The organism is Candidatus Tisiphia endosymbiont of Thecophora atra, assembly GCF_964026395.1.
In the GTDB taxonomy this organism is placed as follows: Bacteria; Pseudomonadota; Alphaproteobacteria; order Rickettsiales; family Rickettsiaceae; genus Tisiphia.
The window spans coordinates 1,095,757-1,211,099 of sequence record NZ_OZ032145.1; the positions used below are offsets into that span (position 1 = coordinate 1,095,757).

Here is a 115,343-nt window from a genome sequence, read left to right on the forward strand (position 1 = left end):
TTATAAAGACCCATTAGCTTGGTAGCTTGCCTTTGTAGTCTCATAGTCCAGTCGTCTTGGTGTTTATGACGCATCACTTCAGTTAATGTACTTACCTTTGCAACAGTACAAATCTTCTTAAAAGCCCCAGCCATACCAACTGCAGCAAACTGATTATTATCACCCACTATTATCGCTTTTGACCCTGACTTTAATACTGTACTTAATAAATAGTCCATATTTGCCAACTCGACCATACTAGACACTGTTAACAAAGGTATAGAAAAGAAAGTAAGAATAGGATAGAATGGTCTTAAAAAGGAGATATATATGGATCAACGATTATATCCTATTAAGGCTGATTTTTTCCGTAAAGAAATAGAGCCAATTATAGAGAAGAATTATATTTGGAAGGGTCGACCTGTTCAAATAAGTCATTACAGAGTATTTTGTGCAATAATGTATGTGCTGAGAACTGGCGTACCATGGAGAGATTTACCAAAATGTTATGGTTGCTGGCATACTATCTATCAACGTTTTAAACGAGGTAGTGAAAGAGGAATATGGTGGAAGATATTAATGCTTCTACAGTGTAGCAAGAAGATAACGATTAATATAGTTATCTCAGATAGCAGTATATTCAAGGTGCACCGACATGGCGGCGGCTTAAAAGGGGGAGTCAAAGCAAGGGGAAGAGCAAGGGAGGAATGAGTACGAAGCTGCACCTTACGATGACAGTACAAGGGCATATAGTAGAAGGATTCCTGACAGGAGGGAATAGAAATGATATTGCTATGGCAGAAGAGTTAAGTGCAGGAATTGTAGGGTGCTGTGTTATTCAAGATCGTGGATATGATAGTAATAAAAATCGTCAGAATCTTGTTTCACAAAATAATATACCGGTAATTCCCGGAAGAAAGAATAGGAAGATAGAGATTATATATGACAAGGAAAAATATAAGTTAAGAGCAGCAAACAAAATGCTACGTATTATGTAAAAACATAAACAAACTATTAGAACAGTTTGTTAGAAGGAGCAATAGAAAGATTTTTTGGTAAGATTAAAGAAAACAGGCGTCTTGGACTTCGTTATGAAAAAGATGATCTTTCCTTCCTGTCTTTTATTGCTTTTGCTGCTATTAAAATAAATCTTCGAAACCTTTGTTAACAGTGTCTAGCTTCATCTATGATTAATATGGTCTTATCATCTAACTCTCTACTAATATTTTGATACAAACTCAAACTAGTCTCTATTCTGCCTTGAGGTTGATATTCTATTTCCTTATAATAATCAGAACGCAGCATTAACTCAAACGTTTGCCCCTTAGCTTCTTGCCATTCTTTACGCAGTAGTGCTGTATTCTTTGATTCAATACCCGTACTACTTGCTAGAACTTGTGCAGCAGTACTACTTGGGGCTGTTCCTATTACCCTGTAACCCGCCTTGTTATATTGACCTACTATCTCCCGCACCCGACTTCCGCATTTTTTAATAAGGCATAAGCTTAGAAGGCTCATAGTGCTAGGATTTTTAAAATTTAGGCACAACATTATTTTGTTATTTTAAATATATTTCAGCATGGTCTGAACGCTTGATGTTAAAGGTTTTATAGATTTTTCTAGCTTCGTTTTTTATTGCACTTGGTAGTCTATAAAGATCACCAGTCTTTGTATGTCTTAAGATTGAAGCCTGTACTGATATTAATAATTCAACGATGTTAGTTACACTGATCTTTTGGGTCAGAGCAACCTTGTATTCTATAGTTTTAAGCACTGCAAAACTCATATAACACACAGCTATGTGTGCTTCTATCCTTTGTTTAGTCCAGTGAAAAATTGGACGCATTTGTAAATTATGTTTATTGATTCTAAATTGCTCTTCAATTACCCATAATCTAGCATATTTTGCTATTGCTTCATGTGGAGTTATAGTTTGGTCATTGGTGATTACCCCATGTATGCCATCCCACAACGCATCCTGCTCTATCTTCTCTGCGTCAATATAGCTCTTGCCATTTTCACTAGAAGTATATTTTTTTACTCCACTATTAGATATAAGTTTTTTAGTACTACCAGACTCACCAATAGTCTTATTAATTTTATCTAAAATTTTTTGTCGCTCCTGTGCATCATTAATAGCCCTTTTAGATTTATAACTGGTAATTAGACGTTTACCATCATGCTCTAGATCGGCAATCCAAGTAAGATCATTGCCTATAACAGTAGGCTTATAGTTTTCCTCTGATAATATTTCTTCTTTCTTTTCTTTCTTGAGTGTTTTAAGCTTTGCTGCCACAATATAACGATAACCACCTTCATCGAGAGCTTGCAAGTTAGCTTTACTAAACATTGCACGATCAGCAATAAAACAGACATCTTTAACTTTAAGATACGCTTGCCAGCTGTTAATTGATTTAATTAAGGTGCTAACTTCTGCGGTATTACCACTAAATAGCTCATAGCCAAGTGGTAATCCATCCTCATTAGTTGCTAGGGCAAGAACTAGTTGGGTAGTATTAAAGCGATGATCTTTACTATAGCCAAAGGCTCTTAGCTCATCTATTTCTACTGATTCAAAGTATAGTGTAGTAACATCAAAAAATACTAGGCTAATCTCTTTATTAGGAATCAAGGTTAGGGTGTTTTTAAAGCATAATTCTTTAATTTTAGGTATTTGCTCATGTAATTTGTCCATCATCCGATAAGTAGCATCTAGATCATGATGCTGGTCAAATTGATCGCTTAAATACTCAACTATCCCTTTTTTACTATCTGGCCTTACCATACGGGCTAACACTAAATCCTTCAGCATCCCAGCGTCACGTTTCCTTGCTAGTAACTGGTTAAAATGCATTTGATCATAAACATGCCCTCCTATTTGATGCACTCCTTCAACAACTCGCTTGACTTCTACAACCTCATTTAGTTTTACTTCATTAACAGGTAGAATATCTTTTAACTGCTTGTTAGTTGGACGACCTCTTTTAACCTTGTTAGTATCATCAGTAAACAAATTCCCCTGCCCAGTTGCAGCTTCTCTCTCAGCTTTAATCTTGGCAATCAAATCTTGTGCTATGGCAACTAATTTAGCTTCTTCTACTTCATCTACGAAGACTCCTAAATGACGTACTATACGCTGTTTGACGTTACCGTTACTATCACGATAACCTTCTACTATTTGGATAGATTGCCTTGGACTATTAGGACTTTTTTTATGACGTATGTACATATTAGGGCTATAAAATATGGGGCTATATTCAATTAATTAAATAATAAACAACATCGCAGTTAAAGTCAATAATAAAATATCTACTAGGCACAACAGAACGAGAGTACCACTTCACCTCCTTACTAATGCCACTTATAACAACTAATATCAAAAAATCTGCGGAAGGCAGGAGATGCTAGAGTTATTAGCGTTGTAGCGGTATCAGTAAATTTATCGTCTGCTTCATCATAAGTTTTTAGTAAACGATCAATTTCATATTGACGATCTTTTAATTGTTGTTTTTTTCTTTGAAATTCTTCTGTGCTAAGTTCTCCATTGAGTCGCAAATCTATTAATGAATTTAATCTATTCTCATTTTCGGTATGTTCTTTCTTTAACATAGAGGTTGCTTGGTCATGCTCAGTTTTTTTTAGCTCATTAGTGTTTCTTAGGTATGCAAGGGGCTCTTTTAGCATTTCCGGGTCTCTTATACCTATTCTTTTAAAAACCTCTTCTATTTGCTTTAAAACCTCATCTTCCCTTATATATATTTTCTTGTCTAAGTTCTGTGGATCCCAAGTAGCTAAATATATCCATTCATCCACTTTACCGTTTGGATATGTTTTACTATGAATTTCAGATGTTACCATTTTGCCAGTTACAGCACAGGTGATTAATCCTCTAAAGAGAAAATCTTTCCCACCATATTTGAATGGCTTCTTCTTCCAGCCTAAACGTACATCTTTACATGCCATAAAAATCTCTCTTGTTATAATAGGTTGATAACCATGTGACCACATCTCTCCTTTTACTCTCATTTCACCGTAATAAAATTGGTTGTTGTATTAAACGATGTATAACAGTTTTATTTAGGTGACAATTCTTTTTACTTCTTAAGCCTAATTCTTTAGCCATGTTTACCATAGACCTAAGAGTATAGACCCCGCTCGCATATTCTTCAAATAGTTTTTTGATAATAAAAGCTCTAGACTGATCAAGAATTATTATACTATTGCCACTTGCGTCTCTGCTATTTAGATACCCAAGGGGTGCTGGACCTATCCATTGTCCTTTACGTAATTTATGATCTAGACTCCTTTTAACGTTATCACTTAAACTATCAACGTAAGATTGTGCCATTAATACGTTCATCCCCCACATTAGCCTTGCATGGGATTGAGAATCTTTGTTTATTACATAACCTTCTGTTCTAAAGTGTAATTCTATTTTACCAGCTTTTATTGGTTCTTCCAATAATGAAATTTCTGAGATTCTTCTTTGTACTCGATCTACTTTATCAGCAACTATAGCAATTGTTTCTCTATGGCTTTTAGCAAATTTGATCATCTCTTTAAATTGTTTGCGATTACCTCTGCTGGAAGATTCGATAATTTCAAAGATTTGGATAATTTCTAGGTTTTTGCGTTGGCAATATTCCAACAATCTGTGTTTTTGTGCTTCGATAGAGTGTCCTTCTTCTTGTTCTTTTGTTGAAACACGAACTAAAATTATGCCTTTTTGTGCTGAGTCTGTCATATTTTTCCCTTTGATAATAGTAATAATAAATTAGAGTTTAAATTAATAAGTATTATGCATTCAGAGATAGATCAAATACTGGATAAGTCAAGTTGAGTTTGCATTAAATTATCCAAGTAACCCCAGTATTAGAGCCAAGTGTAACATTTTTTTAGCATTAATAATTTTAGGTTATTGTAAAAATAATTGTTTTAACTCGTATCAGGAGTAACTTTATCAAGTGCTTTGTCATAGATACCCCTATTTAGCTATTTTAAGCCTCGCACAACGCATTTTAGTATTCTTGCGTATTTTTGGAGTACTTTTGATTATTACTCTCCAAGTCTAAATATGGGCTTTTTTATTTATATGGGTTTGCTTTAAAATAATAGATAAGTTAAAAACTTAACCGAATACCACTGTTTACATCGATCCCCTTATTGATATTCTGTATCAGATATGATACAATTGAGTCATAACAAATAAATTGTAGTGATCTTATGGCAGCTAAACGATTATTAGTGTCTTTAGACGAAAAAATATTTTAATAATGGTTAAAATCTGATCAAAAAACTATAATTCATTTAATTTTTTAGTTTGGTTTGGCGGGTCAATAGTTCGTTACAATTTACATATTACCAAGTTACACTATCATCCTAGTTTATCGGCGGGGATTTGTGCTTTGGATTCCAAGATATAAGAAACTAGTAAATTATTCGAAGCTATTTCTATGTTTTTGTCACCTAATTCAATGTATTTTACTATAGTCGGTGTATCTTTTAACTAATACTTGATTATATCTACTTTTTTACTTATGCAAATCCTCTAAAACCCGCTATACCTTCGAACTTTCGATAGTTGTGGATTTGTGTCTTGAACCCCAAAATCCAACCTACACAACTACAACTCACTAATACCAAGTAAAGGCAATGATTCTTCATTATATAACTGGTGAATTTCTTGTATCATTTCTAGCTTAGTTGTTGAGCTAACATCCTTGCTTTTTAACAAACATTTTATACTGTCTAGATGATCATGAAAACTAGAGTCTATTGTTTGGTCGATCTTTAATGCTTCTGTGGCTTGTAATTTGTTTTTCTTTAACAGTTTATTTATACCTTTTAGTAATTCATCTCCTATGTTGTCATCATCTAAATATATTGTAGTGACAGTGTTATTGTGTTGTAAGACTTGTGCTATATATTTAGCTCCTTCATCTCCTATGTTGTTATTTCCCAAATTTATTTTCTCAACATTTTTTCTACTTATAGTTTTTTGATAACTTTAATAAATTTCATATATTTACCTCATCAAAAGAAAAAAGAGTGGATAACAAAGTCCCATATTAGAATAACTTTGCAATTATTCTACTAGTAATTTTAGAAGATACTAGACTAAAGTCAATGAAAGTTTTTTATTGACTTTGGTTATAATTATGTGTTTTTAATTAAATAGTTGAAGGACAGGTTGTAGTTATGGATAATGCTAGTTTCCACAAGTCCTAAAAGATAAAGGAGTTGATAGAATCAGTTGATTGTACCATTATTTTCTTACCACCGTATTCACTAGATTTAAATCCTTACTTTTACCCTGTAATTATTTTTTAATGTTATTGACAAATTAAAAAATAACTCTTGACTAATACGGCGTTTTGCCGTACCATCTAATTATCATATTGATAGGGCTATATGACAAAAAATAATTCTAAAACTGTTAAACAAGAATATGTAAGATTAGAAGCAAGAATTGCCCCTGAGCTAAAACAATTATTTATTAAGGCAGCAGAAATTCAAGGGACAAATTTAACTAATTTCATTGTCTCTAGTAGCAAAAAAGAAGCGGAATCTATCATCAAAGAGCATGTTCTGATTAATCTAACTTTAAAAGATATGACGTTATTTGCCCAAGAAATTATCAACAATATTGAACCCAATGATAAGCTAAAAACTGCAGCAGGAAGGTTTAAATTATCTATTACCAGCTAGCACATGAAAAATCAGTTTTATGTTACCTCTTTTGATAGATCATACACTCTACTCAACTTTGATTGTGGGGTAGAGTATTTAAACAAGTATTTAACTAATTATGCTATCCAAGATATCAAAAGACATTTAGCTTCAGTATTTGTGTGTGTTTTTAATGATGATAACGATAAAAAAGTAATTGGTTATTATACATTATCTTCAAGTTACATTGATATCACTAAGTTAGACAAAAATTATATAAAAAAGCTACCACATTATCCATATCTTCCAGCAGTACTTATTGGAAGATTTGCTATAGATAGAAATTATCAAGGTAAAAAAATAGGTGAATATTTATTAATGGATAGTCTTTATAGAGTATTCAAATCAGAAATAGCGGCTTTTGCCGCTATAGTTGATGCTAAAGATTCCAAAGCAGCAAGTTTTTACAAAAATTATGGATTCATTCAGTTTATAGATACTCCTAATAAATTGTTTTTACCAATGACTGTTATAACAAAGATTTTTAGTTGAGGTAATACGGGTATTTATAGTTGTAGCTACTTATCTTCGAGATGGATAGGATCAAAATTGTGCCATAAAACAGGCTTAGTATGCGGTTATGGGATAGAAAATTAAATTTCTTTACGAGATCACTTTGATAGCTATAGGTAATGTGACCTTTTTTATACTTATCTTGTACCCAATCTCCTCTAGCGTAAGAGCCAAATAAAATAATCATCGCAATCTTATGCTTTGATACATTTAGAATTTCTCTAACAATATTATCAAGTCTTTCTTGAATTATCAGGGAGCGTTCAGGTAAAACAGTTTTCATATATTTGTAATGCAGCTATCTATAATGTAGATTACTACAATCGGCATAGATATTGCAAAAAGAATTTTGCAAATTCACCTATATACAAGAAATCTTTTCTATAATATTTAAGATTTCATTTGAGTACCGTGATATTGTTGTAAGCAAAACATGCTCTTTTCTAGTGTAATAGATACCTTTTTAATTGCATCAATATTATTTACTATTTGTAACAAGGTCTATGAATTACACAAGCCCAAACTCCCTTATGAATCATATACTTCATAGTTCTCACCAACAATAGTACATGCATTTTTCTGCGGTATCGCTACTTGTATTAAGCTCAAAATTAAGTAGGATTTTACCATTTCTTCCCTCGGATTCTGCCATAGTAACAGCTTCTGCAATTTGATCTATATTGTACTCAGTATCTATAGGCATTTTTATATCTGCCATAACAAAACTCTTTATCATTTGTTTAAATATTTGCTGTCTATAGTTTACTGGTTCACTATACACCCAATCTCGCAAATGATAAAATTCAAATTGTACATTTTTCTCCATTGCGTCAGTAAAGAAAGAGGCTGGAAGTTGTTGTCCAGACATTAAACCATATTGCAAGAATTTACCACCAGGATTAACTGCTTTTAACAGTGTTGCTCCTGCATCACCACCAATTGCATCTAAAGCATAATCAACCCCTTTGTTATTTGTAAATTTAAAAATAGCCTTAGTAATATCTTCTTCGTTTGAGTTAATCACTTTCTTCAAACCAAGTTGTTCCAGTTTAACTTTATTCTCAACACTCCTTACAATTGAAATCAAATCAAAACCCAAGCTTTTAAAAAAACCAGCAATAATATGTCCACAAATTGAATTTCCAGCATTTATTACAAGAGTGTCACTTTTATCAATTTTTAATTTATCAACTAACATTAACCAGCAAGTGAGAGGGTTAATATATAATTGTGCTGCTGTTCGATTATCAATTTCATCAGGTATTAAAATAGCTTCTTGAGCTGGAATAATGTTATATTCTTGCCAAGTGCCTTTTCCTTTTAACGCCAGTACCCTTTTACTAATTAGGTGATTATTATTAGCATTACCAGCAACACAAACAGTCCCAACTCCTTCAAAACCAGCTATTTTAGGGAACTCTACTCTGTCAGGATATCTTCCTCTAATAGTTAGTAAGTCCGAAGGATTAATAGCACATGCATGCATTTGAACTAATATTTCATTATCCTGAAGTGTTGGTATTTCCAATCTAGCAATTTTTAATACCTCAGACGGATTACCAAACAAATTATACATGACTGCTTTATAGGTTTGGGGTAGGTTAAAATTCTTCATAGTCAATTTCTCACTCCATTTTCTATTTAATCTCTAAATTTTAAAAGATGAATATTTTTAAAATTATACCCCCTGTTTTTTGTTGTGGCTTTCTAGGGTCTCAGTTAACAGCAATTATCTTTTTAAAAAAATTAAATATTTTTTATCTGTATTTTATCTCAGTACAGGACAAAGAGATTAAGGAGAGAATAAAAAATAGTAGATAACGCGTAGACAAAGCTCTATTAGTTAGGTTGTTAAAGACTTAAGAGCAGCAAACAAAATGCTACGTATTATGTAAAAACATAAACAAACTATTAGAACAGTTTGTTAGAAGGCAAGAGAATGATTACAGCGTTATCACAATTAATAGGAGACTACTTTTTTAATAGTTTTGCAAGTATAAAATTAATAGAACAAATAATATTAGGATTACTGCAAGTGAGAGATGTAAATCTTACACAACTTGCCTTAACGATAAAAGGAGACAAGCAAGAATCACGCTATAAGAAATTACAGAGATTTTTTGCCAAATGTGAATTTCATACACATCCTTAGCCAAGTTACTGGTTAGGTTGGCTGGAATTGATGCTGAACAATGGTTATTAGTGCTTGATCGGACAAATTGGAAATTTGGTAAGCTTTATCAACCAATTCTTTACTCATCAGTTAATAGACCAATCACTATTTGCTTTTTACCCTTCTTTTTATCCCGATTGTACCCATATTCCGCAAGTTCATTCTCTGTTCCTTCGAAATAGCTGGAAGTGACGTCATATAAAAGCATAACAGGCGGCTTGTTATTTTTCTTTTGATAAGTTTTAAATAATTTTAATTCGATCTTTTCTTGGTTTTCTTCTAACCATTCAAGAGCCTGATATAAATGGTTTTCATCAAATGAATCGACAGATAATACATCAGATATCGCATGCGATTTCGCCCATTTCACGCTGGAAAGTCTAGACCCTTGGTGAGCAAAGCGTGCTAAAACCAAAAATAGACTCAATAAAGCTTCTTTGCTTCTAGTACCAAGAGCCTTAGTAATACCAATTTCATCAGCAATTCTTTTTAGTAGAAAAATAGTCCCAAAACTTTCACCAACCTCAGGAACACCATCTAAACCATCAAATTCACCTTTAAGCATCTTCTTAAAAGCCTCAATGCGTAAATCATCCCAGTTAGTTAAGTTAGCTAGGGTTTTATTTAATACTTTCCCGTCTTCGCGACTCATCTTCTAGACGAAAAAGTGCTTAAAACACCTAAAGAATCAGGTTTGCAGTGGTTTTGGCATGAAGTTTGTAGTCATGTAAATGATATTTTTTATTTGACAATGCTGGAATTTAGAGATATAATCTCTTTCATGTATATTACAACTGTTCCAAATAGAAATTCTCGTCCTGCAATATTGCTTCGTACCTCTTATCGCGACTCATCTTCGAGACAAAAAGTGCTTAAAACGTCTAAAGAATCAGGTTTGCAGTGGTTTTGGCATGAAGTTTGTAGTCATGTAAACATCACTTTTCTACTTGACATACTAAAAATTAGTCAACATAATGCTTCTTATGTGTATTACCATTGTTTTGTTTCAAATAAAAACTCTTGTCATTAAAGTACACTTTTATCAGTATTTCTTTATTATAAAATTCCACAGGTGAAAAAATAATGGTATGGATCTCCTGATATACAGAATGAAAAGCAGTTGCTAATCTTCTAAAGTTAATATTAAATATTAAAATAACAATCAGGAGGCTAAGATGGAAGTTACCACAATTGGTATAGATATTGCAAAAAGAATTTTCCAAATTCATGGTGTAGATAAAAATGGTAAGACGGTATTAAAGAAAAAATTAATGAGAGATCAAGTTTTAACATTTATGGCTAATACGCCAAAATGTTTGGTAGGAATGGAAGCTTACGGTAGAGCTAGTTACTGGGCAAGAGAAATAACTAAATTGGGGCATACAGTAAAACTAATGGCAGCACAATTTGTCAAACCGTATGTTAAAACTAATAAAAATGATCAAGCTGATGCAGAAGCTATATGTGAAGCGGTAACAAGACCAAATATGAGGTTTGTACCAATTAGAACTGTAGAACAACAAGATATTTTATCAATTCATCGAGTAAGAGAGAGATTGGTAAAAAATCGTACTGCCCTTGCTAATGAAATTAGGGGGCTACTACATGAATTTGGTTTTATTATTCCTCAAGGGATCAATAAGGTTATGACAAAATTAACCGAGATTTTAGATGAAGGAAATTTAAGCCAGCTGGGTTATCAAACATTTAGTGAACTGAAAGAGGAATTTTTGGATAATGACAAAAGAATAAAAGAGATAGAAAAAAGATTAAAAATAATAGCTAGCAACTTAACTCAATATCAACGATTAACAGCTATACCTGGTCTTGGTTTAATTACTGCTAGTGCTTTAATAGCATCAATAGGTAATGCTACAAGTTTTGAGAATGGTAGGCAATTATCGGCATGGCTTGGATTAGTGCCAAGGCAGCATTCCAGTGGAGGGAAAGATAAGTTGCTTGGAATTAGCAAGCGAGGTGATGTTTACTTGCGTACTCTATTGATCCAAGGAGCTAGAGCTGTACTAAATGCCAAGATAAGATTTACATCGGAAGAACAAAAATCTAAAAAAGATTTTAGCAAATTTACGCAGTGGATGTTTAATTTATCTGAGCGAAATGGACATAATAAAATAGTAGTTGCTGTAGCTAATAAACTGGCAAGAGTGGTGTTTGCAGTACTAAGGTCAGGGGATGATTATGTAGAGAGTAAAGTTTGTAGCACAAAGCTATTATAATTAACATAAAATAAATAGTGGTTTATTAATTAATAGGTAAACAAAGAATATGTAAGAGATTCCAACCCGGAATATGCGTGAGATAATAATATTGATGGTAAATAAGACAAACCTTAGCTTACAAAAAAACTGATGACTACAATGGCTCTTTGAAGCCGATAAAATGATAAGTATATAGTAAATTTGTAAGCCAGCGAATTCCATCAGGGCTGTAGGATAAATTACACATAATTTATTAACTATAAGCCGGATACATGTATGCATTTGCATTTTTGCTATTAGATGTTATTTTTTTCTTGCATTTTACAGGAGGTTCATACATGTAGTCAGTAACGAGAATTTAATTCTACACTCCACTCGTCGCATAATACTCACGTTCTATAGCATAATTTCTGCTCATATTTATCTCGAAGATGAGTCGCGACTCCTCGCTAATAGACGTATCTTTTAATAATTCTAAAAAACTTGATTATCGAGTCTTACATCGATACTTAAGATTAAATTAGTTTCTGTTGAATCAAATTTATACTGTCTCTAATACCAAAAAGCTTAATAAAAGACCCAAGCCTTGGTCCTTCAGTTTGCCCAAGTAATATTTGATATAATTCTTTAAAATAATCTCTTAAATTATTATAACCATGCTTATTACCAATATCATAAATTTTTTCTTGGATTTGCTCGGAAGTAATATCTCCCGGCAAAACATTTAACATAGCGATAATTTCTTGTAAGATAATTTTTTGCTGATCATTAGGAACTAAATAGCACTTATTAGCTTTAATAAAGTCATTATAATAACGAGTGGCAAAATCTGTCAAATGATCAAGGTATGGGGCATTTTGTTTCGTTGCACTCGGGGCGTACTTACTGATAAATCCCCAAAGTACCGATTTATCTTCAGGATTGCAAACCGATGCAAGGTTTAGCAATAAGCTAAAACTAATGCCAAAAGTTTCGATATTAGGCACATTCCCGTGATGAATATGATGTACTGGATTCGCAAAACGCTTTACTTGATCTAGTTCTAAATGATATTTTTTATTGAAGGTAATATATTCATCAACATTTTTAGGTATCACATCAAAATGTAAACGTTTGGCTCTTGTTGGATTTTGGTACATAAATAACGACATACTTTCCACCGGTGCATATTGCAGCCATTGATCAACAGTAATGCCATTGCCTGTAGATTTAGAGATTTTCTCTCCGCTTTCATTAAGAAATAATTCATAAAAAAATTGTACTGGTGGGATTCCCCCTAAGATTCGACAAATCCCAGAATATAACCCAGCATTAGGCATATGCTCCTTGCCATACATTTCATAGTTAACTTGCAAACCGGCCCAGCGCATACCAAAATCAGGTTTCCATTGTAGCTTACAATGTCCCTTTGTCACAGGAACTTCCACAAACTTTCCTTCATCGTCTTTATAGGTAATAGTAGCGGCTAAGCGATCGATCTTTGCAATAGGTACTTGTAGTACAATACCGGTTTTTGGACAAATTGGCATAAAAGGTGAATAAGTTGCCTGTCGTTCTTCTCGAAAAGTTGGTAACATTAGAGCCATTATTTCATCATATTTGTCTATGACTTTAAGCATCATCTGATCAAATAAACCGGATTTATAACATTCTGTACTACTAAAAAATTCATATTTAAAGCCAAACCTATCTAAAAATGAGCGAAGCTTAGCGTTCATATAATGTCCATAACTTTCACATTCACCAAAAGGATCGGGAATAGATGTTAAAGGCTTGCCAATATGTGATGCTACCATATCAGGATTTGGGATATTATTTGGGACTTTACGCAAACCATCCATATCATCAGAAAAACAGATAATCTTAGTTGGGATATTGGATAGTTGTTTAAATGCTTCTTGCACCATTATAGATCTAGCAACTTCTGCAAATGTACCTATATGTGGTATCCCTGACGGTCCATAACCAGTTTCAAATAATACATAACCTTTAGCTGGAGTTTTGCTACCCAGTTGATCTAATATTTTTTTTGCTTCTAAAAAAGGCCAAGCGTTTGATTTAACGGCATTTTCTAAAACATTTTCTAAAATTTCTAATTCTGACATCTACATATCCTTATAAATTATCTCTTGAGTTTTTGGTAATATTCCTAGACAATAGCGACTTAAAAAAATAATATTTACTTATGCTAGTTTCTTCTATTGTACATTTTCTTCGCAAAGATAGTTTTAGAGTTTTACATATAACCCTAGTTTGTACGTGCATCTTTGCCTTATCTTTGGCTTATTTTGTCGAATATATATTACATTTTTCACCTTGCCCTTTGTGTATTTATCAAAGATTTCCATATTTATTTATAATCAAGATTTCAGTTGTAGCGATTCTTATCAAGAAAATAAGCAAATATACTTTATTTTTTATCGTTCTAAACTTATTAGGTGCTTGCATATTAGCAGGCTATCATAGTGGAGTGGAAAGAGGGATATTTGAACCAAGTAGTCTTTGTTCAACTTTAATCCATATTCCAAAGCACTTATCCATCCAAGATATTAAAGAAATATTTTATAGCCAACCTATTGCGACTTGCACAAAACCGGCAGTTAAATTATTTGATATATCTATGACAGAATGGAATTTACTACTAAACCTCTCTTTATTACTTGCCGTACTCTTTATTTGGTTTTATCCTAATCCCAAATCCGAAATTGAGGTTAATACTAATATAGAGGAAATTTGACTAGCACTAAGTATAAATCTTGAAAAATATAATAATTATGCAAATATTTCACATACTTGGATCAAAAAGAAAATTAAATTCTTTCCAGCTATTGTAACGCTTAGGGTCTAGATTATTAATAGGACTTGCTTGCCATACTGCCCTCATTGCACTGTCAGATAGAGCGTCACAAGCTATTTTTGTTATGTTTGGGCATATTGTTTCTTTAACTTTTACTTCTTTGACACTACCATCTTGATTTAAAGCTATATACAAAGTTACCCGTAGCTGCTCAAGGTTTTGTATCCCAATAGGTTTGCTCCATACTCTCTCTATTTGTTGTTTAATTAAAGATATTTCACTGATGGAAAGAGGCAATGTTTCATCGTAAGGACCTTTTGATTCTTGGGTTTCTTTATTTTCTTTGGACCTAGCTTGTTTATTTGATTTTGCACTCGACCCTTCAGATGATTGTTCTAAATTTTTAAGCAAAGAATCTAAGTCACTTTTATTAGGAATTTTCTTTTTTTTCTCGAGTGGCTTCTTTGTTTCTACAGGCTTTTTATCTTCTATAGGTTTCTTCTCTTCTATAGGCTTTGTTTCTACAGGTTTTTTATCTATAACCTTCTTTTCCTCGATAGGAAGCTTGTCTTCAAGAGGTTTCTTTTCTTCTAGAAGTTTCTCTAGAGGTTTCTCTAAGGGTTTCTTCTCTTCTGTATCATCAGGTTTGCTTTGTTCTACTTTTTTTGTATCTTGATTTTCTATAGCTTTTTCAGATTGTTTTATTTTATTGGGTACATTAGATTTACTATTAATTGGTAACATTTCAAAAACTATTACTTGTTCTTCAGGAGATTTTTTAAACAATGATGGAAGACCAAATAAGAAGAAATATATTATTAGTAAATGAAGTACTACGGAGCAAATAAAAGAAATAGAAAAAATATTATTATTTATATTATTATTTTTCATTATATTTAATATTTGAAACTAGTGCTACCTTAGAAAAGCCTGCTGCATGGATTTCAGATACAACGCTAACTACCTCGCCATATGGCACATTTTTGTCGCCTCTTACAAAAATTCTAATATCTTTTTTTTCTTTTGTAATATTAGTTAGCTTAGTAGCTAAATTTTGTCTCTCTATTTTAGATTCCAATAAATATAATTCTCCTTTATTGTTAATACTAATCACTAACGGTTCATCTTGTCCTGACAGTGGGCTAGAAGTTGTTTCTGGTAAATCAACATTAATACCGGACACTAGCATTGGAGAGGTTATCATAAAGATGATCAATAGCACTAACATGACGTCAACGAGTGGTGTAACGTTGATCTCACTGACTAAATTACGTCTAGATCTTTGATTGTTTGAATTTGGTAATTGTATAGCCATTACATTTTCCCTTCATCTATGGCTCTTGATAGTATAGAACTAAGCTCATTAATGAAATCATCAATTTTGTTATTAATCTTAATTATTTGTGAAGAAAGGTAGTTATAAAAAATCACCGCCGGAATTGCCGCAAATAGACCTATTGCCGTTGCAAGTAAAGCTTCTGCAATGCCAGGAGCTACGATAGCAAGTGAGGTATTTTTTGATGCTGCAATAGATTGGAAACTATGCATAATCCCCCAAACAGTACCAAATAATCCTATAAATGGTGTACTAGAAGCAACAGTTGCCAAAAAACCTAAATTTTGCTCTAATCTTTCAAGTTCACGATTCCTTATCAAGTACATAGATTGTATTATTCGCTCTTTATGGCTAATTTTAAGTGCATCAGTGAGGTTGTTAGGATTTTGGCGTTTACATTCGTTCATAGCTGCTACAAAAACTGCGGCAAGAGGATTATTCATTGTTCTTTTAATAGTTTCATATAACTGATCTAAAACTGCTCCAGACCAAAAAGTAGCTTCAAAAGCTGCAATTCTCTTTCTTATTTGAACTAAATGAACTATTTTATCTATAATTATTGTCCATGCCCAAATTGAAGCAATTACCAAAATTATCATAACAGATTTTCCTATAATATCAGTGGATGATATCATAGAGAAAATTGATGAACCACTTTGTGCTGTAATTTCTACAACGTCATTAATATTGTTATGTGTACTCATTGGATGTAACTAACCTTCATTGCCTAAATATTGTTTCTGTATATATACTCAGCTAGACCTTCAAGAATTAAGGTTTCCGCGACCTAAAAATTTCAGCTGCTTCGTTACTCATGTACGCACAGCTAGCTCTTCTTGAAGTTATACCATTTCTGAAAACTAATCATCACGTCGTCGTACTTCATGATCTCCGCTCCGGTACTCGACACTCGTACTCCGAGTAGCAATTTAGTTTTGGGAAATGGTATTATACGATGGTACCTCTGGCCGGACTTGAACCAGCACGCCTTTTGAGCTGTAGATTTTGAGTCTACCGTGTCTACCATTCCACCACAGAGGCATTAAATCCCTAAAAATTAGATCATATTTTTTTAAGTTTTGTAGACAAAATAGCAATATCTTTGTATCATGTAAATAACTAAATTGCCTTGGATTAAATTCCGTTATGAATTCGAGAACGGAAATAACGATCTATAAGACCATTAGATAGAAATGTTCACACAACCTAAATTATCCTTGTCGTATTTGTTACCTTAATCTTGACAAAGTGATAAGAAGCATAGTGAATTATAGTTAATTTTAATTAATTAAAGTTTCTTATGAAAAATATATTCAAACCAAAACCAGTTTCTGTTAGTTACAAGAACATAGACCTTACAAATCCTAAAGAAAAAGCAAAATTAATGACACAGCTAAGAAAAAAGAATGTCGATGCTCTTGATTTATCTAATAGTAAGGTTCAATTGGACAAAGAGATATTAGAGGCTATTATAGAAAATCCAATTTCCGAGCTTGATTTATCTAGTAACAATTTGGGAGATAACGGAGCCAAGGTAGTTGCAGGCATTATTCAGAATAGTACTGAGCTTAGGCATCTAGATTTAAGTAATAACAAGATTGGAAGTGAGGGCATGGGAGCTTTGTCATCCGCTTTTGATCATAATAAAACTGTTACTGATCTTGATCTATCGAATAATGATCTAGGAAATGAAGGAGCTAAAAAAGTTGCAACACTTCTTGCTAATAATTCTACTATTATTGATATAAATTTAGATAGTAACAAAATTGGAACAGACGGTCTGTTACATTTACCATCATCTCTTCTTAATCGAAACACTACTAATATTTCTTTAGCTTCTGCTTATATTCCAGAAGAAGCTGTTGCACGTTTTGCAAGAGCGTTACAATACAGCGACAACGTACACTCAATTAACTGTGTGGATAAGGATACAAAGGAGAAAGATTCAAATGAGATAGAAGTGTATGCTCAAAAATTATTTGATACTATAATTAAAATTAGAGATTCCAATGGTTTTGATAAAGAAAGTCAGAAAGAATTTAATAAACTAGTTTGGGAATGTATTGTACCACATCCCAAGTGGAAAGATCTTTTTAAGGACTTAGTGACAAACTCTAATAAACCTTACTTATTTGACCTGAATACTCTTGATGCAACCGGAAAGTCAATGCAAGACCAGGTTTATAATCCTGATCTAAAAACTTTTCTTTCCAATCATAAATCAGCAAAAGAATCAAAAGCAGTGCAACAAGGCGAGCTACCTCCACTAGATGAGAAATGGTTCAACACAACAGTAGGAGTAGACGCTCTGTCATTAGAGAATGCTACTGCTCAGAATGTAACAGAATCATTTTTGACATCAGTAGCAGGTAATGAAGGCGTGAAAGGAGCGTATGCACAGCTTAATGATATTCCAAATTCGCCTAATCTAGCACAGAGAATGCAGGAAAGAAATCTACGAGAGTATAATCTCGTAGACACACTTACTCCTAGTCTAGAAGAAGGGGCAGAAATGCGTACATTAATAACTGGAGATAATCATGACCCACTAACGATGACAATTTTAGGTAATGATGACCCCCTGCTAACTAGGACAATTGTTCATGATCACGATGTACCAACAACAGCTAGATTATCGTCCGTTACTCCTAAAAAAGCTACACTAGAACATAAAGATAACCCAAAAATGCAAGAAGAGGCAAAAAAGCTGGGAAAAACTATGTCTCCACATATGGCTTCCCCATCTCAAAGTAATGCTACACCCAATACACCCAATACAGGCAAAAAACATGGGCAATCTAGTGGTTTTAAAAGATAACTTAATAAAAACTCATAGGATCGATATCTACTTTTAATTTTATAAATCTTACATTTGACATAAGAGTATTGTATGCCAAAAAAAACTGAAAAGATAAAAGATGATATAGACAAGGGTTATCTAGCTGACTTGGAAGATAATGAAGATAAATTACCTAAAAATAGAAGTACTAATAATAATGCTGAAAGTACTAAAATTTATAATATTTCTATTTGGGACGAAATGAATGCAGCGGATGGCAAGATACATGAGCTGAAACTTGCTGGTAATGCTAATAATTCTGATAGTGTTAGTGAATAATAAATATTAATCTAGGAAACTAAATTATAAAATTTAAATAAATATTTCACAATTTTCTTCTTGAAAAGAAAAGGTATGAAGCTTATACTATTATAGTATAAATAATAACATGATTCATGGGGTTTCTTATGATTGATTACACAAAGACTTTTACTGCTACTCAGAAAACATATGATGTCGGACTGAGAGAATACATGCTGAAAGTCTATAATTATATGGCTTTAGCTCTTGTGCTAACTGGAGTAATGGCTTTTGCTACTATATCATTTGAGCCATTAACTAGGCTTTTATTTCAAGTTGAAGCAAATGGACAGTTCATGGGCTATACCGGTTTGGGAACGTTGGTAATGATTTCTCCCGTGGGAATTGCTTTGTACTTTTTTATGGGATTTGGCAGGATGAGTCTAGATACTACTAAAGTATTGTTTTGGGTTTATGCTGCTTTAACTGGTATGTCTTTGGCATCTCTTGGGTTTATCTATACAGGAGAGTCAATTGCTCGAACTTTCTTTATTTGTTCATCTGTTTTTGGTGCAATGAGCCTTTATGGGTATACTACCAATAGGGATTTGACATCAATGGGTTCATTTCTTATCATGGGATTATTTGGTCTTATCATTGTGTCGCTAGTCAACATGTTTTTACAAAGCTCAGCTATATATTTTGCAACGTCTCTCATTGGAGTTGGTATATTTATGGGTATTATTGCATGGGATACTCAAAAAATTAAGTCTATGTATTTTATGTCTGGAGGTGGAGAGTTAGGACAAAAAATGTCCATAATGGCTGCTTTTAATTTGTATTTAGACTTTATTAATTTGTTTTTACATCTTCTAAGATTCTTTGGTAATAGAAGAAACTAGTATTACAGTTGTAGTTACTCAGGGCAGTTTAAAAATCCCAACTAATGATAGAAAATACTAAATTATAGAAATAAATAGTTGTCATCGCGAGCCACAAAGTGGCGTGGCGATCCAAATAAACAGCAATTATCTTTTTAAAAAAATTAAATATTTTTTATCTGTATTTTATATAAATAAAAAATATTATTGATTAACAACAAATACACGTTTTTGTTGAATAAGCTTATGGCAAACTTCCAGTAATTTACGCATACAAGCTACTGTCGCAACTTTTTTAGGTTTAAAATTATTAATAAGTCTGTCATATAAAGCTTTTAAATATTGAAAGCCATTTTTACCTGTTAGTACTGCCATATATAGTGCATCTCGTGGTATCTTTCTGCCTCCTCTAATGAATCTTCGACCTTGTTTATTACCACTATCTCGAGCATATGGTGCTATTCCAACCATAGCTGATAATTCGTTGCCGCTATAATTTTTATTTCCCAACTCAGGTAAAAAACTAATTAATTTACTAGCTAGACATTTGCCAATGCCAGGTACAGTTTCTAATATTTTTGTTTTTTCTTGTAGATCTTCTGATCCATCTATTATCTCATTTAATTTATCATCAATTTTAGATATTTCCTTTTGTAAGCATCCCATCAATGTTTCTATGCTTTCTTTGTCAATACCATCGACACTATTATGCAACCTCTTTTTTTCATTACTAAGCATCAATACTAAATCTTCCCGTCTTTGCTGATATCTCTTCAAATTTTCTGATTCAATTTGATGTATATAATTTGCTGTAAGTTGCATCTTATCACCGTAATACGCTAATTTAAAAGCATCTTGCTTGTCCGTTTTACAAAAATTTACTGACTTACTAAATGAATTAAAACTATAGGTATTTACCTTATGAATCCGTTGCTCATTACTATATAATTTTTGGCAAATTTCATCCTTGTAGCCTCCTGTGGGTTCGCACACTATTAGCTCAATTTTTTGATATTTTGTTAATTTTATAAGCTCTTCATGACCTAAATTATCATTTGCAAAACGATGATATTCCGGTTTACTGTTTGAAATATATATACATACATCAAGCCATTTTTTACTTACATCTAGACCTATTATTTTTTTCATAGTATAATCTCCTTCATCTTATTGTGCAAGGCTACTGTACTGCAGTACCTTCTGCAATTTGTTCAAAGCAAACTTAACGATAGAGGGTACTTATTCTGTTCACGACTATTTCAGTCTAGCTTGCTTCAAGTCACCCTCTTACAACTACTTATAACATGTTTTTAAGATATAAGCTTGCTGTTTTATTTTTTGCCACTGCAACTTTTGGATTGCCACGTCGCCGCTTTCAGGGCTTCTCGCAATGACGATTTTTTAACTTTCAACAGTTGTGGGGTGGGGGCATCGAAGGTACGGCAATGTTATATCGAATTCAGGATGTTCTAGTAAAACTAGTTTTTATCGTATAATTTTTGTTAGGGCCTAAAACTTTATAACTCAGTTCAAAAGAATTCTTATTTAAAAATGTGTAATTAGCTTGATAAAGATCCAAGTTGCATTGATGTATACCTTTAGCCTGAACTTTATCCTGAAAAGGAGTATTAGAGATAAAATGTAATTGGTAAAATAAACCATTGTTATTTTCATTAACAAAATATTTAACAATTTTGTTTTGCTCTAGAGAGTATAGATACTCCTTAAAAGCTTTCACCTTATTGGTATTACCATAGTATTCAACATCAAGATCCTCTCTGTATAATATACGTGAATGAGGTGAGTATATATGTTCTTTATCTTCTATAAAGTAAGCGATTCCTTTAGCTGTACCATAATTGCCTAAAATTCTCGTAATAGCATATGTTCCAACTAGGTTGTGAAATATACTCAAGTGATCCTCCGAATTGGTTCTTGCAAATACTTGCGGGGAATTCGCGTACTCACACACTAAATGTATGCCTAGCCTGCTCATCCCTTGTTTATTGTCCTCATTCGTATGATTATTTAAGTCTATTCTTTTTATTAAATCATTTGGGTACATTTCAATCTAGCAATAGCATTTTCTTTACCAATTATGGCAATAATTTCAAAAATACTTGGGGAAGCAGTCATACCTGTTATTAGAGATCTAATGGATTGCATGATATCTGCAAGTTTAATATTATTATTCTTGGCTATTTCTTTAAATTTTATTTGAATTGAGTCTTTATCAAAATTTTGTAAATTTTCTAATTCCTCAATAACTTGCTCTAGCAAATTTTTATCACAATTCTTGATTATCTCTTTGGCTTCCTCAGAGTAGATAATAGGAACGTTAATCAAGTAAATCTTGGCTAGTTCAGCTAATTCGACTAAATTTGTGCTTCTTATCTTCAAGTTTGGCATTGCTTGCTTAATATAGTCCGTTTCTTCCGTAGTAATTTTATAAGTTTTTTGCAAACTCTCACAAATCATTTTTGTTAATAGTGTAGCATCAAGCTGACGTAGATAATGAGCGTTTAAATTATCCATTTTGGCAAAATCAAGACGAGCAGGTGATTTGCCAAGTCCTTCAAGGTCAAACCATTCTATAGCTTGTTGTCTTGAAATAATCTCATCATCTTTGTGACTCCATCCTAACCTTAGTAAATAATTACACAAGCTTTCGGGTAAATACCCCATATCTTGGTATGCTTTTATTCCAAGAGCTCCATGTCTTTTAGATAATTTTGCCCCGTCATCACCATGTATTAACGGTATATGTACCATATGTGGTACATGCCAACCAAAGGCTTGATAAAGTAGGATTTGGCGAGCAGCGTTAGTTAAATGGTCATCCCCCCTGATAATATGGGTAATCTGCATATCGTGGTCGTCCACTACTACCGCTAACATATAGGTGCTACTTCCATCGCTACGTAACAGCACCATATCATCTAGGTGGGAGTTTTCAATAGTAACATCCCCTTGTAAAGCATCATGGATAATTGTATAGCCAGTTCTTGGAGCTTTCAGCCTAATCACTGCTTTTGTGGATTGGTAACCTTTTGAAAAGTTAGAAAGATCAGCATCTCGCCAAGGGCTTTGAAATAAAAAATGTTGTTTATTAGCTATAGCATTATCTCGCTGTCGATCTATTTCTTCTTGAGGTGTAAAACAATAATAAGCTTTTCCTTCATCTAGTAATTTCAGAGCTGCTTTTTTGTATAAATCATTTCTTTTAGACTGAAAAACCACTTCACCGTCCCAGTCTAAACCAAGCCATTTCAAACCAGAAAATATAGCATCTACTGCATCTTCGGTTGATCTTGTTTTATCAGTATCCTCAATTCGCAGTAAAAATTTGCCATTATGGTGTTTGGCAAATAAATAATTAAACAATGCTGTTCTTGCCCCACCAATATGCAAGAAGCCAGTAGGGGAGGGGGCGAATCTAGTAATTGTAGTCATAATATCTCCTTTAAAGTCAATTCAGAGCTAGTTCTGCAAGAGGTCTAGTTAAATAAGCAAAATAATTTACCTCTATATCATCACTCAACTGCCAACTTCTATTGACGATATTATAAGTTAAGCCTTTAAGCTCTTTAAGCTCTATGTTATTTTTACTAAACATAGAATAAATTTCAGATGATTTAAGAAATTTACTATGGTCATGGGTTTTTTTTGGTATCCAACTAAGTACGTATTCTGCCATCAAAATAGCTAACATATAAGCTTTGACAGTACGGTTAATTGTGGAAATTATAATCATGCCATTTGGTTTTACTAGACTGGCAAGGTTTTTTACAAAATCACTAGGATTGTTTATATGTTCCATGACTTCTAAACACAGCACCACATCATACTGTTTGCTATTTGAGTATACTAATTCCTCAGCAGTTGATTTAAGATATTGTATATTCAAATTTTCTTCTTCAGCATGCTTCATCGCAATATCTATATTACTTTGTAGTGCATCTATGCCAGTGACTGTGCCATTTAGTTTACAGAGAGCAGAGGTGATTAACCCCCCGCCACATCCTACGTCTAAAATATCTAATTTTGAAGGTAGTACTACATCATCATCTATATTAAAATGATCTTTTATCTTATCTATTATGTAACCAAGGCGAATAGGATTTATTTGATGAAGAATTTTAAATTCTCCATCTTCCTGCCACCACCCGCTAGAAATTTTACTAAACTTTTCTAGTTCTATTTGATTAATAGAAGATTTTGTAGACATATTTCTTCACTGGTTATAGAATCCATTCCAATATACCACAAAAATCATGAAGCACTAAGTGCTATTCTCAAATTATCTACCAAAAATCGTATAAAATGACTATAATAATATTAACTATAATTCTAATCAGTCTAATTTTTGCTCCTCTTGGTTGTATAAGCTTATGGAAAAAATATATTTATTTTGGTGATGGTCTTTCGCACGCAAGTTTACTTGCTGGAAGTATTAGTATCCTTGTCCATTTGCCTGTTGTTTATTCGGGACTAGTTGTTGCCATTATATTTGCTATCTTGGTGTTTACGTTAAAACATAGGTCAGGTGGTAGTAGCGTGGTAATGTTAATATCAAGTTTTATGTTATCTTTAGCCTTAGTAGTAGGTTATATGTACCCACTACAGATTAAGATCACTAACCTATTATTTGGCGATATTTTATCTGCCTCTTTAAATGATATATTAACCTTATCAATTATACTTATATTCGTTATTTCTTTCGTTTGGTATTTCTATAACCAGATTATTCTAATTGTCATTAATAGAGATATTGCACAAATTAAGGGGGTGAAAGTAAGAACGATTGAATTGGCATTTTTGTTACTGTTATCTTTATCAGTATTCTCGACTATTAAGATTGTTGGGGCATTACTCGTTACTAGTATTTTGCTGATTCCAGCTATGACCGCTAGGATGATTTCTAGTAATCCAGCACAAATGATTATCAATTCAGTTATCGTAGCTTTAATTGTAGACTTCCTTGGCTTAGTAGTGTCATTATATCTTGACATACCAATTACCCCAATAATTATGGTAATAAACACCATAGTTTATTGTGTATTCTATATAATTTCACGGGCAAATAAAACAGGATTTTTTAGATTATAGTCCAGGGTAATTTATAAAGTCCCAACTAATGATAGAAAGGTTTGTTTTTTAAAATGCATAAATGTCTATTAGCGAGGAGCCACAAAGCGGCGACGTGGCAATCCAAAAGTTGCAGTGGCAAAAAATAAAACAGCTGTTTATTTGGATCGCCACGCCACTTTGTGGCTCGCGATGACAACTATTTGTTTCTATAATTTAGTATTTTCTATCATTAGTTGGGACTTTTAAACTGCTCTAGATTAAGAGGTTATCATAATTATATACTTAGGTAGAACTTCAAGAATTAAGATTCCCGTGACCAAAGATCGAATCTGCTCTGTTACTCATGTACGCTACGCCGCACGACTTTGCTACTGCCTAGCTCTTCTTGAAGTTATACTATCGTCTATCAACCCTTCATTTACGAGCAGTATAACAAAATCATCTTGAGACAATAAAATTATATAACCTATCTCCTACAGTTTGATGTGGAAGCTTAGTTGGATGAAAAAAATCAAAAAATAAATATTGTAGAATTTTTTCTTCATTACAGCCACAGTTATATGCAGCATCTAATCGACCTTTCAATAATAATTCTAGCAAATCTATAAAATTTTGATGATCAGCAATATCTGTAACACAAGCCTGCTCAGTATTGTATCCTTTCTTTACATAATCACTAATTAAGCTCTTAAATATACTTTCAATATCAAATAATTTTATTTTAATCTTAGGAAATTTCCTATTGAAGTCTTTAATTGCCTCTACTAACTTTTGATTAAAATCTTGTGATAAATTAGTAGCTAGCTTTTGTAAATCTGTGTTAACAAACCTTGGGATTAAGCCAATATCTGGAACGTTAGCTATTACTATGTATTGTAGACTACTGTTTGTAGCTAAAAATTCAATAGCATTGCATATTTCTGTTATACTTTCATCAACTAATGCAGTCGGATTCTTATTAAAAAGAGCAGCCATAATATCATTGCCACCAATCATAACAAATAGTAAATCTTCTGTGCTAATATCGGGATGGTGTCTAACTAAAGTACGGACTTGGTTTTTTAACTGAAAGTAATTAAATAATAAAAAATCAGGCACAGCATCACCTTTAGAGGCTCTAGCATTGGAAACAGCATAATTAGTACCAATTTGTTCACTAAAATCATAATTTGTAGCTTTTATTCCCCCTTGCTTTATTAAATCGTCAAATGGTCTACCCAATTCTATAGATTTTTTCTCTAAGATCCAATGTTTTAATGCTGGAGTAATATTAAAACTCCACCCTGGTTTCATTGTTGTTCCTAACTTATCAGCTACATATTCTACTGCCATTGGACCATTGCTAAAAGATCGGGATTGATAAAATGGAGGGGCAAAATAAATCTTGTCAACCCACTTGAGAAAATGAAATTCTTCCTTTATTACATTTAATATACTATTCAAAGATCCAACAAATGCTCCATTATCAGATAAACTATCTCCTACAACATAAAAATTTTTATACATAAATGCCTCTTTATTCATGTTAATATTACATTATAACCACTTATAAATTGATTCACTGGTTAACTAATTTATTAGTGTAACATATTTTCCGACCATGCACAAAAAAAAATTATTGTTCTATGATTTTCAGGGCAGTTTAAAAGTTGCAGCTAATGATAGAAAATACTAAATTATAGAAATAAATAGTTGTCATCGCGAGCCACAAAGTGGCGTGGCGATCCAAATAAACAGCATGCTGTTTTATTTTTTGCCACTGCAACTTTTGGATTGCCACGTCGCCGCTTTACGGCTTCTCGCTAATAGACATTTATGCATTTTAAAAAACAAACTTTTCTATCATTAGTTGGGACTTTTAAACTGCCCTGTATCAACTCTTCATTTACGAGTGGTATACCTCTCATTCTTGGCAAATAGAACAATAGAAACTAGTTCTGCCGGATTGTTTTATTTTTCTTATTATTCCCTCGCAGTTTAGGCATTTTTGATTTTCTCGTGCATAGACCTGTAATTCTTGTTGAAAGTAACCAGGTTTACTATCACCGCTAACAAAATCTTTGAGAGTAGTACCTCCTGCTGATATTGCCTTTGTTAAAACATTTTTAATGGCTAATACCAAATTAGTTATTTCCTTGTTTGACAAACTACTACCCAGTCTGCTTGGGTGTATTTTAGCAATAAAAAGGCTTTCAGAAGCATATATATTACCAACACCGACAATAATCCGATTATCCATTAATAAATTTTTTATCGGAACAGAGCGATTCAATAATTTTGTTTTTAGATACTCATCAGACATATCATTTGACAAAGGTTCTACACCTAAATTTAGTAAAAATTTTTCTTGGGCGAGGTTTGTTGGCATACTATAAATCATCCCGAAACGTCGTGGATCATTAAAAACTAATTTCTCGCAACTTGTCAAAGATATAACCACGTGATCATGCGTTTGTAGCCTATAATCACTAGGTTGTAAGGTCAGCCTACCAGTCATGCCAAGATGTACAATAATGGAATAATAATTATCCAAATCTATTAGCAAATATTTTGCCCTACGCCTTAAAGCTACAATTCTTGCTGACTCTACATTTGACTCTAACTGATCGCTTAATTTATAGCGTATATCATCTCGTCTCTTATCAAGTTTATTGATGGCAGCCCCTATTATTCGCTGTTCTAGGCAACGTTTTAATGTTTCAACCTCAGGAAGTTCTGGCATTTTTACATTTTAATACTATTAATAATTCATAATATAACATAATATAACATATAAACAACTTAGCACTAAGTAGTAATATGCAAAATAATGATAAGCAATCTGATCAAGTAAATTTTGGCTTCTCAAAAGTGAGCTTTGATCAGAAAAGAGATTTAGTCAAAGATATCTTTTCTAGTGTTGCTAATAAATATGATGTAATGAATGACTTAATGAGTTTGGGAATACATCGTTTATGGAAAGATGAATTTATTAGACAAATCCCCAATTTAAAATCAAATATATTGGATGTGGCAAGTGGTACAGGTGACATAGCTTTTAAAATAATAAAGCGAGCATCAGTAAAAAATGTATTAGTGCAGCTGACGATGTGTGATATAAATCATGATATGCTGGAGGTAGCACGTCACAAAGCTATTGATAGTAATATATTACAGGGATTAGAGTATGTCGTTGCTGATGCAGAAAACTTACCTTTTCCTGATAATAGTTTTGATTATTATACTATAGCATTTGGTATTAGGAATGTGGCAAAAATTGACAATGCCCTAAAAGAAGCATATCGAGTACTAAAGCCTGGGGGTAAATTTTTATGTTTAGAATTTTCTAAAGTGGAATACGATTGTCTGAAGCAATTATACCAGTTTTATTCGTTTAATATTATTCCTAAGATTGGTAAAATTATAGCAAACAACGAATCAGCTTATCAATATTTGGTGGAAAGTATTAATGTATTCCCAGATCAGGAGAGCTTTGCAATTATGCTAAAGGATGTCGGCTTTACTGATGTTAGTTATAAGAATCTTACTTTAGGTGTTGCTGCTATTCATAGTGCTTATAAATAATGGAGATGTTGCTAAAATATCAACGAAGATCAGAGAGTTATTGACCATCATCCACTTTAAGAATGCTTGACTAATAGTTTTGTATTAGTTTTAATAATAAAGTAGTTAACCAAACCATAACATGGTGAAATATAAAATGACCAATGATTTAGATAATGATGCTTCTAAGAGGGATTTCATTAAAAAAGAGTATGAAAAACTTGAGGGGAGGGTACGTAATGCCACTTCAAGGACACAATTAGCTTTGATTATAGCTGATTCTGGTAGTTTAGCTTTAATGGCTAGTCAGTTAGGGATAGATATTGGAATACTGGAATTAATAGCAACTGCAGTAAGTAAAACTCTTTATTATGAAACAACTGAGCAAATCCAAGTTGTGGATTTCAATGAGGGCATAAGATTAGCAAAAGAACAAGAAAAAATTGATAAAGAGCATAACGTTCAAGGCATTTATAAAGCTTTTGATTCTTTTTATGATGATTCTCTTAATAGACAAAGGAAAGATAATGAAAGTTTACACGAAATCTTTGAAGCTACAAAAGCAGGTCGGAAACTTACTGAGGAAGAAAAGCAGAAATTCAGCAAAACACCTGAACAAATAAAAGAAGAAAACGCTCGTAGTAAACACATGCGGCTAACTAAAAAGCTAGCTAAAATAGAACGAGAACATCACTCTAATGAAATAAAGAAAATAGAGGAATGTGAGGAGCAAGTTAAGCATTTATCAGAGGATCATCCGGAAAGAGTCTTGTTGGCTAATCAGAAAAAACATCATGAAGGTTACCGTAATTTAGTTAATAAGAAAATAGATCAGTACAAAGCATACAAGCAAGGAATAAAACAACAAGCTTACGATATTTGCCTTAATAAAGAGTTAGCTGAGAACAATAGATGTAACGAAGATATAGCACAATCTTGGGACGAAGTATTTCATAAGATATACGATGTTACTCCAGAGGAAATGGCTAAAAAGTTAACTCCAACGGAAAAACAGCCCCAAACATCGTCAAAAAACCTAGCCGTTCTAGCATCTCAACAAGAGTTAGATACAAAACTAGATACAAAACAAATAATTTCTGATTATAAGTTAGAGAAACATATGGGAATATTAAGTGCTAAAGAAAATAAGGACACTCAATTACAAAGAACGAATTCTATAAATCTTAACCCAAATACTAAAGATACGAGCAAAGGTAGAGGTGGAAGAGATTGGTGATATTATAGCAGAATTAAAATATTTAAAGATAAATAATAGGTAGTATTATGGCAAAATCACCATTACAAAATAAACTCACGTCTGAACATCATCACCGTTGGGGAGAGTATTATTATGGCTTGGCCGCTGATATGGAAGATCAGGATGCACCACAAAGCAAAATAGATGCAAGTTGGAAAATGGCTGCTATGGAATTTTGGTTTGCATTAACTTTAGGTAGTGAAAAAGCTCCTCTCTCCTTGTTTAAATGTTTTAGACAAGGTGTTGGTGTAGAGAAAGATCCTTATATGAGAGATCTCATGTATGGTGCAGCATTACAACTTACACCTCAGGACTGTGCTGATAAGGTCAAACCTGAAAATAAACCAATAATTGCTAAATCTATGCAACCTAAAATCGATGCACTAGTAAAATTAGTAAAACAAACTCGTGATCAGTTGCCAGTTGAGGGAGTGGATGTAAAAGTATTTAATGAGCAACTAACTAAGTTCAACCACGCCATCAAACTACCATCCGGCAAGTCACTACAGAGTTGTTTTATTGAGAAAAGTGCTAAAGCTACTTCTAAAGAAAAAGATTTAAAATCCAAAGCATTAGAATTAACAAAGAATCTGTCAAATCAGAATAAACCAATCACAACTACTATGAACCATGTACCTAGAAAGGCTACTAAATCTTCATCTAGAATTGGTTGCATTATATCATAAATATGTAATTTATACAACAGGATTAAAAAATACGCACCTTTTTAAAAATAAAAAATATTAAATGCTTTAAGTAATCAGAATTTTAGTTTATTATAACTTTATAATTAAAATATCATGGTTTCTTATGGAAGATGTTAATAATTATTGGTATAATTCAAGATACCAGTCTTGTGCATATGCTGAGAGGTTGCTTAAGGAGTTAATTGTGCTAAATGAAAAAGTAAAGCAACCAATAAACATGTATGAAGTCAAAAAAGGTATCTACTATGCTAAAAAATATCATGGCAGTCAGATGAGGCAGTCCGGTGAACCGTATTACTCGCATCCGATTGAAGTGGCTTATATGGTTGCCCAGTACACAGCCCTAGAGCTTCCACAATATTTCAGAACAGACATGATTGTTACCGCATTACTACACGACACCATCGAGGATACACCACTTACCGAAAAGATGATAGCCTATATTTTTGGCAGTCAAGTGGCTAGTCAAGTGCAAGACTTGACAAGAATTAAAATAGATAGAAAAATTAGTGCAGTAGAGACTGTAAACTTACTATTCTCTCAATATAAAAAGGATGTATTACATATCAAATTATTTGATAGATTACATAATTTGAGAACTATTAGTGCTAAGTCTCTCGAGAGAATTAAAAAGATAGTAGAAGAGACTTTGGCTCACTTCATACCTCTTTCTATATACCTTGGAGTCAATAAAATAACAGAGGAGTTAGAGAGATTATGTTTAACGGCTTTAATCAGTAATAACTTACTTAATTTAGATCTTTTTGAGGATAATTCCCTACTTCTTTCTCCCGACTTCCGCATTTTTTAATAAGGCATAAGCTTAGAAGGCTCATAGTGCTAGGATTTTTAAAATTTAGGCACAACATTATTTTGTTATTTTAAATATATTTCAGCATGGTCTGAACGCTTGATGTTAAAGGTTTTATAGATTTTTCTAGCTTCGTTTTTTATTGCACTTGGTAGTCTATAAAGATCACCAGTCTTTGTATGTCTTAAGATTGAAGCCTGTACTGATATTAATAATTCAACGATGTTAGTTACACTGATCTTTTGGGTCAGAGCAACCTTGTATTCTATAGTTTTAAGCACTGCAAAACTCATATAACACACAGCTATGTGTGCTTCTATCCTTTGTTTAGTCCAGTGAAAAATTGGACGCATTTGTAAATTATGTTTATTGATTCTAAATTGCTCTTCAATTACCCATAATCTAGCATATTTTGCTATTGCTTCATGTGGAGTTATAGTTTGGTCATTGGTGATTACCCCATGTATGCCATCCCACAACGCATCCTGCTCTATCTTCTCTGCGTCAATATAGCTCTTGCCATTTTCACTAGAAGTATATTTTTTTACTCCACTATTAGATATAAGTTTTTTAGTACTACCAGACTCACCAATAGTCTTATTAATTTTATCTAAAATTTTTTGTCGCTCCTGTGCATCATTAATAGCCCTTTTAGATTTATAACTGGTAATTAGACGTTTACCATCATGCTCTAGATCGGCAATCCAAGTAAGATCATTGCCTATAACAGTAGGCTTATAGTTTTCCTCTGATAATATTTCTTCTTTCTTTTCTTTCTTGAGTGTTTTAAGCTTTGCTGCCACAATATAACGATAACCACCTTCATCGAGAGCTTGCAAGTTAGCTTTACTAAACATTGCACGATCAGCAATAAAACAGACATCTTTAACTTTAAGATACGCTTGCCAGCTGTTAATTGATTTAATTAAGGTGCTAACTTCTGCGGTATTACCACTAAACAGCTCATAGCCAAGTGGTAATCCATCCTCATTAGTTGCTAGGGCAAGAACTAGTTGGGTAGTATTAAAGCGATGATCTTTACTATAGCCAAAGGCTCTTAGCTCATCTATTTCTACTGATTCAAAGTATAGTGTAGTGACATCAAAAAATACTAGGCTAATCTCTTTATTAGGAATCAGGGTTAGGGTGTTTTTAAAGCATAATTCTTTAATTTTAGGTATTTGCTCATGTAATTTGTCCATCATCCGATAAGTAGCATCTAGATCATGATGCCTGTCAAATTGATCGCTTAAATACTCAACTATCCCTTTTTTACTATTTGGTCTTACCATACGGGCTAACACTAAATCCTTCAGCATCCCAGCGTCACGTTTCCTTGCTAGTAACTGGTTAAAATGCATTTGATCATAAACATGCCCCCCTATTTGATGCACTCCTTCAACAACTCGCTTGACTTCTACAACCTCATTTAGTTTTACTTCGTTAACAGGTAGAATATCTTTTAACAACTTGTTAGTTGGACGACCTCTTTTAACCTCGTTAGTATCATCAGTAAACAAATTCCTCTGCCCAATTGCAGCTTCTCTCTCAGCTTTAATCTTGGCAATCAAATCTTGTGCTAGGGCAACTAATTTAGCTTCTTCTACTTCATCTATGAAGACTCCTAAATGACGTACTATACGCTGTTTGACGTTACCTTTACTATCACGATAACCTTCCACTATTTGAATAGATTGCCTTGGACTATTAGGAGTTTTTTTACGACGTATGTACATATTAGGGCTATAAAATATGGGGCTATATTCAATTAATTAAATAATAAACAACATCGCAGTTAAAGTCAATAATAAAATATCTACTAGGCACAACAGAACGAGAGTACCACTTCACCTCCTTACTAATGCCACTTATAACAACTAATATCAAAAAATCTGCGGAAGTCAGGAAGAGACTTTGGCTCACTTCATACCTCTTTCTATATACCTTGGAGTCAATAAAATAACAGAGGAGTTAGAGAGATTATGTTTAACGGCTTTAATCAGTAATAACTTACTTAATTTAGATCTTTTTGAGGATAATTCCCTACTTCTTTCTCTAGGTTTCCAAAATGATTTAACCCAAATGCAAAACCTAAAATTGTAGGAACTATTACAATTAATATACCATAATTTCCAAAATAATTTGTTAAATAAACAAGTCCGAATGATGTTATCACATATATAAAAGCCCGAGACAAGGCATATAAGAAACTTGCATAAGTAAAACGCTTAAATACTGGGAAATGTTTATAGAAAATAGGCATAGCAGAAGAGTATGAAAGTGAAAACATAATAGTTACTAGTTGAAGTATAAGTAAATCAGATGGAGAATTTAAATTATTTAATAAATAAGGAAATATTAAGACGATAATAGAAAATATTATTAATTTAACTTTCAGAAGAATTAATGGATATATGTAACAACTTAAATAAGTCCATATTATAAAGCTCAAAACTTGTACTATAGAGATAATGAAATTATGATCTACTATTTGTTCACCACTATAACCAAAAGAACTTTTAAGAATATTGCTACAATGAAAGTAAATAAAATAAAAACATACTGGCCATGCACATTGAATTAAAAACAAAGAAATGGAAGATTTTATTTTAACCTTTTCTTGTACAATTGGATTAGACTCTATTGAGTCATGGTTAAACCCAGCTTTTTTAATAATATTTTTTACTCTACTTTTTGCATTTGCAAAATCAGGTGTTTCTCTAAGTTTAGTTCTAGCAATAGAACCTACTAATGCAATTCCTGCTCCAACCCAAAAAGCATAACGCCAATTAAAATTTTGTTTAATAGCAAGAGATGCAACTCCTAAGGCAGCAAACCCTCCTAAACTAGAAAATATAGTGATCATAGATACAGCAGGATATTGTACTGGTGGTTTTGTTATTTCAGTAACGTATATTTCAGCTCCTATTACTTCACCCATTGAAGACATACCTTGAACCATACGGCATATAGTAACCAGTATAGAAGCGGTAATACCAATTTCTGCATACGTTGGAAGAGTAGCCATTACAACACAAGAAATAGACATCATAGTAGTTGTTACGACTACGGTAACCTTACGACCAATATTATCCCCTATCCAACCAAATATTAAAGCTCCTAATGGTCTTAAAACGTAAGTAGAACAAAAAGCTAAGGCAGTATTCAAAGAAGCCGTCAAGGAGTTAGAAGATTGAAAAAACAATTCATTTAACAATACCGCCATATGTACATAAAGCATCAGATCAAAATATTCTAGGAATGTCCCAATTGAAAGCAATCCTACCGCTTCTTTTTGTTCTTTCGTTAGGCTTCTTTGTTCTTGCTGGTATCCTACCATTTATTCACCTTAAATATATTTATTAGTATTTATAAATACTGAAGATTTGGTTAATTAATAGCAAGAAAAAATAATGCAGAAAATTGAAATAATAAGTCTTAGTTGTAACAATATCACGGTTCTATAAACAAATTAGAAGGGGAAAAAGAGATATTGCTAACCATCTGAGGTTAAAGAGATATTGGCTGTCAAAAGTGCATGACATGTTAGTAAATTATTAAAATAAAATACTAACATTGTTGTTATGTGGATCGAATGATTTAAAGAATTGGCTTCGCAAATACTTGCGAGGAATTTGCGTATTCACGTAAGTTGATCTACACTTGGTCGCTCACCCACTGTTTTTATTGTCCCTATTCTTCAAATCTTCGAGTATATTTGCCCTTGAATTCGATATAAGAATTGAGATTATACTTATTATAGATATATCTACCGCTATAAATCTCGTTTATGTCTATCAATCTCTAGGATATCATCATTTTCTAGCCCTTGTTCTATTGCATGTTTTTCAAACATTGATTGCATCATACTAATATCTTGAAAATTTTCTAGATACTCTTCTAGTTTATCAAGCTCAGTCATACAGCTATTCTTATCGCCCTGTTTAAGATGTAATTTGGCTGATTCTACTAGTTGCTGTAATGTACCTAAAACATCCAATTTCATTAGCTCCTTCAGAATCACATTGCGTAGCATAAATAACACCTCTTTAAATTATATATCATATTTCTTATGCTATGCTAAGTAGTTTAGATGTCAACAATTTAATTTCTATTGTAATAAATAATTATCTTTAAAGAGTGAAAGTTTAAACCAGTAGTGATATTGTTCAAGAATTCATTATTTCAATTTTCGATATTATTTTTTTTGATATACTCAAATGATTTGAAGAATTGGATTTGAAAATGAATGGTGAGCATGCTAGGTATACATATAGTATAATTACGCATGCGAATCCATGATATTTTCAAAAAACAATTCTTCAAAGCAGAAGAGTATATCAATTAACCAAATCATTAATATCTACAACACTAGATATCTTTGGCAAACTTGCTTATGCGCAAGGATTTAAAGAAGCCACGGAATCTTGACCCACAGCGTACTCAAATGTATGTGAGGAGCAGAGGTAGCACGAATAAATTACCAGCAGAAGTCAGGTGAGGCTATCAATTAAATCAGCCATTTTTTTTTCATCTAAGTCCTCAAAGAAATCATCATTAATTTGTACAACTGGTGCATTGACACAAGCTCCCAAACATTCAACTTCTGTAAGGCTAAATTTTTTATCACTTGTTAGTTCACCAAAGTTAATACCAAGTTTTTTTTTACAAATAGTTACAATTTTATCGCTACCCCTTAGCCAACAAGGAGTAGTCCCACAAATTTGTATATGATATCGTCCTACTGGCTTTAGATTAAACATGGTATAAAATGTTGCAACTTCATATGCTCGGATGAAAGGTAAATTTAGAAAATTTGCTACATACTCTATGCAGCCTCTTGGTAACCAACCATTCATTTGGCGTTGTGCAAGGTCAAGTAATGGCAGAATAGCACTCTTTTGTTTGTTTTCAGGATATTTCTTAATGATATTTTGGGCTTTTTTTAAGTTCTCATCATTAAAACTGAAATTTAGTGATTCATCATTCATCGATCAATTTCTCCAAAAACAATATCAAGACTGGCAATAATAGTTACCACATCTGCCATCAAATGTCCTTTTGACATGAAATCTAGACCTTGGAGATGGGCAAACCCAGGGGCTTTAATCCGACATCTATAAGGTCTGTTTGTTCCATCAGAGTATAAATACACACCAAACTCGCCTTTTGGTGCTTCAACAAATTTATATATTTCGCCTTTTGGCACATCATATCCTTCAGTGTAAAGTTTAAAATGATTAATCATGGCTTCCATTGATTCTTTCATTTTTTCTCTTGAGGGTGGTGCAATTCTAGGATCATCAGTTTTAATAGCACCCTTTGGCATTTTTTCAAGACATTGCTGTATAATTTTAAGTGATTGGTACATTTCTTCAATACGAACCAAATACCTATCATAACAATCACCAGATTTACCAATTGGTATATCAAAATCTAGCTCATCATATACATCATACGGGGTAGCTTTTCTAAGATCCCATGCGATGCCTGAGCCTCTAAGCATTGGACCAGAAAACCCCCAATCCATAGCTTCTTTTTGACTTACTACTCCGATATCTACTAAGCGTTGTTTCCAAATTCTATTGTCATTTAACAGAGTCTCGACGTCTTCTAATTTTTTTGAGAATTGCTGAACAAAAATATTTATATCTTCTAGTATACCATTTGGTAAGTCTTGTGCAACACCACCAGGTCTAAAATAATTTGCATGCATTCTAGAGCCGGAGACACGCTCATAAAATTCCATAATTTTTTCGCGTTCCTCAAATAACCATAATAGAGGGGTAGTAGCACCAACATCTAGGGCTTGTGTTGTTATATTCAGTATGTGGTTAAGGATACGAGTAAGCTCAGAAAACATCACTCGAATAAACCCCGCTCGTCTTGGCACATTGCAGCCAAGCAATCCTTCAACTGCTAAAGCAAAAGCGTGTTCTTGGCACATTGGCGATACGTAATCTAACCGATCAAAATATGGTATAGCTTGTAGGTATGTTTTATGCTCAATTAATTTTTCAGTACCACGATGCAGCAATCCAATATGCGGGTCTGCTTTATTGATAACCTCACCATCCATTTCTAAAATTAATCTTAATACCCCATGGGTAGCTGGATGTTGTGGACCAAAATTTAATACAACACTTTTATTATTATCACCCACCTTGTTTTAAACCCCGGCAATTATTAATTTTAATCGAGTATATACCAAAATTTTTGTCCACTAAGTAAAAAAATTATATAATATTAAAATAATAGTATTACTTTTCCATGTCCTCTATTAAAGCTTGCTCTCCATCATTGAGATTTTTTGGAGAATAAACTTTGTGGCTCTTTGTATCTTTTTTTTCGATAGAATGCAATTCATAGTGAGGGGGAACTTCTAAGGTTTTATTGCGTTGTACCCTATACTCATCAGGACCAGGTGTCACTATACCTATTGTTTCTTTTACTTTTTTATTGCAGGCAGACAGTGTTACTAAGCTAGCAAATAACAAAAAAATTATACGCATATACCCTTCGCCTTTCAAGTGTTGGCGTTGTTGTACTTCGGGACTTCGCGTACTCACGTAGGTTTGACTACGCTCCGTTCGCTTGCCACTCGTACGCCTAGCCAACTCTTGAAATTCATCTTGTATACTCTTTTGCTTTAAAGAATTGGTTTCTGTAAATATTATCGGGGAATTCGCGTACTCACATACCTTATTGTACTGCTTGTACTCGCTCCCCCCTTGTTTGTTTCTCCCATGCTGCAAATCATTTGAGTACATATATATCAATCCTCTTTATAAATTTATATTTTTCTTAAAATCAAGTTCACGAATCCTATCCGCTTCAGTTTGCAATCGAGCGTGATTATATTCAACATCTTGTTGTTGTTCAACAATTTTCTTGGTCTTATAATAATCATGTAATAAGAATATTGCACCTAATGAAATGAAACTATCTGCTAGATTAAATACCGGAAAAGCAAAATCTTTATAGTGAAAATAAATAAAATCAAATACCGCCCCATGAACAAAACGGTCGATCAAATTACCAATAGCACCACCAATGAAAAAACTACAACCAACAAAGCTTGGCATCGTCTTACATTTTAATAAGATATACCACAAATATGCTATAAGGGCAGAGTTAACAACTATAAAAAGCATATTACTATACTGATAATAATTTCGAAGTATCCCAAAACTAATTCCATAATTCCAAACATAAACCATATCTAAAAAGCTGGTTACTTCTAGTGTTAGACCAACTTTACCTCTTAGATAATTTATAAAATACCATTTTACTAGTTGATCTATAATTACTAATTTAACAATTATACGACTACTTTGGCGAATAATTAGTAATATTTTCTTAAATATTGATGGTATACGCATATTAGAATTTAATTTTTGATTATACTCTTCTGCTTTGAAGAATTGTTTTTTGAAAATATCATGGATTCGCATGCGTAACTATACTACATGTACGCCTAGCATGCACAACTATCGAAAGTTCAATAAACGTCATTGCGATGAGCGTTGTTAGCCCTAAACCGTCATTGCGAGCGAACGTACGTGAGCGCGGCAATCCATGAAGCTTGTCATATGGATTGCTTCGTCGACCTACGGTCTCCTCGCAATGACGTTTGTTGAACTTTCGACAGTTGTGGCCTAGCATGCTCACCATTCATTTTCAAATCCAATTCTTCAAAACAGAAGAGTATATATTCCTATTTGATAAAGTTTTTATTGAAAAAATACCTCAGGAAAAATAATCACATTAAGTCTTCTTTATTAATCCTTTCTAGACATATCTTTTCAGTCACTATCTTTAATTCCTCTACCCGGTTAATAAGGTAAAGTAATTGTTCTTTACTAATTGTATAATCTTGATCATACCTTGCGTCAACATAAGCATTTCGCAGTAACGTAAAGCAATCTTTTTGCTCCTGAGTCTCATGTGGAAATATCTTATAGAGATCGTAATGATGATTTCTAGCCCTATCGCCAAGTCCCAGTATATCATGTGACTTGGCCTTGTAACCAGTAAAAACTAACAGGATAGCATTATAAAAGCTCTCGGTAGCTTGGTGAAGCATAAAGGCTGCATTATTCAATTGTTCTATATCCAAACACAAATGAGCGAGCGACAGAAAGTCCTTAGCTTTTTTAAACCAATATTTAAAATCTTTCTCAGCTATTGGTCTACGTTCCTGCCATGATAGTTCCTTAGCTTCAGACAGTATAAATTCACCACTATCATATAAAAGAATTCCCTCTTTCTTGATATCACTAAAGAAATATTGCCCTTTTTCCAGTTGCCTATTTACCAACCTAATAGGTTCAAGTATCAGAGTAATTGGTGGTTTTTCATCTAATGAGAATTTTTTACTTAGCCTGTTCTCTATCTTATATTGTAGGTTGATAGCTGGATAGCCAGCATATTCTCCATTCTTTAAAATCAACAAAAGATCAAAATCACTTTGATACTTATAATAACTAATATCTCCTAACTTCTCTATATCCTCTACCCAATCTCCTCTAGCATAAGAGCCAAATAAGATAATCATTGCTATTTTTGATTTGCCTACATATAGGATTTCTTTAACAATATTATCTAGCTTTTCTTTAATCACTAGTGAGCGGTCAGGTAAGGTAGTTTTCATAAAGCTATTTTTTTATCCTAGATCAACTATATACCAAATATTTAAATAATCAACAACAATTTAATCATAAATTATAAAAATAATTTATGATTATAATCAATAGTTGTTATCTGTATCATAATCAGTAACAATAAACCCCAGCATTCGGGATAAGAATTAACTAATTCTTATCCCGAAATGGCTTTAATATAAGGAAAGATGCATTCTTAAAGCGGTTTTGCGAATGCATTTTAAACCTTTCTAAAGCTAAAAACATGATTTGAAAAGATTAAAATCATGTTTTTAGCAAAATGGATTGCCACGCTCACGTACGTTCGCTCGCTAATAGACATATACGTCTATTAGCAAGGAGACCGTAGGTCGACGAAGCAATCTATAATTTCACCGAATTTGGGATAAGAATTAGTTAATTCTTATGAGTAGTATACAAGACATGAGGCAGCCTAGATGTCATCCCAAATTCGCATAAATCGCTACACTTCCCTAGAACTAGGGTCTTTTTTGATACCAACTAGTTTGGGGGATGGAGTAGGAGGAAGGGTTTTGTATCCATCTTTTGGGGTCATGGGGAGATTTTCTCCAATAGCTTTTGCTGCTGACTGTAACTTTGGAGGGAATTGTCCTTTTGTTGCATCAACGTTAGCAACAGGGGTAGACTTAATCTTCTCTAGCTGCTGGATGACTTTGTCTCGTTTCTCCTCCCTATCGTCATTATCCCAAGTGTCGTTATCATTAATAAGTTCAATTAGCTCCTTATCATTTTTAACACCAGCCTCCTTCATAAGCATGTTAAGAGTATTTTCATCAACAATCTTGTCTTCAATAAGTTTTACAAGATCAGCATGTTCAGGTTCATCATCATCATCTTGAAATGCCTGATATCTCTTTGCTATAGCCTTATCAAACTCAGCTCCCAGTGGGCTAGGAGAGCGAGTAGGGGATGTTTTTTGTTCTTTCTCTAGTTCTTCTAGTGCTTTATTTCCCCCTGATTCAGATAGCTTTTTTTCCCTCATCTGTGCCTTCAGTACCAGTTCAGCCAATAAGTCTCCCCTCTCATTACCTTGTCCTTTCGCTGTTGCTACTGTTGCTTTGTCATGATCAGAACCTGACGGCGAAGGTGGTGGAGGTACTGGATGAGTTGTTGTGGATGCTACCTTTTTAAGTTGTATCCCCGTCCTAATTTCATCCAATAATGCTCCCCTATCTTCTCCTTTCGGTGTTACTACTGCTGCTGCCTTCTGAGCTTGACCTGCCGTAGGTTCTACAGCCGGTGGCGGAGCTGGTGGAGGAGGAGGCGGTGGCACACTTCCAGTTGTGTGCTGAGTACCTTGTGGCAATGGAGGAGGTGGTGGCGGAGGAGGTGGTGCTGCCATAGCATTTCCTGCTGTTCGCTGAGCGGCATGTAAACCTTCTATCGGAGGAGGTGGAGGTATATTACTTACAGGTGGTAACGGTGGAGGTGTTGGTATATTTCTTTCCACTGCTTGCTGCCCCTCTTGATGCTGCACCGATGGAGGCGGTGGAGCTTGACGCAGTAGTGTATTTTGACCCGGCAACGGAGGAGCTGGAGGTATAGCAAATCCTGCTGCTTGCTGCACGTTCTGCACCGATGGAGGCGGTGGTGCTGGACGCAGTATTGTATTTTGACCCGGCAACGGAGGAGCTGGAGGTATAGCAAATTCTGTTGCTTGCTGAACCTCTTGGTTCTGCAACGGGGGAGGAGACGGTGCTTTACCTTTACCAGCTATATGTGCTTTTCGTTTAGTTTCCTCTCTATGCTGAATATTTTGTGAATCCTGCAATGATGTATGGATAGGGGATGAAAGAGATCTTGTTATAGTGTTTTCCGCTGCTTGATGAATAGCTAGATCTGGCATCGACGTAGTACCCATAAGTGGTGGAGGTGGTGCTTGGCGTGTAGGTATCCGTTCAGGCATTGATGATGACAGGGCTTGAGATTGAGCCAAATCTTGGCTTGTAGACAATGGCTGTGAAGCAGTAACTGCAGCTGTAAAAGTGGACTCAAGCTCACTGCTTAAAGCTTCTACTTTGTTTAACCTAAGGTTTATTGGACCTCTTCCTTTAAGCTTTTCTAATTCTTTCTGCAACCTATTTTTTCTAGCTACTGTTGAATCTTCTATGTTTTTACCAGCGATCTCTAATCCCTGATCAACCTTTTTTAATATTTCATTATTGTGGGTTATGTTATCTTTTAAAATTTGTTCTGGAGTATTTACAAAAATATGCTTGATTTTTGCAGTAATTTTTTTAAGACCGTCTAGCCATGTTGATGGTAATTCTTCCCGCAATTCTGCTAATTCTTGCTTTATTGAAAGAAGTTCTTTAATATTATCATTAGCCTTTACCAACTTAACTAGATCTTGTTGTACGTGTACCAGTCTTATTCTTTCTTGATGTAGTGCCTTCGCTTCATCAGTATTATAAACTTGTGATACAATTTGGCTAAAATTTTCATGAGATATACCCAAATTTACTAAGGATTCTGTTAATCGTTGTACCCGTTTTAGTTGTTCCTCTGATAGTTTTTTGGTTATGATCTTATCAAATCCTGCTTGTAACTCTGTATCTATAATTCTCTGTAAAGATAAGTTTTTTTTACCTACATCTCTTAATGTATTGTCAACATCTTTGAGTACAGCTCTATTGGTTCTTCTCTTTTCTTCAGCAATTTCCTCATCATTTTTTATAAACAGATATTTTACTTGTGCAACAGTATGTACAAACCTTTCAAACCAAGGTAAAGAAGGGTATTCTTTCTTTAAATCTTCTACTTTCTGTTTTAGCTGTCTACTATCGTCTAGTTGTTTATTAGCCTTTAAAAGATTCTCTACAGAATTTATTGTATCCAGTAATTTACCTTTTTCCTGTGATAACACGCTTTCTATTTGTTGATCTTTATCTTTCGACATGTAAATACCTCCTTATTAACTCTACTAAATGTAGGGTAAGCAAAAAAGATGTCATTCCCGCGTAGCTAGCGGAATCTACAAAATAGCCTGAAAGGCTATTAAATGATTATGGATTTCCGCCTACGCGGGCAGGAATGACATCTTTTTTGCATTGATTACAACTTTGAAATTACCCTGTGGCATTATGTAAGCAGCTTTAAAGCAGCTTGTCAAATTAATACTTGAATTTTTTAGCATTTAATACTATCATCTATGTTTTAAAAGCTCTTAGGAGAGAAAGATGAGTGAACTATTAGAACTTGCAGCAGAAATGCGAGAGAAATTTGGTACGGGAGTCGCAAGAGAACTACGTAGGAAAGGTATGGTTCCAGCCATGGTTTATGGAGCAGGTAAAGAAGTGCTAGCCGTTTCTATCGAAGAAAAAGAGATAACTAAGCATTATAGAAAACCTGGTTTTATCTCTACAGTTATTCAAATTAAAGTGGGTAGTAAAACGCATAAAGTGTTACCAAAGGCTGTAGAATTGCATCCTATTACTGACATAGTAAGGCATGTTGACTTTGTACATTTAGAGGAAAAGACCCAAAGAATGGAAGTACCGGTAGTCTATGAGGGTAAAGAAAGAGCTTTGGGAGTTAAAAGAGGAGGATTCTTTAATATAATAAAAAGAACTATAACTCTTTTATGTGATGTCAATAATATACCTAAAAATATTAATATTGATGTTACCAACATGCATATCGGTCAGTCTTTAAAAGCAAAAAGCATTAAACTCCCTGAAGGAGTCCAGCTAGCTAGTAAAAATGATTTTATTATGGCTACTATAATTGGTCGTAAGGGTAGTAAGTCAGAAGATGGAGAAGCTGTAACTGAGGAAGTGAAGCCGACAAAGTAGTTGTTTTTGAAGCTACAAGGGTACTATGTCTTGTCACCCACAACTGTTGAAAGTTAAAAAATCGTCATTGCGATGAGCGTTGTTAGCCCTAAACCGTCATAGCAAGGCTCTGTAGATGCCGTGGCGATCTAGGTAAACAGCGAAGCTGTTTTTTTAGAGTAACGCTTCGCGTATCCTAGATTGCCGCGTCGCTGTGCTTTGCACAGCTCCTCGCAATGACATTGAGTTTAATTTATTTATACATTTTCAATCACTACGCTCTTAAGTTGATGGCATGGACTTCGTCCATATATGACGCCTATGTGCCTTCGCATGGATGACATCGGTACAGGGATACTCTAGGCTATTAAACCGATGTCTTACATGAGATTAAATATAAGTGCAAATCGCTCTCTAATGATATTATAATATGCTTAAATCTGAAGACAAAGGGTATATAGTTGTTGTAGGTTTGGGCAATATAGGCAAAGAGTACCAAAATACTCGCCATAATGTTGGCTTTACAGCTGTGGAACGTTTATCAGAATACTATAAATTTTCTTGGAATACCAAAGCTAAATTTCATGCAGAACTTGCACAAGGGATAATAGGCGGACATAAATTACTATTAGCAAAGCCTCTGACTTATATGAATCTGTCTGGAAAAGCAGTACAAGCAATATGTTCTTACTATAATGTCAAATTACAAAATATTTTTGTAGTGCATGATGATATAGATTTAGAAACTGGTAGAATAAAATATAAATTGGCTGGTGGTAGTGGTGGGCATAATGGTTTAAAATCATTGGATCAGTGTATAGGAAATGATTATCATCGTATAAGAATAGGGGTAGGAAGACCAGCGGCGTATGATGATGTGTCGGATTACGTTTTAGCTTCTTTTTCTAAAGAGGAATATAAAATTATTGTTAATTCCATTGAGGTAATAATTAATAATTTCCGTTTATTGCTTTCAGGTGAAATGGAAGAGTTTAAAAGGAGCATCGTTTAAATATGAAACAACAATTAACTTGTGTTTATGCAGATGACATGGATGCACAATATTCGAAGATAATGCAGGATGGATTAGATGAACTTGCCAAAAACAAGAAGGGTCTTGATGCTGTCCAATCATTTTCCTTCTCGTGTTTTGATAATGATAAAAACTTTGTTGCTGGTATAAAAGGTGTACTTATTTATGGTTGTTTATACGTTGATACGTTATGGGTTTCTGGAGATTTTCGAGGTCAGAATTACGGTACTTTACTAATGTCCAAGGCAGAAAATCTAGCACGAGAGCGTAATTGTAGATTTATGAGTTTATGTACTACCGATTGGCAAGCTAGACCATTTTATGAGAAATTAGGGTTTAAATTAGAGTTTACAAGAAGGGGATATGATAAAGATTCAGAATTATATTTTTTAAAGAAAGATTTGTAATAATCTGAATTCGATATGATACTACCTTGCCAACGATGTCATTTTTGGCAAAGTGGAAGAGTTTAAAAGGGGGATAGTTTTATGACACAACAATTAACTTGTGTCTATGCAGATGACATGGATGCACAATATTCGAAGATAATGCAGGATGGATTAGATGAACTTGCTAAAAACAAGAAGGGTCTTGAGGCTGTCCAATCATTTTCCTTCTCGTGTTTTGATAAGGATAAAAAATTTGTTGCTGGTATAAAAGGTGTACTTTTTTATGGTTGTTTATACGTTGGTACGTTATGGGTTTCTGAAGATTTTCGAGGTCAGAATTACGGTACTTTACTAATGTCCAAGGCAGAAAATCTAGCACGAGAGCGTAATTGTAGATTTATGAATTTGTCTACTACCGATTGGCAGGCTAGACCATTTTATGAAAAATTAGGGTTTAAATTAGAGTTTGTAAGAAGTGGCTATGATAAAGATTCAGAATTGTATTTTTTAAAGAAAGATTTATGACATTAAAATGTGGTATTGTTGGCTTGCCAAATGTAGGAAAATCAACCCTATTTAATGCCTTAACTTCAAGTATTGCAGCAGAAGCGGCTAATTATCCTTTTTGTACTATAGAACCAAATTCTGCTATAGTATCAGTACCAGATGTTAGGCTAAATGAGCTATCCATTATTGCTGGTTCTAGTAAAATTATTCCTACTTACATAGAAGTTGTCGATATTGCAGGTTTGGTAAAAGGTGCTAGTAAAGGGGAGGGGCTGGGTAATAAATTCTTATCTCACATACGAGAAGTTGATGCTATTTTGCACGTACTACGTTGTTTTGAGGATATAGATGTTACTCACGTACATAATAAAATTGATCCAATATATGATGCTGAAATAATAGAGACAGAATTAATTTTAGCAGATATTGAGTCGGTGGAGAAACGCTTAATAAATGTTGAGAAACGTTTAAAAACAGGTGATAAAACTTTAAAAGACCAAATAGAGTTATTAAAAGAAATTCAAGCAACTCTAGCGGTAGGTAAACCGGTGCGTAGCATGGTTGGAACTTATAGTAAAGAGGCTTTAGATCAATTACAATTATTAACTTCTAAGCCGCTTTTGTATGCTTGCAATGTACTGGAAGAAGATGCGGTTACTGGTAATAAATTTACGGAACTTGTAGCCAAAAAAGCTGAGGAAGAAGGTACAAAACATGTTATTATTTCATCAAAAATTGAAGCGGATATTGCAATTTTAGAAAGTGACGAAGAGAAATCTGAATTCTTAAATAGTATGGGTCTTGTGGAAACGGGTCTCAGTAAAATTATCAAAGAAATGTATAACTTATTAGACCTAAGAAGCTTTTTTACTGTAGGTCCAAAAGAAACACATGGCTGGACTTTTCGTAATGGTACGCTAGCCCCTCAAGCAGCCGGTATTATTCATACTGATTTTGAGAAAGGTTTTATCCGGGCTGAGGTTATTAGTTATGAGGATTATATAAATTTTAATGGTGAAGTGAAAGCTAAAGAAATGGGTAAAATGCGTTTAGAGGGCAAGGAGTATAAAATGCAGGATGGAGATGTAGTGCATTTTAGATTTAATGTTTAAATAAGGGATATGAGAAAATTATACCATTATCCTATTTGTCCGTTATCACGTCAAGTTCGGGTGTATTTAAAAGAGCTAGATGTGCAGTTTACTATGGTTAAGGAGGATTATTGGCTTCGGGATAAGGAATTTTTGTCTTTAAATCAGGCGGGGGCGACACCTGTCTTACAAGAGGCGTCCACTCTAATTATAGCAGGAATTTATCCCATCACTGAGTATTTACATGAAAAATATCCAAATTTTAATTTTATCGATGAAGATATTGATATTAGATGTGAAATTCGTAGGTTGCTCAGTTGGTTTAATGAAAAATTTTACCGCGAAGTAACAAAAATTATTATCGATGAAAAAATAGTAAGGTCCTTCTGCCAATTAGGTGGTCCTAGAACCGATTTTCTTAGGGCAGCAAAAAATAATCTATCACATCATTTAAGCTATATGTCAAATTTATTTGAAAAGCGTAGCTTTATTGCATCAAATTCTTTAAGTTGTGCAGATATAGCTGCTGCCTGTCATATATCAGTTCTAGATTATTTTGGCGAAATTAATTGGGACAAATGGCTGTCTATTCGTCATTGGTATGCAATCATAAAATCTAGACCTAGCTTCCGCTCTTTATTACACGACCAAATACCAGGTTTTACTCCACCCACCTGTTATGCTGATTTAGATTTTTAGTGGTTGCGATATAGTTATTTTTATGATAGCTTCTATTTTATGATAGCTTCTAGGTGAATAGTATACTCGATGAAAATCAAGAATTGCGTTGTTGTCTTCAGGGATCGTAGGTAGCCACGTACTAATATGTACGCCTAGCACCTCGACCTTTTGACTCCTGCTACTATCATGATTTTGATTCTATCGTCTATCAACTCTTCATTTACGAGCAGTATATAATTAAAATAGAGGATATTATGAGTAAAGATGACGATAATAATCCAAAAGTGGATTCTCTACCGTCTTATGAGAAAGCTACAGCTCCAAAAGCAGAAGCAGTCCAAGAACGTTTGCCTGAAGAAGATTTAAAGAGTCATATAGGAGAAATGCCTAACACTTTTCTAGCTTTGCAACAACTAGAGGATGTACAAAAGAATCTTGAAAAAGCCCGTGGGCTTTTTGCTGGTACTACTAGTAAGGCTCTTTCTGGGGTAGAGAAATTAGAATTTGAAAAAGCTGGAGAGGTTTTTGAGAAATTTATGAGTTCATTTGAGAAACTGAGGACATTTGCTGATAGTGTAGATCATAAAAAACCCCTAGACAGCTTGGGAGATTCATTAACTTTTACCGGTCGCTTAAAAGATTTCGCCAAAGAGCAATTAAAGAAAGTTGAAAAAATATTTGAAGGACCAACTAATGCAGTTAGAAACAATCCAATTTTAAATGCGGTAGGGAATGTGATAAAATCTGCATGTCATGCGGTTGGTACTATAGCTAAAGGTACTTTAAACAATGCGATAGCTACTGGAGAACTTGCCAAAAGTGTTGTTAATCTAGGTGTAGCAATAAAAGATAGCATTGTAGGAAAAGGAGTGAAACAAGCAACTAGGAGCGTTTAGCACAACTGTTGAAAGTTAAAAAATCGTCTATTAGCGAAGTGCTGTTGTAAGGCTTAAACCGTCATTGTGATGAGCTTTGCAAGCCCTAAACCGTCATTGCGAGAAGCCGCTTATAGCGGCTTCGTGGCAATCTTGTGAAGGAGAGCTTGCCTCATGAGATCGCCACGGCGTCTGTCGACGCCTCGCGATGACGATTTTAACTTTCAACAGTTGTGCTATGGTCTCCTCGCTAATAGACGTTTGTGAATTGAGAGTAATGCTAGTTTGGTTAGCTCTATATCCCGATATTTGTATTGATATATTCATGGATTTTTAGTAAATCATACCAAGTGGTTTTTTTCTGCATTGGTTGTCTAAGCAAATAGGCAGGATGGAAGATAGAAGTGGTTTGAATTGGTTTGCTAAGATACTGATTTGTGTATAAATAATATTCTTGTCTGATTTTACTTATACCAGCATTTTTGCCAAGTAAGCTAGTTGCTGCAACATTTCCCACTAAAACAATTAGTTTTGGGTTTATTAAAGCAATATGTTTCTCAACAAAAGGTCTACAAATATCTATTTCTTCTTGCGTCGGTTGGCGGTTAGCTGGTGGCCGCCAAAATACAGTGTTAGTAATATAAGCGTTATGTTCTCTTGAAATATTGATAGAGGCTAATACATTATCGAGTAACTTACCACTTTCCCCGCAAAATGGTATCCCTTGTGCATCTTCGTTACTACCCGGTGCTTCCCCAATAAACATTATAGAACTTTGTGGATTCCCATCAGCAAATACGGTTTTATTGGCTAATTTCTTTAAACCACAACCGTTAAAATTCATTAGTAGTTTTTTTAGTTCTTCTAAGCTGTTAGCTGAGTCAGCCAAAGTTCTAGACAAGGAAATACTGTCATCCTGTTTCTGTGCAGGATATGGATTCCCGCCTGTGCGGGAATGACATGAAGGATTGCGGGAATGACGAGGAGTGCAGGGTATTTCTTGCTGATTAATAGTTGATTGTGAAAAATAATAATCTATACCAATTGCTTGCAACCATTTTAGTTGGTTGATTTTTTTTGTAAAATGCGTCATTTTATTCATTTAAAAAATATTTTGTAGTAGATGGAAGAATATAACGTACCAAAAAATTTAGATGGGTTTAGACTTGATAAGGCTTTGGTAGGTCTTATCAGTAAAACATCTAGAAGCCAAATTCAGAAGCTCATAAATGGCTTGCAAGTACAAGTTAATGGTTTGATTATTTCTGATTCCGACTTTAAGGTCAAGGAGAATGATCTTATTTCAGTAGTTTTTAAAGATACTGAGCCTTTAACAATGCAGGAAGCTGATATTAAACTTGATATTTTCTATGAAGATGAAGATTTAATGGTGATCAATAAAGCAGTTGGTATGACAGTACATCCTGGTAGTGGAAACCATCATGATACTTTGGTAAATGCTTTGTTACACCATGCAAAATCTTTATCTAGCATAGGAGGGTTAGAAAGACCTGGTATAGTTCATCGTTTAGATAAAGATACATCAGGTCTGATGGTTGTTGCCAAAAATAATTTTGCCCATCAACATCTTGCTAGTCAGATAGAAAGTCGTAATCTTATACGCAAATATAAAGCATTAGTTTGGGGTATTATCAATCCACAAGAAGGAGTTATAAGAAATAATATTGGAAGAAGCCGTGTCTTACGGCAAAAAATGACTATTTTGAAATTTGGTGGTAAAGAGGCAATTACTCATTATAAAACAGAAGAAATATTTTTTAATGGTCTAATCAGTATGTTAGAATGTAAACTTACTACTGGTCGAACTCATCAAATCAGAGTGCAGCTGAGTCATTTAAAACATTCTGTGGTAGGAGACCAAACTTATGGTAAGAATAGCAGGAAAGTTAACCATAATTATAGCATAGTACCACAAAAACTAGTAAATTTCAAGAGGCAAGCATTACATTCTTGGTATATAAGTTTTTCCCACCCAGTGAGTGGTAAATTGTTGGAATTTCAATCACCTTTGCCGCAGGATATTATGGAGATAATTATACAAGATGAATATAAAAGAATTATTAATTTATGCTACTAGCAAATTACAAACAGTAGGTATTAAATCAGCAAACCTAGAGTCACGCATATTGATGCAGCATATAACTGGTAAATCTATTGAATATTTATTAGCAAGATCAGAAGAAAGATTGACCGAGGCAAAACAAATTATTTTTAAAAATTTAGTTAATAGACGTATATTATTAGAACCAATAGCCTACATTATAGGGTATAAAGAGTTTTATGGTTACCAATTTATCATAGATAATAAAGTGCTTATTCCTAGGCAAGATACTGAGGTACTTGTAGATGCGATTTTAAAAGATGTTATAACTGATCCGATTAGTATTCCTAGTCATTCCCGCGTAGACTGGAATCTAGATACCTGCATTCACAGGTATGACATCAAGGAAGAGCTAACAATATTGGAACTTGGCACAGGTAGTGGTTGCATAGTTTTGAGCTTGTTACTGGAAATGCCAAATAGCAATGTAACTGCAACTGATATAAGTAACGAAGCGATTGCTATAGCTAGTCAAAATGCTGTAAAACATAAAGTTTCTGATAGATTTAAAATAATTAATAGTAACTGGTTTGAAAATTTGGAAAAGCAAAAATTTGATATTATCGTAAGTAATCCACCATATATTTCTTTTGATGATACTGTTTATATGTCTCCTGAGACCATGAAATATGAACCCCACTTAGCCTTATTTGCCGAAGATAATGGATTAGCCTCATATTACATAATTGCTAAAGAAGCCAAGAGATTTTTAAAACAAAATGGTAAGTTATTTTTAGAGATTGGTTTTAATCAATTGGCAGCTGTTACAGAAATTTTTGTTAGTTATGGTTATACGGTTAAGCAAGCTTATAAGGATTTAGAAGGTAGAGATAGAGGGCTACTAATAACCTGAATTCGATGTATAGCTAAGCCGAAAAAGTTTTAGCCAAAAACCGTCATTGCGAGGAGGCACAAAGTGCCGACGTGGCAATCTTGTGAAGTAGTACTCAAATCACCTCGAAACCGCCTAACAAAAGCAGATATTACTTCATGAGATTGCCGCATTGCCGCTTTCAGAGCCTCCTCGCAATGACCAAGGTAATTTAAAAGTCGGGCTGCAAGCCTAATAGATAAAGGAAAAAGTGCTTAATATGCACTCGATGTCATTCCCGCGTAGGCGCATAGGTGTCAACTTAAGAGCGTAATGATTGAGTATGTATAAGTAAATCAAACCTAAACGTCATTGCGAGAAGCCGCTGCAAGCGGCGACGCGGCAATCTAAGATACGCGAAGCGTTACTCTAAAAAACAGCTTCGCTGTTTATCTGGATCGCCACGGCATCTAACGATGCCTCGCGATGACGGCTGTGTTTAATTTGTTTATACATGTTCAATCTTTACGCTCTTAAGTTGACGCCTATGCGCGTAGGCGGGAATCTAAAAAAATAAGCCTGAAAGACTATTAAGTAATATAGATCCCGCACCGAAGCAGGGATGACATCGATAGTGGTTAGATTTGTATCTATAGCAACTAATGATTGTGACTTTTAAATTACCCTAGCAATGACGTATTTTTTAATAATTCTAAAAAACTTGATTATCGAGTATAAGTTTTAAATTTAAGAGAATTATCATGCAACAATTTAGTCTTTACCATACTGCTGAAGGATTACTATATAAGACAACCTGCCTTTTAGTAGAAAAATCTTATCATAGTAATTTAAGGATTGTAGTTTTAACTCCGGATATTGAAGTGCAAGAATCACTAAACAAGATGATATGGACATATTCTAGGAAACAGTTTATTCCGCATGGCAGTAAACTTGATCCATTACCAGAAAAACAACCAGTTTATATTACTCATCAATTAGAAAATCCTAACCAAGCTAGTATTTTAATAATCATTGCCCCATTTGATATTGAAGAAATTCTTAATAACAAACACTATGTTGCACATTTTCAAAGAATAATTATAATATACGATGGTTTGGATAATTTAAGTTTAATAAAAGCAATAAATGAACTAACTATTGCGACACCGGTGATTGACTGTTATAAACAGAGTTCAGTAGGAACATGGAGTAAGATTTAGGTATACTCAGGTAGAACTTCAAGAATTGGCGTCGTCGTCTTCAGGACACAACCGTTGAAAGTTAAAAAATTGTCTATTAGCGAGGAGACCGTAGGTCCACAACTGTCGAAAGTTCAACAAACGTCATTGCGAGGAGACCGTAGGTCGACGAAGCAATTGTAAGTTAAAAGTATGATATAATAGATATTGAAGTCAATGTAAATAATGATTTATACTGACTTATAAGGGGGTATTACAGCGATAGTCATTAATAATATAAATGACTATCGCTGTGCAGGCGTGAGCGACCGTGAAGCAATTGGTTTTAAGACCGAATGGATATTGGTACTCTAGCCCAAATCCCCGAGACGTTTGAATAGTTGATTGGGATGCCTTTGCACGCCCGCTTACAATCGTAAACAACATTAAAAGTCTTCGAGGTATTATGCTATTATATAATAATTTTATCGGTCTTGATATAGGAAAATTCAATTTTGTTGTTGCTATTCATGGAAAAAAAGAAACTAAAGAATATAATAACAACTCTAATGGAATAGCTGATTTTATCAAGGATTACAAAAAAGAGATTAGTTCTGCATTGTGTGTTTTAGAAACTACTGGTGGATATGAAATGGAACTATTACTAACGCTTTGCAATCAGGGTTTTGCTGTACATAGAGCCAATACTCGTAAAGTTAAAAACTTTATTAGGTCTTTTGGTAATGCAGCTAAAACTGACAGTCTTGACGCTAAAGCTCTAGCACTTTATGGTTTTGAACGATCAGAAAGATTAGAGCTATTTAAAGTACAATCTAAGCAAGCTTTAAACTTGTATGAATTAGTAGGACGTAGGAACGATCTTAAACAAATGTTGATTGCAGAAAAAAATAGGTTTCAGTCCCCGAGAGCTGATTTAATCAAGTCTAGTTGTGTTAAAATGATCGAAGTACTAGAAGAACAAATTGCATCTATTACTAAAGAAATAGATGACTTAATAGCAAAAGATAAGCTCTTGCAAGCTAAGAAAGAGACTCTGCAAACTATTAGTGGTATAGGCGCAGTAGTATCTAATGAGCTTATAGCTTTGTTACCTGAACTTGGTACATTGAACCGCAAACAAATAGCATCATTAGTAGGTGTTGCACCAATATCTAATGATAGCGGTAGATATAGCGGATATAGACATACAGGTCATGGTCGAAATTTTGTTAGACCTATGTTGTTTGTAGCTGCTATGGCTGCTAGAAATTCTAACTCTGAACTGAAGGTATTTTATGAGAAATTGATCAATAGAGGAAAAAAGAAAATGGTGGCGATGGTAGCATTAATGCGTAAAATCATTGTGATTGCAAACGCTAAGTTACGTGATTTAACTAGCTCTGCACAAGCAATAAAAATTTAAACCAAATTTATTTAAATTTTTATTGCGAACATAGTTGATCCATATGACAAGCTTCATGGATTGCCGCGCTCACATACGTTCGCTCGCAATGACGTTTGTTGAACTTTCGACAGTTGTGACCGTAGGTCGACGAAGCAATCCAGTAACATCATTTATCTATAGATTGTTTCGCTTACGCTCGCTAATAGACGCTGTGGTATAGGTATTTGTAAACTTTCAACAGTTGTGGGGTAACATCGAAGGTGCAGGAAGTTCTCTAATTGTAAAATAGGGAGTGTTCGTCTAAAAAATAAACAAGCAAATTTATAAATATGCAAAAATTATCATTTCAGCAAATTATATTAACCTTGCAGAATTATTGGGCATCATATGGTTGTGCGATTTTACAACCATATGATTCGCATGTTGGAGCTGGTACTTTTCATCCTGCCACTGTACTACGAAGTCTTGGCAAAAAGCCTTGGTTTGTAGCTTATGTTCAGCCATCTAGGCGTCCTAATGATAGTAGATACGCTCAGCATCCCAATAGAATGCAGCATTATTATCAATTCCAAGTTATACTAAAACCATCTCCTGATGATATACAAGAGCTATATTTAAAGAGCCTTGAATGTCTTGGTATAGATTTGAAAAAACATGATATTAGGTTTGTTGAAGATGATTGGGAATCTCCTACTCTTGGAGCAGCTGGACTCGGTTGGGAAGTATGGTGTGATGGTATGGAAGTATCACAATTTACTTATATGCAACAAATTGGTGGTATTGAGTGTCGCCCAGTTGCTGGTGAAATTACCTATGGTTTAGAACGTCTAGCACTTTATATACAAGGGATCGATGAGGTCAAAAGCCTTGACTGGAATGGTCAAATTGGAGAGAAGGCTTTAACATATGGTGAAGTAGATTTTGAAGCTGAAAAACAATTTTCCAAGTTTAATTTAGAATTAGCCTTTGTCCCAATATTATTCCAGCATTTTATTGATAGTGAAAAACAATGTAATGATTTGATTGCTGCAGATTTACCGTTACCAGCTTATGATTATTGTATTCAAGCTAGCCATCTTTTCAACCTGTTAAATGCTCGGGGGGTGATTAGTGTAACAGAGAGAGCATCTTACATACTCAGGGTACGCAATTTGGCTAAGCTATGCTGTAATAAATGGTTAGAATTAGAAGAAAAGAAGAATTAATATGAGTGAGTTATTGTTAGAACTGTTTAGTGAAGAAATACCAGCTTTAATGCAAAAAAATGCAGCAGAAAGCTATAAAACCATATTTACTACAATCTTGCAAGATAGTAGGCTAGTAGGGGATGTTCAGGTATTTATTGGACCTAGGCGAATTGCCGTGTATATTACCAATTTACCGAAATCTATACCGCCAAAAGAAATTACCATAAGAGGACCAAAAGTTTCGAGTACATCACAGGTTATAGAAGGGTTTTGTCGCTCAAATAATATTGAACAAAAAAATTTGTCTACACTATTAGTGCAAGGGCAATCATATTATATAATAGTAAAAAATACTAAAGAAACCGATATACGAGTGCTATTGGAAGATATGATTCCTAAAGCAATTAGTAAGTATATTTGGCCAAAATCTATGTATTGGGGGAACTATGATATAAGCTGGATTAGACCTCTTAGGAATATTTTATGTATATTTGATGGAGAAATACTAGCAATTAAATATGGCCATTTGACGGCTAATAATATTACCTTTGGGCATAGATTTATCAGTCCTGAATCGATTACTATAGACAGTTTTTCTGAGTACCAGATTAAGCTGCGGGAGAGTAATGTCATTATTGATCAAGATGGTCGCAAGGAGATAATTAAAAGCCAATTATTAATAATAGCAAAGTCACTTAATTTAGTGATAAAAGAGGATGAGAAATTATTAGAAGAAGTAACAGGATTAGTAGAATTGCCAGTTGTTATGGTGGGTAAAATACCCACTCATTTTTTGAAGTTACCTAGTGAGGTGCTGGTTAGCTCAATGCGTAACCATCAAAAATATTTTAGTACTTTTGATGAGACTGGTAATTTTGCCCCTTATTTTCTTTTCGTCAGTAATATGCCTCATGATCAAAATATCATAGTAAGTGGCAACGAGAAAGTATTATCTGCTAGACTCTCTGATGCCTTGTATTTTTATCAGCAGGATTTATCTAATAGTTTACAATCAAAATTGCCAAAACTTGAAAGGATAACATTTCATGCCAAGCTTGGTAGTGTAAAACAAAAAACTGAAAGGATTGCTGATATTTGTAATTATATTATACCAAGAAATAAGGATTTACAAATAGCCGCTAAACTTTGTAAAAGTGATCTCACTAGCGAAATGGTTGGAGAATTTCCTGAGCTGCAAGGAATTATGGGATATTATTATGCTAAAGAAGATCGCCTAGGGGAGGGAATCGCAGCGGCAATCAGGGATCATTATAAACCACAAGGTCCATCGGATAGTTTACCAGTAGGAGATGCAGCAATATTGGCTATTGCTGATAAATTGGATAGTTTAGTAGGTTTGATATTAATAGGAGAAGAACCAAGTGGTTCAAGAGACCCTTACTCACTCAGGCGGCAAGCACTAGGTATTATTAGGATAATTTTAGGTAATAGACTGAGTATAAATATTAAGCAATTAGTTGCTTATGTAGTTCACTTATATCAAACTATGTTTGAAGACATAAAGGGAGGAGGGAATGATAGTGGGCTAAATAAAATTAGGCAGATAATTCTAGATTTTCTAGAAGAAAGAGCCAAATATTATTTTAAAAATCACTATGATCTATCGGTAATTAATGCTGTGCTTGATTTTGATATTGAAGAAGACCTAGTTGTTAGTGAAATAAAGCTTGCCTCCTTACAGGAGTTTCTGACTAAGGCTGATGGTGAGAATTTATTAACTATTTACAAAAGAGCAAACAATATACTAGAAGGTAGTAATATAGAAGGAGAGGTTAAGCAAGATGCTTTTATTTCCAAATATGAACAAGAATTATTTTTATCATTAGGAGTTATTTCTAAGCAAATTGATAGTTATATTGTAGAAAAAGATTTTACTAAGACTCTTAGCCTGTTACTAGAAATAGTAAAACCTGTCAATGAGTTTTTTGATAATGTTATGGTCAAAGATAAAGATCATAACATTGCCAATAATCGTTTATTGTTGCTCAGAATGGTTACGCAATTATTTGATAAATTAGCAAAATTTAGTTTTTTATGACTGATACATTAAAGCAGGCTGCCAAATTCATACAACTTGGTAATGTAGTAGCTTTTCCAACAGAAACAGTATATGGACTTGGTGCAGATGCTAGTAACGAACAAGCTTGTCAAAAGATTTTTAAGATAAAAAAGCGTCCAAGTATAAATCCTCTGATTGTCCACGTGGCAACTATGAGGCAAGCTAAAACTATAGGGGAATTTAATGCAGATGCTCTTAAGTTAAGTAATATCTTTTGGCCAGGACCTTTATCTATTGTTGTACCATTAAAAAGCGGTGCAAATATAACAAGGTCAGTATTAGCTGGACTGACAACGGTTGCACTCCGTATACCATCACATAATATTGCTTTAGAGCTAATAAGAAAATCTGGTACGGCTATAGCAGCACCTAGTGCTAACCCATCAGGTTATATTAGTAGCACGGCTTTAGAACATGTAAAAGAACATTTTTCAGATGAGAAAGATGTTTTTATTTTAGGCGATAATTTGAATGATTGTAAGTGTCAGTATGGTATAGAGTCCACCATAGTGGACACTACTACTAATAATTTAACTATTTTGCGAGATGGCTTTATAACGAAGGAAGCAATAGAGGAAGTTCTAGGTAAGAAATTAAAACAAATACCTAGCTTGATGCAAATTAAAGCTCCAGGTATGATGAATAAACACTACTCTCCAAAAGTTAGAGTAAGGTTGAATGCAGAGAGTTTAGAAGCTAATGAGGTAGGGCTGAATTTTGCTAATAGTAAGCTTGAGGGCAAATTTTCGCTTAACTTAAGTTTAACTGGTGATTTAATTGAAGCAGCTAGTAACCTATTTGCCAACCTTAGAATATTGGACAATTATGCGGAATTAAATGGATTAGCAATTGCCGTTGCCTCCATCCCAGAAATTGGTATCGGCGTTGCAATTAATGATAGGCTTAAAAGGGCGGCTATAAAATGACTTCTATATTTACTAAATTAAAACAGGCATTAATCAATAGCTCGGATAAAATATCTTTGGGCATTGATCAAATATTTTATAAACAAAAGCTAGATGAGCAAACTTTAAATGAGCTAGAAGAGTTGTTAATATCTTCAGATATAACTCCATCTGTTGCGATAGAACTTGTCAGTAAACTAAGATATATCAAATTTGACAAAGAAGTGAGTAGTTTGGTAATCAAAGAACAACTTGCCAATATTATCGGACAATTATTGATAAAAACTAGCAAGCCTTTTGAATTGTACGATAAAAAGCTTAATGTAATCCTAGTTTGTGGGGTTAATGGTTCAGGTAAAACTACTACGATAGGAAAGCTTGCCGCCATTTATAGTGGGCAAGGTAAAAAAGTGGCTATTGCAGCTTGTGATACATTTAGAGCTGGTGCTGTTAGCCAATTATCTATTTGGGCTGATAGAAGTGAATCTATGTTTATTACAGGAAAAGAATCAGCTGATCCTGCTAGTGTTGCTTACACTTCTATGCAGTACTCAATAAACAACGATGTGGATATATTATTTATTGATACAGCTGGCAGATTACATAACCAAAAAAATCTGATGGAAGAGCTTGGAAAAATTGTTCGAGTGATCAAGAAGATTGATGATACAGCACCTCACCATAGTATATTGGTAATTGATGCTACCACTGGGCAAAATGTATATAACCAAGTCGAACAATTTTCGGCTATTGCTAACATAAAAGGTCTTATAGTTACTAAATTAGACGGTACAGCAAAAGCTGGCGTAATAGTTGGTGTTGTACAGCAATTCACCTTACCGGTATATTTTATAGGGATAGGAGAGAAAATAGATGATTTAAAATCGTTTGATCCGGTTTTATTTGCCAGTAGTTTAGTAGGAAATTAACTAGGGGAAGTGTCATTGCGAGGAGACCATAGGTCGACTAAGCAATCTATATGACAAGATTCATGGATTGCCACGCTCACGTACGTTCGCTCGCTAATAGACGGTTTTTTGTGAGTGTTCACAGTTTTTTAACTTTCAACAGTTGTGGCATCTAAAGAGCCTTGCAATGACGATTATAGAAAAATAATTGTTGAAAAGCATTAAGTGATACTTTATATTTTACTATATGAAATATGACCTACTAGACAACAAAAAAAAGCAACTGGATAGAATCAGACCATTAACTTCAGAGTTAGTTAAAAACTTGGAGCAGTGGTTTAAGGTAGAGTTAACTTATACCAGTAATGCTATTGAGGGGAATACTCTCTCGCGTTTGGAAACTGCTGTGGTAATTGAAAAAGGCTTAACAGTTGGTGGAAAATCGTTAGTAGAACATCTTGAGGCAAAAAATCATGCACAAGCTTTGGACTTAATCCATGAAATACAGCAAAAGAAAATTTGTGAAATTACTGAAAACGATATTTTATCAATTCATGCTCTTATCCTAAAGGGTATCGATGATCATAATGCTGGATGTTATAGACGAGTAGCAGTACGTATTTCAGGTTCAAGGGTAATAATGCCAAATCCAGTAAAAGTACCAAACTTGATGGCAGATTTTATTGCATGGCTAAACTCATCTAAAGATATGCATCCTGTACAGTTTGCAGGAGAAGCACATTATCGACTAGTAACTATTCATCCTTTCTCAGACGGGAATGGTCGAACTGCACGATTATTGATGAATTTAATTCTAATAATGGCAGGTTATCCACCGGCTATTATTAGACTACAAGAGAGGTTACCTTATATAACATCTCTAGAGACTGCACAACTTGGTGGTTCAAAAGAAGCCTATGGAAAGATTATCTTTAATGCAGTCAATCGTTCTCTTGATATTTATCTTAAAGCAGCAAACTCTGTAAACTCTTCAGATATAGTATTATCAGAGAAATTATTAAGAATTGGTAAGCTTGCAAAAGCTGTCAATGAGACTGTGTCAACAATTCGTTTTTGGACTAAGGAAGGTTTGCTTGAAATTGCTGATGTTACTAAATCACGCTATCAGCTTTACTCACCTGAAATGATTGAACAATGTATAGAAATTCAACGATTAAAGAAACAAAAGCTAACACTGAATGAAATCAAGGATATGCTTGTAACCTCAATTTCGGATTAATGAAATTAATCCGAAATTGGAATGAGAATGTAAACAATCAGGCTTAAAGCGGTTTGACGCCTGATTGTTAAATATTTCATTTGCTAATAATCTTATTTTTATACCAATAAAAATAAGATTATTAGCGATAATAGATTAAAATGCATTCGTACCAGCCGCTTCAAGAATGCATTTTTCTGATATTCTAGCCACTTTTGGATTAAAATTAAAAATTTTAATCCAAAACTGAAGCTTGTAAATAATGACACAAAATAAAAATAAGGTGTTTCTATAATGCACGTTGTAACAAAAGAATTATCTATCCCATCACGTTATTACAAAGAAATTTTGTCAATACTGAAACTAAATGGAGGAGTGGCTAGAATTGTTGGGGGAGCTGTTCGGGATGCTATTCTTAATGTTGTCAACTACGACATTGATATAGCAACAAATTTATTACCAAAACAAGTAACAGATATTTTATCAAAAGCCAACATTACGGTCATACCAACTGGCATAAAACATGGTACAGTTACAGCTTTATTCAAGAATGAAAAATTTGAGATTACTACACTTAGAAAAGATATAAAATGTGATGGTAGGAGGGCAGAAGTTATCTTTACTGATGATTTTATGGAGGATGCTGCTAGAAGAGATTTTACTATTAATGCCCTTAGTTATTGCCCATTTGAACATAAAATTTATGATTATTTTAGTGGAATAGATGATTTGCGACAATCGAAAGTAATATTTATAGGACAGGCATTTGAACGAATCCAAGAAGATTTTTTGCGTATTTTACGGTTTTTTCGGTTTTCCTGCTATTATGCTGCACAGCTGGATCTAGATGGGCTAAATGCTTGTATTAAATTGAAAGAAAATCTAAAATTACTATCAAAAGAACGGATAAAATGGGAAATGGACAAATTAATTATCTCAGATAATAGTCCTGATATTTTGCAGCAAATGTTTGATAATGGCATATTGCAAATAATATTGCCAGTTAGCCAGTTTGATAAAAGATTTTTGTCAGAAGCAATTAATTTTGGTTCTTTAGAGCCTTACACTAGGTATTCACTCTTATTTTATCACATAAAGAACTTATCACTAAGTGATTTACTAAATTTAAAATTCTCCCGACAAATCGCCCTCAAAATCACTACTATACTTAAAGTTATTAATAGAGAAATAAACGAATTTGTATTAAGAGAAATTTGGTGGAAAAATGATGATTATTTGCAGTATATAAGTGTTCTAGTATCATTAGGCAAACTAGATAGAACGGTAGCCAAAAAATTTCTAGATAGATACAGCTCTAAACCCCGTCCAATATTTCCCATAAAGGGTCATGACTTGCAAAAATTAAATATTCATGGTAAAGCTATTGGCATATTGCTAGACAAATTAGCAAAAGCTTGGATAGAAAGTGATTTTACACTTAATAAGAATCAATTACTTAAATTATTGGAAAATAATGAAAATTACTATTAGTGCTAGCATTTTTATTGCTATGATTATAACATTATTTAATTATGCAGCTTTTGCCAGTATAGATAAAATGAATATTATATCTCTTTCGAAACTCGCTTGTGCTGAGGAATTTGAAGGAGTCACAGAACGCAAAACCGCAAGCAGTACGGCAAGCGTACGTGAGGATTTGAGTCTAGGCTCGACGTACAAATTACCAGCAGAAGTAGAATTTCGAAAGAGATATATTGTTACTAGTATAACTCCGCTAGCAGCTATTATAGCTATGCTAGTTAAAGATCAAGCAGAGATTGTAGCTATTGCCAATAATGATGATTGCCCGCACCATTATAATTTAAAACCTAGTGACCTTAAAAAAGTCAAAGATGCAGATATTGTATTTTATATAGATGAGCAATTTGATGGTTTTACTGGGAAGTTAATGAATGGTCATAGTAAAAATGTTATTAAAATTAGTAATTTTACGGGGCTAAAAATTATTAGTAATGACTCATATAGTAATTGGCATATTTGGCTTGATTTAGATAATGTAAAAGTAGTATTAGAACAATTATCTAAGATATTAGCGGGACGATTTCCTGAGATTAGTTCAGATATTTACCAAAATCTTGATAAGGCAAAAAAACAAATAGAGAGACTTACGAAAATCAAAAATGAAAAATTAGGACCTTTGACAGATGTTATTTTACTTAGTGATAGTCTAGAATATTTTTTTGATAATAGCCGAAAAAGCGTTGCAAAATTATATAATTCTGATCAAAAAAGCCTTAAATATATTAGTAATCTTGAGCATTTATTAGCTATGTCCAACAGTAAATGTTTATTATTAAGTCTCGATCAAGATGTTCGAATTTATAAAAATTTTAAAGCAGAGATAGTAGAAGTTGAAAGCGAGAATTGGAGAATAACTGACATTAACGATGATTTATACTATAATCAATATTTAAAAATAATTAACCAAGTAGCTAAATGCTTAAATTAAATGTTTAAATTACTAAACCCTTATTTTTTTAGTAAGTTAATACAAACCATTATACCATTATTGCTAGTTTCCATGTTGATATTAATGGGGCTGGGGTTATACCAAGCTTTGATAATCTCACCACAAGATTACCAGCAAGGTGAGATGGTCAGGATTATGTATGTTCATGTGCCAGCTTCTTGGATGGCATTAGGGATTTATACATTTATGGCTATTTGTAGCTTGTGTAATCTAGTGTGGAAGACTAAAATGTCCTTTTTAATGGCAGTGGCCAGTAGCCCTATTGGAGCAGTTTTTTGCCTGATTAGCATGGTTACAGGTTCGTTATGGGGAAAGCCTATTTGGGGGACTTGGTGGGTTTGGGATGCTAGACTTACCTCAATGTTAGTATTATTCTTACTATATTTAAGTTATATAGTAGTTGTTAATAGTGGTGATAATATAAGGCGTGCTGAAAGACCAGCTTCGGTGATTGCCTTGATTGGTTTTATCAATATCCCCATAGTAAAATTTTCGGTAAATATTTGGTATAGTTTACACCAGCCAGCAAGTGTTTTACGGCTAGGTAGTCCGACAATTCATAATTCTATGTTATTGCCCTTAGTGCTAATGTTTATAAGTAGTATACTATATTTTCTATTAGTTTTAGGTTTGAGATCTTATGTTTTAATAGCCAAATTCAAGGAATATGATAATTCATGACTTATGTTGTTACCGATGAGTGCATAAAATGTAAATATACCGATTGTGTAGAAGTCTGTCCTGTTGATTGTTTCTATGAAGGGGAGTTAATGTTGGTGATTAATCCCGATGAATGTATTGATTGTGGAGTGTGCGAGCTTGAGTGTCCGGTTAAAGCTATTAAGCCAGAGTCAGAACAGCTGATTGATTGGATAGAGAGAGCTAAATTTTTCTCAAGCATGTGGCCTAATATTACTATTAAAAAACCAGCTCTAGCGGATGCAGATAAATATCAAGACGAGGAAAATAAGTTCGAAAAATATATGGGAGGGAGCTAATTTACCTCAATTTGGGATGATTTGTGTTTTTTACGTTTTCAAGAGCTTTTTTAATTACCCTATTTAATCCAGTTCTTGTATAGCTAGACACTACAAAAATTTCCTCTCTAGTAATTTTTTGCAATTCTGTAATTTTGTCTTTAATTTCTTCTTCTAACAAAACATCGCACTTATTCAAACAAATTATTTCAAACTTATTTTTTAATAAGCTCGAATATGATTCAAGCTCGTTCCTAATAGTTCTATAATCAGCAATCAAATTATCACTTGTTGCTGATATCAAATGAATCAATAAATTACATCTCTCAATATGTTTTAGGAACTTATCACCTAGTCCATGTCCTAAGTGAGCCCCTTCTATTAAACCTGGGATATCAGCTATCACAAATTCTTCATCATCTACATAAACCACACCAAGATTAGGGCTTAGTGTGGTAAATGGATAATCAGCAATTTTAGGTTTTGCTGATGTCGTGGCTGCAAGGAAAGTTGATTTCCCTGCATTAGGTAGACCTATAAGACCAACATCTGAAAGTAGTTTGAGTTGTAAATTTACCCACATCTCTTCTCCAACAACACCTTCAGTCCTACGTCGCGGAGCTTGATTGGTAGATGACTTAAAATGGCTATTACCAAGCCCGCCTTTGCCTCCCTTAAGAATTTCAAAAGTTTGTTCATCGGAAGTGAAATCATATAGTAGAACATCGCCATGTTCTGAGAATATTTGTGTTCCTACTGGTACTTCTAAGAGTAAAGCAGGTTTAGACTTCCCACTACGGTTTGAGCCTTTACCATTCTCACCATTTTCTGCTTTAAAATGCAGTTTATGCCTAAAATTTACTAAAGTATTAAGATGAGAATTGCACTTAAAAATAATGCTACCACCACGACCACCATCGCCACCATCAGGTCCACCCATATCAATATATTTTTCTCGATGAAAACTAATCGCCCCATCACCACCATTACCGGCTTTTAAGTATATTTTAGCTTCATCGATAAAATTCATAATATATTATTGTAAGTTATAAACTTGATATTTATAGTCAATTGATGAAAATTTGGTGACTAATACCATTTCTCAAAACTAAATTGCTACTCGGAGTACGAGTGTCGGCTACCTTCGCGTACAACTAGTACGTGAGGAGCGGAGAACATGAAGTACGACGACGTGATGATTAGTTTTTGGAAATGGTATTAGTACACTTTGGCATCAGTATACCATAATATTGTTATCATGTAAAACACTCCTTTGTCTATATCCAATCAGGGCAGTTTAAAAATTTTAACTTTAAGTTATGTCTATAATTGTTAAAGTTTTCTCTAGTTTCAGTAATTTTGTTTGAAAATAGAGCTATTATAGCAAGAGTTATTGTCCTCAACAATGACATTATTAACGGAGCTTCTCCAGTACTAATAGTTGACTTGTTTTCTTCAAAAACCTTATCTTTTATCCAGTTTAAATTATTTTCGCATGACCAATGACCTCTGTTAAATTTTAACAATTCTTCTATACTAAACTTTTTCTCTAAGCTAGTAATCATTAATACATTCTCTGTCTCACAGCTATTAGCCTTGTGCTTCTTTTCTCTTTTTCGGGTAATTTTGCATATTTAATTGATATGCCATTTAAATATCCAAATGGCATATCAATTATCTCGATTTTTCTTCTTTCTATTCTCCCATGCTGTAAATCTATATTCTCTGCAAAACTCTTAATTTCCTGACCTTCTGCCTATATTTTATCAAATGTTTGTGTACTATGGTAATGTGAATTAGTAAATATCCTACGAAGAAGTAATCGACTCATAGCCAAAAAAATTATATTTTCACTAGAATCAGTAAGAAAATCATATTCCTTGGAGAGCCTTCTATTTCTATTTATCTAGGCAAAGCTTCTCTCAACAACCCATCGCCTTGGCTGTACTTTAAACCCAACTTCTCTTGTTGGCAATAGTTCTAATGGTGTACTTTCTGGTATCCAAAATCTGCACGCTGGTCGTTTAACAATTTCTAAATCTATGTTATACTTTTCCTAATGAGACCCTTTAAATCTTTAGACTGATACCCCATATCAACCCACATTTGTTTAATAGTAAAGGAGGTATTAAATGTTAAATACAATGAAATTTGTGGTCGGAGCAGAGAGATTTGAACTCCCGACCCTTTGGTCCCAAACCAAATGCGCTACCAGGCTGCGCCATGCTCCGAAAAATAAATGATGAAGATTAACAATAAGTGTTAGTGGATTCATATTGCCTAATTATATAAACTATAATATAAGTCAAATCAATTTTTTTATTTTAAAATTTCATCATATTTATTAAATGTCTTCATTACATGCATCAATATTAACCATATTTCCAGAAATGTTCCCTGGATTTTTGCAATATTCCCTTGCAGGGCAAGCCTTAGAAAAGGGTATTTGGTCTTATAATGTGGTTAATATAAAAGATTTTGGATTAACTAGGCATAAAAATGTTGATGATGAGCCTTATGGTGGTGGTAGTGGACTGATAATGCGTCCAGATGTGGTGGGTAGTTGTATAGATCATGTTTTGTCTTCAAACCCTAATGCCAAAATATATTATCCCTCACCAAGAGGAAAGCTATTTAACCAAAATATTGCTCGTGAAATTATACAAGAAAAGCAAATAATAATTTTATGTGGTCGCTTTGAAGGGGTTGACGAACGTATAATTGAAGAGTATAATGTGACGGAAATTAGTATAGGGGATTATATTTTATCTGGTGGTGAGGTGGCAGCTCTTGCTATTCTTGATTGCTTGATTAGATTACTTCCGAATGTATTACTGAATCAAGACACATTGCAATCAGAATCTTTTGAAGAAAATGGAGAGTTTGCTGGATTGCTTGAATGTCCTCTGTATACGAGACCGGCAAAATGGAAAAGTAGAGAAGTTCCGAGTATTTTGTTGTCTGGTAATCATCAATTAATTAAAGATTGGAAAAGCAAGCAATCTTTAGAGATTACTAAAAAACGTAGACCGGATTTATTAAACCGAATTTATTAAATATTTATAGGAGTTTAAGGTAATGAATATTATTGAAGAGTTTGAACAACAGCAAATTCTGAAACTAACGGAAAATAAAAAGATTCCTGACTTTAAAGCAGGGGATACTGTAAAAGTTACTGTAAAGATAATTGACCGAACAGTTGAGAAAGATGGTAAGGAAAAATTACTAGAAAGATTTCAAATGTATGAAGGCGTAGTAATTGCTAGAAGGAATAGTGGTGTTGCATCTTCTTTTGTAGTTCGTAAGGTCAGTCATGGTGAAGGTGTGGAAAGACGATTTATGATTTTCTCACCAATTGTACATTCGATTGAAGTTGTTAAATATGGTGTAGTACGTCGTGCTAAACTATATTACTTAAGAAATCTAAGTGGTAAAGCAGCTAGAATTAAAGAAAAACTTCAAGTAAATCCTAATAAAATAATTAAGAAAAAGGTGGTTGCTTAAGGGGAAGGGGGCTAAGGATGTAGAAGCTCTTTAGCTGCCTTCAAGCTTGCATCGGTGATAGATTTGCCTGAGATCATGCGAGCAAGTTCAGCTTGCCTCTCTTGAAGATTTAGATTTTTTACAGTAATTTTAGTGCTTTCATTCAATTGTAGCTTGTTAACGATAATATGCTGATCTGCCTTACCTGCCACTTGCGGTTGGTGAGTAATTGCGATAACTTGGGCAATAGAGCTAAGCTTTTTTAGTTTTTCTCCTACTTTATCGGCTACGATACCACCAATTCCTGTATCTATTTCATCAAAAATAATAGTTTCCTTAAATAGTTTATCAAAAAGACAAGTTTTTAGTGCTAACATAAATCTTGATAATTCACCACCAGAAGCAATTTTATCAATAGAAGCAAGTTGCATACCAGGGTTAGTTGAGGCAACGAAACGTACATTATCGATACCATTATCTGATACCTTAGATAACATTACTTGAGAAGTATCCCTGTCTTCCAAAAAATGTTTATTGTCAGTTTGGTTTGCAATATTATCCTTAGAGACTATTTCTATTTTAAAAATTGCCTTTTCCATTTTAAGTTGTTCAAGCTCTTTTTGCATAGCTAACTCTAGGTTCTTGGCTATTTTAGAACGCTGATGCGATAAAGCTTCAGCTAGCTCAAAATATTTTTTATGACCAGCTAGCTTATTCATATCTAGGATTTTAACGTTATTAATTTTATCCTTCAGGGCATTTAATTGTTGGGTAGAATTATCAACAAATTCAGGTATTTTATCGCAAGAAATATTATATTTTCGTGCTATGTCACGGATTTTAAATAGTCTTTCTTCCACTTCATCTAAGTTAAATTCATTTGTATCGAAGTTATTAATAATGTTTTGTAATTTTATACGTGCTTCTTCTAGACTATTATAACAATCATCTAAATTTAATGAAATAGAGGTAAATTCTTCATTTCCCTGTAAGTTGCGGGCTATTAAACGTTGAACATTAGCAATGGACTTATTAATTTCAGGAGTTTCAAGATGTGATAATATATCTTGAGTTGCTTGTATTTCTTTATCACGATTTTGTAAACTGTGTCTTATAGTGGTAAGTTTTTCTTCTTCTCCCACTTGATAGTCAAGAGTTTTTAATTCCTTGATTACAAAATTTAAATAATCTATCTCTCGTTCTATAATATCTTTATCTTTTGTGACTTTATTGATTTCTTTAGTAGTTGCTTGTAAAATATTGAAATGCTTGGATAATTCAGCTCTTAAACCTAGAAGGTTTCCATAATCGTCTAGAATATTAATATGGGAGGAGGGGGTAAGAAGGGTAGTAGGGCTATTTTGTCCATGAAGTTCAAATAAATAATCTGCTACTTGTTGCAAGGTATTTACTGTCACCGCTTGATCATTTATAAGAAATTTTTTGCGGTTACCAGATTTTTGGATACGTTTTATCAGTAATTCTTGGTCACACTCAATATTAAATTGTTCCAAAAGCTTTTTTAAATCATTATTGAGAGTAAATGTTGTAGCAACCGTACAATAATCACATCCATGTTTTATTACATTATCAGAGAATTTGTTACCTAAAGAGAACAAAATTGCATCTAGCAAAATAGACTTACCAGCCCCAGTTTCGCCGGTAATCACACATAGTCCTTTCTCAAACTCTATCTCCAGTTCGTCTATCAAAATAAAATTCTTCACCGAAAGACTTTGTAACATTAGAACCTCTTACATAACTCTACTTCTGTTGGTGATTTAGGCATCTAGGTCAAACTCCACAATTGTTGAAAGTTAAAAAACCGTCTATTAGCGAGGAGACCGTAAGTCGACGAAGCAATCTATATGACAAGCTTCATGGATTGCCCGCTCACGTATGTTCACTCGCAATGACGGTTTAAGCCTTACAACAGCACTTCGCTAATAGACCATTTTTTAACTTTCAACAGTTGTGTACTAGGTCCTGTGAACATTGCTATGTAATGAGTAGATTTATAGGCATTTTCGCTCGCAGAACCGCAGCGTACTAAATGGTTGTTACGGATTCGAGAACGAAAATAACGATCGATAAGACCATTAGATAGAAATGTTCACAGCAATTATCTTTTATCTAAATTTTCAAAAAAATAAAAAATATTTATCTAAATAACAAAACAACGTTTTTGTTGAATAAGTTTATGGCACACTTCAAGTAGTTTACGCATGCACGCAACTATAGCAACCTTTTTAGGTTTAAAATTGTTAACAAGCCTATCATATAAAGCTTTTAAATATTGAAAACTATTTTTGACACCATTTTTCCCCGCCAATACCGCCATGTATAAAGCATCTCGTGGTATTTTCCTGCCACCTCTAATAAATCTTCGTCCTTGCTTATTACCACTATCACGAGCATAAGGAGCTATCCCCACAATTGCTGACAATTCGTTACTACTATAATTTTTATTTCCTAATTCAGGTAAAAAACTAATTAGTTTTTTAGCTACGCATTTACCAATACCAGGCACACTCTCTAATATTTTTACCTTCTCTTTCAACTCTTCTGATTCATCTATTACCTCATTTAATTTCTTATCAAGCTCAGCTATTTCATTCTGTAAAAATTTAATGAGTTTTTCTATACTCTCTTTATCAATGCCATCAATACTATGATGTAGCCTCTTCTTTTCATTGCTAAGCATTAATACTAAATCTTCTCGCCTTTGCTGACATCTCTTCAAAGTCTCTGATTCAACTTGATATAAATAATTAGCTGTAAGTTGCATCTTATCGCCATAATATGCTAATTTAAATGCGTCCTTCTTATCAGTTTTACACAAATTCACCGATTTACTAAATGAATTAAAACTATAGGTATTGACCTTATGTATCTGTTGCTTATTATTATACAATTCTTGGCAAATCTCTGCTTCATAACCTCCAGTAGGCTCACATACTATTATCTTAATTTCTTGCTCTTTTATTAATTTTATCAGTTCTTCATGCCCTAACTTATCATTGGAAAAACGATTATATATCGGTTTATTGTTAGACTCATATAAACATATATCTAACCATTTTTTACTTACATCTAGACCTATTATTTTACTCATGATATAATCTCCTTCATCTTATTGTGCAAGGCTGCTGCTTCCAGCACCTTCTGCAATTTGTTCAAAGCAAACCTTGTAAGAGGGTACTTATTCTGTGCACGATTATTTCAATCAAGAACCTATCAAGTCACCCTCTTACAATTACTTATATCATAATTTAAAGATATAAGAACCTAGCCTAAATGCCGTCTAATAAATTTAATCCTCTGAATTAGGAAGGTTAATTCCATAACCATTTTTACACCAATTCTGCACTTCTTTAAATCTTTTTGAAAAATCTTCATCTAATTGAGATAATTTTTTATATTGGTTGTTATCAAGAATTAAAGGATCAATACCTCTGAATTTTGGTTTTATATTTATTTGACCCTTACCATATTTAGCTAGTATAAAAGATTTTACATCTTCTTTGCATTTATTTAATAAATTTTTTATAATTTTATCATTACTATTTTCTATTTTTTGCATTACATTTTGATCTACGCTAAAATGTAACTCATCTTTAGAAACTAGTTTTATTTTTATAGCACGTTTTAAGATTTTATGAAAATAATCATAAACTACAGCATTAAATGGGGCTCCCCATAATTCTTTAATTAAATATAAAGGAATCATTGCAAATTTCTTGGCAGTATTTTTATTAGTAAAAAACCAGACTCCATTATGGAATTTCAGATCATCTACTATTTCCTTTGATTCTAATTTAGATATTTTATTAAGTATTACTGCTGTATGAATATTATATTGTATTCTATCAGCACAAAGATCAGGTAGTGACCTTTCAAGAGCCGTATATTTTGGATCATCTGGATCAAGATCTTTTATTGCAATATGGTATTTACTGATAATTTCATCTATTTTCATAGAACGTAAAAACCATAAATGAATCGTATCTTGATAAGACTTTTCTTGCTGCTCTTGATAAAATAAATTATCTCCTAAATGAGAAAAAACAGTGTGAGAAGTATCGTGTAATAGACCAGCTACTTGCTCAATTTTTGATACTTGTGCTTTTTGAAGTAATACAAATACCCCTATACTATGATCATATCTACTAAAATATGGAAGTAACCCTATATAAGGTACAGGTCCAGATTGATCAATTAATTTTAATCTTTGCATTGCTTTACTGTCAATTAGTTCCTCTATAAGTGGATCGTCAACTACTACACTATCCTGCCATATAGTATATAATTCTTTCTGAGCATAAGCAGAGAAACAAAATGAAATATAGAAAAAAAATAAAAAGTAAGCTTTTTGCTTCATAAAAATACCTAGATTGTTAAATAATGAATGATAAAGGCTTTATTCTATATAATGAAACTGTTGCAACAATCTCATAAGATATATAGAGCCTAAATAAGGTACTTATGCTAGAGAATTTGTAGAAGAGGCAAGAAAAGCAAAAAACCGTAAGCGGCATGAAAGTATGCATTACGGACTTGAGCCTAGGAGCGACGTAAAATTTACCAGCAAAAGTAGAATTGTGAAAAAATTCTATTATTGAGATGGCGTTTTATTTGGCCCCTTTGGAAAGTTGTTAATAAACGGTTGACAATATTTATACCAGTTACTGTTTGGGTAGTTGTGACCAAGTACTGCAGCATATTTCTTTGCTTCAATGTTAAGTCCCAGCTTTAAATAACTTTCCACTAAACGATAAAGTGCTTCTGGTATATGTGATGTAGTTTGGTAATTATCCACAATAAGTTGGAATCTATTGATAGCAGCTATCGGGTTATTTCTACTGAGATAATAACGACCTACGTCCATTTCCTTACCGGCTAAATGATCATTTACTAAATCAATTTTTAAAGATGCATCAATTGAATATTTTGTTTTAGGGAAAAGTTTTATAACATCTTCAAAACTTTCTTTAGCTAAAAAGGTTCTTGATTGATCAAGCTGTACATTTGAGATTTGCATATAATACGATAATGCCTTTAGGTAATAGGCATATGCAATATCTTCATGCATTGGATGAAGCTTAATAAAAGTATCAAGTACATCTACCACTTCCTCATACTGACATGCTAAGAATAGAGAATAGGCTTGCATTAACTCAGCTTGAGGAGTCATTTTATTACCAGGATCTTGATAAAAAATTCTAGAAAATTCTTCGGCAGCTTTCAAATATTTTTGTTTTTCCAATAACACAAGACCATCATTGTATAATTCAGGAGCTGGAACAATTAAATCTTCATCTATCTTCTTAGTTTTACAGCTAGATAAAGCTAAGCAGGTAGTGATTGTATAAAATAATAATTTTGCTAATTTCATATAGAGCTTACAAATTTTTATAACTTATTTTAGAACTTATTTTAAAACTTAATTTATATACGAAACATCAAGGATTATACAAGATTATTTTTAAAATTATTGTTTTTGACCTTGTGTTGTTGTCGTATAAAATTTTTTGCAATTCTTACTAATTTTGAGTTAACTTCTACCAAAGCTGGGGCTTTTGGCAACATTTCAACTTCTTTTTCATTAATTTTAGAACTCAGGTTATAATATTAAAAATGGGTAGAAAATTTTAGATGAAAAATTTGCTTTTCATCATAAGGTCTCTTTTTAATTGGCCAAGCCCAATCCATTCTGATAGGGGCAAAGCGAGTGACCCATATAAAACCTACCCCAACAGAAGCACGAAGTGACTTATCATTATAAAAACTATCAGATTTATAAATACTTTTAGAATTTAATCCTACACCCCAAAGACTACCAGCGTCCATAAAAACAGCTCCAGTTAAATTAAAATCTTCTGGCAAACCAGTTGGAAAGTTGAGTTCTGTTGAAAATGTATAATATTTTTCTCCGCCAAGACCTTCATTTGTTGTTTTTTCTCTAGGACCTATTCCACTAGCAGCAAATCCTCTAAGGCTATAATCACCCAAATTAAACCGATCAGAAATTCTTACAGTTTTACCTCCTACACCCATAATACCACCGACACTACTTGAAAGTTTTAAAGTGAATTTATTATTGATAAAAGATTTAAAATATTTACCGTCTAGTTCATGTTTTAAATATTTATTATTACCCCCAACACCAGCAAATTCCTGAGTGCCACTAATAACATAACCATTTTTAGGAATAATCCTACTATCAAGCTGATCATAAGTGATAGTATGTCCGATGGCTGATGTGATGAATTTTCCCATCTGTTCAGTTAAGAATATAGAACTTGAATTGCCTAGAGAGCTTAATACATCTCTCTTAAGAGTATAGTCAATTTCATGACTTAAGTCTTCCGCAATATCATAACCAAGAGAAGGTTTGAGTCCTATAGATTTTAACGTATAATTTTGATCTCCTTGTGAAAGAAATGAAGTCCCACGACCGCTATAATTATTGAAAACATTAAAACCTAGCGATACATCTTTATCAAGAAAATGAGGTTCGGTTATGCCACCATAGTAACTAATACTCTTTTTTCCTACTTGTACTCCAGCATTTAACAGCTTTCCAGTACCAATTAAATTACGTTCCAAAAATGATATACGTCCAAATGGTCCTCCCGCTGTGTTATAGCCAGCATCAAAACTAATTGAAGATGTTGATTTTTCCTCAACGTCAATATTAATATCATATTTGTCTTTTCGTGTTGTTGGTGTAACGCTAATAAGTACTTTTTCAAAATAATCCAAATTGCGTAGATTCTGATGACCTTTTTCTATATAAGAACGGTTAAATATATCTCCTTCAGAAATTTTAAATTCTCGTCTAATAACTTTATCTTCAGTTTTTAGATTATTCGTAATATTAATTTGATTAATAAATACTTTTTCTGCCTTATCTATCACGAATTTAATATCGACAGTATGATCAGGGTTTTTACTACTTATATCAGGGTAAACATTAATTCCTGGATAACCTTTACTTGCAAAATGTGAAGAGATTTTATTTGCTATTTTATTCAAACTATTAATATTAAATGTATCACCTGACTTAACATTAATATATTTTTTAATTTCATTTATATCAATATTAGGTAATTTATTGTCAATAGTAATGTTGCCAAAATTATATTTTGCCCCTTCTTCAATAGAGTAAGTGATGGTAAAATATTCTTTGGTTGGATTGAGTTCTGCTGTAACAGAAATAACACGAAAATCGGCAAATCCTACTGACTGATAGAATTCCTTTAACAATTCTTTATCATACTCTAAGCGGTCTGGATCGTAAGTATCATTTGTTTCTAAAAAGTTAAACCATTTTGACTGTTTTGTTAGAATAACAGATTGTAGTTCTGTACTACGGTAATTATTATTTCCACTGAAATAGATTTTTTTAACAGTTGTTTTAGGTCCTTCTGCAATATCAAAAGTAACTTTTACTCTATCATTCTCAAGCCTCTCAATTTTTGGCGTTACGGTTGTAGAGAAACGACCTGAACGTTTGTATATCTCTTTAATTTTTTCAACGTCCAGCTGGATTTTAGCTGAACTCATTGATTCACCGGACATGGTAAGTAATTCTTTCGATAATGAGGATGTTTTGATTTTAGAATTACCTGTAAACACTACTTTAGTAATAAACGGAGTTTCTGATACAGTAACTATCAAATTGCCACCATTGACTAGTGTAATACTTATATTTTCAAACAAAGACGTTGAGTAAAGGTTTTTGATTGCTTCATCTCCTTTGGATGTAGTATATTCTTCTCCCACTTGAAGCTTTAAGTAATTTTCAATAGTCGAGTTTTCGATTATTTTATTACCTTGAATAGTTATTTTTTTAATATACTCAGCCGATAAAGCTGATGTATTATATAAAATAGTTGTTGCCAAAATAGCTAGTTTAATAGTTGATTTGACGTTTGTTTTCACAAGAACCTTCTTTTGTTTGGTTTTATAGTCATACTGAACTGGAATAAATTACCCATTTCTACTAGGCCAAGAAATAAATCTCGGTTAACTTAATTATTTAAAATACTAAGTTTTTTATATCATTTGACAAGGAAATTACAATAAGAAAAATAATTATCCCCATACCTAGTCTTAGTATAACATTTTTTATAGATGCACTAAGTGGTTTGCCAAATATTATTTGATATATTATAAATAATAAATGTCCACCATCAAGAACTGGAATCGGTAGCAAATTAAGTAAACCTAGATTAATTGATATCATGGCTACAAATAGTGCGAAATTTGCTACCCCTTGTTCTAAAGATTTCCCTGACTCCTTAGCAATGGCAATTGGTCCCCCAATCTCATTTAAAGATCTTGTACCCATTAGCATTTGTCCAAAGTTTCTTAAAATTAAGTTGGAAATATAAATAACATCTTTCGATCCTTGATAGATACTTTGAAAAATATTCATTTTTATAAAAATAGGTTCATTCTTAGCAATAACTCCTATATAAGGTCTTTTTATCTCAGGTTGATTATCCAGTTTTTGACTAATCTCCTTTGGAGTTATAACAATATTAATAATCTCATCATGTCTTTCAACTAAAAGATTGATGGGTTTAGTCCCGCTCATGAATATATTTTTCTGTAAATCGACAAAACTATCAATTTTATTAGTGCCAATCATAATAACTTTATCATTTTCCATAAGCCCAGCTAGTTCAGCGGGGGAATTAGCCACCACTTCACCAATTACAGGAGCTATCTCTACTTGACCATGGGAAAAATAAATAGTTGTGAATATGAGAATGGCTAACAAGTAATTAGCTATAGGTCCAGCAGCTATAATTAAGAACTGAACCCATAGAGGCTTGCTAAGAAAAGCTAGAGGTCTATGACCCTGTGCATCTTCAAGTGTTGCAGGGTCAAATCCATAAATTTTAACGTAACCACCGAAGGGTAGGGTGCAAATTTTCCATTTTACGCCATCTTTGTCTATTTTAGAGAATAGTTCCTTACCAAAACCTATCGAGAATTCCTCAACCTTTACTCCAAATATTTTAGCTATGTAATAATGACCAAACTCATGAATAAAGACTAATAAGCTGATTGTTAGAATAAATCCGAATATTGATAACATACAACTCATTATTTTTTAAATAGGTTTACTAAATTATGCTTTTTTGCTATAGCTAATATACTCGATAATCAAGTTTTTCCTTAACCGTCATCGCCAGGGCAGTTTAAAAGTCCCAGCTAATGATAGAAAATACTAAATTATAGAGATAAATAGTTGTCATCGCGAGCCACAAAGTGGTGCATAGGCGTCAACTTAAGAGCGTAATGATTGAACATGTATAAGTAAATCAAACCTAAACGTCATTGCGAGAAGCCGCTGCAAGCGGCGACGCGGCAATCTAAGATACGCGAAGCGTTACTCTAAAAAACAGCTTCGCTGTTTATTTGGATCGCCACGGCATCTAACGATGCCTCGCGATGACGGCTGTGTTTAATTTGTTTATACATGTTCAATCATTACGCTCTTAAGTTGACGCCTATGCAAAGTGGCGTGGCGATCCAGGTAAACAGCGAAGCTGTTTTTTTAGAGTAACGCTTCGCGTATCCTAGATTGCCGCGTCGCCGCTTTTTCGCGGCTTCTCGCTAATAGACGTATTTTTTAATAATTCTAAAAAACTTGATTATCGAGTAATAGATTAAATATGTTACCAATACATCAAAAATTTTTATGACCTCAACCAAGATTAGTACCAAAACGATAGCACGTATTGCTGCAGTACAAGCAATTTATCAATATAAACCAGAGAGTCCTGATCAAAACATAGACCGGATCATACAACAAATTGTTCAATTCTATCAAGATGAACGAGTAGCTAATGATTTAACAACCAATTTCAATAAACCAGTAAAAGTGAAGTTAAGTATAAGTTATTTTGAATTATTAGTAAAGTCTGTAGTTCTAAATTTACCTCAAATTGATAAGATGATATCAAGGCATTTGACATCGGAATGGCAAATTACCAGCTTACCTGTTTTGCTTCTTGCTCTCTTGCGTGTGGCAATTTGTGAATTACAATTTCTTCCAAATGTTCCAAGTAAAGTGGTAATTAATGAATTCACCGACATTACAAGTGATATGTTGAATGAGAACGAGGTTGGTTTTGTTAATTCTGTATTGGATAGAATTGCTAAAAAATCTAGCGAGATTATGTGTCATGACATCTAATATATTAGGGTTTAGAGGTAAATTTGTTGCCGTTAAAACTGCAAAAAAGCGTAAAAATTCATCAAAAAAGTGGCTCACGCGCCAATTAAATGATCCATATGTTTCTAAAGCAAAGCTTGATGGTTATAGGTCTAGGTCAGCTTATAAGTTGCTGGAAATCCATGAAAAATTTAATCTGTTAAAACCAGGGATGAAATTAGTCGATTTAGGTGCTGCACCAGGTGGATGGAGTCAAGTGGCTAGCAAAATTATTAAATCTGATGAATCTAGTGGTAATAATAGCATGATAATTGCAATTGATTTGCTTGACATAGAACCAATTATTGGTGTGCATTGCTTACAAAAAGACTTTTATGCTGAAGATACCAAAGAGATTATTATAAAGATGCTCGATGGTAGTGCTGATGTGGTAATGAGTGATATGGCTGCTAATACGACGGGTCATGCAACAACTGACCATATTCGGACTCTTGACTTATGTGAGCATGCCCTTGACTTTGCCTTAAAAATTTTAAGACCAGGGGGGCATTTTATTGCTAAAATTTTTCGAGGTGGTACGGAGAATAATGTGCTAAACAGAGTTAAACTTAATTTTCATAAGGTCAAGCATTTTAAACCATCTTCTAGTCGTAAAGAGTCAGTAGAGGTTTATTTAATTGCTTTAAATAGGAAATCTGAATGATAGTTAAGGAAAAACTTGATTATCTGGATAAAATTTCATGACCATAAGTTTTTCATTTTATTAAAAAAACTAGCGTCATCCTCATCTTTGTCGCTTGTAAATTCTTTATCCAGCAATTCTAGTAATTCTTTTTGTTTTTTAGTAAGATTCTTTGGTATCTCAATATGTATGTGGGCAAACATATAACCTCTAATGCTTGATCTAACCTTAGACATACCTTTGCCTTTTAACCTAAGTTGTTCGCCATTTTGTGTACCAGCGGGTATTTGTAATTTTACCTTACCACCTTCTATATCTGGAACTTCTACTTCTCCACCTAAAATAGCTTTAATAAAGCTAATTGGTAGTCTGCAATGCAAATTAATTCCATCAACTTTATAGAGGTCATGCGGTTTAATAGTAATAAAAATATACAAATCCCCGTTATTTCCTCCTCGCACTCCGGCATCTCCTTCACCCATAAGCCTTATTCTAGTACCTTCTTCAATACCAGCTGGAATATTTACTAATAAATTTCTATGTTGTGAGTAACGCCCCTGACCATAACATTTTTTGCATGGATTTTTAATGATTTGTCCTGCACCTTGGCATTTTGCACAAGTTTGTTTAAATGTCAAGAAGCCTTCTTGTCTTCTGGTAACCCCTTGTCCTGCACAAGCGTCGCATTCGGTCATTCCGGCATTACTTTCTGATCCGCTGCCATTACATGTTTGGCATTTTACTTCACTGGTAAAACTAATATTTTTGTCGATACCACGAAATGCTTCTTGCAAAGTAACTGTGATATCATATTTTAGATCTGAGCCTCTAATGGTAGTTGATGGTCGTTGTCTTCTTGCCCCGCCACCCATAAAATCATTAAAAAACTCACCAAATATATCATTTATATCAGGTCCACTATTGTTATGTCTTCCAGCTGACGATGCTGCACCTGAATTCTGAAAGGCATCATGTCCAAAACGATCATAGGCAGCTCTTTTTTGTTCATCTTTTAGGATATCATAAGCACTGCTTATTTCCTTGAACTTTTTTTCTGCTTGTTTATCTTGTGTATTACGGTCAGGATGATATTGCATTGCCAATTTATGATAAGCTTTTTTTAACTCTTCCTGGGTAGCAGTTTTACTAACCCCAAGTATTTGGTAATAATCTTTTGTCGACATAATAAGAATATCTGATTTTAAATTTAGTTAAATTATCCTTTTAAGCAGCATCACCATAAGGGGTGATGTCCACAACTGTTGAAAGTTAAAAGATCGTCTATTAACGAAGCACTGTTGTAAGGCTTAAACCGTCATTGCGAGGAGTCGCTGTAAGTGACGACGTGGCAATCTTGTGAAGAAGAGCTTACTTCATGAGATCGCCACGGCGTCTATCGACGCCTCGCGATGACGGTTTTTTAACTTTCAACAGTTATGGGGTAACATCCGAAAATTCCTACTTGTTACTGACATCTTCGTAGTTAGCATCAACTACTTTGTCATCATTCGTCCCAGGTTGTTCCTCACTATGATCATCTGGCTGAGATTTATACATAGCTTCTCCTATTTTCATACTACTAGCCATAAGAGCATCAGTTTTTGCTTTAATTTGCTCAAGATTATCAGACTCTAAAGCTGCTTTTAACTCTGTTATACTATTTTCTACTTCTTGTTTATCACTAGCTGATATTTTACTATCATGTTCTTTTAGAGTTTTTTCGGTTGAATAAATTAAGCTATCGGCACTATTTTTAGCCTCAATTAATTCACGACGCTTTTTATCATCATCAGCGTTTTTTTCTGCATCTTTTACCATTTGTTCAATTTCCGTATCACTAAGACCTCCAGAAGCTTGAATAGTTACTTTTTGTTCCTTACCACTAGCTTTATCCTTGGCAGAAACATGAACTATACCATTAACGTCTATATCAAAAGTTACTTCAATTTGCGGTAATCCTCGTGCTGCAGGTGGTATACCATCAAGATTAAATTGACCAAGTATCTTATTATCAGATGCCATTTCCCGTTCACCTTGGAATACCCTAATCGTTACAGCATGCTGGTTATCATCAGCAGTAGAGAATACCTGACTCTTTTTAGTCGGAATAGTAGTATTACGATCAATCAGCCTAGTAAATACCCCACCAAGAGTTTCAATACCTAAAGATAAAGGGGTGACGTCTAGCAATAATATATCAGTAACTTCTTTATTTAACACTCCTCCCTGAATAGCAGCACCTAGAGCCACGACTTCATCAGGGTTAACTCCTCTATGTGGTTCACGACCAAAGAAATCCTTTACTTTCTCAATAACTTTTGGCATTCTAGTCATACCGCCAACAAGTACTACTTCTTGAATATCCGAAGCTTTTAGCCCAGCATCTTTTAAAGCTTTCTTACATGGTTCTATTGTATCATCAATTAACGTTGCCACTAAGGATTCTAATTTCGCCCTAGTAAATTTTATATTTAAATGTTTAGGACCTGAGCTATCAGCCGTAATATATGGCAAATTAACATCAGTTTGAGGTACAGATGATAATTCTTTTTTAGCTTTTTCAGCAGCTTCTTTCAGACGTTGCAAAGCTAAAGGATCTTTGCGTAAATCTATACCACTTTCTTTCTTAAATTCATTAATTAAATAATCTAAAATTCTAGAATCAAAATCTTCGCCACCAAGGAAAGTATTACCGTTGGTAGATTTAACTTCAAATACACCGTTACCTATCTCTAAAATTGATACATCGAACGTACCACCACCAAGATCATAAACTGCAATTATTTTGCTCTCAGCTTTATCGAAACCATATGCTAAAGCGGCTGCTGTTGGTTCATTGATTATCCTTAATACTTCCAAACCAGCAATTTTACCAGCATCTTTGGTTGCTTGACGTTGTGCGTCGTTAAAATATGCTGGTACAGTAATGACTGCTTGTGTTACCTTCTCACCAAGATAATTCTCAGCTGTTTCTTTCATTTTTTGTAAAATGAAAGCACTAATTTGGCTTGGAGAATATTTCTCGCCCTTAACTTCAACCCAAGCGTCGTTATTAGCAGCTTTTACTATCTTGTATGGTACAAGATCTTGGTCTTTTTTTACCATAGGATCAGAGAAGCCTCTACCTATCAATCTTTTAATACCGTATAAAGTATTCTCTGGATTGGTTACAGCTTGGCGTTTCGCTGGTTCACCAATTAATTTTTCACCATCATTACCGAATCCTACCATTGAAGGAGTTGTTCTAATCCCTTCAGCATTTGCTATGACTCTTGGCTCTTTTCCTTCCATTACCGCAACGCAAGAATTTGTTGTTCCTAAATCTATACCTATGATCTTCGCCATATACACTCCTAATCCCAATTTAATAAATCAATTTGATAAATTTTGATATAGTGTCTTCTCGTTCATTTTACAAGAGGTAGCTATGAAAAAAGTTATATAAATAATCCTTTCATCTATCCCACTCATCTCATAATTTCTGCTGGTATAACAAACTATCTAATTTTTGATCTTGCTACATACCAAAATGCTGATTTATAGCCTTGTTCTATAATTAACACTGGAGCAGAACACTTGGACGAGTCACCTATTTCACTTTGTACATTTCTACGATTTTGAATACCCCTAATTCTCTCTATTATTAGAATTTTCTCTTACCTCGATTAATCCTTGTGTAAGATATTTTAATCTAGAACTTTCAGTATAAAGAACCATATGTTTAAAAAACTTGGTATCTTTACCTACTAGCTTATTACCACCATTCCAATACATATCCTCAATCATCAGCATCTCGTTAGCTTTTAACTTATCCCAAGACTTGCCATAAATATTTTTTAGCTCTAGGCGATTAACAGCACTCTTACAGTCATATATCATTCGAGATTGTTGTATTGTAATAGCTTTATCGCCATTATAAACTTTGTCAAATGATAAAGAACCTTGGAATATTGTTTGCCACACAATTTTTGCTCTTGGATTATCCATGTTAAAGCCTATCCCTATAGTGTTATACCCCTTAATGTCTTTATATACTTGTAATATTTCACTTTCATTACCTTTAATAAAAATAAATACCATTTCTTGGTAAAATTGTAGATGTTTTGGGTCAGAAAGATTTAATCCATATAATTTATCCCGTAATTCAGCGGCAAATTTTATACTCACTACCATAAATTTAACTATTATTATCTTGAAAAGATCAATAATAGCAGGTTTTTAACTAGCACTAAGTATCCTAGAATAATTATTTTAAATAATCATTGACTGAAAAATTATTTCAGAACATAATCACTTCGATGGTCGTGCAGTTGCGTAAATATCTATACTAGAATTTACGAGGAAAGTCCGGACTCTACAGAGATATGGTGCTGGTTAACGTCCAGCGGAAGAGTAATCTTTTAGGGAAAGTGCCGCAGAAAATATACCGCCAAATTTTGGTAAGGGTGAAATGGTGTGGTAAGAGCATACCGGTAGGTTGGTAACAAGCTACGCATGGTAAACCCCACCAAGAGCAAGATCAAATAGGCATTACAGAACTTACGTGTTCCTAGGCATCTCTGACTAGAAGTAATGTGGGTGGATCGCTTGAGATAAATGGTAACATTTATCCTAGATAAATAACTGCAGTAGATAATAGAAATATTATTTATACAAAATCCGGCTTACAGACCATCAATCTTTGAAAGAATAAATTGTGAACATGAATTGCTATACAGAGTTTTTGCGTAAACATTACTCCGTCATTTTGTGTTTATTCTTAATGTCTTTACATTTTGCCTTTGCTTATCCCGGCGGAATGACATTTGATAGCTTTTCTCAATATGAGCAAAGCGTTAGTGGAAGTTATTCTGCACATCACCCACCGTTAATGTCAATGATATGGTCCTTGTTTCATTATATTTACCAAGGTCCGCAGACGATGCTCTTGCTTAATTTAGGACTGTTGTGGGGTGGAGTATTGCTGCTTTTCTATGCTGATTCACAGAATAAATATAGAAACCTTTATTTATTAATACCATTTTTACCCAATATACTATCACAATCAGGAATAATTTGGAAAGATGTAACTTTTGCCTTCGGTAGTTTCTTTGTAGTAGCTACTTGTATTTTTTATACTTACCGTCAGAATCCTGCACCTCTTTGGGTGATTACAGGATTACTATTAATTGTTTTTTATGTTGTTGGTGTTAAGTTTCAAGCACAGTTTATAGCTCCAATTTTGATTTTGTTTGTATTATCAATTTACCTTAACACTGGTTTTTTGATGAGAATAATACTGAGCGGTATCGTCTCTCTAGTGATAATACAGGGCAATGCTGAGTTCATTAAGCGTTTCTCTACTGAGAATCATTCAGAACAATTGCGTCAATTATTTGATATTGCTGGTGTGAGTGTTGCTATCAATAATGATGATTTAGTACCAAAATATGTAAAAGAAGATAAAAATTTATATAGTTTTGAGAAGATGAAAAAAAACTATACTCCTTACATGGTTAATCTATTAGTTTTTGGTGATACTAGACACTGTTAACAAAGGTATAGAAAAGAAAGTAAGAATAGGATAGAATGGTCTTAAAAAGGAGATATATATGGATCAACGATTATATCCTATTAAGGCTGATTTTTTCCGTAAAGAAATAGAGCCAATTATAGAGAAGAATTATATTTGGAAGGGTCGACCTGTTCAAATAAGTCATTACAGAGTATTTTGTGCAATAATGTATGTGCTGAGAACTGGCGTACCATGGAGAGATTTACCAAAATGTTATGGTTGCTGGCATACTATCTATCAACGTTTTAAACGAGGTAGTGAAAGAGGAATATGGTGGAAGATATTAATGCTTCTACAGTGTAGCAAGAAGATAACGATTAATATAGTTATCTCAGATAGCAGTATATTCAAGGTGCACCGACATGGCGGCGGCTTAAAAGGGGGAGTCAAAGCAAGGGGAAGAGCAAGGGAGGAATGAGTACGAAGCTGCACCTTACGATGACAGTACAAGGGCATATAGTAGAAGGATTCCTGACAGGAGGGAATAGAAATGATATTGCTATGGCAGAAGAGTTAAGTGCAGGAATTGTAGGGTGCTGTGTTATTCAAGATCGTGGATATGATAGTAATAAAAATCGTCAGAATCTTGTTTCACAAAATAATATACCGGTAATTCCCGGAAGAAAGAATAGGAAGATAGAGATTATATATGACAAGGAAAAATATAAGTTAAGAGCAGCAAACAAAATGCTACGTATTATGTAAAAACATAAACAAACTATTAGAACAGTTTGTTAGAAGGAGCAATAGAAAGATTTTTTGGTAAGATTAAAGAAAACAGGCGTCTTGGACTTCGTTATGAAAAAGATGATCTTTCCTTCCTGTCTTTTATTGCTTTTGCTGCTATTAAAATAAATCTTCGAAACCTTTGTTAACAGTGTCTAGGATTTATAACTCTATAGTAGACTCTATAAAGTTGCAAGAAATGGAGGCTTCTTATATAAAGGCTGTGTTTACTCATCCACTAGCTTTTTTACAACATCGGGCAAATGCTTTTGCTATTTTAATGAAAGGTGCAGGGTATTCTCGGGAAGAATTATTTATTGATCATAACGAAGCTCAAAAACATGGAATTCATCTTAAAAAAAATCATTTAAAAGACTGGATGGTAAAGTATATAGGATTATGGCCAAAGATTTTAACAAAGAATATTATTAGCCTTATACTAACATTTGTTTATTTAATATCTATTCTAACAAATAAACAATCGAATAGTCCAGAGAAAGTTATTTTGGCATATATAGTAGCAATATCTATTGTTTTTTCAATAGTACTATTTTTTGCTACTATGGCATGTGATTATCGTTATTATTATGTTATAAGAGTTCTAACGCTATTTGGTTTGCCGATTTATTTGAAATTCAGGCAATCTAAAAAAAGATGTTATGTATAGCTAACCATAGTAAAATGGCGTCATTGCGAGGAGGCATGAGCCGACGAAGCAATTGTAAGTTAAAAGTATGATATAATAGATATTGAAGTCAATCCATAAAAGTGATTAAAAATGGATCAACTATGTTCGCAATAAAAATTTAAATAAATTTGGTTTAAATTTTTATTGCTTGTGCAGAGCTAGTTAAATCACGTAACTTAGCGTTTGCAATCACAATGATTTTACGCATTAATGCTACCATCGCCACCATTTTCTTTTTTCCTCTATTGATCAATTTCTCATAAAATACCTTCAGTTCAGAGTTAGAATTTCTAGCAGCCATAGCAGCTACAAACAACATAGGTCTAACAAAATTTCGACCATGACCTGTATGTCTATATCCACTATATCTACCGCTATCATTAGATATTGGTGCAACACCTACTAATGATGCTATTTGTTTGCGGTTCAATGTACCAAGTTCAGGTAACAAAGCTATAAGCTCATTAGATACTACTGTGCCTATACCACTAATAGTTTGCAGAGTCTCTTTCTTAGCTTGCAAGAGCTTATCTTTTGCTATTAAGTCATCTATTTCTTTAGTAATAGATGCAATTTGCTCTTCTAGTACTTCGATCATTTTAACGCAACTAGACTTGATTAAATCAGCTCTCGGGGACTGAAACCTATTTTTTTCTGCAATCAACATTTGTTTAAGATCGTTCCTACGTCCTACTAATTCATACAAGTTTAAAGCTTGCTTAGATTGTACTTTAAATAGCTCTAATCTTTCTGATCGTTCAAAAGCATAAAGTGCCAAAGCTTTAGCGTCAAGACTGTCAGTTTTAGCTGCATTACCAAAAGACCTAATAAAGTTTTTAACTTTACGAGTATTGGCTCTATGTACAGCAAAACCCTGATTGCAAAGCGTTAGTAATAGTTCCATTTCATATCCACCAGTAGTTTCTAAAACACACAATGCAGAACTAATCTCTTTTTTGTAATCCTTGATAAAATCAGCTATTCCATTAGAGTTGTTATTATATTCTTTAGTTTCTTTTTTTCCATGAATAGCAACAACAAAATTGAATTTTCCTATATCAAGACCGATAAAATTATTATATAATAGCATAATACCTCGAAGACTTTTAATGTTGTTTACGATTGTAAGCGGGCGTGCAAAGGCATCCCAATCAACTATTCAAACGTCTCGGGGATTTGGGCTAGAGTACCAATATCCATTCGGTCTTAAAACCAATTGCTTCACGGTCGCTCACGCCTGCACAGCGATAGTCATTTAGTATTATTAATGACTATCGCTGTAATACCCCCTTATAAGTCAGTATAAATCATTATTTACATTGACTTCAATATCTATTATATCATACTTTTAACTTACAATTGCTTCGTCGCTGCATCGCAGCTCCTCGCAATGACGTCTCGAGCTTTTAAACTTGTCCCTATCTATTTAATTCCTTTTTTTTCCTCAACTGGGGAATCTGTTCTTCGGGTTATAGCTACACTTGGAAAAAAATAGCTTTTCCAGTTAGTCTACGCTCATTCAGCAATAGATTTTTTTCTGAATATGTAATATACTTAAACTATTCTAATATTACTTTAATAAATGTAGGTTCTAACTGTGACTAATTTAGATCGTCAAAACTTAATATCTATTAGCATTGAAGATGAGATGAAAGGCTCTTACTTAGATTATGCTATGAGTGTAATCGTCAGTAGAGCCATTCCAGATGTACGTGATGGTCTAAAGCCAGTGCATCGCAGAATCCTTTATGCAATGTATGAAGCATCTAATTACTTTAACAAACCTTATCGTAAGTCAGCAAGAACTGTCGGTGATGTGATGGGTAAATACCATCCGCATAGTGATGCTGCAATTTATGACTCATTAGTGAGGCTGGCACAGGACTTTTCTTTAAGAGTACTGCTCGTTGATGGGCAGGGTAATTTTGGTTCAAGAGATGGTGATGCTGCCGCTGCTATGAGGTATACAGAGTCAAGACTTGCTAAAGTTGCTCATACATTGCTCGAAGATATTGATAAAGAAACCATTGATTTTACGCCAAATTATGATGGTTCTGAAAAAGAACCATTGGTACTACCATCAATGTTTCCCAATCTCTTGGTGAACGGAACTAATGGTATTGCTGTTGGCATGGCTACCAATATTCCTCCTCATAATCTTGGAGAAATAATTGATGCTTGCTGCCTATATGTTGATAATAATGATGTAGAAATATTAGAACTTATGTCAGTAGTTAAAGGACCTGACTTTCCTACTGCTGGTATCGTACTTGGTACAAGCGGTATTAGGTCAGCTTATTTAACGGGTAGGGGAAGTATTCTAACTAGAGGACGCAGCGAAATTGAAGAGATATCTAATAATAGACAGGCTATTATTATTACAGAAATACCATATATGGTTAATAAAACTAAATTGGTTGAAAAAATTGCCGAACTAGTCAAGGAAAAACGTATTGAAGGTATCAGTGATCTTAGAGATGAATCAAATAAGGATGGTATTCGAGTAGTAATTGAAATAAAGAAAGATGCTGTAACAGAAGTGGTGCTGAATCAAATATATTCCTATACCCAGCTACAAACTAGTTTTGGTGTGATTATGTTAGCTCTAAGAGATGGGCTACCAGAAGTTATGAACTTAAAAGAAGTGATAGCTGCTTTTGTCAATTTTAGAGAAATAGTAATAACTCGCAGGACGATATATTTGTTAAATAAGGCTCGTGATAAGGCTCATATTTTATTGGGACTAATGATTGCTGTTAGTAATATTGATGAGGTTATTAGAATAATTAAATCTTCAAATGATCCGGCAAGTGCTAAAGAGCAACTAATGCAAAGAACTTGGGATGCGTCATCTATAATAGACCTAGTAAAACTTGTTGATGATAGGGCAATGATAGCAGATGATGGTAAATGTTATTTTACTGAAACACAAACAAAAGCAATTCTTGAAATGCGATTGCAACGTTTAACTGCTATGGAGAAAAATAAATTAGAAAATGATCTTGCAGAACTAGCTACGGAGATTAGCGGTTATACTGACATTCTAGCATCACGTGAGAAACTTCTAGATATCCTAAAAAATGAGTTAATCAGAATCAAAGATGAATTCGCTACCCCCCGCCTTACTAGCATTGAATTAGGTGACTTTGATCAAGATATTGAGGATCTTATCCAAAGAGAAGAAATGGTTGTGACTGTGACATTGGGCGGTTATATTAAACGTGTACCTCTTGCTACCTATAGAGCACAGAAACGAGGAGGAAAGGGGAGGTCAGGGCTGTCAATGAGGGACGAAGATATTACCACTCAAATATTTGTTGGCAGTACTCACACACCGATGTTGTTTTTCTCAAATACCGGGCAGGTATACAGCTTAAAATTATATAAACTGCCACTTGGTAATCCTCAGAGTAAAGGAAGGCCAATAGTCAACATTTTACCTTTAAAAGAAGGAGAACATATAAATAATATTATGCCATTGCCTGAAAATCAGGATGAGTGGGATAATTTGAATATTATTTTTGCTACAAGCCAAGGTAACATTAGAAGGAATGATTTATCAGACTTTAAACGTATTCAATCAAATGGCAAAATTGCTATTAGACTTGATGATAATGACCATTTAATAGATGTTAAAGTTTGTAAGGATGAAGACCATGTTTTATTGGCAACCAAAGCTGGTAAAGCTGTAAGATTCCCAGCTAGTTCAGTTAGGGTATTTAAAAGCCGTACTTCTGATGGTGTAAGAGGTATGAGGATTGCTGCTAGTGACTACGTTATTTCTATGACAATATTAAAAGGCATAGCATGTACAATGGAGGAAAGAGAAGCCTATCTATCAATTCCTATAGAGAATAGGTTGTTAATAGCAGGTGGCAAGGAATTTACCCCGGAAGAATTTGGTGTACATTTAAGTAAAGAGCAGATTTTAGAAATGGCTATTTCAGAAGAATTTATTCTTACTGTTAGTGAGAATGGTTTCGGAAAAAGAAGTTCCGCATACGAATATAGGATTACTAACCGTGGTGGTAGCGGTATTGTTAATATGGATGTGTCTGACAAAACTGGATTAGTTGTTGGAGTAATGCCGGTTGATATGTCTGATGAGTTGATGTTAATTACTAATAATGGCAAACTAATTAGGTGTAAACTTGAATCTGTACGTATAACTGGTCGTAATACTAGTGGTGTAATATTATTCAAAACCGAACAAGGAGAAAAAGTAGTTTCTACCGCATTGATTGCTGATAGCCCTGAGGAAGAGGTGGATATACTCGAATGATAATATATAATCTGAGTTTGGTTTAATAGTTGAGCCTAAAACGATAATTTTAATTTAAGTGAACCTTGATGGCTTGAATATTTATTATTAGATGCTAAATAGTTATATACTGCCATGATTTCTGTTGCTCCACGTTTTATAGTGATAGTTCCGCCAATTTTGTAGTTGTATTTAGTAGGTTTTTCAAGCAGCAATATTTCCTCTCTGCTGCTAGATGGATATGACATGACCTGCATATGAAGCTTCTGCTGCTTATTATGCAAAAACTTTTCGACTTCCATATGCAATCTAGGAATCACTTGGGTAGTATCACTAATCTTCATTGGCATAATTACTTCAAATCCTATAAGACCCGAAGAACTTCGGCTGTTAGTAGCAGCTACCGATAGACTTTGTCTTTCAAAGCTTGCCTCATATCCAGCAATATCCTGCCCCCCATATTTAAGCCCAATATGGGGGATAATTAAAGCTTTACCAACCTTTGATTTGTAAGCAACTACTAGCTTGCTACTATATGAGCTATTAGCAAATTTAGCTTTAGCTAGCTGGTTTTGTACTGGTAATTTTGCAGAAACATTACCCGAAGCAAGGGAAAGGAATCCTTGTAATATTAGTTTCTCAGACAAGTTAGTTTGACCATACATAAATATTACGTGGGTGTGGGCAGTAAATTTCTCAGTACGATTCTTGTATTTAAAATTAGAGAGAACATAGTTATAAGCTCCTCCAATAATGCTGCCATTAGGTAACTCTAAATCGCCTCCAATAGTTGTGGCACTAGTTCTGCCAGTATAGCTACTTAACAAGCATTTCCCATTATATTTGGTTATACCTATCGTACCACTAACCCACACATTTTTAGGAACAATATCATCTTCATCATCAGCAGCGGGTGGAGAAAGATTGTTTAGATGTTTTAAATCGCTTAATCTTAAATCAATAGATGAGTTTGCGAATTCATGAGACAAGATAATTATTTCATTCAGTGCTAAGGCAATATTTCTCACTGTTTCTTTTTGTTTTTGTAATAATTCTTCCGCTAATGCCACTGTTACCCTTGCTATCTGTGCAACTTTTTCTTGTGGCACTATAGCTTCTGCTGGCGATGTAGGTCCTGCTGGTGGGGCTTCTCTTCCTGCTGGCGGTGCTGCTTCTCTTCCTGCTGGCGGTGCTGCTTCTCTTCCTGCTGGCGGTGCTGCTTCTCCTCCTGCTGGCGGTGCTACTTCTCCTCCTGCTGGTAGTGCTACTTCTCCTCCTGCTGGTAGTGCTACTTCTCCTCCTGCTGCTGGTGCTACTTCTCCTCCTGCTGCTGGTGCTACTTCTCCTCCTGCTGGTGGTACATGTTCTTCTTCTGCTCCTCCTGCTGGCGGTACTACTTCTCCTCCTGCTGGTGGTACTACAACAGCTCCATCTCTCCTTGCTGGCGGTGCATGTTCTTCTATATCTACTTGCAAATGATCTTGTTGTTCTTGTGGTACATATACGTGTATTGGTGGTCTTCTAACTTCGTCTCCATCTTCTCTTTGTTGTTGTACATTATTAGGCAATAGAAGTGGGGCAGGATTATGTCCTACTCCAACTCCTTCTAATCCTGCTTGTTGTGGTATATTAGCTACTGGCACTATTGGTTGTTGTCCATCGGTTGTATCCTCCTGATTTTTTTTTTGTTTTTTCTATATCCACATAAGGTTCATCAGGGGCTATATCATCATAAAGCTCAGAAGAAGTAAGTTCAATATTCATCTCTTCTAGTGGGAATTCATTTTGTCCTTGTTTTTTATAGAAAAAACTAGCCACCTTAGTTAGGTAAGAGTTGGGTCGGTTAACACCCAACTGTTTTTTAAACTGTTCAAATGTTCGTTTTTCATTAATAACCAATGGAGTATTAAAAAGTTCTACAGCCTTATGCCTAGATGAATCACCAGTTCCATATACCGTAATTGGTGGAATAATTACAGTTCCCAATGCAGATATTACAAATAGCACCTTTGCTATAAGTATTTTAACCTTAGATAAGCACATAGAACCTGTTTTAATAGGTTAAAATACAATAATTGGTATAGAATAGTAGAAAAGAAACTTATAATTGTCTAGCTAATATTACAGTAACACAAGGGATTTGTGAAATAATCATTGACGAGCAGATTATATTAAAACATAATCGCCCCAAAATTTATATGAGAGGTACAATGAAATTATCTGATTTTGATTTTACCTTACCGACTGAATTAATAGCTCAGAAACCAGAAAAAAAACGAGATGAATCTAATTTGTTGATAGCTGCACCAAATAAAGACTTAGTGCAGAGCAAGTTTTATGATATAATTGACTATCTATGCCCTGGTGATTTAATGGTGTTTAATGATAGTAAAGTTATTAAAGCCAAATTGCTATTGAATAAAGATGGAAAAAAGATCGATTTATACCTAAATAAGCCAATAAATAATAATTATTGGCATGGTTTTGCCAAGCCTTCAAAAAGACTTAATGAAGGAGATCAATTTGATTTTGGTTGTAATAAGATTATTATAAGTAAAAAACTTGTAATGGGGCAGGTTGAGGTCGAATTTTTTCTAGATAATCTCTCAGTTTTTGAATTTTTAGAAAAATACGGTGAAATCCCGCTACCTCCTTATATAAAGAGGCAGGAAAATTTACTAGAAGATAATAATAGATATCAAACAGTCTATAGTAAAAAACTTGGAGCAGTAGCCTCTCCAACTGCAGGGCTACATTTTTCTGATGAATTACTTGCATTAATTAAAGCAAAAAATATTGAAACTGCTTTTATTACTTTGCATGTTGGGGCAGGGACGTTCCTACCAGTTAAAACTGAGGATATTGATCAACATAAAATGCATTCAGAATATTATCATATAGATAAAAAAACTGCAGATATTATTAATAAGGCAAAAAAAGAAAGCCGACGGATAATAGCCGTGGGAACGACGTCCTTACGGGCGTTAGAAAGCAGTAGCATTGATGGACATGGACAAATACAAGACGGAGAATTTGAAACAACCATTTTTATTAGACCGGGATTTAAATTTCAAATTGTTGATATGTTAGTTACCAATTTCCATTTGCCAAAGTCTACATTATTCATGTTAGTTTGTGCATTCGCGGGTTATCAGGAAATAACTGATATCTACAAATATGCTATAGATAAGAGAATGCGGTTTTTTAGTTATGGTGATGCAATGCTTCTTTATAAAAAGCTATAAGAAAGATAAGAATTATTAATTCTACTAAGTGTGCTGTTGAAAGTTAAAAAATCGTCTATTAGCGAGGAGACCGTAGGTCGACGAAGCAATCTATATGACAAGAGATTCATGGATTGCCACGCTCACATACGTTTGCTCGCAATGACGGTTTAAGCCTTACAAATACCTACTTAAACTTGCACACTATTTAATAACGATAAAATAACTTTTAAACCTTTAAATAATATGCCAATCAATAGCCACTATAGTTCTTCTGCATATCATCATGCCAATTATAGTGATCTACAACACCCGTTGTCTCTACAGTAGAAGAATTCGTACAGGTAGCTTGATAATTGTCTACAGCTGTATTAACTGCTCCTGTTAAACATGCCAATGCAGCTTCAGCTCCTAAAGCCTCTGCCAGTGCAGGATTCCCTTGTTTTAAACCTGCATATACTGCAGCTCCTCCTACAGCAACAGTGGATGCTGCAGCTCCTGGATTAGTAACCAATTCTTGAGCAGTATTAAGACAACCTTGTAGTACACTATCTGGCTGATTATCTTTACTTTCTTTATCAGAAGTACGGCTTTTAAATACCCTAATAGCTTTACCAGATTTGGTTACCAGTAAAACATGGTCTTCATCCTTTTTTATCCTCTTTAGGCATAAAATCCTCTTAAATTTTAAAGTTATATAAATTTTTAACAATAGAGTAATTCATTATATATAACAAATCAAAAGTTTTGTTTTCCATAATATATATTATAGAACAGTTTGAAGAATAAGCAATTTACTATCACCGTATATTTTTTCTTTAATTAGCTGTAAAGAATCATCGCTAAAATCATCGCTTTTAGCAAGTTCGACTACAATAATGCTACCATCTTTTAACCATTGACCTTTTTTTAAAGCATTAACTGCCTTCGGTACAAGATTATGATAATATGGAGGGTCAATAAAAATTAAGTCAAAGCTGTGATAAGCCGAAGGTAGAGCTGCTGCATTAATATTTAGGAAAGTCATTTTATCTAGCTCACCTATTTTACTAGCAAATTCTTTTGCTACCCGCAAATAATCACTATTTATATCAATTAGTGTAATAGCTCCAGCTCCTCTAGAACAGCTCTCAAAAGCTAAGCTACCAGTGCCGGCAAATAAATCGAGAACTTTAGACTCCTTGGTAAATAATCTGCCATTACTAAATTCTCCTGAAGTTAGTATACTAAAGATGGCCTCTCGGATTTTCCCTGTGGAAGGACGATAGTTAGAGTTTTTTAAGGTAGGTATGATCCGATTTTTATGTTTGCCTGCTATAATTCTAATCATAAAAATTTCTTAAATTTTTCTAATGTCTGTTCTTTATACTGATTTGGTTGCAAATTACCTAATAAAAAATCTCCATAGCTAATTCTAATTAAGCGGTTAACAGTCAAGCCAAAATATTCAAATATCTTTCTAATTTCACGATTTTTACCTTCAGTCAAGACTACTTCAAACCAACAATTTGTTCTGCCTGATTTTATTAATTTAATTGATTTAGGATCATAACGTATTTGATCAATTTCTATATTTTTATAATTTTTTAGCAAAAGATTTGGGTTACCATATGCTCTGACTTTATATACACGTTCTATTTTACTTGATGGTAGCTCAAACTTTCTTGCTAAATCACCATTATTGGTTAGTAATAATAGCCCTTCACTATTGATATCCAGTCGCCCTATTGAGATTACTCTAGGCAGATTCATCTTTGCAAGACTAGCAAATACCGTTTCTCTACCACTTGTATCTTTATGCGAAGTAATGAGTCCAACAGGTTTGTAATATACCCATAAACGCGGGATATGTTGTTGATTTATTAGTTTTCCCGATACCTCAATAATACTAGTTTCATCAACATTGGTTGCTGGTGAATCAATAATAACACCATTTACTTTTACTTGATTATTTTTAATAAGCAGCTCTGCATCACGTCTTGAACATATCCCTGCATTACTAATCGCTTTTGCTAGTCTTTGTATACTATCCTGTCTCAAATAAACATCCTATATTTTTTACTTACTAGATACGTCATTGCGAGCATAGTACTTTTTTTATAATCGTCATAGCAAGGCTCTTTAGATGCCGTGGTGATCTAGGTAAACAGTGAAGCTGTTTTTTTAGAGTAACGCTTCGCGTATCCTAGATTGCCGCTTTCAGCGACTCCTCGCTAATAGACGATTTATATATTTGTTTCATAGCAATGTATAACTACAATAATAGTCTTAATGAGGTTATATCTATGAGGAGTAAGAACTACCTCTGGTCATGTTTTTTGAATCTCTTTGCCTTTTTGAGGTTCAGAATTAAGCCAAACTACATCCCCTCTTTCAGGTATGAATGTTACCACGATTCATTACCTACAGCAATGTCATCATTTAATATTTCATGATGACAGTTAGAATCTGTAATATTATCCAATAATATATCTAATTCTGATGTTTCTGTACTGATAATCAAATAGTTATCAGCTGTTTCTAAATTAACAAATGTACCTTGTTGAAAATGTAACTTATCAGCTAGATGTTTAGGAATTCTAAAGCTATTTCCCCATTTTTGGATTTGAATTTGCATAATATCATTAATATTGTTACTGTATAAACAAGTATATACAATACAAAGTTAAAAATTCTTTTTCGTCCATTGCAAGGCACAACTGTCAAAAGTTCAACAAACGTCATTGCGAGAAGCCACTTTAGTGGCGACGCGGCAATCCAAATTACTTATTATATTTTTTGTGGATTGCTTCGTCGGCTCATGCCTCCTCGCAATGACGTTGAAGAATTTTGTGTGCATCACCTAGCCCTATTTACTTCGTATTTGCAACATCCCCAAAAAGAGTAAAAAATAGGCAAACATTTGTATAAAAAATAGCATGCTACTCAATGCTGGTAAAAATATAACAATAATAGGTTGTAATAAAATGGCCACTCCACTTGAAAATAATACTATCCTAGTGCATGTTTGCCAAGAGGATTTAGGCTCAAAATAATTAGTTAACAGATATACTAATATGATAATAAAGATTTTTTCGAATAAAATCATTACAAAACGATAGACTATCATTATTGGCATTAAAATGTAAATAAATACCTTCGGTGCTTGTGTAAGTATCTCGGAGAAATGCTTTTTAATGACTTCTTCAGTTAAAATTTTTCGATCAGAAGTAAATAATTTAGAATATCCAATACTAAATGCATTCTTTTTTTTATCAGTTATTTCAATCGTAGTAAGGGTTATATTATTGCTACTAAAGAGGAGAGGAACTTTAATTTTCTCGCTATAAGGTAGTTGATTCTTTGAGTCTATAACAGCAATTTTATTACCATTTTCATCAAGTAAATATATAGGTTCATCTTGATCAACTGAAATTTTACTACCATCATAATAGATTTCTGGTAACTGTTTTAATATATATTCAATAGTTGTGGTGCTTTTTGTAGAGCGGTTTTCAGTAAAATAATCCGTCAAAGCCAACAAATAATTAAATATAAAAAGACAAAAAATCAATGATGATATAAAAGATACAGTAAATATGTACTTAATTCCATACCCTGTATATGATCTATAAACATCTTGGTAAAAATTTATTGAACTGATTGATAACCGTAATTGATGAAATAAAGTAGTAAACCACGAGAAAACGGATAATAGTTTTGTTGTCATAATATCTATTTTGATGTAGATTCATAAAAAATTTTTATCAATATATTCCAATTCTTGAAACTAGAAAAGTATATATCTTTTAACATAAAAGCGATATTTATCATAATGAAGTTTAATAAAATACCAAAATATTCAGAAGAATATTGCAAATTAAGTGACTGTATTAGAGTTTTAGCAAGTGATAGCATAGAGCATGCCAAGTCAGGGCATCCGGGTATGGTACTTGGCATGGCAGATGTGATGACAGTTTTAGCGTTTGATTTTCTTAAATTCAATCCTAATGATCCAACTTGGTTTGACCGTGATCGCCTAGTTCTATCAGCTGGCCATGGTTCTATGTTACTTTATAGTTTTTATTATTTAACAAATTATAAAAATTTTCACTTAGAAGATTTAAAACAATTTCGCAAATTACATTCAAAAACTCCTGGGCATCCAGAATATGGGGCATATGAAGCTATTGAGGCTACTACAGGTCCTTTAGGTCAGGGATTTGCTACTTCAGTGGGTATGGCTATTGGTCAAAAAAAATATCAACAAAAATTGGGCAAAGATCTTAGTGACCATAAAATTTACTGTATAATTGGAGATGGATGCCTAATGGAAGGTATAAGCTACGAGGCTGCTTCTTTAGCTGGGCATTTATGCCTTAATAACCTAATAGTTTTATTTGATGATAATAAAATTTCCATCGATGGCTCTACCAACCTTACCGTATCTGAAGACCATTTGCTTAAATTTACTGCCATGGGTTGGATTACCGAATCTATAGATGGGCATGATTTTGAGCAAATTAATGCCAGCTTAACTAGGGCAAAAAATTCTGATAAACCCTACTTCATTGCCTGTCGTACTTTAATTGCCAAAGGTTCTATTAACAAGGTAAATTCAAATGCAGCCCATGGTTCGCCCCTTGGCAAAGACGAAGTTAAATTGCTAAAAGAAAATTTAGGTTTTAAGGATGAAGAGTTTAGCCTGCCAAAAAAATTAAAAGACCTATGGGGCATCGCTTGGCTAAGAAATCAAGTGAGTTATAATAATTGGCAGGAAAACTTTGTTGATATAAGTCAAGAACAAAAAGCGTATTTTGCTAGACCTAATATCGATTGTTCTTTTCTTGATAATATCCCTATCCCGGTAAAAGATGAAGCAACCCGTAGTTCATCCGGTAGAATTGTAGAAGAATTAAGCAAACTATCTGATAAAATTATTTTTGGATCAGCTGATTTATCATTATCCAATAATATCAAAAATAATCATAGTAAAGTAATCAGTAAAGATGATTTTAGTGGTAACTACATCCATTATGGTGTTCGTGAGAATGCTATGGGTTCTATCATGAACGGACTGTCATTATCAGGATTTTTACCTGTAGGTGCTACTTTTCTAGCCTTTTCTGATTATATGAAGCCAAGTATGCGACTTTCTGCTATTATGCAGCAACAAGTAATCTATATAATGACTCATGATTCAATCGGTGTAGGAGAAGACGGGCCTACTCACCAACCAGTTGAGCATCTAGCAGCCCTCCGAAGCTTACCAAATATGATGGTACTACGCCCTGCAGACTATATAGAAACAGCCGAGTCTTGGCGAATTGCACTATCTAATAAACAAGGGTCTTCTGTTCTTGCTTTAACAAGACAAGCTGTCCCTCAAGTTACTAAGGTTCAACATAGGGAAAATCAAATAGTTAGCCACATCAGTTCACAAAGTTTATGCTCTAAAGGTGGGTATATATTGTTAGGGAATAATCAAGAAAAAGTAGATGTTGCTATCTTTGCCACAGGTTCTGAATTATCAATTGCTCTAAAAGTACAAGAGCTGCTAACTAACCATGGTTTTAAAGCTGAGGTTATATCAATATTATGTTTTGAGCTATTTTTTAAACAAAAACCTAGCTATATCCAAAATATTTTATCTAGGAGTAACTTAAAAGTGGCTATAGAAGCTGCAAGTAGTTTTGGCTGGCATCGAATCATTGGAGAAAATGGGCTGTTTTTTGGAGTCGACCAATTTGGTCTATCTAGCTGTTCTGAAGATATATACTCATATTTTGGCCTTACTCCTTCAAATATCCTAGAAAAGATTATTGCAAAAATTAAGGAAATGAAAGAGGAGTGATAGCTAACCCCAAAAGGCTTAACTCGATAATCAAGTTTTTTAGAATTATTAAAAAATACGTCATTGCGAGGAGGCGGTGAAATCGCCGACGCGGCAATCTTGTGAAGTAGGGACAAGTATTACCTCAAAGAATTGCTACAATGCCGCTTTTCGCGGCTCCTCGCTAATAGACGGTTAAGGAAAAATTTGATTATCGAGTTTTAGCTAAAACCTTTTCAGGTTAGCTATAGCCATTCCTCTAATTCATTTAATAGTAGATCGCCCAGCAGCGCCCTTTGATAGCCTTCATAATGATCACAAATCTCTTGGACTAATGTTGTAATTTCCTGATTTTGTTGCAACTCTTTCATTTCTTCCATCATAGCTTGAGTTTGTTCAGCGATTCCAGTTTCTTCATGGTTATTATGGTTAGCAAAATCTTGCATTAGTTTGGTTTGCCGTAATATATCAATCATAATTTTATATTCTGCCCCTAAAGGATGACGATCCCCATACTCAGGCAGAAATTCCCTAATTGTTTCTTTAAATAGCTTGTTAAGTTCAGCAAATACTTTTTGTTCTTTATAGGTAGTTTTATTAAAATCCATATCCATACAACATGATATAAAGTCTAACAGCTCCTCTGTTAAGTTGTTTTCTTTACATTTCTCTATTAATTTACTATTAATAGCTTCAGTAAATTCTCCAATATTATTTTCAGTAATTGTATCTTGGATCTTACTTTGCTCTGATGCAAGCTCATTTATAAAGTCATCAGCAATCTTTGGTAAAGTATGGATTATTTGGCTCATTACTCCTTGTTTACAAGCACTCATATTACCATCATTATATGTTGTTGCAGCTATATATAATTGAATAGCCAACTCTGACATTTTATTTATCTTCCATACATCTTCGACTGAGCAATGGTTTAAATCCTTAAATAACTGTTCTATTTGCTGTTGAGTAGTAGAATTATTATCAAGTAATTGATGACATGATTGAGGAGTTTGAAGTTCTGCTATAGTTAAATCATTTTTATTAAGTACTTTTTTAATATTAGCTAATGTATTTGAAAGGTTTGACTCATCTTTCTCTGTACTAAAATATTTAGATATAGAGCTAACATATAATTCTTGTGCCTCTTGTTTAGTAAGATGATGACTATCAATTAATAGCTTAATAGCCCCTATTGCTCTAGGTAATTGTAGATACTTATCTTGTTGATAATCATAACAATATCTATAATTAGCATATAAATCTTGATAGCTTCCATCAAGATTTTTCTTTATATAAGAATTTTTTAAGACATCTACAACTTTGTTTATTATAGTTTCCATAGCTATCTTGTTATTTTGTAGATACTCTTGTTTCAGATTCTCTGATATTTTTTCAAAAATATCCTCTTTTCTATCTTTAGATAAATCTGATAGCATAAATGGTATATGTTCTGCTTTGTTATTAATATCTGACAACTGTCTTATAGTATCTATAGTTTCCCCTGCAGCTTGATCTAACTCATCATCAGAAACTACTACTTGTTCTAACAACTTCTTGATATAGAAATTTGTAGCTTTTACTGCTGCTGCTTGATGAACAGATTGAGTATCATTAGCAAATCCCCGCAAATTATGATCAGCAGGTAATAATTCATTACCACGAGGAATATAACCATGTCCGAATAACCATCGTTGCATTTCTAGATTATGAGTATAATACTTAGCAATAGTATGCCCTTGTGAATTTGCTGTATTAATTGAATACGGATAGATTGCATCAGCACTTTCAAGTAAGTATTTAATTATATCAAGATACTTATCAGGGAATTGTACTAAATCTAAAAGCGATCTATTCAGTGTATCTGAATGGTTAATACCACTGGATGAGTTTTTAGTATCGTGAATTAATCGAAATATCTTATTCCAATTATGGTTATTACACTCAACAGTAAGAGGCTCTTTTCTAAGCTTAATATTATCTGCTAAAGTTTTAAATCCCTGCGTGCTGATAGTATTGTTACCTGGTATATAAACATGAAAAACTTTAGTATTATTCTTAAGTTTTTCCCCCAAATCTCCAATTTCTTTATCTCCGATATTTAACTCGTGTAACTCAAGAAGCCCCTCTGTATTGAATTTTATTACATCTAATACCCTTGACCATGTAGAAAATTTCATAAATTTTACCTTTTTTAAACCGTTTAAAACGGATCGTAGTGGCTTTCTACAATTTGTCAAGCACATAATTAAAAAATTATATCTACTACTGTACTCTTTTCTAATATTTCAGGTATTTACTGTTTTAATTACAGGTGGATTGTTAAAAGATACTGATTTTTCGGTGATTATATATTTATTCCCCTATATCAATCAGAATTACATAGACAGGCACAGCAGGGAAATGTCTTTTTAATCGTTCAATATCATAAACAAGTTGTTCTCCATAGGAGACACCTGTTGACATTTGTTGTTGTAAATTATGACATGGTACTATTTCTATTCCTACATCAGCCTTACCTTCATTGAAAAAATACTGGAATTTTGCTAGATCATAAAACATAAAAGCATATTTACCAAATTGAACTTCAATTAAAACCCTATCCTTTACAAAATCTATTTGTTTATATGAATTCGATATAACCTTGTCGTGATTTGGTATAACAATATCATATTTATCTATTATTTCATGAAACCCTCTTAAGTTAAATTGTTGAGCGAAAGCATTATTTAATTCTTTTGGCGAATAAAGCATCTTTCTTTCGCTTGTCTTCTTCTAACAAACTGTTCTAATAGTTTGTTTATGTTTTTACATAATACGTAGCATTTTGTTTGCTGCTCTTTACTAACTAGGGTAATTTAAAAGTCGGGCTGCAAGCCTAATAGATAAAGGAGAAAGTGCTTAATATGCACTCGATGTCATTCCCGCGTAGGCGGGAATCTAAAAAAATAAGTCTGAAAGACTATTAAGTAATATAGATCCCTGCCTTCGCAGGGATGACATCGGTAGTGGTTAAACTTGCATCTATAGCAACTAATGATTGTGACTTTTAAATTACCCTGTTACTAACCTTATTTTTCTTTATGTCATTTATCGTTTTTATTGATTCATGAACTTCTTGAAGAATTTTAGGATAATCAACTTGTAAAATTTGTCTTCCCCCAATATGAGAATATTCATAAACTATTTTCATATTATATTGTTTCAGGTTCATAGACGGGTTCATTCATTTCTCTAACCCTAATAGTTCCGTTTAATGTTTCTTTAATTCTTTTTTTTGAAATATTTATATATTTCTTATCTATTTCTGCACCTATACATTTTCTGGAATTTTTTAGATTGTATCGTATTTATATGAAAATTCATTAGCTTATTAACTTTTAGCTTAAACATAAATCGGGAAATTATCTACTAATTTTTTAACTTGCTTACGGGTTTCTTGCTCACAATCACTATTATCTTGCGTAGCTTTCAACCCATCTAATACGTTGCAAATCATCTCGCCAACTTCTATAAACTCCTTTTCTTTGAATCCTCTAGTGGTGCATGCTGGAGTACCAAGCCTAATACCAGAAGTAATGAACGGTGAAGTTGTATCAAATGGTATAGCATTTTTATTACAGGTTATGCCGGCTCTTTCAAGCGAATCTGCGGCCATCTTACCAGTTATACCATATTTTCGTAGGTCCACTAATACTATATGATTATCAGTACCATTAGTTAAAATATCATAGCCTCTTGCCATTAAACTGTTACCAAGAGCTTTTGCATTACTCATAACCTGTTTTATATAAAGATGATAATCTGGTTTTAAGGCTTCCAAAAACGCTACTGCTTTTGCTGCAACAATATGCATTAACGGTCCACCTTGCAGCCCAGGAAATAAAGCAGAATTTATCTTTTTGCCCAATTCCTCATCATTTGAAAGAATAATACCACCACGTGGACCACGCAGGGTTTTATGAGTAGTAGAGGTAACAGCATGAGCATAAGGTAAGGGGCTTGGATGTTCCTCTGTAGCAACAAGTCCGGCAATATGGGCAATGTCTGCCACCAAATATGCCCCTACTCTATCAGCAATTTCCCTAAATTTGCTAAAATCTAATTGACGTGAGTAAGCAGAATAGCCAGCTATAATCAATTTAGGCTTATGCTGCACGGCCATTTGCTCTATTTGTGAATAATCAATTAAGAAAGTTTCTTTATTCACCGAATAGGACACAGAGTTAAACCATTTGCCAGACAAGTTAGGGGAAGCACCATGAGTCAAATGTCCCCCTGTATCTAGCGACATACCAAGTATGGTGTCATGTGGTTTTAATAGGGCTAAAAATACTGCCTGATTAGCCTGAGAGCCGGAATGAGGCTGAACGTTAGCATAGTTACAATTAAATAGTTTTTTTACTCGTTCTATCGCCAAAAGCTCAGCTTTATCAACCTCTTCACAACCATTATAATAGCGTTTTCCAAAATATCCTTCAGCATATTTATTGGTAAGAACTGATCCTTGTGCTTCTAATACTGCCGGGCTTACAAAATTTTCAGAAGCAATCAATTCGATAAAATCATGCTGACGCTTTTTTTCAGCATTAATAATTTGGTATATTTCATTATCTGTTTCAGATAATTTATTAGGACAAATACTCATTGGGATAACCTATAAGAAGTAACTAATTTTTATCCCGAATTGGCTTTAATATAAGAAAAAATGCATTCTTAAAGCGGTTTTGCAAATGCATTTTAAACTTATAGACATATATGTCTATAAGCGAGCGAACGTATGTGAGCGGCAATCCATGAAGCTTGTCATATGGATTGCTTCGTCGACCTACGGTCTCCTCGCTAATAGACGGTTTTAGGCTAAAATTTTTTCGGTTTAGCTATAACTTAATTTACTTCAACGCTTTCAAGCCTTCTTCAAGACCTTTCGTAGAAAGTGGAAGATTTACTTGTTGACCAGCTGAATTCATTATCCCCACGATAGGATTAGCATCTTTTGATAAAATATCTTTAAGATCTTTATCTGATATTTCAACAACAGCCTGACAAGAATCTTTTGTACAAGTAACGTACTTACCTGGAGCAACTAATTTTTGGGAACTAATAATTGACGTACCTGGAGCAACAGAAACATCAGTAGGAACTATTTGTATCATTTTTAAACTTTTTGTCTTACCACTACCCAAATAACCTACTTGATACACAGCTAACACTTGTTGTTTACCATCTTTATTAGTAGAGTTAATTGCTTGACTTAAATAACAGACCTGTCTTTTTTCAGCATCTGTGGTGCAGTTAACTACCCAATCTGAAAATTTTTGTCCCTCTTTAACCGCAGCATCAACTCTACTAGGATTACCCAAAAATAGTCCCAAACCCATTACAGTAAGACCAGCTGTAACAAATAATGATTTTTTAATACAGTTTGTCATAATTCTACTTATTTAATTATTTATATTATTAGCGGGCAATGACAGATTCGAGCTGCCGCCCTTTCGTAAAAGCAAGGATGTCGTAATTTTGACGCCTAATCTCTCTTTTTCAGTCCTTAAAACCTAGTCCTTAAGATTTCTTCGCTTACTCGAATTTAAGGGTTAGAGGATATCTGAATTTAATATATTTGTCAATCTGTTAAAATAAGTGCTAGTTCAGGGTAATTTAAAATTCCCAACTAATGATAGAAAAGTTTGTTTTTTTAAAAAGATAATTGCTGTTTATTTGGATCGCCACGCCACTTTGTCCTGTACTGAGGCAAAAACTACTACGTGGTGAATATTTACTAGCGGCTGATGAATTTCCTAAATGGGTTCATGCTCGCAGTATTAGACTTCAAGGCTTGGTTAGAAGACGATTGCTAGAGAGAGAAGTATTTTTGCAAGGAATTAGTTAACAACAAAATAATAAAATTAATAATATGTCACGAGGAGTAAAATGCTAACCCAAACTAATCAAGATATAGATAATAACCAACATGCTATTAGTCCAATCAAAAAGAAAGCAAATGGTACTATACAACATAGTATAGCGTTGCCCTCAGCGATGTACTCAAATAATTTGAAAAAAACGAAAAAAAATAATAAATTGCAAGATACTATTGTTGATGAGCAGCTGCCAAATTCTCCTATAGAACAAACTCCACTTCTTCCTTCTCTTGCCCCTTCAGCAGTACCCCAAACTATTGAGCAGGCAAGAAAACTCTATGCCATTTCCAGTGATAATAGTGTCAGCCAAAATATCATCGAAGCCAATAAGTCGATAGCCGAGAAAGTAGCAGAGTTGAACAAGCTGGAAGAACTACAACAAACCCTACTTGCCACGGAAAATACCTTGAAACTTGAAGTGATGAACTATATGCAATTGCACACTTACCTAAAAAAAGGTGATCATATTCTTGTTCCATGGAAAAGCACCACTCGCAAAACCTTTGAAATACCTAAGTTTAAAGAAGATTTTCCCGACCTGTATACTACATACGTCAAAGAAATCTCTACTCGAAATTTTAAGCTGTATTAAAATGATAATACTTACCTTTGTGATACTCATTATGATATTGCTTATAGCAGTTAAGTTTATAAGTTTTGTATAGTTACCGGATTGATAAAACCAGCTTGCTTCTCTAACTTTTCAAAGTGATAGATGCCAAAAGCAAACCCTAGAGTTATTGGAATCATAATAACTAATAATCCATAATTACCAAAATACTCTATTAGATACACAAGACCAAAAGAAGCAATAATATAGATTAAAGTACGCGATAAAGCGAAAGACAAACTAACGTAAGTACATCGTCTAACAATAGGAATATGCCGGAAAAAAATTGTATCCGCTGGCATGGTACAGATACCAAATAGCCCAGTCATTAATTGGATTAAAAATATGACAATTGGGGTTTTATAATGGTCTAGTAAATAAGGACAACTAACAATAAAAATACAGAATATCGCTAGTCTCACCTTAAGAATTATTAATGGGTATATTTTATAACTTAAATATGCATAAATTAAAGAGCTAACTAAAGATAGCATTACAAGAAGAAAATTATGATGAATTACTGCCTCCGGCGAATAACCACAAGAGTTTTTTAAAATGCTACTACAATGGATATAAGCAAAATAGAAGCATATAGGCCATCCACACTGTATCACGAAGTAAGCTAACATTGTTGTCATGTTAAATTTTGTCGGTCCAATAGAATTATCCACTACTGATTTTTGCCTTAGAAATTTTGGTGTTTCTTTCAGCATCGTCCTAGCCATTGTCCCAACAATGGCTATTGTTGCACCTGCCCAAAAAGCTAGACGCCAACTAATTCCAAATGACGTACTAAAAGATGCTAAACCAAGTGCAAATATTCCTCCTATGATAGTACAAACTGAAACTAACGCTACAATTGGATATTGGATAGGTGGTTTGGTCATTTCAGTCAGATATAGTTCAGCACCTATTATCTCTCCTACGGAAGATATACCTTGAAAAATCCGACATATTATAATTATCCAAGTAGAGACAATACCTATTTGATCATAAACAGGTAAATTAGCTATAGTAATACATGAAATAGCCATTATAAACGTTGTTATAATGATTGTTGCTTTATAACCAACATTATCTCCGATATAACCAAAAATCAAAGCACCAACAGGTCTAAATATATAGGTCAAACAAAAAGTTAAAGCAGCTAGGAGTGAAGCAGCGTGTGGGTCAGTCTTAGGAAAAAATAGATCATTTAACAGAATTGCTAAATGAATATACAGCATCAGATCAAAATACTCTAAAAATGTACCTATTAAAAGTAAACCTGTAGTATATTTTTGCTCTGTTGTTAGATGAGTTTGAGTAAGTGTTACCTTTGATTGAATAATTGCATCCATAGTTATACCCTTTACATACTATTTTAATATATCTTAACATTATTAATATTAAGTTAAAATGAATTTCTTACTAATAGTTATGTTAATAATAACAAATATGTGTTAAAATAATTAAATAAAAAATAGAACTATGCGAGAATCAACTCCCGATCCCCAAGCAATGCTGACATCTTCTCTATGCCAAATACTAAATACAGCTTCTCTATACGTCTATTAGCGAGGAGGTCGTAAGGTCGACGAAGCAATCCAGTAACATCATTTATCTATAGATTGTTTCGCTTACGCTCGCTAATAGACGTTGTGGTATAGGTATTTGTAAACTTTCAATAGTTGTGGTTATAGCCCCTTGTATTATTATTAATCATTAATTATATAAAATACTTAGTGGGGTCAAATAGTATGATATATTCTAGTAAAGTTTGACCTAATTTAAAATTTATAAGGTTATTGAAATGGACATGGATAAATTTACTACACATACAAAATCTGTCATCTCTAATGCCCAAAGCTTAGCAGCAAAAAATGATCATCAGCAACTATTGCCATTACATATACTGGCGAGTTTGTTAAATGATGATAGCGGCATTATTACTAATCTCATTAATATTTTGAGTAGTAGCTTAGACGATTTAAATAAAGCTGTAACTATAGAATTAAACAAAATCCCAAAAGTACAAATTGAGGGAGGAGGACAGATTTATTTATCATCGGAAAGCTTAAAATTACTTAATAAAGCCTTAGATCTTGCTAAGGATAATGCTGATAGTTTTATCACTATTGAGCGAGTTTTTGAAGCATTATCGTACGATAAGACATCTGCTAGTAAAATTTTATCAGAGAATTCAATAACTAGTAAAAAAATAAACGCCGCAATTCTGCAGTTAAGAAAAGGTAAGAAAGCAGATAGCGAATCTTCTGAAAGTAGTTACGATGCCCTAAAGAAATATGGTAGAGATGTTACTGAGCTGGCAGAACTTGGTAAACTTGATCCAATAATTGGCAGAGATGAGGAAATTAGAAGAACCGTACAAGTTTTATCAAGAAGAATGAAGAGTAATCCAGTGCTGATAGGAGAGCCAGGAGTTGGTAAAACAGCCATAATAGAGGGGTTAGCTCAAAGAATCTTTAGCCAAGACATTCCAGAAACGCTAGCAAATTGCCGTATCATTGAACTTGATATGGGAGCTTTAATTGCTGGGGCTAAATATCGCGGAGAATTTGAAGAACGACTAAAAGCGGTATTAAACGAGATTAAAGAATCTAGTGGGGAAATCATTTTATTTATTGACGAACTACATCTTTTAGTAGGAACTGGCAAAACAGATGGAGCTATGGATGCATCAAATTTACTAAAACCCATGCTTGTTAGAGGGGAACTCTATTGTATTGGTGCTACCACCCTAGATGAGTACCGTGAATATATCGAGAGAAATCAAGCGATTGCTAGAAGGTTTTTGCCAATTTACGTTAGCCAGCCAACAGTAGAAGATACTATATCAATTTTACGTGGTATTAAAGACAAATACGAATTACATCATGGTGTAAGAATTGCTGATAGTGCTATAGTTGCTGCCAGCACTTTATCTAATAGATATATTACTGATCGTTACTTACCAGATAAAGCCATTGACCTGATTGATGAAGCATGTAGTCGGTTAAAAATAGAATTATCTACTAAACCGGAAGAATTGGATGAACTTGATCGCCGTATTATTCAAATAAAGATTGAACTAGCAGCTCTAAAAAAAGAAAATGATGAACATTCAAAAAAGAAAATTATCCTCTTAACCGATGAATTAGAAAAACTTGAATCTCTTTCTTATGATATGAGTGCTAGCTGGCAAGCTGAAAAATCCAAAATACATATTGAGCAAAAATTAAAAGAGGAACTAGAAAAAGCTAAAGCAGAACTTGAACGAGCAGAAAGAAGTAGCGATCTTGCACGGGCTAGTGAGCTAAAATATGGTATTATTCCTGATTTGACTAAGAAACTACAACAAGCAATAGAAGGAGGAGATAACAAACTATCAAAAGAAGTCGTATCGGAAAACGATATAGCTATAATCATATCTAGAATTACTGGTATACCGATTGATACAATGCTATCAAGCGAACGTGAGAAACTACTAGCTATGGAAGATAAACTTCGCAAGTCAGTGATCGGTCAAGATGAAGCTATAAGAGGAATCAGCGATGCCGTACGTCGATCTCGTGCTGGTTTGCAAGATATTAATAGACCACTTGGGTCATTTTTATTCTTAGGTCCAACTGGTGTTGGGAAAACTGAACTAACCAAAGCTTTAGCACTTTTTTTATTTAATGATCGTAACGCTATTCTCAGAGTTGATATGTCTGAATATATGGAAAAGCATTCGATATCACGTTTGATTGGAGCCCCTCCAGGATATGTTGGTTATGAACAGGGAGGAACTTTAACAGAAGCAGTGCGTAGGAGACCTTATCAAGTTATTTTATTTGATGAAGTAGAAAAGGCTCATTCAGATATTTTTAACATCATGCTGCAGATTTTAGATGAAGGACGACTGACCGATAGTCAAGGGATAACCGTTGATTTTAAAAATACCATTATTGTTCTTACTTCTAACCTTGGAGCTGAAATACTTATTAATCAACGAGAAGAAGATGATCAACATAAAATCAAAGAACAAGTAATGGAATATGTACGAGCCGTATTTAAACCTGAATTCTTAAATAGGCTAGATGAGATTATTCTATTCCATAAACTAAATCGTGCCAACATACATGATATTGTTAAAATACAACTGGATAATCTGAAAAAAATTCTTTTGCAACAAAATATTATATTGCAATTTGATGAATCAGCTATAAATTACCTTGCTGATAAAGGCTATGACTCAATGTTTGGTGCTAGACCATTAAAGAGAGTTATTCAACGAGAACTACAGAATCATTTTGCCAAAATGATTCTTTCGAGTAGTATCATGAGCGGTGATACGATAAACATAAAATCAACTAATGGTCAACTGGCTATTAATAAGGCTTGAGCTAGCAATAATAATATATATAGAAAAAAAATATGATAGATACTACTAAACCTAAAATTTGGGTACTAGCTGACAGCTGCGTAGGTAACGTTAATCAAGCCATAGCTCTAGCAGAAAATATCAAGCTTGGTTATGAATTAAAACCTATTGAATATAATTTTTGGGGTAATTTGCCAAATTTCTTACTTCGATTAAGCCCTATCCATGTAAAAAAGGAACTATTACAATCGTGGAAAACTATTACAGACAGGCAAGGATTCCCAGATTTAATAATTTCTGCTGGGAGAAGAACTGCTTCTTTAGCAAGTTATTTAAAACATAAGTCTAATGGTAGAATAAAAATTGTTCAAATTATGCACCCTAACCTACCGCTCAAGCAATTTGATCTAATTATTTTACCACACCATGATAAAGTTAGTAAGGAAGAACTAAATATGTACTCAAGTGATTTGAGTATATTGAGAATTACTGGGGCTCTGAACAATGTCCAAGCAAAAATACAGGATGGTGGCATTGAATTACGTAAAAATTATCCAAAACTTGGGAAATTTATCTCAGTAATTATCGGTGGTAATAGTAAAAATTATACTTTTACCGATGATAATGCTCACCAAATTGCAACAATATTATCTAATCTTATACAAAAAAGCAAAGAATATAACTTGTTTATTAGTTTTAGTAGACGCACCCCCAATTCAGCAAAAGAAATTATTAAAAACAATGTATCTTCCTCTGCTATTATTTATGATCCAACAGAGGAAAACACTAAACCTAACCCTTATTTTGGTATGTTATCACAGGCAGATTACATAATTTCCACTGCTGATTCGATTTCAATGTGTAGTGAGGCAGCCTCCACTGGCAAGCCTCTTTACATATTTTGCCCTAATAATTTTAAATTACCTAAACATCTATCGTTTATACAAAAATTGGTAGAATTAGGAATAGCGAGAATATTAGACGAATCTGTAACTCAGCTTGAACAGTATAATTATGTCCCACTTAATGAAGTAGAAAAAATTGCTAATATAATTGCTAATAGAATAGTCTCAAAAAATTGGATACGCTCATGATATTAATTGACTCTCATTGTCACCTTAACATGTTAAAAGAAGATTTATCAACAATAATAGCTCGGGCTAAGGATAATGGTGTTCAGTACATGCAGACTATCTGTACTACGCTTGAGGAATTACCGGCTATTTTAGAAATAACCGTAAAATACGGCAATATATTTGCCTCATGCGGTGTTCATCCCAATGAAGTCAAGGAAATTGTCTCGTACGAAACTATTATGGAATATTGTAATCACCCCAAAATTATTGGTATTGGTGAAACTGGTCTTGATTATTATTACCAAACATCCGACAAAAATAAACAGATTGGGTCTTTTGAACAGCATATACAAGCATCTCAAAGTACCGGGTTACCAATTATAGTACATACAAGAGAAGCAGAAGAAGACACCATTGATATTTTAAGCAGTGAAATGCAAAATGCACCATTTACCGGTCTTATTCATTGCTTTACCTCCTCAAAACATTTGGCAAAAAAAATGCTTGACCTTGGTATGTATATATCGGTTGCTGGAATTGTAACTTTTAAAAATGCAACTAGTTTACAGGATATAGTACGTTATATTCCACTAGATAGATTATTAATTGAAACAGATTCTCCTTACCTAGCCCCTGTTCCAATGCGTGGAAAACAAAATGAGCCAGCCTTTGTTAAATATGTAGCAGAAAAAATAGCTGAAATAAAGGAAACAAACCTAGAAATAGTAGCAAGTGCCACTTCCAAAAATTTTATGTCTTTATTTACTAAAACACATCTTATATATTCAACTACTGTTTGAAAGGAAATTATCACATATTGCTAATAAAAATAATATATCTTTAGATCAGATTTATTTACATAATAGACTAATGCGTATGATGTTGCTAATAGTTAATAATCAACTTTAATTAATGAGTTAAATATGTTTACCACCTTATTGAAGTTACTACCTCCTACTCTATATCAATATTGGAACATATTGGTTAATTCTGTTAAATCTTTTGCTATGGTTCTAATATTTATGTTACCAACGGTGTACGCTCAACCACAAGCTCAACCTGAAATACGAAAAATTGTCCCACTAAAACTAGAAGCTGTTAATCTTGGTCAAAGAATTATATGTTATCGCCCTACAAGGCATGGTATACCAAATATGACTGTTACTAAGCTAGGTGATAAAGTTATTGCCCATAATTATGGTCATAGTGGTAGCGGTTGGACATTAGCACCAGGAGCTATTGCTTATGTTAATGAATTATTGCAAAAATCAGAATATGCTACTGATTTAAAACCTGATACTCCCATTACTATTATCGGAGCTGGTGTTATGGGGTTATGGAGTGCTTATGATCTGATTGAAAAGGGGTATAGTAACATCACTATTATTGCTGACCAATTTGATGGACTGGCTTCTAATAATGCTGGTGGATTGCTTAAGCCTTCTTTCATGGATTATCCACCAAATGCAAGACCCATGATGAATAAAATAGCTGTTAATGCTTATAAAGTTTATTCTGCTATTGCTAAAAAACAACAGAGTAATTTTATAGATGGAGCTGTTATAATGCCAGCTTACTTTCCAACTAGGGAAGAATCAGATCTAGAACCTTATGTAACTGCCGGGGTAATGCAACCAGCCAAAGATGTAGTACTTGATTTTGGTAATGGTACAACAAGAGTTATGGTAGCTTACGATGACGGAATTCTGATCAATGTACCAAAAATGATGATAAGTTTGACAACTTATTTAAAAAATAAGAAAGTACCTTTTATTAAAAATAAAATTCAAAATTTTGCAGAAATTAAAACTAAATATATAGTAGATTGTACCGGTCTTGGTGCTAAAGAACTTGATAATGATAATGCAATGACTCCTGGCCAAGGACATTTAATTATGTTAAAAAACCAAGATACTGAAGATGTGAAATATTTAATTTCAGTTAATTTAGGTAATGGTAAAACTAGTTCTGGGCAAGCAGTAAATTGGTATTTTTACATGCATCCAAAGCATTTACCTAGCAGTAGTGCTGATGATGTAGGGGTTATTGGTGGAACATTTATTGAAGGAGCTACACCACAAACTCCCAATGAAGAACAGTTTGATCTGATAGTTGAAAGAGCAAGGAGTTTTTATGATATTGATGCTAGTAAAGCAAAAAAATAACCCTAGCTACGCGAATTCGGGATAAGAATTAGTCAATTCTTATCCCAAATTCGATAGTTGACCAACTTGTAAAGCTAGTTAATTACTACGGTTTATATTTGATTACCTTGAGATGCTACTATTGACTTAATCAGTTCAACTATTTTCTGCCTAATATGTGGATTTTGAATCTCGGTAAATCCTTCCACAAGATAAGATACTTCTTTTTCTGTATCGTATTTTAAAGGTACTAAATACTCTGCTTTATCTTCAGCAATAATATTATTTACAAGACTATTGTTGTCTTGCGTACCAAATAGGTAATCCTCTGATACCTCAGTAGTTTTAGTCATATCAAGAAAATATTCAATAGATACATTTAATATTTTTGCAAAAAAATACAATATACTGCCAGCTATGGGGGTAGTAGCATTTTCATATTTTTGTATCTGTTTTACACTAAGATTAATAGCTTCACTCAATTCTTGTTGGCTCATGCCGAGCATTATACGACGCTTTTTTAAACGCATACCTACAATTATATTTATTCTTTCTTTTGATTCATTATATTTATTCATTGTTATAATAATTTAATATTTCTCTACCTATTGCAACTAATGATAGTATAATATTCTAGCTTAATCAAGTAATTTTTTATTGATATTAATAATATTTTTTATTAATATGTAACTAATAAGGGTAGTTATTATTGCTAACAAGGCACATATATCTCCAAATTGTGAATATAAAGTTTCAAATTTTAGCTTGTTAGGAAGTAAGTTATCTATATAACCTACTTCATTGATGTGACGTTGTTGAATAATTCTGCCTACGGGATCTATTACAGCCGATATACCATTATTAGCCGTTCTAAGCATAGGAAGACCGTTTTCTACACTACGCATACGACTAATCTGTAAATGTTGGTATGGACCAGTGGAGTTTCCATACCATGCATCATTAGTGACATTAATGATCACATCTGAGAGTTTATTACTCGTTCGGACAAAATTTGGAAAAATTGATTCATAGCAAATAAGTGGTTTTATGGTTATATTAGGTTTATCAAGACTAACGAGCTGTCTATCTCCTGCGGTATAATCTAACAACCCAGCGGTTAATTTCTTAAATGGTAATAGCCATTTGAGAGGCATATACTCACCAAATGGTACTAAATGAGATTTATGATACTCAAATAATTTATTTCCCACTTCTGTTAAAGCGTATAAACTCGTATAAATTTCAAAATCCTCCCCGTTCTTACCATTATTTGTTATACCACCAGTAATTAAAATTGCCTTTTTAATTTTTAGCATCTTTAATATTTTTATTTTGATTGGTTGGTAATCATGCGGTGCTACCATAGCAGCTTCCGACCATATAATTAGGTCTACGTTGCCCGGCTCTCTAGACAATGCGATATGAAGATTAAAATTTTTCCAGAATTCTTCAACGTCCCACTTAGCAATTTGTGGAATACTTGGCTGAACTAGTCGGACTTTTATATTTGAGAAACTGGTAGGATTGTTATGGAGCTTTAATAAACCGTAGGAAGTTATTAGAGAGATTATTATCAATGAATTTGCTAATAATATTTTTAATAGATTATATTGTTTAGTAAAGATATGATAAAAACTAGTTGATATATATATTACAATAAAACTTAAACCATATATTCCTATAATACTAGAGGACTGGATGAGAGTATCAGAAAATGAAAAAGCATATCCAAGCAAATTCCAGGGTAACCCGGTAAATATCCATGATCTTACCCATTCAAAAAATACCCAATAAAGGCAAAAGATAAACTGATAAAAATGATGATTCTTGGCTAGGAATCCAAAACCACAGGTTGCAGCAGTGAAACAAGCCAAAATAATTGGTAGACCAAATAATGCCAGTGGCACTGCCCACCAAAATTCATCAATATAAACAGTAACCCCTATACTAATCCAGTATATACTGACTAAAAAATGCCCAAAACCAAATATAAAGCCTAATATAGATGCCTCTTTCCAACTATTAGCAATTTGTACTTGATAACACAGCAGTGCCAAAGCAAGTAATCCAGGTATAAAGAAAATTGGAGCAAAAACTAAACCGCTAATCATACCTGAAATTAGGGTGAATATTTTGGATGAGAACATTAATGTTATTTTGATAAAAGTTGTTTACAGAAATATACATCATGCTATTGTTTGGGCAAGGTTTTAATAAAAATAAGGAATATATATGCAAGTTAAAGTCACTGGTTTGCTTGATGGTAAGAAAGGATTAATTACAGGTGTCGCTAATAATTTATCAATATCTTGGGCTATTGCTCAAATGACCAAAGAACATGGTGCAAACTTAGCCCTTACCTATCAAGGAGAAGTACTCGAAAAACGCGTTATACCACTTGCTGAAGAAATTAAGTGTGATTTCGTTGTTCCATGTGATGTAACAAATGAAGAATCACTTGATAATTTGTTTAAAATTATTGAGCAAAAGTGGGGCAAACTCGATTTTTTGGTTCATTCTATAGGTTTCTCTGACAGGAACGAATTAAAAGGCAGATACATAGACACCTCTTTGTCTAACTTTCTTAATACCATGAATATATCATGTTATTCTTTAATTGCCTTGGCAAAACGTGCAGAACCTTTGATGAAAGACGGCGGTAGTATCCTTACTCTAACTTATTATGGCTCACAAAAAGTAGTCCCTAATTATAATGTCATGGGACCTGCTAAAGCTGCGTTAGAATCTAGCGTAAGATATCTTGCAACTGATATGGGATCAAATAACATCCGAGTAAATGCCATATCAGCTGGCCCTATAAAAACTCTAGCATCTAGTGGTATTAGTGATTTCAAAACTATGTTAGCTCTTCATGAAGCTGCATCGCCGTTACGCAGAAACACTTCTCAGCGTGATGTTGCAGGGGCTACATTATATTTGCTGAGTAACTTAGCAGAAGGAGTTACTGGTGAAATACATTATGTAGATTGTGGCTATAACACTACAGTAGGGATGGGTAAAGGTTCTAGTAATTGCCAGTAACTATACTGAATCGTATATGTCCCTGCTTCCCACAACTATTGAAAGTTAAAAAATCGTCTATTAGCGAAGCACTGTTGTAAGGCTTAAACCGTCTATTAGCGAGGAGACCGTAAGGTCGACGAAGTAATCTATATAACAAGCTTCATGGATT

At 33.6% G+C, this 115,343-nt stretch carries 110 protein-coding genes, 2 tRNA genes, 1 other RNA gene and 2 pseudogenes (1 of these 115 running past the window's edge); 56 read left to right on the forward strand and 59 right to left on the reverse strand.

Annotated elements, in window-relative coordinates; translation table 11 throughout:
* A protein-coding gene (locus AAGD45_RS05265) for an AAA family ATPase (RefSeq protein WP_341760916.1) crosses the window boundary here: on the reverse strand, positions 1-218 show its start. Its footprint begins 5,389 nt before the window's first position; only the first 218 of its 5,607 coding nucleotides appear in the window; the start codon lies at positions 216-218; the stop codon falls past the left edge of the window.
* A 91-nt stretch (positions 219-309) separates the two neighbouring features.
* On the opposite strand from AAGD45_RS05265, the gene AAGD45_RS05270 reads away from it, so the two are divergent.
* A complete protein-coding gene (locus tag AAGD45_RS05270) occupies positions 310-690 on the forward strand; it encodes a transposase (protein WP_341760917.1) in 381 nt (126 codons plus the stop codon).
* Between the two features lie 20 nt (positions 691-710).
* A complete protein-coding gene (locus tag AAGD45_RS05275; RefSeq protein WP_341760918.1) occupies positions 711-977 on the forward strand; it encodes a transposase in 267 nt (88 codons plus the stop codon).
* A gap of 166 nt (positions 978-1,143) precedes the next feature.
* Here AAGD45_RS05275 and AAGD45_RS05280 read toward each other — a convergent pair whose 3' ends face one another.
* From AAGD45_RS05280 to AAGD45_RS05300, 5 genes are all read right to left on the reverse strand, one after another.
* The gene (locus AAGD45_RS05280; RefSeq protein WP_341760919.1) at positions 1,144-1,452 is read right to left on the reverse strand and encodes an AAA family ATPase; all 309 of its coding nucleotides are present in this window, start codon (positions 1,450-1,452) and stop codon (positions 1,144-1,146) included.
* Between the two features lie 85 nt (positions 1,453-1,537).
* Positions 1,538-3,208 (reverse strand): IS1634 family transposase, encoded by a 1,671-nt coding sequence (locus AAGD45_RS05285; protein ID WP_341760920.1) that lies wholly within the window; start codon positions 3,206-3,208, stop codon positions 1,538-1,540.
* Positions 3,209-3,330: 122 nt separating this feature from the next.
* Positions 3,331-4,005 carry a hypothetical protein gene (locus AAGD45_RS05290; protein WP_341760921.1) on the reverse strand — a complete coding sequence of 225 codons (675 nt, stop codon included), beginning with the start codon at positions 4,003-4,005 and terminating at the stop codon, positions 3,331-3,333.
* 1 nt (position 4,006) lies between these two features.
* A complete protein-coding gene (locus AAGD45_RS05295) occupies positions 4,007-4,723 on the reverse strand; it encodes a recombinase family protein (RefSeq protein ID WP_341760922.1) in 717 nt (238 codons plus the stop codon).
* An 879-nt stretch (positions 4,724-5,602) separates the two neighbouring features.
* Positions 5,603-5,941 carry a hypothetical protein gene (locus AAGD45_RS05300; protein ID WP_341760923.1) on the reverse strand — a complete coding sequence of 113 codons (339 nt, stop codon included), beginning with the start codon at positions 5,939-5,941 and terminating at the stop codon, positions 5,603-5,605.
* Positions 5,942-6,162: 221 nt separating this feature from the next.
* Here AAGD45_RS05300 and AAGD45_RS05305 point away from each other — a divergent pair.
* The 3 genes and pseudogenes from AAGD45_RS05305 to AAGD45_RS05315 form a co-directional block, all read left to right on the forward strand.
* A pseudogene (locus AAGD45_RS05305) lies at positions 6,163-6,309 on the forward strand (transposase); the annotation flags it as partial.
* 81 nt (positions 6,310-6,390) lie between these two features.
* Positions 6,391-6,687: a DUF1778 domain-containing protein gene (locus tag AAGD45_RS05310; RefSeq protein ID WP_341760924.1), complete on the forward strand. Its 297-nt coding sequence runs from the start codon at positions 6,391-6,393 to the stop codon at positions 6,685-6,687.
* 3 nt (positions 6,688-6,690) lie between these two features.
* Entirely contained in the window at positions 6,691-7,200 is a 510-nt protein-coding gene (locus tag AAGD45_RS05315; RefSeq protein WP_341760925.1) for a GNAT family N-acetyltransferase, read from the forward strand.
* On the opposite strand, the gene AAGD45_RS05320 is transcribed toward AAGD45_RS05315, so the two are convergent.
* Together AAGD45_RS05320 and AAGD45_RS05325 are read right to left on the reverse strand one after the other, a co-directional pair.
* The gene (locus AAGD45_RS05320) at positions 7,193-7,504 is read right to left on the reverse strand and encodes a hypothetical protein (protein WP_341760926.1); all 312 of its coding nucleotides are present in this window, start codon (positions 7,502-7,504) and stop codon (positions 7,193-7,195) included. The genes AAGD45_RS05315 and AAGD45_RS05320 overlap by 8 nt on opposite strands.
* Before the next feature lie 270 nt (positions 7,505-7,774).
* Positions 7,775-8,836, reverse strand: a complete 1,062-nt coding sequence (locus tag AAGD45_RS05325) for a zinc-dependent alcohol dehydrogenase family protein (protein WP_341760927.1) — start codon at positions 8,834-8,836, stop codon at positions 7,775-7,777.
* A gap of 324 nt (positions 8,837-9,160) precedes the next feature.
* On the opposite strand from AAGD45_RS05325, the gene AAGD45_RS05330 reads away from it, so the two are divergent.
* Positions 9,161-9,373, forward strand: a complete 213-nt coding sequence (locus tag AAGD45_RS05330; RefSeq protein WP_341760928.1) for a hypothetical protein — start codon at positions 9,161-9,163, stop codon at positions 9,371-9,373.
* A 100-nt stretch (positions 9,374-9,473) separates the two neighbouring features.
* Here AAGD45_RS05330 and AAGD45_RS05335 read toward each other — a convergent pair whose 3' ends face one another.
* On the reverse strand, positions 9,474-10,046 hold the full coding sequence (locus AAGD45_RS05335; protein WP_341760929.1) for a hypothetical protein: 573 nt from the start codon (positions 10,044-10,046) through the stop codon (positions 9,474-9,476).
* A 15-nt stretch (positions 10,047-10,061) separates the two neighbouring features.
* Between AAGD45_RS05335 and AAGD45_RS05340 the strand changes: the two genes are divergently transcribed.
* Together AAGD45_RS05340 and AAGD45_RS05345 are read left to right on the forward strand one after the other, a co-directional pair.
* On the forward strand, positions 10,062-10,424 hold the full coding sequence (locus tag AAGD45_RS05340) for a hypothetical protein (RefSeq protein WP_341760930.1): 363 nt from the start codon (positions 10,062-10,064) through the stop codon (positions 10,422-10,424).
* Between the two features lie 145 nt (positions 10,425-10,569).
* Positions 10,570-11,631 (forward strand): IS110 family transposase, encoded by a 1,062-nt coding sequence (locus AAGD45_RS05345; protein ID WP_341760931.1) that lies wholly within the window; start codon positions 10,570-10,572, stop codon positions 11,629-11,631.
* Between the two features lie 497 nt (positions 11,632-12,128).
* Here the strand turns inward: AAGD45_RS05345 and AAGD45_RS05350 are convergent, their stop codons facing one another.
* Positions 12,129-13,718 carry a lysine--tRNA ligase gene (locus tag AAGD45_RS05350; protein ID WP_341760932.1) on the reverse strand — a complete coding sequence of 530 codons (1,590 nt, stop codon included), beginning with the start codon at positions 13,716-13,718 and terminating at the stop codon, positions 12,129-12,131.
* 80 nt (positions 13,719-13,798) lie between these two features.
* Here AAGD45_RS05350 and AAGD45_RS05355 point away from each other — a divergent pair, with 80 nt between their 5' ends.
* Positions 13,799-14,350 (forward strand): disulfide bond formation protein B, encoded by a 552-nt coding sequence (locus AAGD45_RS05355; protein WP_341760933.1) that lies wholly within the window; start codon positions 13,799-13,801, stop codon positions 14,348-14,350.
* 48 nt (positions 14,351-14,398) lie between these two features.
* On the opposite strand, the gene AAGD45_RS05360 is transcribed toward AAGD45_RS05355, so the two are convergent.
* From AAGD45_RS05360 to AAGD45_RS05375, 4 genes are all read right to left on the reverse strand, one after another.
* The gene (locus AAGD45_RS05360) at positions 14,399-15,301 is read right to left on the reverse strand and encodes a cell envelope integrity protein TolA (protein WP_341760934.1); all 903 of its coding nucleotides are present in this window, start codon (positions 15,299-15,301) and stop codon (positions 14,399-14,401) included.
* The gene (gene tolR / locus AAGD45_RS05365) at positions 15,291-15,725 is read right to left on the reverse strand and encodes a protein TolR (protein ID WP_341755720.1); all 435 of its coding nucleotides are present in this window, start codon (positions 15,723-15,725) and stop codon (positions 15,291-15,293) included. The genes AAGD45_RS05360 and tolR overlap by 11 nt, the downstream gene beginning before the upstream one ends.
* Positions 15,725-16,450 (reverse strand): protein TolQ, encoded by a 726-nt coding sequence (gene tolQ, locus AAGD45_RS05370; protein ID WP_341760935.1) that lies wholly within the window; start codon positions 16,448-16,450, stop codon positions 15,725-15,727. Before tolQ ends, tolR begins: the two co-directional genes overlap by 1 nt.
* Before the next feature lie 252 nt (positions 16,451-16,702).
* A tRNA-Leu gene (locus tag AAGD45_RS05375) sits at positions 16,703-16,787 on the reverse strand.
* A gap of 259 nt (positions 16,788-17,046) precedes the next feature.
* On the opposite strand from AAGD45_RS05375, the gene AAGD45_RS05380 reads away from it, so the two are divergent.
* From AAGD45_RS05380 to AAGD45_RS05390, 3 genes are all read left to right on the forward strand, one after another.
* A complete protein-coding gene (locus AAGD45_RS05380; RefSeq protein ID WP_341760936.1) occupies positions 17,047-18,564 on the forward strand; it encodes a hypothetical protein in 1,518 nt (505 codons plus the stop codon).
* A 72-nt stretch (positions 18,565-18,636) separates the two neighbouring features.
* On the forward strand, positions 18,637-18,864 hold the full coding sequence (locus AAGD45_RS05385) for a hypothetical protein (protein WP_341760937.1): 228 nt from the start codon (positions 18,637-18,639) through the stop codon (positions 18,862-18,864).
* 128 nt (positions 18,865-18,992) lie between these two features.
* Entirely contained in the window at positions 18,993-19,727 is a 735-nt protein-coding gene (locus AAGD45_RS05390; RefSeq protein WP_341760938.1) for a Bax inhibitor-1/YccA family protein, read from the forward strand.
* Positions 19,728-19,910: 183 nt separating this feature from the next.
* On the opposite strand, the gene AAGD45_RS05395 is transcribed toward AAGD45_RS05390, so the two are convergent.
* From AAGD45_RS05395 to ubiG, 4 genes are all read right to left on the reverse strand, one after another.
* Complete coding sequence (locus AAGD45_RS05395) at positions 19,911-20,855, reverse strand: IS110 family transposase (RefSeq protein WP_341760939.1); 945 nt, start codon at positions 20,853-20,855, stop codon at positions 19,911-19,913.
* A 310-nt stretch (positions 20,856-21,165) separates the two neighbouring features.
* Positions 21,166-21,771 carry a DUF6314 family protein gene (locus AAGD45_RS05400; RefSeq protein WP_341760940.1) on the reverse strand — a complete coding sequence of 202 codons (606 nt, stop codon included), beginning with the start codon at positions 21,769-21,771 and terminating at the stop codon, positions 21,166-21,168.
* Complete coding sequence (gene gltX / locus AAGD45_RS05405; RefSeq protein WP_341762219.1) at positions 21,753-23,162, reverse strand: glutamate--tRNA ligase; 1,410 nt, start codon at positions 23,160-23,162, stop codon at positions 21,753-21,755. The genes AAGD45_RS05400 and gltX overlap by 19 nt, the downstream gene beginning before the upstream one ends.
* 13 nt (positions 23,163-23,175) lie before the next feature.
* Positions 23,176-23,934: a bifunctional 2-polyprenyl-6-hydroxyphenol methylase/3-demethylubiquinol 3-O-methyltransferase UbiG gene (gene ubiG / locus AAGD45_RS05410; protein ID WP_341760941.1), complete on the reverse strand. Its 759-nt coding sequence runs from the start codon at positions 23,932-23,934 to the stop codon at positions 23,176-23,178.
* A gap of 95 nt (positions 23,935-24,029) precedes the next feature.
* Here ubiG and AAGD45_RS05415 point away from each other — a divergent pair, with 95 nt between their 5' ends.
* The gene (locus AAGD45_RS05415) at positions 24,030-24,815 is read left to right on the forward strand and encodes a metal ABC transporter permease (protein WP_341760942.1); all 786 of its coding nucleotides are present in this window, start codon (positions 24,030-24,032) and stop codon (positions 24,813-24,815) included.
* Between the two features lie 420 nt (positions 24,816-25,235).
* On the opposite strand, the gene AAGD45_RS05420 is transcribed toward AAGD45_RS05415, so the two are convergent.
* Positions 25,236-26,303, reverse strand: coding sequence for an SGNH/GDSL hydrolase family protein (locus AAGD45_RS05420; protein ID WP_341760943.1), 1,068 nt, complete (start codon positions 26,301-26,303; stop codon positions 25,236-25,238).
* A gap of 397 nt (positions 26,304-26,700) precedes the next feature.
* Positions 26,701-27,519, reverse strand: coding sequence for a bifunctional DNA-formamidopyrimidine glycosylase/DNA-(apurinic or apyrimidinic site) lyase (gene mutM, locus AAGD45_RS05425; protein WP_341760944.1), 819 nt, complete (start codon positions 27,517-27,519; stop codon positions 26,701-26,703).
* 77 nt (positions 27,520-27,596) lie between these two features.
* Here mutM and ubiE point away from each other — a divergent pair, with 77 nt between their 5' ends.
* The 4 genes from ubiE to AAGD45_RS05445 all read left to right on the forward strand — a co-directional run bounded on the left by ubiE (position 27,597) and on the right by AAGD45_RS05445 (position 31,116).
* The gene (ubiE, locus tag AAGD45_RS05430) at positions 27,597-28,361 is read left to right on the forward strand and encodes a bifunctional demethylmenaquinone methyltransferase/2-methoxy-6-polyprenyl-1,4-benzoquinol methylase UbiE (protein ID WP_341760945.1); all 765 of its coding nucleotides are present in this window, start codon (positions 27,597-27,599) and stop codon (positions 28,359-28,361) included.
* A gap of 121 nt (positions 28,362-28,482) precedes the next feature.
* Entirely contained in the window at positions 28,483-29,577 is a 1,095-nt protein-coding gene (locus AAGD45_RS05435) for a hypothetical protein (RefSeq protein ID WP_341760946.1), read from the forward strand.
* Between the two features lie 47 nt (positions 29,578-29,624).
* Positions 29,625-30,284, forward strand: coding sequence for a hypothetical protein (locus AAGD45_RS05440; protein WP_341760947.1), 660 nt, complete (start codon positions 29,625-29,627; stop codon positions 30,282-30,284).
* 124 nt (positions 30,285-30,408) lie between these two features.
* Entirely contained in the window at positions 30,409-31,116 is a 708-nt protein-coding gene (locus AAGD45_RS05445; protein WP_341760948.1) for an HD domain-containing protein, read from the forward strand.
* Between the two features lie 65 nt (positions 31,117-31,181).
* Here the strand turns inward: AAGD45_RS05445 and AAGD45_RS05450 are convergent, their stop codons facing one another.
* The 9 genes from AAGD45_RS05450 to AAGD45_RS05490 all read right to left on the reverse strand — a co-directional run bounded on the left by AAGD45_RS05450 (position 31,182) and on the right by AAGD45_RS05490 (position 42,699).
* Complete coding sequence (locus AAGD45_RS05450; RefSeq protein WP_341760830.1) at positions 31,182-32,852, reverse strand: IS1634 family transposase; 1,671 nt, start codon at positions 32,850-32,852, stop codon at positions 31,182-31,184.
* Positions 32,853-33,130: 278 nt separating this feature from the next.
* Positions 33,131-34,456, reverse strand: a complete 1,326-nt coding sequence (locus tag AAGD45_RS05455; RefSeq protein WP_341760949.1) for an MFS transporter — start codon at positions 34,454-34,456, stop codon at positions 33,131-33,133.
* 435 nt (positions 34,457-34,891) lie between these two features.
* Positions 34,892-35,152: a hypothetical protein gene (locus AAGD45_RS05460; protein ID WP_341760950.1), complete on the reverse strand. Its 261-nt coding sequence runs from the start codon at positions 35,150-35,152 to the stop codon at positions 34,892-34,894.
* A 457-nt stretch (positions 35,153-35,609) separates the two neighbouring features.
* Positions 35,610-36,107 carry an NADH-quinone oxidoreductase subunit NuoE gene (gene nuoE, locus AAGD45_RS05465; RefSeq protein WP_341760951.1) on the reverse strand — a complete coding sequence of 166 codons (498 nt, stop codon included), beginning with the start codon at positions 36,105-36,107 and terminating at the stop codon, positions 35,610-35,612.
* Positions 36,104-37,279, reverse strand: a complete 1,176-nt coding sequence (gene nuoD, locus AAGD45_RS05470; protein ID WP_341747507.1) for an NADH dehydrogenase (quinone) subunit D — start codon at positions 37,277-37,279, stop codon at positions 36,104-36,106. Before nuoD ends, nuoE begins: the two co-directional genes overlap by 4 nt.
* 97 nt (positions 37,280-37,376) lie before the next feature.
* The gene (locus tag AAGD45_RS08740; protein WP_410521055.1) at positions 37,377-37,886 is read right to left on the reverse strand and encodes a hypothetical protein; all 510 of its coding nucleotides are present in this window, start codon (positions 37,884-37,886) and stop codon (positions 37,377-37,379) included.
* Positions 37,887-37,901: 15 nt separating this feature from the next.
* Positions 37,902-38,492: a signal peptidase II gene (gene lspA, locus AAGD45_RS05480; RefSeq protein WP_341762221.1), complete on the reverse strand. Its 591-nt coding sequence runs from the start codon at positions 38,490-38,492 to the stop codon at positions 37,902-37,904.
* Between the two features lie 386 nt (positions 38,493-38,878).
* Positions 38,879-39,769 (reverse strand): HEPN domain-containing protein, encoded by an 891-nt coding sequence (locus tag AAGD45_RS05485; protein ID WP_341760952.1) that lies wholly within the window; start codon positions 39,767-39,769, stop codon positions 38,879-38,881.
* 473 nt (positions 39,770-40,242) lie between these two features.
* On the reverse strand, positions 40,243-42,699 hold the full coding sequence (locus tag AAGD45_RS05490; RefSeq protein WP_341760953.1) for a WH2 domain-containing protein: 2,457 nt from the start codon (positions 42,697-42,699) through the stop codon (positions 40,243-40,245).
* A gap of 280 nt (positions 42,700-42,979) precedes the next feature.
* On the opposite strand from AAGD45_RS05490, the gene AAGD45_RS05495 reads away from it, so the two are divergent.
* The 7 genes from AAGD45_RS05495 (at position 42,980) to AAGD45_RS05525 (ending at position 48,170) form a co-directional block, all read left to right on the forward strand.
* Positions 42,980-43,594 (forward strand): 50S ribosomal protein L25/general stress protein Ctc, encoded by a 615-nt coding sequence (locus AAGD45_RS05495; RefSeq protein WP_341760954.1) that lies wholly within the window; start codon positions 42,980-42,982, stop codon positions 43,592-43,594.
* A gap of 409 nt (positions 43,595-44,003) precedes the next feature.
* The gene (pth, locus tag AAGD45_RS05500; protein WP_341760955.1) at positions 44,004-44,585 is read left to right on the forward strand and encodes an aminoacyl-tRNA hydrolase; all 582 of its coding nucleotides are present in this window, start codon (positions 44,004-44,006) and stop codon (positions 44,583-44,585) included.
* A 2-nt stretch (positions 44,586-44,587) separates the two neighbouring features.
* A complete protein-coding gene (locus tag AAGD45_RS05505) occupies positions 44,588-45,013 on the forward strand; it encodes a GNAT family N-acetyltransferase (RefSeq protein WP_341760956.1) in 426 nt (141 codons plus the stop codon).
* An 81-nt stretch (positions 45,014-45,094) separates the two neighbouring features.
* Positions 45,095-45,520 (forward strand): GNAT family N-acetyltransferase, encoded by a 426-nt coding sequence (locus AAGD45_RS05510; protein WP_341760957.1) that lies wholly within the window; start codon positions 45,095-45,097, stop codon positions 45,518-45,520.
* On the forward strand, positions 45,517-46,614 hold the full coding sequence (ychF, locus tag AAGD45_RS05515) for a redox-regulated ATPase YchF (protein ID WP_341760958.1): 1,098 nt from the start codon (positions 45,517-45,519) through the stop codon (positions 46,612-46,614). Before AAGD45_RS05510 ends, ychF begins: the two co-directional genes overlap by 4 nt.
* A gap of 9 nt (positions 46,615-46,623) precedes the next feature.
* Positions 46,624-47,292: a glutathione S-transferase family protein gene (locus AAGD45_RS05520; protein WP_341760959.1), complete on the forward strand. Its 669-nt coding sequence runs from the start codon at positions 46,624-46,626 to the stop codon at positions 47,290-47,292.
* 236 nt (positions 47,293-47,528) lie between these two features.
* A complete protein-coding gene (locus tag AAGD45_RS05525; protein WP_341760960.1) occupies positions 47,529-48,170 on the forward strand; it encodes a hypothetical protein in 642 nt (213 codons plus the stop codon).
* A 274-nt stretch (positions 48,171-48,444) separates the two neighbouring features.
* Here AAGD45_RS05525 and AAGD45_RS05530 read toward each other — a convergent pair whose 3' ends face one another.
* Positions 48,445-49,251 carry a uracil-DNA glycosylase family protein gene (locus AAGD45_RS05530; protein ID WP_410521056.1) on the reverse strand — a complete coding sequence of 269 codons (807 nt, stop codon included), beginning with the start codon at positions 49,249-49,251 and terminating at the stop codon, positions 48,445-48,447.
* A gap of 21 nt (positions 49,252-49,272) precedes the next feature.
* Here AAGD45_RS05530 and AAGD45_RS05535 point away from each other — a divergent pair, with 21 nt between their 5' ends.
* The 13 genes from AAGD45_RS05535 (at position 49,273) to fdxA (ending at position 63,453) form a co-directional block, all read left to right on the forward strand.
* Positions 49,273-50,247: an RluA family pseudouridine synthase gene (locus AAGD45_RS05535; RefSeq protein WP_341760961.1), complete on the forward strand. Its 975-nt coding sequence runs from the start codon at positions 49,273-49,275 to the stop codon at positions 50,245-50,247.
* Positions 50,213-51,124 (forward strand): peptide chain release factor N(5)-glutamine methyltransferase, encoded by a 912-nt coding sequence (gene prmC, locus AAGD45_RS05540; RefSeq protein WP_341760962.1) that lies wholly within the window; start codon positions 50,213-50,215, stop codon positions 51,122-51,124. The genes AAGD45_RS05535 and prmC overlap by 35 nt, the downstream gene beginning before the upstream one ends.
* Before the next feature lie 719 nt (positions 51,125-51,843).
* A complete protein-coding gene (locus AAGD45_RS05545) occupies positions 51,844-52,302 on the forward strand; it encodes a DNA polymerase III subunit chi (protein ID WP_341760963.1) in 459 nt (152 codons plus the stop codon).
* A gap of 424 nt (positions 52,303-52,726) precedes the next feature.
* Positions 52,727-53,683 (forward strand): transposase, encoded by a 957-nt coding sequence (locus AAGD45_RS05550; protein WP_341760848.1) that lies wholly within the window; start codon positions 52,727-52,729, stop codon positions 53,681-53,683.
* 311 nt (positions 53,684-53,994) lie between these two features.
* The gene (locus tag AAGD45_RS05555; RefSeq protein ID WP_341760964.1) at positions 53,995-54,870 is read left to right on the forward strand and encodes a glycine--tRNA ligase subunit alpha; all 876 of its coding nucleotides are present in this window, start codon (positions 53,995-53,997) and stop codon (positions 54,868-54,870) included.
* A gap of 1 nt (position 54,871) precedes the next feature.
* A complete protein-coding gene (gene glyS / locus AAGD45_RS05560) occupies positions 54,872-56,911 on the forward strand; it encodes a glycine--tRNA ligase subunit beta (protein ID WP_341760965.1) in 2,040 nt (679 codons plus the stop codon).
* Positions 56,908-57,858, forward strand: coding sequence for an L-threonylcarbamoyladenylate synthase (locus tag AAGD45_RS05565; protein ID WP_341760966.1), 951 nt, complete (start codon positions 56,908-56,910; stop codon positions 57,856-57,858). Before glyS ends, AAGD45_RS05565 begins: the two co-directional genes overlap by 4 nt.
* A complete protein-coding gene (ftsY, locus tag AAGD45_RS05570; protein ID WP_341760967.1) occupies positions 57,855-58,766 on the forward strand; it encodes a signal recognition particle-docking protein FtsY in 912 nt (303 codons plus the stop codon). The genes AAGD45_RS05565 and ftsY overlap by 4 nt, the downstream gene beginning before the upstream one ends.
* A gap of 226 nt (positions 58,767-58,992) precedes the next feature.
* Entirely contained in the window at positions 58,993-59,985 is a 993-nt protein-coding gene (locus AAGD45_RS05575; protein WP_341760968.1) for a Fic family protein, read from the forward strand.
* Between the two features lie 273 nt (positions 59,986-60,258).
* Positions 60,259-61,455 carry a CCA tRNA nucleotidyltransferase gene (locus AAGD45_RS05580; RefSeq protein WP_341760969.1) on the forward strand — a complete coding sequence of 399 codons (1,197 nt, stop codon included), beginning with the start codon at positions 60,259-60,261 and terminating at the stop codon, positions 61,453-61,455.
* Complete coding sequence (locus AAGD45_RS05590) at positions 61,439-62,434, forward strand: metal ABC transporter solute-binding protein, Zn/Mn family (RefSeq protein ID WP_410521057.1); 996 nt, start codon at positions 61,439-61,441, stop codon at positions 62,432-62,434. Before AAGD45_RS05580 ends, AAGD45_RS05590 begins: the two co-directional genes overlap by 17 nt.
* On the forward strand, positions 62,435-63,136 hold the full coding sequence (locus AAGD45_RS05595) for a heme ABC transporter permease (protein WP_341760970.1): 702 nt from the start codon (positions 62,435-62,437) through the stop codon (positions 63,134-63,136).
* Positions 63,133-63,453 (forward strand): ferredoxin FdxA, encoded by a 321-nt coding sequence (fdxA, locus tag AAGD45_RS05600; protein WP_341760971.1) that lies wholly within the window; start codon positions 63,133-63,135, stop codon positions 63,451-63,453. The genes AAGD45_RS05595 and fdxA overlap by 4 nt, the downstream gene beginning before the upstream one ends.
* A gap of 1 nt (position 63,454) precedes the next feature.
* Here the strand turns inward: fdxA and obgE are convergent, their stop codons facing one another.
* From obgE to AAGD45_RS05620, 4 genes and pseudogenes are all read right to left on the reverse strand, one after another.
* Positions 63,455-64,462, reverse strand: a complete 1,008-nt coding sequence (gene obgE, locus AAGD45_RS05605; protein WP_341760972.1) for a GTPase ObgE — start codon at positions 64,460-64,462, stop codon at positions 63,455-63,457.
* A 247-nt stretch (positions 64,463-64,709) separates the two neighbouring features.
* Positions 64,710-64,997, reverse strand: a complete 288-nt coding sequence (locus AAGD45_RS05610; protein WP_341760973.1) for a hypothetical protein — start codon at positions 64,995-64,997, stop codon at positions 64,710-64,712.
* 191 nt (positions 64,998-65,188) lie between these two features.
* Positions 65,189-65,404, reverse strand: a pseudogene (locus AAGD45_RS08745) (transposase); the annotation flags it as partial.
* Positions 65,405-65,586: 182 nt separating this feature from the next.
* A tRNA-Pro gene (locus tag AAGD45_RS05620) sits at positions 65,587-65,663 on the reverse strand.
* 117 nt (positions 65,664-65,780) lie between these two features.
* On the opposite strand from AAGD45_RS05620, the gene trmD reads away from it, so the two are divergent.
* Positions 65,781-66,488: a tRNA (guanosine(37)-N1)-methyltransferase TrmD gene (gene trmD / locus AAGD45_RS05625; RefSeq protein WP_341760974.1), complete on the forward strand. Its 708-nt coding sequence runs from the start codon at positions 65,781-65,783 to the stop codon at positions 66,486-66,488.
* A gap of 22 nt (positions 66,489-66,510) precedes the next feature.
* Entirely contained in the window at positions 66,511-66,936 is a 426-nt protein-coding gene (gene rplS / locus AAGD45_RS05630; RefSeq protein ID WP_341760975.1) for a 50S ribosomal protein L19, read from the forward strand.
* Positions 66,937-66,947: 11 nt separating this feature from the next.
* Here the strand turns inward: rplS and recN are convergent, their stop codons facing one another.
* The 6 genes from recN to rseP form a co-directional block, all read right to left on the reverse strand.
* Entirely contained in the window at positions 66,948-68,660 is a 1,713-nt protein-coding gene (gene recN / locus AAGD45_RS05635; protein ID WP_341760976.1) for a DNA repair protein RecN, read from the reverse strand.
* Between the two features lie 419 nt (positions 68,661-69,079).
* Positions 69,080-70,030 carry an IS110 family transposase gene (locus AAGD45_RS05640; RefSeq protein WP_341760977.1) on the reverse strand — a complete coding sequence of 317 codons (951 nt, stop codon included), beginning with the start codon at positions 70,028-70,030 and terminating at the stop codon, positions 69,080-69,082.
* Between the two features lie 198 nt (positions 70,031-70,228).
* Positions 70,229-71,296: a hypothetical protein gene (locus AAGD45_RS05645; RefSeq protein WP_341760978.1), complete on the reverse strand. Its 1,068-nt coding sequence runs from the start codon at positions 71,294-71,296 to the stop codon at positions 70,229-70,231.
* Positions 71,297-71,530: 234 nt separating this feature from the next.
* A complete protein-coding gene (locus AAGD45_RS05650; protein ID WP_341760979.1) occupies positions 71,531-72,310 on the reverse strand; it encodes an outer membrane protein assembly factor BamD in 780 nt (259 codons plus the stop codon).
* Between the two features lie 236 nt (positions 72,311-72,546).
* Positions 72,547-74,862 (reverse strand): outer membrane protein assembly factor BamA, encoded by a 2,316-nt coding sequence (bamA, locus tag AAGD45_RS05655; protein ID WP_410521058.1) that lies wholly within the window; start codon positions 74,860-74,862, stop codon positions 72,547-72,549.
* A gap of 97 nt (positions 74,863-74,959) precedes the next feature.
* Positions 74,960-76,027, reverse strand: a complete 1,068-nt coding sequence (gene rseP / locus AAGD45_RS05660; RefSeq protein WP_341760980.1) for an RIP metalloprotease RseP — start codon at positions 76,025-76,027, stop codon at positions 74,960-74,962.
* A 606-nt stretch (positions 76,028-76,633) separates the two neighbouring features.
* Between rseP and nusB the strand changes: the two genes are divergently transcribed.
* Together nusB and AAGD45_RS05670 are read left to right on the forward strand one after the other, a co-directional pair.
* On the forward strand, positions 76,634-77,131 hold the full coding sequence (nusB, locus tag AAGD45_RS05665; RefSeq protein WP_341760981.1) for a transcription antitermination factor NusB: 498 nt from the start codon (positions 76,634-76,636) through the stop codon (positions 77,129-77,131).
* Positions 77,121-77,813, forward strand: coding sequence for an RlmE family RNA methyltransferase (locus AAGD45_RS05670; RefSeq protein ID WP_341760982.1), 693 nt, complete (start codon positions 77,121-77,123; stop codon positions 77,811-77,813). Before nusB ends, AAGD45_RS05670 begins: the two co-directional genes overlap by 11 nt.
* 35 nt (positions 77,814-77,848) lie before the next feature.
* Here AAGD45_RS05670 and dnaJ read toward each other — a convergent pair whose 3' ends face one another.
* From dnaJ to AAGD45_RS05685, 3 genes are all read right to left on the reverse strand, one after another.
* Positions 77,849-78,976: a molecular chaperone DnaJ gene (gene dnaJ / locus AAGD45_RS05675; RefSeq protein WP_341760983.1), complete on the reverse strand. Its 1,128-nt coding sequence runs from the start codon at positions 78,974-78,976 to the stop codon at positions 77,849-77,851.
* A gap of 274 nt (positions 78,977-79,250) precedes the next feature.
* Positions 79,251-81,137 carry a molecular chaperone DnaK gene (gene dnaK / locus AAGD45_RS05680; RefSeq protein ID WP_341760984.1) on the reverse strand — a complete coding sequence of 629 codons (1,887 nt, stop codon included), beginning with the start codon at positions 81,135-81,137 and terminating at the stop codon, positions 79,251-79,253.
* Positions 81,138-81,419: 282 nt separating this feature from the next.
* Positions 81,420-81,965, reverse strand: coding sequence for a hypothetical protein (locus AAGD45_RS05685; RefSeq protein WP_341760985.1), 546 nt, complete (start codon positions 81,963-81,965; stop codon positions 81,420-81,422).
* A gap of 121 nt (positions 81,966-82,086) precedes the next feature.
* Between AAGD45_RS05685 and rnpB the strand changes: the two genes are divergently transcribed.
* The 5 genes from rnpB (at position 82,087) to AAGD45_RS05710 (ending at position 84,739) form a co-directional block, all read left to right on the forward strand.
* Positions 82,087-82,475: RNase P RNA component class A (rnpB, locus tag AAGD45_RS05690), an RNA gene on the forward strand.
* A gap of 79 nt (positions 82,476-82,554) precedes the next feature.
* Positions 82,555-83,325, forward strand: a complete 771-nt coding sequence (locus tag AAGD45_RS05695; RefSeq protein WP_341760986.1) for a hypothetical protein — start codon at positions 82,555-82,557, stop codon at positions 83,323-83,325.
* Positions 83,326-83,383: 58 nt separating this feature from the next.
* Positions 83,384-83,764 (forward strand): transposase, encoded by a 381-nt coding sequence (locus tag AAGD45_RS05700; protein ID WP_341760917.1) that lies wholly within the window; start codon positions 83,384-83,386, stop codon positions 83,762-83,764.
* 20 nt (positions 83,765-83,784) lie between these two features.
* Positions 83,785-84,051, forward strand: coding sequence for a transposase (locus AAGD45_RS05705; RefSeq protein WP_341760918.1), 267 nt, complete (start codon positions 83,785-83,787; stop codon positions 84,049-84,051).
* 172 nt (positions 84,052-84,223) lie between these two features.
* Positions 84,224-84,739, forward strand: coding sequence for a hypothetical protein (locus AAGD45_RS05710; protein ID WP_341760987.1), 516 nt, complete (start codon positions 84,224-84,226; stop codon positions 84,737-84,739).
* A 154-nt stretch (positions 84,740-84,893) separates the two neighbouring features.
* On the opposite strand, the gene AAGD45_RS05715 is transcribed toward AAGD45_RS05710, so the two are convergent.
* Positions 84,894-85,850, reverse strand: coding sequence for a transposase (locus AAGD45_RS05715; RefSeq protein WP_341760795.1), 957 nt, complete (start codon positions 85,848-85,850; stop codon positions 84,894-84,896).
* Between the two features lie 558 nt (positions 85,851-86,408).
* Between AAGD45_RS05715 and gyrA the strand changes: the two genes are divergently transcribed.
* On the forward strand, positions 86,409-89,042 hold the full coding sequence (gene gyrA, locus AAGD45_RS05720; RefSeq protein ID WP_410521087.1) for a DNA topoisomerase (ATP-hydrolyzing) subunit A: 2,634 nt from the start codon (positions 86,409-86,411) through the stop codon (positions 89,040-89,042).
* A 35-nt stretch (positions 89,043-89,077) separates the two neighbouring features.
* Here gyrA and AAGD45_RS05725 read toward each other — a convergent pair whose 3' ends face one another.
* The gene (locus AAGD45_RS05725; RefSeq protein ID WP_341760989.1) at positions 89,078-90,664 is read right to left on the reverse strand and encodes an autotransporter domain-containing protein; all 1,587 of its coding nucleotides are present in this window, start codon (positions 90,662-90,664) and stop codon (positions 89,078-89,080) included.
* The gene (locus tag AAGD45_RS05730) at positions 90,651-91,028 is read right to left on the reverse strand and encodes a hypothetical protein (protein ID WP_341760990.1); all 378 of its coding nucleotides are present in this window, start codon (positions 91,026-91,028) and stop codon (positions 90,651-90,653) included. The genes AAGD45_RS05725 and AAGD45_RS05730 overlap by 14 nt, the downstream gene beginning before the upstream one ends.
* 203 nt (positions 91,029-91,231) lie before the next feature.
* Between AAGD45_RS05730 and queA the strand changes: the two genes are divergently transcribed.
* Positions 91,232-92,266: a tRNA preQ1(34) S-adenosylmethionine ribosyltransferase-isomerase QueA gene (gene queA, locus AAGD45_RS05735; protein WP_341760991.1), complete on the forward strand. Its 1,035-nt coding sequence runs from the start codon at positions 91,232-91,234 to the stop codon at positions 92,264-92,266.
* Between the two features lie 232 nt (positions 92,267-92,498).
* Here queA and AAGD45_RS05740 read toward each other — a convergent pair whose 3' ends face one another.
* The 5 genes from AAGD45_RS05740 to AAGD45_RS05760 all read right to left on the reverse strand — a co-directional run bounded on the left by AAGD45_RS05740 (position 92,499) and on the right by AAGD45_RS05760 (position 95,954).
* Positions 92,499-92,957 carry a hypothetical protein gene (locus tag AAGD45_RS05740; RefSeq protein ID WP_341760992.1) on the reverse strand — a complete coding sequence of 153 codons (459 nt, stop codon included), beginning with the start codon at positions 92,955-92,957 and terminating at the stop codon, positions 92,499-92,501.
* A 54-nt stretch (positions 92,958-93,011) separates the two neighbouring features.
* Positions 93,012-93,575, reverse strand: coding sequence for a 16S rRNA (guanine(966)-N(2))-methyltransferase RsmD (rsmD, locus tag AAGD45_RS05745; protein WP_341760993.1), 564 nt, complete (start codon positions 93,573-93,575; stop codon positions 93,012-93,014).
* On the reverse strand, positions 93,572-94,270 hold the full coding sequence (locus tag AAGD45_RS05750; RefSeq protein WP_341762225.1) for a pseudouridine synthase: 699 nt from the start codon (positions 94,268-94,270) through the stop codon (positions 93,572-93,574). Before AAGD45_RS05750 ends, rsmD begins: the two co-directional genes overlap by 4 nt.
* Before the next feature lie 361 nt (positions 94,271-94,631).
* Positions 94,632-94,862 (reverse strand): MazF family transcriptional regulator, encoded by a 231-nt coding sequence (locus tag AAGD45_RS05755; protein ID WP_341760994.1) that lies wholly within the window; start codon positions 94,860-94,862, stop codon positions 94,632-94,634.
* A 231-nt stretch (positions 94,863-95,093) separates the two neighbouring features.
* Positions 95,094-95,954 carry a DUF1189 family protein gene (locus tag AAGD45_RS05760; RefSeq protein ID WP_341760995.1) on the reverse strand — a complete coding sequence of 287 codons (861 nt, stop codon included), beginning with the start codon at positions 95,952-95,954 and terminating at the stop codon, positions 95,094-95,096.
* A 105-nt stretch (positions 95,955-96,059) separates the two neighbouring features.
* Here AAGD45_RS05760 and tkt point away from each other — a divergent pair, with 105 nt between their 5' ends.
* The gene (gene tkt, locus AAGD45_RS05765) at positions 96,060-98,078 is read left to right on the forward strand and encodes a transketolase (protein ID WP_341760996.1); all 2,019 of its coding nucleotides are present in this window, start codon (positions 96,060-96,062) and stop codon (positions 98,076-98,078) included.
* Positions 98,079-98,302: 224 nt separating this feature from the next.
* Here the strand turns inward: tkt and AAGD45_RS05770 are convergent, their stop codons facing one another.
* From AAGD45_RS05770 to AAGD45_RS05790, 5 genes are all read right to left on the reverse strand, one after another.
* Positions 98,303-100,234 (reverse strand): hypothetical protein, encoded by a 1,932-nt coding sequence (locus AAGD45_RS05770; RefSeq protein WP_341760997.1) that lies wholly within the window; start codon positions 100,232-100,234, stop codon positions 98,303-98,305.
* 175 nt (positions 100,235-100,409) lie between these two features.
* Positions 100,410-100,808: a BglII/BstYI family type II restriction endonuclease gene (locus tag AAGD45_RS05775; RefSeq protein WP_341760998.1), complete on the reverse strand. Its 399-nt coding sequence runs from the start codon at positions 100,806-100,808 to the stop codon at positions 100,410-100,412.
* 295 nt (positions 100,809-101,103) lie between these two features.
* Positions 101,104-101,247 (reverse strand): hypothetical protein, encoded by a 144-nt coding sequence (locus AAGD45_RS05780; protein ID WP_341760999.1) that lies wholly within the window; start codon positions 101,245-101,247, stop codon positions 101,104-101,106.
* A gap of 192 nt (positions 101,248-101,439) precedes the next feature.
* Positions 101,440-102,702: a serine hydroxymethyltransferase gene (gene glyA, locus AAGD45_RS05785; RefSeq protein WP_341761000.1), complete on the reverse strand. Its 1,263-nt coding sequence runs from the start codon at positions 102,700-102,702 to the stop codon at positions 101,440-101,442.
* A gap of 244 nt (positions 102,703-102,946) precedes the next feature.
* The gene (locus AAGD45_RS05790) at positions 102,947-103,486 is read right to left on the reverse strand and encodes an invasion associated locus B family protein (RefSeq protein WP_341761001.1); all 540 of its coding nucleotides are present in this window, start codon (positions 103,484-103,486) and stop codon (positions 102,947-102,949) included.
* Between the two features lie 275 nt (positions 103,487-103,761).
* On the opposite strand from AAGD45_RS05790, the gene AAGD45_RS08750 reads away from it, so the two are divergent.
* Together AAGD45_RS08750 and AAGD45_RS05795 are read left to right on the forward strand one after the other, a co-directional pair.
* On the forward strand, positions 103,762-103,944 hold the full coding sequence (locus AAGD45_RS08750) for a glycoside hydrolase family protein (RefSeq protein WP_410521059.1): 183 nt from the start codon (positions 103,762-103,764) through the stop codon (positions 103,942-103,944).
* Positions 103,945-103,985: 41 nt separating this feature from the next.
* Positions 103,986-104,567, forward strand: a complete 582-nt coding sequence (locus AAGD45_RS05795) for a hypothetical protein (protein WP_341761002.1) — start codon at positions 103,986-103,988, stop codon at positions 104,565-104,567.
* 56 nt (positions 104,568-104,623) lie between these two features.
* On the opposite strand, the gene AAGD45_RS05800 is transcribed toward AAGD45_RS05795, so the two are convergent.
* Positions 104,624-105,925 carry an MFS transporter gene (locus tag AAGD45_RS05800; RefSeq protein WP_341761003.1) on the reverse strand — a complete coding sequence of 434 codons (1,302 nt, stop codon included), beginning with the start codon at positions 105,923-105,925 and terminating at the stop codon, positions 104,624-104,626.
* Between the two features lie 452 nt (positions 105,926-106,377).
* Between AAGD45_RS05800 and clpB the strand changes: the two genes are divergently transcribed.
* The 4 genes from clpB to AAGD45_RS05820 all read left to right on the forward strand — a co-directional run bounded on the left by clpB (position 106,378) and on the right by AAGD45_RS05820 (position 112,171).
* Positions 106,378-108,951 (forward strand): ATP-dependent chaperone ClpB, encoded by a 2,574-nt coding sequence (gene clpB, locus AAGD45_RS05805; protein WP_341761004.1) that lies wholly within the window; start codon positions 106,378-106,380, stop codon positions 108,949-108,951.
* Positions 108,952-108,983: 32 nt separating this feature from the next.
* On the forward strand, positions 108,984-110,024 hold the full coding sequence (locus AAGD45_RS05810; protein WP_341761005.1) for a mitochondrial fission ELM1 family protein: 1,041 nt from the start codon (positions 108,984-108,986) through the stop codon (positions 110,022-110,024).
* Positions 110,024-110,806, forward strand: coding sequence for a TatD family hydrolase (locus AAGD45_RS05815; protein ID WP_341762226.1), 783 nt, complete (start codon positions 110,024-110,026; stop codon positions 110,804-110,806). The genes AAGD45_RS05810 and AAGD45_RS05815 overlap by 1 nt, the downstream gene beginning before the upstream one ends.
* Before the next feature lie 123 nt (positions 110,807-110,929).
* Positions 110,930-112,171 carry an FAD-dependent oxidoreductase gene (locus AAGD45_RS05820; protein WP_341761006.1) on the forward strand — a complete coding sequence of 414 codons (1,242 nt, stop codon included), beginning with the start codon at positions 110,930-110,932 and terminating at the stop codon, positions 112,169-112,171.
* Between the two features lie 92 nt (positions 112,172-112,263).
* On the opposite strand, the gene AAGD45_RS05825 is transcribed toward AAGD45_RS05820, so the two are convergent.
* A complete protein-coding gene (locus AAGD45_RS05825; RefSeq protein WP_341761007.1) occupies positions 112,264-112,728 on the reverse strand; it encodes a helix-turn-helix domain-containing protein in 465 nt (154 codons plus the stop codon).
* A 60-nt stretch (positions 112,729-112,788) separates the two neighbouring features.
* On the reverse strand, positions 112,789-114,297 hold the full coding sequence (gene lnt / locus AAGD45_RS05830) for an apolipoprotein N-acyltransferase (RefSeq protein ID WP_341761008.1): 1,509 nt from the start codon (positions 114,295-114,297) through the stop codon (positions 112,789-112,791).
* A gap of 85 nt (positions 114,298-114,382) precedes the next feature.
* Between lnt and AAGD45_RS05835 the strand changes: the two genes are divergently transcribed.
* Positions 114,383-115,192 (forward strand): enoyl-ACP reductase, encoded by an 810-nt coding sequence (locus tag AAGD45_RS05835; protein ID WP_341761009.1) that lies wholly within the window; start codon positions 114,383-114,385, stop codon positions 115,190-115,192.
* The last annotated feature ends 151 nt before the right edge of the window (positions 115,193-115,343 follow it).

Coding starts and splice junctions, on each gene's coding strand:
- ychF (WP_341760958.1), top strand. CDS start 45,517: ATGACATTAAAATGTGGTATTGTTGGCTTGCCAAATGTAGGAAAATCA.
- AAGD45_RS05795 (WP_341761002.1), top strand. CDS start 103,986: ATGCTAACCCAAACTAATCAAGATATAGATAATAACCAACATGCTATT.
- clpB (WP_341761004.1), top strand. CDS start 106,378: ATGGACATGGATAAATTTACTACACATACAAAATCTGTCATCTCTAAT.
- gyrA (WP_410521087.1), top strand. CDS start 86,409: ATGAAAGGCTCTTACTTAGATTATGCTATGAGTGTAATCGTCAGTAGA.
- AAGD45_RS05310 (WP_341760924.1), top strand. CDS start 6,391: ATGACAAAAAATAATTCTAAAACTGTTAAACAAGAATATGTAAGATTA.
- AAGD45_RS05770 (WP_341760997.1), bottom strand. CDS start 100,234: ATGAAATTTTCTACATGGTCAAGGGTATTAGATGTAATAAAATTCAAT.
- AAGD45_RS05435 (WP_341760946.1), top strand. CDS start 28,483: ATGGTGAAATATAAAATGACCAATGATTTAGATAATGATGCTTCTAAG.
- ftsY (WP_341760967.1), top strand. CDS start 57,855: ATGACTTCTATATTTACTAAATTAAAACAGGCATTAATCAATAGCTCG.
- AAGD45_RS05825 (WP_341761007.1), bottom strand. CDS start 112,728: ATGAATAAATATAATGAATCAAAAGAAAGAATAAATATAATTGTAGGT.
- AAGD45_RS05395 (WP_341760939.1), bottom strand. CDS start 20,855: ATGAAAAAAATAATAGGTCTAGATGTAAGTAAAAAATGGCTTGATGTA.
- tolR (WP_341755720.1), bottom strand. CDS start 15,725: ATGGCTATACAATTACCAAATTCAAACAATCAAAGATCTAGACGTAAT.
- ubiE (WP_341760945.1), top strand. CDS start 27,597: ATGCAAAATAATGATAAGCAATCTGATCAAGTAAATTTTGGCTTCTCA.
- AAGD45_RS05670 (WP_341760982.1), top strand. CDS start 77,121: ATGACATCTAATATATTAGGGTTTAGAGGTAAATTTGTTGCCGTTAAA.
- dnaJ (WP_341760983.1), bottom strand. CDS start 78,976: ATGTCGACAAAAGATTATTACCAAATACTTGGGGTTAGTAAAACTGCT.
- AAGD45_RS05295 (WP_341760922.1), bottom strand. CDS start 4,723: ATGACAGACTCAGCACAAAAAGGCATAATTTTAGTTCGTGTTTCAACA.
- AAGD45_RS05780 (WP_341760999.1), bottom strand. CDS start 101,247: ATGAAAATAGTTTATGAATATTCTCATATTGGGGGAAGACAAATTTTA.
- AAGD45_RS05685 (WP_341760985.1), bottom strand. CDS start 81,965: ATGGTAGTGAGTATAAAATTTGCCGCTGAATTACGGGATAAATTATAT.
- AAGD45_RS05485 (WP_341760952.1), bottom strand. CDS start 39,769: ATGAAAACTACCTTACCTGACCGCTCACTAGTGATTAAAGAAAAGCTA.
- AAGD45_RS05330 (WP_341760928.1), top strand. CDS start 9,161: ATGATTACAGCGTTATCACAATTAATAGGAGACTACTTTTTTAATAGT.
- AAGD45_RS05420 (WP_341760943.1), bottom strand. CDS start 26,303: ATGTATAAAAATTTTTATGTTGTAGGAGATAGTTTATCTGATAATGGA.
- AAGD45_RS05705 (WP_341760918.1), top strand. CDS start 83,785: ATGACAGTACAAGGGCATATAGTAGAAGGATTCCTGACAGGAGGGAAT.
- AAGD45_RS05790 (WP_341761001.1), bottom strand. CDS start 103,486: ATGACAAACTGTATTAAAAAATCATTATTTGTTACAGCTGGTCTTACT.
- fdxA (WP_341760971.1), top strand. CDS start 63,133: ATGACTTATGTTGTTACCGATGAGTGCATAAAATGTAAATATACCGAT.
- AAGD45_RS05270 (WP_341760917.1), top strand. CDS start 310: ATGGATCAACGATTATATCCTATTAAGGCTGATTTTTTCCGTAAAGAA.
- AAGD45_RS05525 (WP_341760960.1), top strand. CDS start 47,529: ATGAGTAAAGATGACGATAATAATCCAAAAGTGGATTCTCTACCGTCT.
- AAGD45_RS05775 (WP_341760998.1), bottom strand. CDS start 100,808: ATGCTTTATTCGCCAAAAGAATTAAATAATGCTTTCGCTCAACAATTT.
- AAGD45_RS05555 (WP_341760964.1), top strand. CDS start 53,995: ATGCAAAAATTATCATTTCAGCAAATTATATTAACCTTGCAGAATTAT.
- AAGD45_RS05595 (WP_341760970.1), top strand. CDS start 62,435: ATGTTTAAATTACTAAACCCTTATTTTTTTAGTAAGTTAATACAAACC.
- AAGD45_RS05520 (WP_341760959.1), top strand. CDS start 46,624: ATGAGAAAATTATACCATTATCCTATTTGTCCGTTATCACGTCAAGTT.
- AAGD45_RS08740 (WP_410521055.1), bottom strand. CDS start 37,886: ATGTACTCAAATGATTTGCAGCATGGGAGAAACAAACAAGGGGGGAGC.
- AAGD45_RS05415 (WP_341760942.1), top strand. CDS start 24,030: ATGACTATAATAATATTAACTATAATTCTAATCAGTCTAATTTTTGCT.
- glyA (WP_341761000.1), bottom strand. CDS start 102,702: ATGAGTATTTGTCCTAATAAATTATCTGAAACAGATAATGAAATATAC.
- AAGD45_RS05285 (WP_341760920.1), bottom strand. CDS start 3,208: ATGTACATACGTCATAAAAAAAGTCCTAATAGTCCAAGGCAATCTATC.
- AAGD45_RS05695 (WP_341760986.1), top strand. CDS start 82,555: ATGTCTTTACATTTTGCCTTTGCTTATCCCGGCGGAATGACATTTGAT.
- AAGD45_RS05345 (WP_341760931.1), top strand. CDS start 10,570: ATGGAAGTTACCACAATTGGTATAGATATTGCAAAAAGAATTTTCCAA.
- AAGD45_RS05335 (WP_341760929.1), bottom strand. CDS start 10,046: ATGAGTCGCGAAGACGGGAAAGTATTAAATAAAACCCTAGCTAACTTA.
- pth (WP_341760955.1), top strand. CDS start 44,004: ATGCTTAAATCTGAAGACAAAGGGTATATAGTTGTTGTAGGTTTGGGC.
- rsmD (WP_341760993.1), bottom strand. CDS start 93,575: ATGATTAGAATTATAGCAGGCAAACATAAAAATCGGATCATACCTACC.
- AAGD45_RS05320 (WP_341760926.1), bottom strand. CDS start 7,504: ATGAAAACTGTTTTACCTGAACGCTCCCTGATAATTCAAGAAAGACTT.
- queA (WP_341760991.1), top strand. CDS start 91,232: ATGAAATTATCTGATTTTGATTTTACCTTACCGACTGAATTAATAGCT.
- AAGD45_RS05650 (WP_341760979.1), bottom strand. CDS start 72,310: ATGAAATTAGCAAAATTATTATTTTATACAATCACTACCTGCTTAGCT.
- AAGD45_RS05610 (WP_341760973.1), bottom strand. CDS start 64,997: ATGATTACTAGCTTAGAGAAAAAGTTTAGTATAGAAGAATTGTTAAAA.
- mutM (WP_341760944.1), bottom strand. CDS start 27,519: ATGCCAGAACTTCCTGAGGTTGAAACATTAAAACGTTGCCTAGAACAG.
- AAGD45_RS05440 (WP_341760947.1), top strand. CDS start 29,625: ATGGCAAAATCACCATTACAAAATAAACTCACGTCTGAACATCATCAC.
- AAGD45_RS05360 (WP_341760934.1), bottom strand. CDS start 15,301: ATGAAAAATAATAATATAAATAATAATATTTTTTCTATTTCTTTTATT.
- AAGD45_RS05385 (WP_341760937.1), top strand. CDS start 18,637: ATGCCAAAAAAAACTGAAAAGATAAAAGATGATATAGACAAGGGTTAT.
- AAGD45_RS05700 (WP_341760917.1), top strand. CDS start 83,384: ATGGATCAACGATTATATCCTATTAAGGCTGATTTTTTCCGTAAAGAA.
- tkt (WP_341760996.1), top strand. CDS start 96,060: ATGAAGTTTAATAAAATACCAAAATATTCAGAAGAATATTGCAAATTA.
- AAGD45_RS05290 (WP_341760921.1), bottom strand. CDS start 4,005: ATGAGAGTAAAAGGAGAGATGTGGTCACATGGTTATCAACCTATTATA.
- obgE (WP_341760972.1), bottom strand. CDS start 64,462: ATGAATTTTATCGATGAAGCTAAAATATACTTAAAAGCCGGTAATGGT.
- AAGD45_RS05510 (WP_341760957.1), top strand. CDS start 45,095: ATGACACAACAATTAACTTGTGTCTATGCAGATGACATGGATGCACAA.
- AAGD45_RS05715 (WP_341760795.1), bottom strand. CDS start 85,850: ATGCTATTATATAATAATTTTATCGGTCTTGATATAGGAAAATTCAAT.
- trmD (WP_341760974.1), top strand. CDS start 65,781: ATGTCTTCATTACATGCATCAATATTAACCATATTTCCAGAAATGTTC.
- AAGD45_RS05490 (WP_341760953.1), bottom strand. CDS start 42,699: ATGTCGAAAGATAAAGATCAACAAATAGAAAGCGTGTTATCACAGGAA.
- AAGD45_RS05450 (WP_341760830.1), bottom strand. CDS start 32,852: ATGTACATACGTCGTAAAAAAACTCCTAATAGTCCAAGGCAATCTATT.
- AAGD45_RS05550 (WP_341760848.1), top strand. CDS start 52,727: ATGCTATTATATAATAATTTTATCGGTCTTGATATAGGAAAATTCAAT.
- tolQ (WP_341760935.1), bottom strand. CDS start 16,450: ATGAGTACACATAACAATATTAATGACGTTGTAGAAATTACAGCACAA.
- AAGD45_RS05755 (WP_341760994.1), bottom strand. CDS start 94,862: ATGCAAATTCAAATCCAAAAATGGGGAAATAGCTTTAGAATTCCTAAA.
- AAGD45_RS05530 (WP_410521056.1), bottom strand. CDS start 49,251: ATGAATAAAATGACGCATTTTACAAAAAAAATCAACCAACTAAAATGG.
- AAGD45_RS05835 (WP_341761009.1), top strand. CDS start 114,383: ATGCAAGTTAAAGTCACTGGTTTGCTTGATGGTAAGAAAGGATTAATT.
- AAGD45_RS05325 (WP_341760927.1), bottom strand. CDS start 8,836: ATGAAGAATTTTAACCTACCCCAAACCTATAAAGCAGTCATGTATAAT.
- AAGD45_RS05460 (WP_341760950.1), bottom strand. CDS start 35,152: ATGCTACGCAATGTGATTCTGAAGGAGCTAATGAAATTGGATGTTTTA.
- AAGD45_RS05575 (WP_341760968.1), top strand. CDS start 58,993: ATGAAATATGACCTACTAGACAACAAAAAAAAGCAACTGGATAGAATC.
- AAGD45_RS05640 (WP_341760977.1), bottom strand. CDS start 70,030: ATGAGTAAAATAATAGGTCTAGATGTAAGTAAAAAATGGTTAGATATA.
- AAGD45_RS05760 (WP_341760995.1), bottom strand. CDS start 95,954: ATGACAACAAAACTATTATCCGTTTTCTCGTGGTTTACTACTTTATTT.
- AAGD45_RS05495 (WP_341760954.1), top strand. CDS start 42,980: ATGAGTGAACTATTAGAACTTGCAGCAGAAATGCGAGAGAAATTTGGT.
- AAGD45_RS05810 (WP_341761005.1), top strand. CDS start 108,984: ATGATAGATACTACTAAACCTAAAATTTGGGTACTAGCTGACAGCTGC.
- AAGD45_RS05445 (WP_341760948.1), top strand. CDS start 30,409: ATGGAAGATGTTAATAATTATTGGTATAATTCAAGATACCAGTCTTGT.
- AAGD45_RS05400 (WP_341760940.1), bottom strand. CDS start 21,771: ATGTACCCAAATGATTTAATAAAAAGAATAGACTTAAATAATCATACG.
- ubiG (WP_341760941.1), bottom strand. CDS start 23,934: ATGTCTACAAAATCTTCTATTAATCAAATAGAACTAGAAAAGTTTAGT.
- AAGD45_RS05580 (WP_341760969.1), top strand. CDS start 60,259: ATGCACGTTGTAACAAAAGAATTATCTATCCCATCACGTTATTACAAA.
- nuoE (WP_341760951.1), bottom strand. CDS start 36,107: ATGAATGATGAATCACTAAATTTCAGTTTTAATGATGAGAACTTAAAA.
- AAGD45_RS05535 (WP_341760961.1), top strand. CDS start 49,273: ATGGAAGAATATAACGTACCAAAAAATTTAGATGGGTTTAGACTTGAT.
- AAGD45_RS05565 (WP_341760966.1), top strand. CDS start 56,908: ATGACTGATACATTAAAGCAGGCTGCCAAATTCATACAACTTGGTAAT.
- AAGD45_RS05380 (WP_341760936.1), top strand. CDS start 17,047: ATGAAAAATATATTCAAACCAAAACCAGTTTCTGTTAGTTACAAGAAC.
- rplS (WP_341760975.1), top strand. CDS start 66,511: ATGAATATTATTGAAGAGTTTGAACAACAGCAAATTCTGAAACTAACG.
- prmC (WP_341760962.1), top strand. CDS start 50,213: ATGAATATAAAAGAATTATTAATTTATGCTACTAGCAAATTACAAACA.
- glyS (WP_341760965.1), top strand. CDS start 54,872: ATGAGTGAGTTATTGTTAGAACTGTTTAGTGAAGAAATACCAGCTTTA.
- AAGD45_RS05645 (WP_341760978.1), bottom strand. CDS start 71,296: ATGAAGCAAAAAGCTTACTTTTTATTTTTTTTCTATATTTCATTTTGT.
- AAGD45_RS05800 (WP_341761003.1), bottom strand. CDS start 105,925: ATGGATGCAATTATTCAATCAAAGGTAACACTTACTCAAACTCATCTA.
- AAGD45_RS05315 (WP_341760925.1), top strand. CDS start 6,691: ATGAAAAATCAGTTTTATGTTACCTCTTTTGATAGATCATACACTCTA.
- lnt (WP_341761008.1), bottom strand. CDS start 114,297: ATGTTCTCATCCAAAATATTCACCCTAATTTCAGGTATGATTAGCGGT.
- AAGD45_RS05355 (WP_341760933.1), top strand. CDS start 13,799: ATGCTAGTTTCTTCTATTGTACATTTTCTTCGCAAAGATAGTTTTAGA.
- rseP (WP_341760980.1), bottom strand. CDS start 76,027: ATGTTATCAATATTCGGATTTATTCTAACAATCAGCTTATTAGTCTTT.
- AAGD45_RS05455 (WP_341760949.1), bottom strand. CDS start 34,456: ATGGTAGGATACCAGCAAGAACAAAGAAGCCTAACGAAAGAACAAAAA.
- AAGD45_RS05590 (WP_410521057.1), top strand. CDS start 61,439: ATGAAAATTACTATTAGTGCTAGCATTTTTATTGCTATGATTATAACA.
- AAGD45_RS05390 (WP_341760938.1), top strand. CDS start 18,993: ATGATTGATTACACAAAGACTTTTACTGCTACTCAGAAAACATATGAT.
- dnaK (WP_341760984.1), bottom strand. CDS start 81,137: ATGGCGAAGATCATAGGTATAGATTTAGGAACAACAAATTCTTGCGTT.
- AAGD45_RS05350 (WP_341760932.1), bottom strand. CDS start 13,718: ATGTCAGAATTAGAAATTTTAGAAAATGTTTTAGAAAATGCCGTTAAA.
- recN (WP_341760976.1), bottom strand. CDS start 68,660: ATGTTACAAAGTCTTTCGGTGAAGAATTTTATTTTGATAGACGAACTG.
- AAGD45_RS05545 (WP_341760963.1), top strand. CDS start 51,844: ATGCAACAATTTAGTCTTTACCATACTGCTGAAGGATTACTATATAAG.
- AAGD45_RS05820 (WP_341761006.1), top strand. CDS start 110,930: ATGTTTACCACCTTATTGAAGTTACTACCTCCTACTCTATATCAATAT.
- AAGD45_RS05505 (WP_341760956.1), top strand. CDS start 44,588: ATGAAACAACAATTAACTTGTGTTTATGCAGATGACATGGATGCACAA.
- AAGD45_RS05275 (WP_341760918.1), top strand. CDS start 711: ATGACAGTACAAGGGCATATAGTAGAAGGATTCCTGACAGGAGGGAAT.
- nusB (WP_341760981.1), top strand. CDS start 76,634: ATGACCTCAACCAAGATTAGTACCAAAACGATAGCACGTATTGCTGCA.